Origin of the sequence: Hymenobacter defluvii, assembly GCF_017589435.1 — a bacterium.
Classification (GTDB): domain Bacteria; phylum Bacteroidota; class Bacteroidia; order Cytophagales; family Hymenobacteraceae; genus Hymenobacter; species Hymenobacter profundi.
This window is the reverse complement of the sequence record NZ_JAGETX010000002.1, coordinates 459,950-560,000: the sequence shown is the minus strand read 5'-3', so window position 1 is coordinate 560,000 and position 100,051 is coordinate 459,950. Positions and strand designations below refer to the sequence as shown.

Here is a 100,051-nt window from a genome sequence, read left to right as displayed (position 1 = left end):
CCGGCCGAGAGGGAAAGAACCCAGACCATCCGCTAAGGTCCCTAAATTCGGACTAAGTTGAACAAAGGAGGTCCACTTGCTTTGACAGCCAGGAGGTTGGCTTGGAAGCAGCCATTCCTTTAAAGAGTGCGTAACAGCTCACTGGTCGAGCGAGAGGGCATCGATAATACGCGGGCATCAAGTCCGGTACCGAAGCGATGGATTTACGCTCAGCGTAAGTGGTAGGGGAGCATTCTAGCCGCGGTGAAGGTGACCTGTCAGGGTTGCTGGAGCAGCTAGAAAAGCAAATGTAGGCATGAGTAACGATAAGGCGGGTGCGAAACCCGCCCCCCGATAGACTAAGGTTTCCTGCTCAACGCTAATCGGAGCAGGGTTAGTCGGGACCTAAGGCTAGGCCGAGAGGCTACGTCGATGGACAGCTGGTTGATATTCCAGCACTTATTTTATGGAGTGATGTAGTGACGCAGGAGTGAAAGTAGCGCGGGCGGACGGAAGTGCCCGTTGAAGGGTGTAGATATAGGGTTGGTAGGTAAATCCGCCGACTTTGTCGAAACCTGATAGTACCTAGCGGCTTCGGCCAATGGGATAGTCTACCTAACCAGACTGCCAAGAAAACCTACTAAGCGTTTACTGTAAGATAACCCGTACCGCAAACCGACACAGGTAGTCAAGGAGAGCATCCTGAGGGGCTCGAGTGAATCACGGCCAAGGAACTCGGCAAAATGGTCCTGTAACTTCGGGAGAAGGGACGCTTCCTTGCAGCAATGCAAGAAGCCGCAGTGAAAAGGCCCAGGCGACTGTTTAACAAAAACACATGGCTTTGCGAACGCGTAAGCGGAAGTATAAGGCCTGACACCTGCCCGGTGCCGGAAGGTTAAGAGGGGGACTTAGTCGCAAGGCGAAGGTCTGAATCGAAGCCCCGGTAAACGGCGGCCGTAACTATAACGGTCCTAAGGTAGCGAAATTCCTTGTCGGGTAAGTTCCGACCTGCACGAATGGTGTAACGATCTGGGCGCTGTCTCAGCCGTGAGCTCGGTGAAATTGTAGTCTCGGTGAAGATGCCGAGTACCCGCCACGGGACGGAAAGACCCCGTGCACCTTTACTATAGCTTGCCATTGACGCTGGCTAACACATGTGTAGGATAGGTGGGAGACTGTGAGCCGGTATCGCTAGGTATCGGGGAGTCAACGTTGAAATACCACCCTTGTGTTCGTCGGTGCCTAATCTGGAAACGGAAACAGTGGCTGGTGGGTAGTTTGACTGGGGTGGTCGCCTCCAAAAGAGTATCGGAGGCTTTCAAAGGTCCGCTCAGGCCGCTTGGTAACCGGCTGTAGAGCGCAATAGTAGAAGCGGGCTTGACTGTGAGGCCTACAAGCCGAGCAGGGTCGAAAGACGGATATAGTGATCCGGTGGTTCCGCATGGAAGGGCCATCGCTCAAAGGATAAAAGGTACGCCGGGGATAACAGGCTGATCTCCCCCAAGAGCTCATATCGACGGGGAGGTTTGGCACCTCGATGTCGGCTCGTCACGTCCTGGGGCTGGAGAAGGTCCCAAGGGTTCGGCTGTTCGCCGATTAAAGTGGCACGCGAGCTGGGTTCAGAACGTCGTGAGACAGTTCGGTCCCTATCTGTGGTGGGCGTTGGAGATTTGACAGGACCTGTCTTTAGTACGAGAGGACCGGGATGGACCAGCCGCTCGTGCACCGGTTGTGGCGCCAGCTGCAGCGCCGGGTAGCGACGCTGGGATGAGATAAGCGCTGAAAGCATCTAAGTGCGAAACTCACCTGAAGATGAGATCTCCCAATAGAAGAGTCGTGGTAGACGACCACGTGGATAGGCGCCAGGTCTAAGGCTAGAAATAGTCGAGCTGAGGCGTACTAATGACTCGAGCGCTTCTGCAAACCAAGCTTCACTTCACTTCTTCTTACCCGTTACCTGCGTCAACGATTTTAGTTGTTGTGCTCACGAACACGAGCCAACCACACCAGTAATGGTGGCTGTAGCCCGGGTGTTCACCTCTTCCCATTCCGAACAGAGTCGTTAAGCCCCGGAGCGCCCATGGTACTGCCTTCACCGGCGGGAGAGTAGGTCGCCGCCAACTTATCAGCAGCGAGGCCCCGGCCCTGCGTCCCCACCACTAGCGGGGATGCGGCCGGGGCCTCCCTCGTTTATGCTCCTATAAGCCGGCGGAAAGATACAGGCTGTCGTCTATCTTGATTACTCCTTGATGACCATACATAGGGAGTGGGAATAACCACAAGCAGGAAGTTTCACGTATGTGGAGCACACTATTATTTCCTTTGTATGTCTGTTCCCCGTACTCTTCTGGCGTTGGCAGTTCTTTCATCGCTGACGTTTGGTTGCGCTCGACGCAATAAGGCAAAGACCACTACTGTAGTTGAATCGTCTCCTACTACATCTGCATCTAAGTCTGCAGCGCCTATTGGAGTGTCTGCTGCTAGGGCGCGTGATCTAACAGATGTGATGACGGAGGAATTGCAGTTGCGGCCTGATCAGCAAGTACGCGTTCGAGCTATCCTTTCGTCTACAGTAGAGCAAGTGAAGGACGCGCAACAGAAGAACGCCAATAACCGCACAGCCTTACTCACGGAACTGAAGCGCATCAATACTTCGTCTGAAAGCCAATTGAAGGCTGCTTTAACACCAGAACAGTTTAAGCAGTACCAATTGAAGAAACGTTCGATGCAAGAGCAGATGCGTGCGCGGCAGACACAAGGAAAATAACGGCCAATTACATGATGGCACGCGGCGCTTTTTCTACCCGTGTTGGAATGAGTAGCTTAGAGTCCTTGCTGCGCCATTGGTCCTTGTATGTTTTTTCGTCGTCACTCCACGTTGCCTGCTTCGCTTTCCGATAAGGAATTGCTGCATCGTTACAGAGTTAGCGGTGATGTAGCTGATCTAGGAACACTTTACGACCGGTATCTAGCAGAAGTATTCGCTATTTGCAGGCGTTACCTCCGGCCCGATGAGGAAGCAGAAGACGCCGTAATGCAATTGTTCGAACAGTTGGTCGTAAAGCTGCGTCAGCATGAGGTAAGCAATTTCCCTGCGTGGCTGTATGCTACGGTTCGCAATCATTGTCTAATGATTTTGCGAGCACAACAACGAGCTGGCCCAGCGGCGGGTGGCCCACTGGTCGTGCATTTTCCGGATGCAGCAGGTATGGAATCAGCCGCGCATTGGCATCTACCAGAGGAAGATACCGATGCTTACCTAACTGAAGAACGCTTGCAAGCACTGGAACAGGCGTTAATAGATTTGCCCTCGGAGCAGCGCCGTTGTTTGGAGTTATTCTTTCTGGAAAAGAAATGCTATCGTGATATTGCCGCTGAGACTGGCTTTGATCTGAAACAGGTGAAAAGCTATCTGCAAAATGGCAAGCGCAACCTGAAACGTTATTTGGAGTCTACGGCTCCGCCTACTGCTACCCCCGATGTCCGCCGCTGACTTGCCTCGCATATCTTACGCCAATCCAACGGAAGGGCATTTGCCGCTGCCGTTGTTGCAGCAGTATGCAGCCGGCACGTTGTCAACTACGGAACAGCATAGGGTAGAAGCGCACACGCTGATATGCAGCCGTTGTGCTGATATTTTGGATGGTTTGATGCTGTCTGATGCCGATACCACTGACCACGCTATAGCTGGGCTGCGGGAGCGCCTGCAAGCGCGAGTTGGGCAGCCGGAAGCTGCTACACGAACCGTATGGCCCTGGCGGCCGATGGCAGCCGCGGCAGCACTAGTATTAATGCTGAGTTCAGCACTTTGGATTGGTACGCAACAACGGCAACTAGAAGTAACTTCTGCGCCAGCTATTGCCAAAATACGACCCATTGTACCAAAACTAACCCTACCTGCCGCAGCAGCAACAGAGCAGGCTGTTGCTAGCGTGTCTGCGGTAGCTTCAAAACAGGTAAAACAAGTAAGAGCACTGAGACCTGCCGCGCAGATGACGGCGAATCGCCGTAAGGTTGCCCTCACTAACAGCAGGGTAACAGACGGTGATGAGACGCTGGCCGTGCTAAGTGCCGCCAGTTCATCGGAACCAGCAGTGGCAGCCGATGTTCCTACCCTGGCTCGTTCGGCTGCGGTGCTATCGAATACAGCTGATCAACTGCTACCCCAATCTGATTCGGCAGTAGAAGCAACGCGCTTAATACGTGGCCGCATCACCGATACACAAGGACAGCCCCTACCCGGTGCTACCGTGCAAGCTTCCGGTGCTGCCGCTAGCACAGCCACAGCTGCCGACGGTACGTTTTCCCTGCGCGTGCCCAAACCTGTCGCGCAGGTGCAAGTATCATCCCTCGGCTTTCTAGCGCGTCAGCAGCCATTAAATCAGGATACGGTTGTACAACTTACGTTGGCCCTGACGCCCGATTCTCAGCAGCTAAATGAGGTAGTGATGGTGCGTCGCGAAAAGGCGCCTGCCCCAGTAGCTGTAGATGCTCTACCTGCGGGTGGGTATCCAGCGTTCAAGCAGTATCTGAAGGACTCGTTGGACTACCCTATGAAAGCTTTGGAAGACCGGAAGGAAGGTACCGTGCAGCTAAGCTTCACAGTAGCTACCGATGGAACAGTGCAAGACGTTAAAGTGCTACGCCGGGTATCAGAGGAAATTGACACCGAAGCCATGCGGCTACTGCGCGAGGGGCCAAAGTGGTTTCCGGCCATTCGCAATGGCCGTCGGGTAGCGCATCCAGTACGTATCAGTATTCCTTTCCGATTAGAAGAGCATTGATAGACACAAAGAAGCCACCTGGAATAATTTTCCAGGTGGCTTTTTTTAAGAATGAAAGCAACGTGCTACCTAGCCGCTATAGCCGCCGCCGTTTTCGGGAGTAGTGGCGCTGCCGGGCGTATGGGTTTCGGGTAGGTCCCGCTTTTCCACTTCTACTTCTACGTCGCTATAGTCGCTCAGCACGCCTTCGGGTGCTTTAATGTACGAGTCGTCTTCGTGGGTGGTATTACCTACTACTCCGTTGGCAGCAGCAGTAGATTTTTCGTTTTCTTGGTCGTTGTTGATGGGATGCTGACTCATGGATGCTGTGCTTGATTTGGGTGTGATGTTGATAGATATGCGGCAACATGGTCCTTGCAAGCCCATGTTGCGGCAAGGGTAGCGTTGTTTCTGATGAGGTCGGGTTACTGACCATCTTTCCTAGTTGTTCTAAGAAGATAGGGGTTCTCACCCACGCGCATCAAAGTGAAATCACGCTGAATGATTGTACGCAGCTTTGTGGCAAATGGTCGGGATGTAACCGTGGCGGGTGGTTGCCGTTGCGTACTTTTACCCCGTAATCAATTCTCCACCTAGCTATTCAGCTTTTATGCAGTTTCGTACCGAGAAGGATACCATGGGCACTGTGCAGGTTCCCGTTGATGCCTATTGGGGCGCTCAGACGCAGCGTTCTATCGAGAATTTCCAGATTGCCCAGGACATCAACCGGATGCCCAAGGAAATCATTCGGGCTTTTGCCTACCTCAAAAAAGCCGCGGCTTTCACCAACCGCGATGCCGGTGTGCTACCCGCCGACAAGGCCGAACTAATTGCCAAAGCGTGCGACGAAATCCTGGCCGGTGAACTGGCCGACCAGTTTCCGCTGGTGGTGTGGCAAACGGGCTCGGGCACGCAGTCTAACATGAACATGAACGAGGTAGTAGCCTACCGTGGCCACGTGCTGCAAGGCGGCAGCCTCACCGACGAGAAAAAAGTGCTGGCCCCGAACGACGACGTAAACAAGTCGCAGTCGAGCAACGACACGTTCCCGACGGCCATGCACATTGCCGCCTACCAGATTCTGGTTGAAACCACCATTCCCGGCATTGAGAAGCTGCGCGACACGCTGAAAGCGAAGTCGGAGAAGTTTATGCACGTGGTGAAAATCGGCCGTACGCACTTCATGGACGCCACGCCGCTCACGCTGGGCCAGGAGTTTTCGGGCTATGTGTCGCAGCTCGACCATGGCCTGCGGGCTATTAAGAACACGCTGGCCCACCTCTCGGAGCTGGCGCTAGGCGGCACGGCCGTAGGCACAGGCATCAACACGCCCGCTGGCTACTCCGAGAATGTGGCCAAGCACATTGCCGATCTCACAGGCCTACCCTTCGTGACGGCCGAAAATAAGTTTGAGGCTCTGGCTGCTCACGACGCCATCGTAGAAGCTCACGGCGCCCTGAAAACCGTGGCGGTGGCGCTGATGAAGATTGCCAACGACGTGCGTATGCTCAGCAGCGGCCCGCGCGCTGGCATTGGCGAGTTGCACATCCCCGACAACGAGCCTGGCTCCAGCATCATGCCGGGCAAGGTGAACCCTACCCAGTGCGAAGCCATGACGATGGTAGCGGCCCAGGTAATGGGCAACGACGTAGCCATCACCGTAGGCGGTTCCATGGGTCACTTCGAGCTGAATGTGTTCAAGCCGGTGATGATCTACAATTTCCTGCATTCGGCCCGCCTAATTGGTGATGTGTGCGTGTCTTTTAACGATAAGTGCGCCGTGGGCATCGAGCCCATTGAGGCCAACATCAAGAAGCACGTCGATTCGTCGCTGATGCTGGTAACGGCCCTGAATCCGTATATTGGCTACTACAAAGCCGCTGAAATTGCCCAAACGGCTCACAAAAACGGTTCTACGCTCAAGGAAACTGCCTTGCAGTTGGGCTACCTCACGGCCGAGCAGTTCGACGAGTGGCTGAAGCCGGAGGATATGGTAGGCGACCTGCCGAAGTAACACAAGCGCCTCTTTAACGTGCACCGACGAAGCCGCTCTGCCTACCCTGGCGGGGCGGCTTTTCTTTTTTCGGCATCTTTACAAAACCATCCCCGCCCTACCCGCCTATGGACTACACCCGCGACATCATCCTCGAAAACAACCGCGTACGGCTGCGCCCGTTGGAAACGTCCGATTTCGAGTACCTCAAGCGCATTGCGTTTGATGAAGAAATTTGGCGCTATATGACCACGCTGGCCCCGCGCAACAACGTGGAATTGGCCGCCTACGTGGCCCAGAGTATCCGGGCACGGGCCGACAAGCAGCGCTACCCCTTCGTGATTATCGACCGCGAAACGGGTCGCATTGCGGGTTGCACCAGCTACGGCAACATGGCGCTGGCCGATCGTCGCCTAGAAATTGGCTGGACGTGGCTGGGTACGGAATTTCAGCGCACGGGCATCAATCGAGCCGCCAAGCACCTGCTGCTGCACTACGCTTTTGGCGAGCTGGATTGCGAGCGGGTAGAGTTGAAAACCGACGCTCGCAACCAGAAGTCGCGTGAGGCAATGGTGCGCATGGGCGCTACCGAGGAGGGCACCTTACGCAGCCACATGGCCCTACCTAACGGCCAGCGCCGCGACACAGTGTACTACAGCGTTTTGCGGCCGGAGTGGGACGAGCTGCGCCAAACCGTCTTTCACGAGTTCGACAGCCGTGGCTGAGCCGTCTGCATCGGATCGGGCGCGGCGACAGTCTATGTTGCGCAAGCGTATTGCCAGCTTTGGGCACGCGTTCCGAGGGGTAGGGTCGGCATTGCGCTCCGAGGTGCACCTGCGCTTTCATGCCCTAGCCACGGTGGTGGTGGTAGGGCTGGGGTTTTACTTCGACATCACGCGTACAGAATGGGCCTTGGTAGCTGCCGCCGTAGGTAGTGTATGGAGCGCCGAGCTGGTGAATACGGCAGTGGAAGCCGTGGTAGATCTGGTGTCGCCAGACTACCACCCGCTGGCGGGTAAAGCCAAGGACGTGGCCGCTGCCGCGGTGCTGCTGGCTGCCTTGGGTGCGCTGGTGGTCGGACTGCTCATTTTCGTGCCGCGGCTGCTAGCGTAAGCAAGAGGTAAGAAGCAAGGAACAGTAAAAGCGCAATAAAGAACCATTGCGACCCAACGGCGTAAGTTCAGCGGTAGCAAGGTTCTCACCCATTGCTCTTTCTTCACTGCTCATCGCCCATTGCACCATGCGTGTTTCCTATTCCCTGCTTCTGGCAGCTACTCTACTCACAGGCGCGGCGTGCAGCCGGGTTGATGTAAATACGCCTACTGCTGACCCTAATAACGGTTTGGCGCACCCGTTCTCTACCCCGGCGCCTACCAGCGCCAACACGGTAGTGCCAGTGCCCAGCGACGATATGCCGCTGGACACCACCCGCCGGCCCGACTGGATCAATACTCGTATCCAAAAAATTCAGTCGACGCGGCAGTTGAACCCGCCCGCCCAGATGTACCGCTACGAATACCGCGGCCAGACGGTGTACTACGAAACCATCAGCGGGGCCGACCAGTTTAGCACCCTCTACGACACAACCGGCAAAGTCCTGTGCCACCCCGACGGTGGCCTCACTGGCAAAGGCGACGGTAACTGCCCCGACTTCGAGAAACGCCGCACCGGCGGCGTACTCGTCTGGACCGACCAGCGGTAAGATGGTGAAATAGAGAGTTAAAAAGAAGGCTGTCATCCTGAGCGCAGCGAAGGACCGCTCACGTGAGAACGAGTCGTTGGTACGATGGTCGTTCAACTGGCATAAGGTCCTTCGCTGTGCTCAGGATGACAGCCGTACCTTTTAACTCTCCATTTTACCGACTCACTATTTCACAATCTTGTAATTTCACCCCATGATTAATACCAACGAAAAGCTTGCTGTGTACAACGTGTGGGCCAACGACACGCTGCTACGCCACCTCGATAAAACTGTTGCCGAAACCGGTCAGCCTATTCCCGCCAACGTGCTGCGTCTGTTCAGCCACGTGCTCAATGCGCAGTATATCTGGATTGGTCGCCTCACCAACACGCCCAGCCCCGTGAAAGTGTGGCAGGAGCACCCCCTGGAAGAGCTGCACCGCATGCACGAGCAAACCTCGGAGCGCTGGCTGGGTATGGTGCGCGTCGCCGATGATGCTGAGCTAAGCCGGACCATCACATACACCAACTCGGCCGGCGACGGCTTCACGAGCGTAGTATCGGACATCTTCACGCACATGCCCGTGCACGCCAACTATCACCGCGGGCAGGTAGCCATCAAAATGCGCGATGCGGGCCTGGAGCCCATCAACACCGACTTCATCACCTACTGCCGCCAGCTCGATGCTGGGCAGGTAGTAAGTCTGTAACTGACTGATTAGCTATTTTTTTGCCCCTTCTGCTTATCCCAGAAGGGGCTTTTGCTGTTTAAGGGGTAGGAACTCTGTTTTTCATCTCTCTTCTGTCCCAATGTCTGATTTCTCACCGCCCACGCCTACCCCCATTCTCAATCCCGAGCGCCTGGAGGCTTCCTACTCTTACACCGCCTACCGGCAGCTTGTAGACGACCTGCTGGCCCAGGGCAAAACCACTGGTCCGCAGCAAACCGAGGAATTGGTGCAGTACACCAAGTTGAACGAGCAGCGCATGTCGCGCCTCGACAAAACAACGCATGTACTACCCGCCCTGGCCGACGCGGCTGTGCACGTGCCCTACCCCCTGGTGTGGCTGATTCTGACCGAAGGCTGGTGCGGCGACGCGGCCCAGATTGTGCCCGTGTTAGAGCACGTGGCGGAGGCCTCGGCCGGTAACATCCGTACCCGCTACCTGCTGCGAGACGAAAATCTGGACCTGATGGACCGTTACCTCACCGGTACTAGCCGTGCTATTCCACGCCTCATTGTGCTCCGCGCCGACACGCTGGAGGAAGTAGCTCAGTGGGGCCCGCGCCCCGCACCCGCGCAAGATATTGTGAATCAGGCCAAAGCAGAGGGGGTAGACCACGACGAGTTTATCACCCGCGTGCACGCCTGGTACGCCCACGACAAAACCCAGACTTTGCAGCAGGAAATGTTGGAACTGCTCCAGGGGTTACAGTAATAACACAGAAGGCCGTTGCGCATCACGCAACGGCCTTCTGTGTTATTGAATATGTAGTGTGCTTTACTTCAGATCTACGCTACCCAGATCGGTAATCTGCGTGTTCGTAACCGTTACGCCGGTACGCACTACGTGTTTCAGGGGCGAGGGGGCAAAGAACTCGACGCGGTAGGTGCCGGCTGGTACGCCGCGTAGCAAGAAGCCACCTGAGGCGTCGGCAAAAGTGCTGAGCGTATCGTTGGGCACCGTGGAAGTGCGAATAGCCAATACCTGCGGCTGCGCTGTGGTAGGCGTTACGCTACCCTTTATGCCTCCCGCCACAGCCGTGGTGATGGCCCGGATAACGGGCTTCAGCAAGAACCGGTCTTTGTCGGCCTTGTTGCCGTTGCCGCGCTCCACTATGGACTTTGCTACGTCGAAATCGAGGAGGACGGTGTAGGTAACGTCTTGCGTCAGGTTTGCGTCAATTTTGAGCTTCAGCCCCGAGGTTTGCGCGCTCGGCGTTTTCAAATCATAGCGCGTACCGTCGCGGGTAACCAGATAGTTATTGGCGCCCAGCACCAGCCGAATCTGCGAAATACGGCCGGGTGGGAAGTCGGCGCTGGCTAGTAGAGCCGAGCGGCCATTCACGAAATCCAGTACGTTATACTGGCCGGTTTTGAGCAGCGGCAACGCTTGCCAGCCGTTTTCATCGTTGGTGTCATCAGCGTGGATTTGCACTTGTTGTACATCCAGCATTACAGCGCTAAAGTCGCCGGGCGCATCTGCCAGCAGCACTTCCATCTTGGCCATGTTGCTGCCAGAATCTTTGCTACAGCCTCCCAGTGCCAGAAAAGCCGCTAGGGCCAGCGGAAACAGACGATTTGTTTTCATTCGGTAGTCAGGTAAGAAAATAGAATAAAAAAGCGGCAAGCACTTCTTGTAAAGTGCCTGCCGCTCCGAAGTGAACCGCTTTACGACAAAAACTAAGCCATAATTTCGGGATAAAATCCTATTTCAGTGCCTTGGTTGTGTCTGCCGGAACTGGAGTAGCGGCCGGCTTTTTCTTGCCGAAAATCAAGTTGTTGAGACCTTGTGTGGCCTTTTCCTTCAGCTTGGTTTCGGCTTCGAGGCGCTTCTTCTCTATCTCCTGCTGCGCTTTGGCTTGTAACTCCTGCTGGCGCTTCGCTAGTTCAGCGCGGGCACTGTCTTGGTTGAGCAGGGCTTTGGCCGCAGCGGCTTGCTTGGCGTTGGTCAGCTTGCTGTCTACTAGACCGCCTACTAGGCTCTTGGCCACTTCGGTAGCCTGCGTTTTTACACTACCGGTCGTCAGCTTCACCTTGGGGTCTTTCACTGTGCCGCCAATGTTCAAGCCCAGCGTCACGCGGTCGGTGCCCTTGATGTTGGACACGCCCGTGAGCGAAGTAAGCTTGCTTTGCAAGGCGTTGCCTACCTGCCCGGTAGGCATGTTGATGGCCGTCACGTACTCCAGGTTGCCGTTCACGTTGTTAGAGCCGCCCACAGTCATCTTGATATCGCCCACATTCACATCGAAGGGCTTCACAATGAAGCTGCCGTTCAGGATTTCGGCGGCCACATCTTTGTTCTGCACCGCAAACTTCTTGAGCGCCTGCACCTGCGTGAGCGAGCTGATGGTGTTCAGCACCGGCGAGTTGTTCACAGCGGCGCTTACTACCTCAAACAAACCCTTGCCCGTGAGCGTGCTATAGACCGGCATCATGTCCTGGCCCATTTCGCCGCTAACGTTGAAGTTTGTAGAGAACACGCCCTCTAGGTTGCTGGCCAGCGGTATCAGCGTTTTGATGGAGTTGAAAGCGTTGAAGGCGTTCTGGAAGTTCAGGTTCTTGATATTCAGACCCATATCGAACTTCGGGTGTTGCAGGTTTTTGCTGCTGTAGCTGCCATTGGTAGCAAACGAGCCGCCCAGAGTGTTGAAATTTAAATTGTTGAGCTTCACGGCTTCGTCACGTACCACTACCTGCCCCTTCACGTCGTTTAGCTTCAGGTTGTCGTACACCACTTGGTTCACGTTGCTGTTCAGTGTCAGGTCGAAGTACTTCGGGATTTGCAGCACGCCGTCGGCCTGGGTAGCAGTGGTAGGCGCTTTGGTAGCCGCTACAGCGCCAGTAGTCGGCTTCTCGCTCACCTCATCCACCATCCACTCGTTCACGTTGAAGCGGTTGCTGTTCACCGTCAGCGTGCCCTTCAGCGACTGGCCCGGCGTGAACAGGTAGCCCAAGTAGTTGCTAATGGTGCCCGACGCCGCAATGTCCGACGAACCCACAAAGCCAGCCATGTCCTTCAGCACAATCTGGTCGTTGTTGAAGGTAGCGGTGGCTTTGGTGATGCGCATTCCCTGGGGCAGATCGGTGCTCTTATAGGTCACGTTGCTGGCATTCACGGTGCCCGAGGCCTTCACGTTCTGGTAGCGCTCCGCTTCTACATCGGCCATGCTACCCTTGGCGGCCACGTTTCCGGTGAGGCGGCCCGTCACGGTCATGCCTTCCAGCGGGAAAATCTTGGTGATTTTGGTGAGGTCGATTGTGCCGTGAATGTCGGTGTCGAACACCGGCTTATCAATGTTCTGAGCAGCCAAACGACCTTCCAGTGGCTCACCATCCAGCAGCATCTTAAACTGCGGAATGTTAATGCGCGTGTCGTTCACTTGGCCCGTGGTGTTGGTCACGGTGCCGTTCAGCGTCAGGTTCTGGATGGGTGCCGGAAACTGCTTCGACTTCACGTAGCCGTTGGTCAGGTTCATTTTGGCATTCACCACTGGCATCTGCGTTTCGGAATACGTGCCTTTGCCTACCGCATCCACAAATAGCTGTCCGCGCAGGGTGAGGTCTTCTACTGGGTAGACCTTCGTCATCTCAGCCAGGTCCACGTTGGCCTTCACGCGGCCGTCTACCTTCATCGGCTCCAGGCCATCAATGGCCACGTTGCCGTCAATCGGGTTTTTGCCCAGGTCGAGGTGGAACTGCTTTACGTTGACTTTCACGTTGTTGGTGAAGCCTGAAGGGTTGTCCACCACCATGTCCACGTTGATGTTGCGGGCGGCCTCGGGTAGCTGCGGGTACTTAAACATGCCGCCTTTCACTTGCAGGTTCACGCCGTAGCCGGGCATCCGCAGTTCGTTTTGCACGCCTTTCAGGTAGCCATCAAAAGCAATTTTACCCGTGGTATTGATATCCTTGAACTGCTCCGAGTACATGCCCGGTACCACACTCAGTACGTTCTTGAAGTCCGTTTCCAGGGCCTTGAAGGTCATGTCATAGGTAATGTCGGTGGCGTTGGGTAGGCCCACGCTACCGGCAAACTGCGCCGGAAAGTCGTTCAGCCTCACCTTGTTGTCTTTGAAGATGAACAGCATCTTATCCAAGTCCATTGCCATCGTCACATCAGCGTCGAGGGTAGCTTTGCTGATGTAGTTCGCCCCGGCGTACGTCATCCGAAAGCCGTCGGCGGTGGTCTGCGAGGTCATGTCGAAGATGTTCTGCTCGAAGTCGCCGGAGCCGGTGTGGTTCACGTGACGCGCTTCCATCGCAAACGGAATCGACTGGTCATCATAACGCAAGTGGCCGTTGTTGATCTGCCAGCCCTTGATGGCCACGCTCACGGCCGAGGTATCCACGTCGGTCTTGGCCGCCGCGGCTGAGTCAGACAGGAAAATGTCCCAGTTGGCGCGGCCGCTTTTCAGCACCCGCAGCGAAATATCCGGCTCGTCCAACTCCACCGATTTCACCTTGATCTGGTCGCCGCTCACCACACTCATCAGGTCCATCCCTACCCGCAGGGCGGGCAGGTAGGCCAGCGTGTCGCGGGCAAAGGAGTCCTGCCCGATGATGCGCAGGTTTTCCACGCTCAAGGCAAGGTTCGGGAAGTCGCGAAACAAGCTCACGCTGATCTGGCTGGGGTCGTACTCCACCTTGGCCGCCACGTGTGCGGCCAACTGCTTATCAAACGCCGCTCTGATTTTGTCCTTGAACAAAAACGGCGCGGCGGCCAGCGCGGCTACCAGCACCACCACGAAAATCAGCAGGCCAATCAGAAATTTACGCATAGGAAGAAAATATCAGGAAGAAAGGGTAGTAACTATTTGGCAGCGAATCCAGTGCCAGACCAGCCACGCATGCAAAAGTAGCACAGAACCAGTGGCTGGTTTCTATCGTCTACAACGCTTCAGCAGAGTGAAACAGATAAAGCGCCAGGAATTTGGCATTTTCGGGGCGCGTTTCCAGCGCAGCGTACCAAATGAGGTAGGGCCGGCGTTTAGGGCATCAGCAGTATGGCAACAACATCTACACGGCGGGGAGAGCAAGGGGCGCGGCGACTAGCCGCCGCGGTGGTAGCCGTAGTAGCCAGTATGACCACCACGCAGGCGCAGGACTTATACTTCGCGCAGCCCTACGCCTCGCGTTTGCACACCAACCCGGCCTTCACGGGCCTGCTCGACGATTATAGTGTTACGCTCAACTACCGCAACCAGTTCCCTACCCTGGCTGGCACATTCCAGACCAGCCAGCTCGGCGCCGACTACCGTTTTGCCGACCAGCGCAGTGCCGTGGGCCTGCTCCTGAACGTAGACCGCACGGGGGCGTTGGGTCTCACCAAGTTTCAGGTAGGCGGCCTCTACGCCTACCACATGCGCCTCAACGAGCAGGTGGCGCTAAGCGCCGGCGCCAGCGTCAGCTACGGCCGCCAGACTGTGAGCTACGGCAACCTGCTGCTCGGCGACCAGATCAGTGACGACGGCACTATTTTGGGCGGTGCGTCGGCTGACCCATTGCTGTTGCAGTACAACCCGGTGAACTATTTTACCCTTGGCACGGGTATGGTACTGTACACCGAGCGCGCCTGGGTAGGCGTGGCGGCGCATCATCTCAACCAACCCGACTTGGGCTTCGTGGAGCAAAGTGTTTTACCTATTCGCTTGAATTTTAACGCGGGCTACAAATATTTTTTTGCAAAAAGCGTTATCAAAGGCGAAGCACGCGAAATCAGCCTGACGCCAACGGTTAGTTACACCCGGCAAGGCAGTTTGCAGCGCGCAGAGGCTGGTTTTTACTTCACTACCACGCCGGTTACGGTAGGCGCCGTGTACCGGGGCGTGCCGTTGCCGGGCTCAAATCATCCGCAGCAGCTGCTTACCGGAATTGTTGGCCTGAGTTTTGGTGCATTTCGGCTCGGTTATAGCTACGACGCTAGTCTGAGCGCGTTAAGTGCCGATTTGGGTGGGGCGCATGAGGTGTCCTTGGCCCTGCGGAACTTTGACCGGCTGGAAGCGGCCTGGCGGCGTCTGAAACGGCGCAACTACCCCGCAGCGCCTTGTCCGGCGTACTAGTTTTTTGTAACATTGCACCGAATTGCCTTCCGTAAAATCTTCTATCACAGGTAGTTTCTACTCAATCATGAATTTCTCCAAGTACCTGCGTTTCGCCATTGTGGGAGCCTGTGCGCTGGCTTCGTGCAAAAGTGGCCCACGCACCGCCACCAAGCCGGGTAAGTACAGCTCCACCACAGGTATTGAATATAATACTGAAGAGGGGATGAAAGTGGCAGACTACGCCGGCATTCCCGAAGGCCCTGGTCTGATCTTCATTGAGGGCGGCCGCACGGTGCTGGGCTCGGCAGAAGAAGACATTGCCATGACCCATGACAACATGGAGCGCACGGTGACCATCGCCTCGTTCTACATGGACGAAGCCGAGGTAGCTAACATTCACTGGTTGGAATACCTGCACTTCGTGCGCAAAGACTCGTCGGAGGAATTCTATCAGTCGGCCCTACCCGATACCACCGTATGGGCGCGTGAGCTGTCGTTCAACGACCCCTACGTAGATTACTACCTGCGCTACCCCGGCTTCCGCTACTTCCCGGTAGTGGGCGTAAGCTGGCTGCAAGCCAATGACTACTGCACGTGGCGTACGTCTAAGGTAAACGAAAACCTGGCTGGCCTGAGTGGCGATGGAGAGAGCAGTGGCGGCAAGCGCGGTCTGTTTGGTCGTAAGAAGAACGCTCCGGCTGCTGATGCTGCTGAGGGTGGCGAAAGCAAGAAGCCTTCCATTGAGGATGGTAACACGCTGCCGAACTACCGCCTACCTACTGAGGCTGAGTGGGAATATGCTGCACAGGCCCTTATTGGCACGCAGGAAACCGGCAACGAAAACCAAGAAAACAAGCGCATCTATCCTTGGGATGGCCGCCAGGTGCGGAACTCCTATGGCAAGACTCAGGGCCAGTTCCTGGCGAACTTCAAGCGCGGCCGCGGCGACTACGCCGGTATTGCCGGTGCTCTGAACGACGGCGCTATGATTACGGAATACATCTACAACTACCCACCCAACGACTACGGCCTCTACAACATGGCCGGCAACGTGAACGAATGGGTACAGGATATCTACCGTCCGCTGTCATTTGAAGATGTGGAAGACCTGAACCCCTTCCGTCGCAACGGCTTCCTCGACCCCGCCGAGAAATACGACAAGAAAGGCTACCAGTCGCTCATCGACGACCATGTAAGGGTGTACAAAGGCGGCTCTTGGCGCGACGTAGCCTACTGGCTCTCGCCCGGTACGCGTCGCTTCATGGCGGAAGACTCGGCTACCGCTACTATCGGTTTCCGCTGCGCCATGATCAACGCCGGTTCGAACAAGTAATATTACGACTACAGAATCTGCGAATTTTAACGGATTTCGCAGATCCTGTAAGAGGATTAAAAAGCAAGAGGCCCAACCATCTGGTTGGGCCTCTTGCTTTTTTTGTGCTTCATATCTAGAAGCTAACAGCCAACTTATTTCGACAAGGTATTGCCAAGCTGGATGAGCAGCTTGGCTAGCTTCTTCAGCGGGTTGGTGTAGTTGTTACTAGCTTCTTCGGCTACTTTGATGGTTTCGGCGCCTAGCACGGCCAGGGTTTCGGCAATGTCGTGGTTTTGACGCTCGGGGGCCGTGAGCTGCTCGCGCAGAGCTGCCAACTCCTGAATGATTTTGGCTAGGCCGGGATGGTCGGAGGCGCGGAGCACTTCTTCCCAGCGGTCTACCTCGGCCAGACCGTGCTTCTTGTCTTTACCTTTGGTAACGTTGGCATCCAGTAGGTGCAAGGTGTCATCAAGGAGCACCTCCTTTTGTTGTTCCGTCACGTCGAGCGGTACAGTGGGGGTAGGGGGCGTTTGGGGAGTGGAGGCAGTGGAATCCATAAAACAGGAAATGAAATCAGTGGAAAGTCGAGAGCGACTATATGCTGCTATACTGCCTTTGAAAAAGAAAAGTTAATGCTGCACGTGAAGTGGGTTACTTTTCTGCCTCACCGTGATTAAGAGTAAGTTCTATAACTCACCTTATTTCCTCTGCAATCATGAAAATGTCTTTCAAAACCCTACTACTAGCTGCCAGCTTCGCTACCTTCTCTGTGGCTTCGTGCACCCAAGCCGAGCAAAACCAGGCAGAAGCCAACACCGAAGCCGCCGCCGACAACGTGGAAGCTAACGCCGAAGCGGCTGCCGATAACACCGAAGCCGCTGCTGACAATGCTGGCGATGCCATCGAAAACGCAGCCGAAAACACTGGCCAAGACATCGAAAACGCCGCTGAGAAAGCCGGCGACAAAATGGATGCTGCCGCCAACAAGGCTGACGCCAAAATCGACGCCGCGGCCGCTGATGCCAGAGCCGAAATGAACGCCGCCAAGCGCGACTAAATCTGATCCAGCGGGAGTATCTCGCCTGTAAAAGCAGCTTTGCCAATCATCGGCAAAGCTGCTTTTTGCTTGTGTGCGTAGGCTCTTGCTACAAATTGACCGCCGCTACGAGGCTCCTATCCTGCTCTCAATGAACTGTTTGTCCTACCGGTGGGGCACTGGCTACTTCTAGCAATACTTCGTAGTAGGGACGGCCCATCATGCGGGCGTGCAGCCAGCTGTAGAAGCTAAGGGCCTGTAGGTCTTCGCGCACCAGGGGTAGGAAGGTAGGCATCTGGCGTACTTGCTCAGCAAAAGCGGGCTGCGTTGCCGCTGCCGGATCATCGATAATATCGCGGACGCGGGCTAGGTAGCTGAGCACGTAAGCGTAGGGGCCAGCTTCGGCTTCAGGCGACCGTTCGCGCACAGTACGCTCAATGGCGCGGAGCCGGTTGAGAGCCAACTCGGTGTGGCCTAACTCTAATAGCGTCAGCATCTCGCCCAAGTTTTTGTTCAGCATCCACTCCAGGCCCATCTGCTGTTCGCACCAATGGTCGGAGCGGCCAATGCTGATAAGTACCTGATTGGTTTTCTGAAACTTGCCTTCGGCGAAGTAGTGAAATGCCAGACCTAGGCGGGCTGTGAGCTCGTTGGCCAGGGGTAGGGGCTGACGAGTATCGTGCAGGGCTGCTTCCAGCAGTTGAATGCTTTCGTGGTTGCGGCGCAGGAAGGCGTAGGTGGCGGCCAGCAGCAACGTGTAGCGGGCGCGCATCTCCAGGTAGTGCGTGCGCGGGCTTTCGGCTAGCAATGCCTGCATGTGAGTGAGGTAGCACGTGGTTTCCTCAAAGCGGCGCGAGCGGTACAGCGCGTGCGCAATCATGTAGAGCAGACGCAGTTGGTACTGCCGCTGGGCCGGGGCAAAGCCGTGCCGCTTTTCCATGAGATGGTAGCAGCGTAGAATAAACGGCGCAAACGACACAAAATCGCGGCGCACCAGCATGGCACTGCGCGCAATGGACACCAGACGGCAGAGCAGGGCCGGCCGTCGGGCAAAGGCCTCCTGTAAGTCGTACTCGCGCAGGGTGTCAGCCAGCACCGCATCAAACGACTCGCCGGCCCTACCCTTGGCGCGCAGCTGGCGCAGGCGCTGGCGCATCAGACTATCCACAATGTTGGCGCGCTCTTCCTCATCGGCAGCCTTCTTGTTGAGGTTGCGACGCCGAATCAGGTCGGTCAGGTCGTCGGCGCAGGCGTGGTGGGCTTGGGCAATCTGCAGATTGTATACGGTATTCAGCGCCTCAAACTGGTCGTTTTGCAGGCCCAGCTTTTCGGCTTTGCGCAGGGTGTTCCAAGCCAGGCGCGGCACGCCGGTTTCAAACAGATACTGCGCGAGGATAAGCAACCCGCGCACCGATGAGGCCGCCGTAGCATCTTGCTGGCGCTGGCGTAGCAGTAGGAAGTCGGTGAGGCTGCGTAATAGGCGCTTGCGCAGGGCGTAATAGGCCACGGCGTTGGGCTCCGTGGGGTAGAGGCGGGCCAGCAGTTCGGGGGTAGGGTAGACCCGCGGGTGCAGCAGCAGTTCGCACAAGCGCGTGTCGAGGCGGCCTTTTTGCTTGCGACCCTGGCGCTGCAAAAAGTGCAGAAATTCCTTGCGGTCGTCGGGCGCGAAAGTGAGAAGCGTGGTGCGAAGGTCGTCCATGGCTAGCGGGCACCTAAGGCAGCTGGCAGGCCAGTGTGGGGGTAGTCAATCATTGGATAAGGATAGGATAATGGGTGCTTGCTAGTTGAAAGTAGATACAAAGAGCTTTCTAAATATACGGTTTTTGCAGGGGTATAAATCAGTAGCCAACGCATCCTGCTAAGCTCGACAACTACGGCTTATTGGTCTGCGTATATTATGGGTAGGTACACCGCCTATTTCTTCTCTTCCACCCATTTCAACTTTTTCACTCATGGATATCAACGATAATAAAATCAACGACCAAACTGAACTGCGTGCTCGCGGCAACTGGAACGAAATCAAAGGTCAGACCAAGCAAAAGTGGGGCAGCCTCACGGATGATGACATGGATTACGCTGAAGGCAAGCAAGATGAGTGGTTTGGCCGTCTGCAAGAGAAAACCGGCGAAACGATGGACGACATCAAGAAATGGTTCAACCGTACTTTCTAGTTTTCAGCGAAAATCAGAACGCTTTCTGGGTTTTCTGGCTTTATAAAAGTCCCGTGCTATTCAATATAGCACGGGACTTTCCGTTTTCTAAACGCTTCGCTATGCTTTTGCAAAGCGTTTGCTCTACCGCCCTTTCCGGCAGGCAAGGCACAGGTACCGGGCCAACGTGCGACTACAATGGGTAGTCGGGGCCACGCTGAGTACCGGTTGTGCTGGCCTGACTGCCGCCTACCAATCAGCTTTCTTTCGTATGACTACGGCTCCCGAAGAGTTGTATAGTCTGGGTAACCTGGATTTGCTACAACTGCCTAAAACTGCCTTTTTTTGCTCGCGCAACTACCCACCTACCATCCGGCGGGGCACGTACCTGTGGGCGCTGGAACAGCGTACCCGGCACCGGTGCATTGTGTCGGGCTTTCATTCCGAAGTGGAGCAAACGGTGTTTCGCTACTTGTTGCGTAGCTCTCCCCAACCGGTAGTGTATGTGGTGGGGCGCGGCATTCAGCCGTCGCTGGCCCTAGAATACGAGCGCGAGATTGAAGCCGGGCGCCTAGTATTTGTGTCGCCCTTTGCGGCAGATGTGCTTAGCACAACGCAGGAAACGGCCGATATCCGCAACATGCTGGTGGTGGATTTGGCGGATCAGGCCTTCATTCCCTACATGAGCGCAGCCGGTAACCTCGACCGCCTGTTACGCACAGAACGCTCCAGCACGAAGCCGTTGGTTACGTTGAACGTGCCGGAAAATGCTGCGTTACAGCATCAGCGTCATCAAATTTATCAGCCTCTCTCCCTGCTAGGAGGCAAGCGGGCGGCGCAGGGCTAATCTTTAGCCAAGCACTAAGCGTATATGTAAGGACCAAGGCTGCTGCTGTATGGTTGCCTGTTTCCCCTCCACGTATGTCTGCTGCTGATACTTTACAAGCTTCTCTCCCTACTACGCCTTCTTCGGGCATTCGAATGCTGGCCCGCTTTGGATTTGCGGCCAAAGGCGTTGTGTATGGCCTAATGGGCCTGCTGGCGTTGCTGGCGGCCACTGGCCAGCAGGAAGGTCAAACCACCGATAAGCAAAAGGCAGTGCATACCCTACAGGAGTTGCCCGGCGGTTCTATCTTGCTGGGGCTCATTGCCTTTGGTCTGCTAGGCTATATTGTGTGGCGATTGGTGCAAGCCTTCCGCGACACGGAGGATAAGGGCGATGGAGCAAAAGGAATTGCCCGGCGCGTGGGCTATGCCGCCAGCGGACTTGTATACGCAAGCTTGGCCTGGTACGCGGCGCAGTTAGCCATGAGCAACTCCGCCGGTGGAAGCGGCAACACCAAGCAAACCTTGACCGGAAAGATATTAAGCTGGCCCGGCGGGGAATGGTTGATTATGCTGGTAGGGTTGATCACAATCGGGGTAGGTCTCTACCAAATCTACCGGGCGTATTCTGGTTCTTTCCATAAAAACGTGCAGAGTAGCGATATTCCGGCAGGGCAGCAGACTAAGGTCTACCGCCTGGGGCAGGTAGGCTACACCGCCCGCGGTATTGTGTTGGGTATCACGGGCTACTTTTTTGTGCAGGCTGGTTTGCAGTCGCGCGCTACGGCCGTTGGCGATACAGAGCAAGCCTTCGACCTTCTAGCCAGTATGGGGCCCGTCGTTCTGGGCATTGTAGCGCTGGGGCTGATAGCCTATGGACTCTACATGCTGGTGCAAGCCAAATATCCCGTTCTCAAAAAGGTCTAAAGATCAAGGTAGTATAATCATCTACGAAAAGGCCCGCCGTGAGTAACCGAGTTACTTACAGTGGGCCTTTTGCTTTGCTCTTTATTTACTTGCCCTGCATTGGACTGAATATGTAACTACTAATCAGCCACATAATCGTTGAGATACTGGTAGCGAGTTGTTAGCTCACCGTTGCGGGCAATGGTGGCGCGCTCCAATACGCCCTGCGGGTCGCCGCCCAGCAGGTGGGGTAGCACGTTGTCGAGGAGTTGGCGGCCAAAATCGCGGCTGGCGTTGCGGGGCAGTTCGCAGGGCAGGTTGTCGACGGCCATTACGGTGAGGTGGGTAGGGGCGGAGTAGGGCGGCCGCAATTCGCCGGTGGCAGGGTTGTAGTCGAAGGTAGGCTCTGGGATGGTAGTGCTGCGCTTGGTGGTTGGAATGGAACCGTTCACGTCGCACGTCACGTCGGCAATAACGCGGGGACGGAAATCGGACCGGCAGGTGTCTTCTTCCGAAAACAAGCGTGGTGCGGCCGGGTGCCAGTAGGCGCAGGCAATCAAGACGTCTGTCACAGGCAGAAACTTGCCAAAAGTGCTGCCATATTCCTGCGGGTTGCGGTGAAAATCAGGCGTGTCCCACACCCGGCCGTCGCGGCGAGCGTTGTAGTCGGAGGAGCGCAGCTGGGTGAACACCGGCTCGTTGAAATCGAGGTAGAGGTAGTCGTACACGCTCACCTGCCGGATGCCCATGCGCCGCAACACTTCCAGCGCTCCTTGTGCTACCCTTCCCGAGCCCGTCACGGCCAGTTTGATGGGCGGCAAGCGCTTCACCTTGAAAAACTCTTCCTCCATATCTTCCATGTCTTGGCACTGATAGGCGGGCTTCAACTGGTAGAGGCCATACTTGCGCCCGTAGGTGAGCAGGCCGTTGTAGGCGCCCACAATGCCGGCCCAGCGCCCGAAAGCAATAACCCGCTCCCCGTGTTCATTGGTCAATAACTCGTAGTCAATCAGTGTGATGCGCTTTTGTAAGACCTGCCGCAGTAACTCGCGGTTGGCGGGCTGCTTTTTCACGGTGTGCGAGAAAAACAGGTAGGTTTTGCCGGGGATAAGTTGATCAATAGGCACTTCCTTCACGCCCAGCAGCACGTCGCAGTCGGCTACTTCGGGCTGCACCGTAACACCCAGGGCGCGGTACTCGTCGTCGGAGAAAGCACGGATGTCACTGCTCTGCACTACCAGGTCGAGGTTGGGGAAGGCGTGCAGGGCCTCGTCGCACTTGTTGGGCGTGAGCGGCACGCGGCGGTCGGGCGGGGTTTTGCCTTCGCGAATGACACCGAGTTTGACTTTTTGCATGGGTGGAAGCTGAACGGGTGGGTAGGAGGCAAGTAGGCAAATTAAAATGTCATTCCGAGCGTAATGAGGAATCTGGGCAAGAAGTTATTTGCAGGCAAGCAGTCTATTCTTCCGTTTTTCTCCGATCAGTAAACAGCCTCTTATTCAGCTTCCTCGCGCTGCTCGGAATGACACGAATAGGTACCCGGTAGTCCTCGTATTTTTGGAGTACTATGAATCGATTTGACCGCATCACGGCTATTCTTATCCAGTTGCAAGCCAAGCGTGTGGTAAGCGGCCCAGCTCTGGCCGAGCGGTTTGGCGTGAGCCTGCGCACCATTTACCGCGACTTGCGCACGCTGGAGCTGGCTGGCGTACCCCTCTACGGCGAACCAGGGGTAGGCTACTCGCTGGCCGAGGGCTACCGACTACCGCCTGTGCTATTTACGCGTGAGGAAGCCACCGCCCTACTCACCGCCGAGAAACTGGCTGCCCGCCTCACCGACGCGCCCACAGTTCGGCTCAGCGGCGCGGCCATGGACAAGCTGCGCGCCGTGCTGCGCCGCACCGACCGTGACTACCTCGAAACCCTAACGCCTCACATTCAGGTGCTGGGACCGGTAGGGCAGCCCGGCTACCTCAATATCTATCAGCAACTGGTAACGGCCGTGGCCGCGCAACAAGTGGTGCACCTACGCTACCAGGGCGCCGAAACCGACCAACCTACCGCGCGGGCTGTAGAGCCCATTGGGCTGTACCTCAGTCGGCAGTGGCATGTAGTGGCCTACTGCCGGTTGCGCCAAGCATTCCGCAACTTCCGCCTCGACCGCATTCAACAGTTGGAAATCAGTACCGAAATCTTCGCAGCCCGCCCCGAAACGTTGCAGCAGTATTGGGCCGCCGAAGCCGCCCGCCGGGGTAGGAAAAAAGTGGTGCTTCGGTTTCAACCCGCGGCCGCCCCACCGGCCTTGGTGCAGCACTTGCACGACACCAAGCGCCAGTACGGCTGGATACAGGAGGAGCCTTTACCCAATGGCGGTTTGGAAATGACCTTGCTCATTGGCTCGCTGCCCTACCTCGCTACGTGGTTGCTGCCGTACGCGGGTGCCATTACGGTGCTGGAGCCACCTGCCTTGCGGGAGCACCTGCGCGAGCTGGCCCAGCACGCCTATAACTTTTTTTGCACCACCGAATAAGATGCTGACATAGGGCTGTCAGTAGGTGGGCGGACCTTTGTGGAGTCAAGTGACGAAAAGCCGTTTTACCCACACTCAACCCACAAAGCAGATGCAAAAGCAAACAATTGACCCCTGGAAATGGGGCGAGCAAACCAATTCGGTACAAGCCGTCGAAATCAAACAGCCCGAGGGCACTCTTTACTGTTCCGGGCAGGTAGCCATCGACGCAGCAGGCCAGCCCAGCACCGCCGATATGAGAGGCCAGCTTATCCAGATCTTCGAGAACCTGGAGCACCTGATTGACACGGCCGGGTACGAATGCCAGGGCATTGTTCGACTGAATGTGTTTACGACCTCGATGATGGAGTTTTTCACTACCTGCGGCGATGTGTATCAGGAGTGGATTGCCAAGCACGGCATCAAGCAGGCAACTACTATGTTCGAGGTGAAGGGCTTATACGCCAATCTAGGCGTGGAGCTGGAAGCCACCGTGGTGAAATAAACGAGGTAGGCGGAGCACCACAAAATGCTCTGCCTACCTTTCACCCAGACTCTCAACCCAACAAAGACGCCATGGCCGAAAAAGAACTACCCGTTTTTCGCCCGACAAGCCGGCAGCACTGGCGCGAGTGGCTGGAAGCGCACCACCTTGAACAACAAGGTGTTTGGTTGGTGTATAGCAAAAAGAAATCAGCTATACCTTCCCTAACGTGGTCCGAAGCAGTGGATGAAGCGCTCTGTTTTGGGTGGATAGACAGTAAGGCTGAGTCCATCGACGAAACAACGTACCGGCAGTTCTTCTGTCCCCGCAAACCCAAAAGTGGCTGGTCGAGAATCAACAAAGAGAAAATTCAGCGCCTGCTAGCGGCAGACCAAATAGCCCCGGCCGGCCTAGCCAGCATCGAAACAGCCAAACAGAACGGCTCCTGGACGCTCTTAGATGAAGTGGAAGCGTTACAGATTCCGGCAGATTTAGAACAAGCGTTTCGGGCAAAGCCCACGGCGGAAGCGTACTTCGCCGGCCTGAGCCGCACCGACAAACGGAACCTGTTGCAATGGCTGGTGCTGGCCCGCCGCCCGGAAACCCGCCAGAAACGCCTCACCGAAATAGTGGAATTGGCTGAGCAAGAGCTGAAACCAAAGCAGTTTCGGGGCCAGAAGTAATCCTAACGCAAACGCCCCGCGCAGTCGGTTAAGACTACGCGGGGCGTTGCTTTTCCTACCCTGCTAGTGCTTATCGTCCGGCTGTGCGCGGGTCGGGCTTGGGCTGCATCTGGTAGTCGTGGGGCGGAGTGGCACCGGCTAGGTTCTGCACGAAATAGTCCCAGCGTCGGCGCGTCATGTAGGGCGAGTCTTGGCCGTAGCCGTGGGTAGCGTTCGGGAAGATGACCAGGTCGTAGCTCTTGTTGGCTTTGGTGAGGGCATCTACCACCAGCAGCGTGTTGTAGGGCGGCACGTTGTTGTCCATCATGCCGTGAGCCAGCATCAACTTGCCTTTCAGGTTTTTAGCCGATACGGCGTTGGCCTGGTTGTCATAGTTGGAAGCGCCGTTGTCCTGAGCCGTGAGCAGGCCAATGTACCGCTCGCCCCAGTCGTCCTCGTAGTTGCGGTTTTCGTGGTTGCCCGACTCAGAGATGCCTACTTTGAAGAAATCGGGGTAGCGGAACATGGCCGCGGCCGTGGCATAGCCGCCCCCCGAGTGCCCCCAGATGCCCACCCGGTCCAGGTCGAAGTAGGGGTATTTCTGAGCCAGCTGCTTGATGCCGGCTACCTGGTCGGAGAGGGTGTTTTCGGCCATGTTGCCGTAGCAGGCATCGTGGTAGCTCTTGGAACGCAGCGGGTTGCAGCTGCCTTCTAGCACCACTACCACAAAGCCCAGCTCGGCCAGCGCCTGGTTGTCGCCGCGCGCCGCCAAAAACGACCAACTACCCACGCTGCCGCCCTGCGGACCAGGATAGATGTAGTCGATAACCGGGTACTTCCGGCTGGGGTCCAGCTTGGTGGGCGTGAACAGGAGGCCGTGTAGGTCCAGCTGCCCATCGTGGCTTTTCACCAAGATGGGGGTAGGGGCTTTCCAACCGGTGGCCACGAGGCGCGAAATGTCGGTCTTCTCCAACGTCAGGAGCAGCTTGCCGTCCAAGTTGCGCAGCACGCTCACGGGCGGCACGTCGGGCTGGGAGTAGGTATCAACGAAGTAGCGGCCCGAGGGCGAAAACTCGATGCGGTGGTTGCCTTTTTCGGGTGTGAGTAGCGTGAGGCCCTTGCCATCTAGGCCAATGCGGTAGAGGTGGGTGAAGTAGGGGTTACCCGGCTCCCGCCCATCGGCCAAGAAGTAGAGCTGGCGCTTCTGCTCGTCTATCTTTACTAGCTGCGTTACCACCCAGTTACCCTTGGTAATCTGGTGTTTGACTTTGCCGGTGGTGGCGTCGTAGAGGTAGAGGTGGCCCCAGTCGTCACGCTCCGAGTACCAGATAATTTCCTTCGATTTCGGCAGGTAGGCCCAGTTAATGGCGCCCTGGCCCGACTCGTACTGCGTTGCTACTTTCTCCTCGAACACCTCCCGCACAGCACCCGTCTCAGCATCGGCAATCCGAAACTTCTCCTCCTTATGGTCGCGCGAGGTCGACACAAAGGCCAGCTGCTTGGCATCGGCGCTCCAGTCCACATCATCGAAAGTGCCGCTGCTGGAAATGTCGTCGGAGAGGGTGCCGCGGTGCGGGTCGGGCGGAAGTTGCAGGCGCACCACCTTGGCCGGGTTCACGTCCACAATCACCCGCTCAATGGTGATAATGTCCTTGTCGCCGGGTAGGGGATATTTCCAGCTTTTGAGGGTAGGGTGGCCTACGTTGGTGGTCACCAGATACATGTCGCCTACCTTGCGCTGGTCCTGCTGGAAGGTGGCAATCTTGCGCGAGTCGGGCGACCAGCGCAGCACGGGCCGGTCGCTGCTGCTCCAGCCGGCGTTGTCGGTGGCGTAGCCGTAGTCCTTCACGCCATCGGTGGTCAGCTGGGTTTTCTGGTCGGTTTTGGTGTTGCGCACCCACAGGTTATAGTCCTGAATGTAGGCCGCCAGCCGCCCATCCGGCGACACCACCTCGTTGCGGTCATTGGGGTTTTTTTGGGCCTTTGCCGGGGTAGGCGCCACGGGCGGAGAAGCACTAACAGTGCGCGTCTTGCGGGCCGGGTCTACCAGCACGTACTCGCTACCCTGCGCCGTGAGCGTGCGGTACCAAAACCGGTCGTTGTCGAGCCAGTTGGGCTCACCCATGGCGTGGTCTACCAGCGGCTGAGTGTTGTAGCTCATAAATTGCTCGGCGCGGGCGTAGTCCTGGGCCGTAACGGTGGGCTGCTGCTGTGCCTGTGTTGTTATCGATACCAAGCAGGCGGCCAGGGCGAGGGGTAAGAAACGGGCGCGCCTGAAAGTGAGCAGGTGAGGAATGGGGTTGAGGTTGGGCATAGATGTGGCTGATTCTAGGATAAATAACGTGTTTTTATACATCAAAGTCAGTAGATATAAAAAATAGAACGGTCGCCTCTTTTAGGGCGACCGTTCTATTTTTTACTGTCAATATCAGATATTCAGAGCGATGGGCAGTTGCCGTATCGGCTGAGTAGTCTTGCGTTGAGTAAGCTTGTAATGATATAGTTTAATTGATACAACCACTAACGATTACCCTCAGCGCTCGGCTATGAGTGTCTGCCTATGTAGTTTAATAACAAAATCCTATAGCGAAAACCAATGGTGGCTCACCTAAGTAGTCCACCTCTATAGGTTAAGCAGAAAAAGACAGCGCCTGCGTAACCTCAAGAATTGCGCACTTTTTCAAAGAGATTTCCAGCATTTGGCAAATTGCCTTCACATCAGCAAGTGCTTGCTCAGGGCTTTTGGTTAGATGAGCGACAACATTGATTGGCAGCGACACAACCAGATCTTCCTCAGTGGTTCCTACAACGTGTGTGTAGCCATACTCTGGTCCCATCAGGGTGTTGCGGACTTTACCTTGCATGGTGTCCGTATCGAATGTTAGTAATGTGTGCTTCATGTGAATGCGAATGATGACGTTTGAAATTGTATTTTAATTATTTTGGAAGTGGCTCATCTAATAAGCGAGCAACTAATTCCTAATCGTGTTTTTTGCGCTTCATATCTGTAGAAGACACCTGTCAAACAACCTTAGACAGTAAGCGTGGCACAAATTTCCAATATATAGTTGGCTCATGCTATGATCAGCGTCACAACTGGTCTTGATTTTGATTAAACGTGTGATGATTAAAATCAATTTGGATTTTAATCATTTTCATTGATTGCAAAAATGGTTGGCATGGCAGAAAATTTCTCATTCCGTTTAAGATGAAACGAATTCTTTTACTGCACCGGAATGAGGAGCAGCGCAGCTCCATCACTTCGCTATTGAGCTTGGCCGGATACGAGGTGGTCTCTTTCAGCGAGGGCTATCAGGGAGTGGAGTCTGCCAAGCAACGCCAGCCTGATTTGGTTCTGTGTGCTACTGAGCTGCCCGATGTAGATGGCTATGGCGTTCTGCACTTGTTTCGCTGCACCGCTTCCCTGGCCGCTACTCCGTTCATTCTCATAGGTTCTACGGCAACTTGGGCCGATATGCGGCGGGCTATGGATGCCGGTGCGGACGATTATCTGTCTGTACCCTTAGTTGCGGGTGAACTGCTCCAAGCAATAGCTGGGCGTCTCCACCGCTTCCACCTACTGCCTGCCGAGCCTATAACCACCGGGCACGATGAGGAGGCCGTAACAGGATCCTTATCTTCTTTGATTACGGATCGTACGCCGCACATCGTAGCTCGCCGGCACAGTGTGTATAGGGAGGGAGAAGATCCCAAACAGTTGTACTTTATTCAATCGGGTCGTATCAAAGCAATTAAGACGACTTCGTTTGGCAAAGAGTTGATTACCAGCTTTTACCAAACAGGGGAATTTTTTGGCTATAAGGATTTACTGGAACAAACGTGCTACCATGAATCGGCAGTGGCGATAGAGGATTGCGTGCTGTTGCACATCTCGGCTGCTGACTTTTTACAATTGGTGCGCTTGCCCGAGGTAAGCCAGCAGTTTGTTCGCTTGTTAGCTGGGCGTAAGCGAGCACGCGAGCAGCAATTGCTGGATATGGCCTACCAGTCGCTCCGCCGCCGCGTAGCAAATGCTCTTCTTGTGCTACACAATCAAGAAGAAGCCACCGAGGCGACCTCCTTTATTCGCGTAGCGCGCGAAGATCTGGCCTCCCTAGTAGGCATAGCACCTGAGTCGTTGAGCCGGACTTTGAGCGAGTTTCGGCACGATGGCCTACTGGAAGTTTCATCGCAGGGAATCCGCCTGTTGCAGCCAGATTATATGCGGCAAGCCGAATGGTAATTCTCGGTTGGTAAGTGTCGCTGACATTCGTATGCCTGCTAAATAGGCATTTGTTGAACATATTCTATGTTTTTCGCGGTTCTAACCGAAGGAAGATGCGTCCTCATTCTGGCCGCCTTAACTAGACCTTCTCGCTCTTACTTTGTTGGCTTAACAACACTCTATATTCCCAAGCTGCCCCTTTTCACACTACCTTTGTAAAGGCCGATTCGAAGGCCTTTTCTTCCGTCACTCCTACTCCTCATACATGACCCTGAAACCTCAGCCTGCTGACGTGTTTGTAGACCGCCACAACGGCCCCGATGAAGCCGCCGTGACCGAGATGCTACGCGCCATTGGCGTCGAGTCACTCGACCAGCTCATCGACGAAACCGTGCCGGCCGCTATCCGTTTGCAGAAGCCGCTCGACTTGCCCGCTGCCCTCACGGAGCGGGCTTTTTTGGCGAAATTCGCGCAGATTGCCGGCCAGAATAAGCTCTATAAGAACTACATCGGCCTGGGCTATTATCCTACCCAGCTGCCGCCTGTTATCCAGCGCAATATCCTCGAAAATCCCGGCTGGTACACCGCCTACACGCCCTACCAGGCCGAAATTGCCCAAGGTCGTCTCGAAGCCCTCATCAACTACCAGACGATGGTGATGGAACTGACCGGCCTCGAAATTGCCAACGCTTCCCTGCTCGACGAGGGCACGGCCGCGGCAGAGGTGCTGCACATGTTTCACTCGCAGACCAAGAAGAAAAACGCGCATAAGTTCTTTGTGTCGGAGCAGGTGCTGCCCCAGACGATTGATGTGGTGCGTACCCGCGCTACCCCGCTCGGCATTGAGCTGGTAGTAGGCGACCATCGCACCGCTGACCTCACCGACGAGGCCCTATTCGGCGCCCTGCTGCAATACCCCGCTGCCGACGGCGCCGTGTATGACTACACCGACTTCATTGCAAAGGCCCACGAAAGCGGCCTGCTGGTAGCCGTAGCTGCTGACCTACTGGCCCTTACCCTGCTCACCCCTCCCGGCGAGATGGGCGCCGACGCTTGCGTGGGCAACTCCCAGCGTTTCGGTGTGCCCATGGGCTACGGCGGACCGCACGCCGGCTTCTTTGCCACCAAAGACCAGTTCAAGCGCGTCATTCCGGGCCGCATTATTGGGCAGAGCATTGATGCGGCTGGCAACAAGGCCTACCGCATGGCCCTGCAAACCCGTGAGCAGCACATCCGCCGCGAAAAGGCTACCTCCAACATCTGCACAGCGCAAGTGCTGCTGTCGGTGCTGGCGGGTATGTATGCCGTGTACCACGGCCCGCAGCGCGTGCGGCAATTTGCGGTTAATGTGCATAGCCTCACGCAATTGCTGGCGCAGGAGTTGAAGGCTTTAGGTCTGGAGCAGCAGAACGAATTCTATTTCGATACGCTGACCTTCAAGCTGGAAAGCGAGGAACTGCAAACGGCCATTCGTCAGGAAGCCGAGGCCGCAAGCATCAACTTCCGCTATTTCCCCCAGGACGGCACGGCCCGCGTGGGCATTGCCCTGAACCAAAATACAGAAGCCGAAGACGTAGCCGACATCGTGCGGGTGTTTGCGAAAGTGCTGGGCAAGTCGTTCGACAAAACGCTGACCCTACCCACTGAAACGGAGCTGAATTGGTCTGAGGCACTAGTGCGTCAGAGCGCCTACCTCACGCACCCGGTCTTCAACACGCACCACTCCGAAACCGAGATGCTGCGCTACATGAAGCAGCTCGAAAACAAGGACCTGAGCTTGGCGCACTCCATGATTCCGCTCGGCTCGTGCACCATGAAGCTAAACGCCACCGCCGAGATGATTCCGGTGACGTGGCCTGAAATCGGTGGCTTGCACCCTTTCGCCCCGCGCGAGCAGGCGAAAGGCTACACGCAGATTTTCAACGATTTGGAGCAGTGGCTCTGTGAAGTTACCGGCTTTGCGGCCGTGAGTTTGCAGCCCAACTCAGGTGCCCAGGGTGAGTACGCCGGCCTACTAGCCATCCGCGACTACCACGAGGCGCAGGGCAACAGCCACCGCAACGTGGCGCTCATTCCAGCTTCGGCCCACGGCACCAACCCCGCCTCAGCTGTAATGGCCGGCATGCAGGTAGTGGTGGTGAAGAGCACAGAAGACGGCAACATCGATGTGCAGGACTTGAAAGACAAGGCCGCCAAGTACGCCGATACCCTGTCGTGCCTGATGGTGACCTACCCCAGCACGCACGGCGTGTACGAGGAAACCATCATCGATATCTGCCAGACCATTCACCAGCACGGCGGCCGTGTGTACATGGACGGCGCCAACATGAACGCCCAGGTGGGCCTCACCTCGCCCGCCACCATTGGCGCCGATGTGTGCCACCTGAACCTGCACAAAACGTTCTGCATTCCGCACGGCGGCGGCGGACCCGGTGTAGGTCCCATCGGCGTAGTAGCCGACCTGGCGCCCTACCTGCCCGGCCACGTGGTGGTAGATGCTGAAGGTCGCACGGCCGGCGCGGTATCGTCGGCGCCGTGGGGTTCGGCCAGCATCCTACCCATCAGCTACGCCTACATTTCGATGATGGGTGGCGAAGGGTTGACGCAGGCTACGCGCATTGCTATTCTAAACGCTAACTATCTGAAGGCGAAGCTGGAATCGCACTACCCGGTGCTGTACGCTGGTGCCAACGGCCGCTGCGCCCACGAGATGATTCTGGACTGCCGCCAGTTCAAGAAGGCCGGCATCGAGGTAGAGGACATTGCCAAGCGCCTGATGGACTATGGTTTCCACGCGCCTACTGTGTCGTTCCCGGTAGCGGGCACGCTGATGGTAGAGCCTACCGAGTCGGAAAGCAAAGAGGAGCTGGACCGTTTCGTAGAAGCAATGGTGAAGATCCGGGAGGAAATCCGTGAGGTAGAACAAGGCCGCGCCGATGCCAAGGACAACGTGTTGAAGCATGCTCCGCACACCGCCGCCACCGTATTGGTGCACGACTGGACGCGCCCCTACTCCCGCGAGCAGGCGGTGTACCCCACTGACTACGCCCGCGCCTACAAGTTCTGGCCCGCCGTATCGCGCGTTGACTCAGCCTACGGCGACCGGAACCTGATCTGCTCCTGCACCTCTACCGAGGACTACGCCGATGAGCCTGAGCAGTTGGTACAGGCCGACAAAGGCCCGTCGTATTAAGCTGATAGCTAACGAAGTCGACTTCGCATTGCTACACAAAAAGGTGCGTGTAGTTGAGCTTTAGGATTATTGAAAGCAAAACCGGCCGACGCTTCTGAAGTGTCGGCCGGTTTTGTTATAAAACGGAGGGTAGGAATTACCATTGCTTCGGGAAGCATGTGCGGTACATATAGCCGGTTACTACCTTGTCGCCGTTGCTCACGCGGGCTTTCACGAAATAAGCATCTACAGAGTCAATTACCTGCACCTGCATACCCGATTTGATTTCTGCCAGTTGAGGCGAATCCTTCTTCATGCCATCATATAGGATGCATTCAACGGCAGCCGTGCGCTCAACTGGGGCTTTGGAAGCGTGGCTGTTGCCACGGCCATCTTCGCGGGCAGCGTTGCAGCCACCGAGTAGGGTAAGGGCCAATAAGCCTGAAAAGGATACGCGTACTGTTTTTTTCATGGTAAAGGAAGTATGGTGTAATGCGGAAAAATTTATATTTTATCAACTTCCTCGCCCAGCTTCCTGAGTATAGCAATTTCGATACCAGAGGTGCTAACTAACGGGGAACGTTGGCTTTACGTGTGGTGTTTACTCTATACCATCGGCCACCTCGCCACGTTATAGCGAGGGCCTGGTTTCTCCCACGTTTTTAACTTTCGTATGAATCGTATATCCCGTTTCCTGAATCGCTCTGCCACGTTGGCGCTGGTGGGCGTTGCTTTGCTGCTAGGCGCTAGCAGCTGCGCCACCTCTTCCCGGGTAGGCGTCTCCTCCGATTTTGACCACGCCGTGAACTTCCGGGCTTACAAAACCTGGGCGTGGTATCCACAGCAGCCGGTAGATGCAGAGGGCGGCCCAGCCAAGGGCTACGAGTCGTTCTTGGATCAGCGCCTGCGTACGGCCATCGACCGGGAGCTGACCAACAAAGGCCTGACGCGGGTTGAGAATAACCCCGACATCTACGTGGCCTACAATGCCAAGGTAGAGGAAAAGCAGTCCGCATCGCCCTACTATAATGGCTTGGGTTACCCCTACTATGGTTATGGCATGTATGGTGGCCTATATGGCAGGGGCTACGCGCCTATGAGCCAGTATGCGGCCGGCACAGTCATCATCGACTTAGTAGATGCCAAGCGCAAAGAGCTGGCGTGGCGCGGTTCGGGCCAGGCTCAGATAGATAACAACCACTCTATCTCGGAGCAGGAAGTGTACCGAATCGTGAACGGCATCATGGGCGTGTACCCGCCTTCCGATCAGGCGCAAGCCCGTCGCTAAGCTTCTTCTCGATTAAATAGAAAACCCCGCTAACATCGTGTTAGCGGGGTTTCTTTATGCATATACATCATGCCTCGCATGATGTATATGCAGGCTGCCCTAGATCGGCACGTTTACGTGGCGCTCGGCGTGGTAGGAGCTGCGCACCAATGGGCCGCTTTCCACGTATTTCAGACCACGACGCAGACCTTCTTCGCGGTAGTGAGCAAAGAGGTCGGGGTGAATGAATTCGGCTACCTCTAGGTGGCGCTTGGTGGGTTGTAGGTACTGACCCAGGGTTAGAATGTCGAGGCCGTTGGCTACAAGGTCATCCATGGCTTGGTACATCTCTTCCTTCTTCTCGCCTAAGCCCAGCATGATGCCCGACTTGGTGCGGTGCCCAGCGGCTTTCGTCCGGCGGATTTGCTCCAGCGAACGGTCGTACTTGGCTTGTGGGCGCACGAGGCGGTAGAGGCTGCCCACGGTTTCTACGTTGTGCGAAATCACTTCCTGTCCGCCCGAAATCATGACGTCCAGCGCTTCCCAGTTGGCTTTCACGTCGGGAATAAGCGTTTCGATGGTAGTGGTAGGAGAAAGCTGCTTGATGCGCACCACCGTCTCGTGCCAGATACTGGCGCCGCGGTCCTTCAACTCGTCGCGGTTTACGGAAGTAATTACGGCGTGCTTTACACCCATCGTCAGGATGGCTTCGGCTACGCGGCGGGGCTCGTCGGTATCGTACTCGTTGGGGCGGCCAGTGGCCACGGCACAGAACGAGCACGAACGTGTACAGATGTTGCCCAGAATCATGAAGGTAGCAGTGCCCGCACCCCAGCACTCGCCCATGTTGGGGCAATTGCCGCTTTCGCAGATGGTGTGCAGCTTGTTTTCGTCTACCAGCTTGCGCACCCGGGCGTACTCGGGGCCTACGGGCAGCTTCACGCGCAGCCAATCGGGCTTGCGGGGCCGGGCCGGTGCAACGGCTTCCGGCTGTATTACGGGTAGTAGCAGCAGATCATCCATAGATAACAAAGATACGCAGCGCATGGCTTACACAAAGATGGCAGCCAATAGCGACGCTAGGTTTCCTTCACAACCATTAGCTGCGGAGAAAAGTTGAGGGCCTGAAAAGACAACAGGGTAGGGTTGAGGGCCTGAAAAGACAACAGGGTAGGCTAGCTGCGGTGCCCGAGGTAGATGGTGAGGTACACCGAGGGGTAGAACTGCTTGTTGAGCTTGGAGCTGGGCACGTTGTTGTCGCGCAGAATCTCTACGCGCTTGGTGTACATCTCCAACAGAAAGCCAGTTTCCACGCCGGCTACCGCGTCGCGGTAGCGGCCGTACTCAAAGCTGAGCGCCCCGCGTAGGTGCGCGCCTACCGTGGGCTTAATTTCGCTGGCACCCCGGAACAGCGGGGCCCGGTCGATGGGCGTTTGGGCGTTATTGGGGTCGTATTGCGCCTCGCGTATGTCCTGGGAAGCGCCGGGTATCGGATTGCCGTTGCCATCGCGCAGGGTGTAATCGTAATACACATAGTAAGGCATGAGCAGCCCGATAGACGGGCCGGCACTAGCCAGCGCATTTACCTGTACGCCCGACTCAGCCGCTTTCCGGAAGATAACGCGCTGCAAACCCACAGAAGGCCGCAGCACATAGAAATAATTGGTCTTGCCCGGCACATAGGAACCGCCGGTGTAAGGATTGATGAATTTATCTTCTTTCTGTCCTTTCACTTCCACTGCCTCTAGGCTCCAGAAGCGCAGCCAGTCCTGCGACAGCACTTTAGAGGAGCGAAAATGCACTCCGCCAATTAGGCCCCCTTGGGTGTTGAAGTTGACGCCGTATACCATTTCCTTACGGTAGGAAGGATCATCGCCGCTGCTGGCGGCACTTTGTGCGCTGGCAGCACCGGCCGCGGTCAATAGCAGCGCCAGAGTTGAAAAACCGGAAGCCAGTAAAGTTCGCACGGCAGGCAAAGAAGCTAAGGGCGAGGAGATTCGAACAGAAAACGACCGCTCCGAGGCAGCCTGATCGAAAGTACGTAAATTTGTTGTCATTGTCCTGCCAAATTTCTGATTCTATGAGCACTGCCAGCGCCCGCTATACCGGCCAACTACGTACCGAGGCTACGCACAACGCTTCCGGTAACACGATTATTACCGATGCGCCCGTAGACAACCACGGCCGGGGCGAGGCCTTTTCGCCCACTGATCTGGTGGCGGCTTCGCTAGGCGCCTGCATGATGACCATTATGGGCATCGTAGCCGAGCGCCACCAACTGGACCTCACCAGCGTTACGTACGACGTGACCAAGCACATGGCCGCCGAGCCGCGCCGCATCCGGCAAATTGACGTGCAGTTTCACCTGCCCGCCAGCCTACCCGAAAAGGAGCGCGCCCTACTAGAGCGTGCCGCCCACACCTGCCCCGTAGCGCTTAGCCTGAACCCGGAAATCAAGCAGGAAGTTTCGTTCCTGTATGAGTAGGGAAGTGGTGAAATAGTGAGTTTGTAAAGTTGTGAATAAAGAGTGCATGTCATCCTGAGCGGAGCGAAGGACCTTCTCACACCTGAACGACTGACATAATAACATCTCGTTCTATCGTGAAAAGGTCCTTCGCTCCGCTCAGGATGACAGATTCTTTTTCACAGCTTCACAACCTCACCACTTCACCTTTTCCTATTTCACTAATTGCTGCACGTCGCTGAGGCGGATGCCCATGTGTGAAGCGTCGTAGCTGCACTCGCCGTTTTGGATGAGCAGCAGTTGCGGCGACTGGTGCTCTACGCCAAACTTCTGAGCTATTTCGTTGGAAATGGGCCGGTAGCGGAGCAGGTCGAGGTAGTAGATGGGGGTGCCATCGAGGCCGGCCGAATCCCACTGGCGCTCAATCTTGCCTTTGGCGGCAGCGCTGATGGAGCAGGTAGTGCTGTGTTTGAAAACCAAAACCGGATGCTCGTGCGATTCCTGCACGATGTCGGCAAGCTGTTCGGGTTGGGTGAGGGGTTGCCAGGGAGTCATACTTCAGAGCGTTTTAGAGTTGTTTTTTGCGGGTAAGACGTAAGCCGGGGGCCGTTGGTTCGCTGACGCGGGCTGTGCCGGTGCGGTCAAACCGGTAGTTGTTGCGGCTGTCGCGGGGTAGAGGCGTGCCTGTTTTGCCCCGTTTCAGCGCTTTCGGCGTAACGGCCAAGTGCGACTCTTTGTACTTAGCCGGGTACTTGGACGCGTCGCGCAGGGCGCGGCGGTTTTCGGACCGGTGCTGGGCCGGGGTGGTGTACTCCGTTTGGGCCGAGGCCGAAGCAGCCAGTAGCAAGGCAGGTAGAAGTAGCAAGCGTTTCATACCAAAGCATACGGAAAGTGGGAGAGGGTAGCCATGCAAAACGGCTTGATTATCTGCGAGTCAACAGGAATGAGGGCGCTAAAATATGATGCCCAGAAACCGGTATTGCCCTACTTTACGCTTCCGGCTGCGGTCACGTGTTTTCTTTTTCAGTAGTCCCTGTTTGTCGTAGCTGTTGTGCTGGGGCGGCGCGTTTTCTGCCTGAGCAGTGCTCTGGCTGCTGCCATTCGCACTCTGCTCGGCATCAGGAGCAGAGGCCTTCGCCTTTTTCATCTTGGGCTGCGGCGGACCTGTGGGGTCGGAAATATGGTAGCGGTGACAGCCTGTTTGGGCTAAAAGCAGCCAGCCGCTCAACAGCACGAGCAGTACCAACCGTAAACACTTTGTGGGCCGAGTAGAGAAAAACATAGGCAACGGGTTGATGCAATGAGAATAGAACCTTGCCCAGAAATCAAGCCAATAACGCTACTATGGTAGAATTAAAGCAGGAGGAAGTAACGCAAAAATAGGTTTTGTATGGAGCCTTTAGACGCTCTAAAATGGACATTCTGAGCGCAGCGAGGTATCTGAATAAAAGATTCCTCGCTGCGCTCAGAATGATGCCTTTACAAGCTGTGTAAGTTAAATGGGTGAGCAGTTGAAAGGTTATAGAGACGCATAGTTGCGCCTCATAACCGTCCGAATCGTTCAACGATGAGACGCAAGTATGCGTCTCTACACCGTTCGAGCGGCGCGAAAAGCTTAGTAGTTGCAGAGCTTCTCCACCGCATCGCGTAGGCGCTGAAGGGGTAGGAAGTCCTTTTCCAGGGTAGGGGCAAAGGGCACGGCCGTATCCAAGGAGGCCACGCGGTGCACGGGCGCATCGAGGTGTTCAAAACAGTTTTCGCCAATCCAGGCGGCCAACTCCGCACCCAAGCCGCCCGTGAGTGTGTCTTCGTGCAGCACTAGCACGCGGCCGTTTTTCTCGGCGGTGCGACGCACGGCCTCCTGGTCCCAGGGTAGGAGCGTGCGCAGGTCCAGGATATCGCAGCTTACATTCAATTCTTCCGCCATTTGTAAAGCCCAGTGCACACCCATGCCGTAGGTGACGATGCTCAGTTCGTTTCCCTCGCGCACCAGGGCCGCTTGCCCAATGGGCGTAGTGTAATAGGCATCGGGTACGAGGCCACTCACGGAGCGGTAAAGCAGCTTGTGCTCAAAGTACATCACTGGGTTGGGATCTTCCAGAGCGGCGCAGAGCAAGCCCTTAGCGTCGTGCGGGTTGCTGGGAAATACCACCTTCAGGCCGGGGGTGTGCGTAAACCACGCCTCGTTGCTCTGGGAGTGGAATGGTCCGGCCGCGGTGCCAGCGCCGGTGGGTAGGCGCACCACCACATCGGCGTTTTGACCCCAGCGGTAGTGGCTCTTGGCTAAGTTGTTCACAATCTGGTTGAAGCCGCAGGTCACGAAGTCGGCAAACTGCATTTCTACCATGCTCTTCTTGCCGCGCACGCTCAACCCCAAGCCAGCTCCCAAGATGGCCGACTCGCACAGGGGCGTGTTGCGCACCCGCCCCTTCCCAAACTCCTCTACCAAGCCTTCTGTTGCTTTGAACACGCCGCCATATTCGGCAATGTCTTGGCCCATGAGCACCAGCTCGGGGTAGCGCTCCAAGCCCTGGCGCAACCCGTCGCGGATGGCATCTACGTAGCGTTTCACGGTGGCAGGAGCGTCGGGGGTAGGTGTTTGCTCAGAGCCCTCGAAAGGAGCGTACATATCGGCCAGCTCGCGGATGGGGTCGGGGGTAGGGGCGGGGAGGGCATCGGCTTCCCGCAGGCCCTGTTCAATCTCCGCCTTTATCTTCTCCTGGAACTGATGGCGGGCCGTTTCGCTCAGCAGGCCTTCGCTGATGAGCCATTGCTCGTACGTAGCCACGGGGTCTTTGGCGGCCCACTCCGTGAACAGCTCCTGAGGAACATACTTGGTGCCGCTGGCTTCTTCGTGCCCGCGCATCCGGAAGGTGAGGGCCTCTACCAGTACCGGCCGTGGGTTTTGCCGCAGGTCTTCGGCCAGGCGCTGAATGGTGCTGTGCACTTCCAGCACGTTGTTGCCGTCGATTTGCACGGCTTCTATGCCGTAAGCGGGGCCTTTATCAATAAAACTCTTGCAGCGGAATTGCTCGTTGCTGGGGGTAGAAAGGCCGTAGCCGTTGTTTTCGATGAGAAAGATAACCGGTAACTGCCATACGGCGGCCACGTTCAGGGCCTCGTGAAAGTCGCCCTCTGAGGCGCCACCGTCGCCGCTGTAGACCAGTGTCACACGCTTTTGCTCGTCCAGCACGTCCGCCAGTGCAATGCCATCGGCCACAGCCAGCTGCGGGCCCAAGTGGCTGATCATGCCCACAATGTGGTGCTCGCGGGAGCCAAAGTGAAACGACCGGTCGCGGCCCTTGGTGAAGCCGCCTTCTTTGCCCTCCCACTGCGCAAACAGCCGCCCCAGCGGTACCCGCCGTGCCGTGAATACGCCCAGGTTGCGGTGCAAGGGTAGGATATATTCATCAGAGTTGAGCGCCAGCGTACTACCGACTGCAATGGCCTCCTGCCCAATGCCCGAAAACCACTTGCTGATTTTGCCCTGCCGCAGCAGAATCAGCATTTTCTCCTCAATGAGGCGGGGCTTGAGCAGCTCTTGGTAAATGGTTAGCAGTTGCTCGGTGGGGTAGGCGGCGCGGTCGAAGGGCATAGCAATAGGGGCTCAAAAGGGTAACGCTGGCAAAAGTAGGCGTTTGCACCGGAAGGGGAATCGTGGGATGATTTTTGGGGTAGGCGGCCGACTCATTTTATAGCCTATTCTACTTCTACTGTTTGCCTATGCGCCCACTTTTACTTGTTGCTTTCCTCTGTACTACCGTGCCTACTCTGGCCCAACAACCCGATACGCTGGCACCGCGACGGGTGGCGGTAGCTGTATCAGCTATGGCCGCTCCCCTTACTTTGCCAGGTATTGATTCATCTAGAGCTTCTTTTATTGACCGAGTACAGGGTATAGTTATCGAGAGAAAAAGATTTTCCCCCTTCTTACCTGTCCAAGAACAGCTGCGCCAGGTAGCCGGCGTGCAGGCTACGCCTTACTCCGGGGCGCCGGGGGCGCAGATAGCGGTGCGTATTCGGGGCGCAGGCAGTTTTGCCGATAATGCCCAGCCGCTGTATGTGGTAGATGGCATGCCGGTATTTCAACGCGCATTTCGGTTGGGTATGATAGGAGCCGCTTATTTGGATGCGTTGCCAGAAATAAGGGAGCTAGACACTAACCCACTGCTGCACATCCCGACGGAAGACATCGAGCAGGTAGAAGTATTGAAAGGGGCCTTCGAAACCGCGCAGTACGGTTCGCAGGGAATTAATGGCGTTATTCGTATCACTACGCGCCGGGGCCGTGCCGAAGCGCCGCACGTGCAGTATACTGGCTACGGTGGGGTGCAGCAAGCCCGCTACCGCTACGAGCTGCTGAATGCCCGACAGTACGCCACACTAGCCAACGAAGCCGCCCGCAACGATGGGGAAGCACCGCGCTTCTCATCAGCCGAACTAGCGGCTCTAGGCCGGGGCACTGATTGGCAAGAGGAGCTACTGCGTACGGCCGCCGTGCAGGAGCACCACCTCAGCCTCGCGGGCGGTACGGCCGCCACGCACTACTACACCGGCGTCGACTACCTAGGCCAGCAGGGCATAGTGCTGAACTCCAACCTGCGCCGCTATGCCGTGCGGGCCAACGTGGACCAGCAAATAGGGCAGCGCCTGCACGTAGCGGTGCGGGGTAGCCTAAGTGAAACGCAGCGGCGTGTGCCGTATTATTATGCTTTGCAAAGCGCGCTTTACGAGCGGCCTACCCGCACGGCGCAGGACACCACTAATCAACGGTATTTGATGAATCCGCTGCGGGAAGCCCGCGAACGGTACCAGACGCCCCACCAGCAACGGCTGCTAGCGCAATTAGACGTGCAATACCGCTTGGCTACTGGGCTCACGTTGGAAGTACTAGGCGGATTAGAACGGGCCACGCAGCGTAGCCAGTCGTATCAATCGGCTTTCTACTCTGCTGCCGGTAAGAATGGTGATATCACCAGCACCTACAAGCAATGGATAGCTAATCCAGCCCTACGTTACAACCGCAGCTTTGCAGGTGATAGGCATACCGTAATTGCCAGTGTGGAGGCCATTCGGCAGCAGCAAAGCACTACGGACGATCTGCGAGGGTATATGCCAGGTACTCCCGTGGTAAATCTTCAATATAGTACATCGGAAATAGGTAGCCTCTTTTACCGATTCACTGGTGGCTACACGTTTGCAGAGCGCTATCAAGTGCAAGGGAGTGTACGACACGACGTTCTATCTACTTTTTCTGCTGACGACCGCAAATTCTGGCTGCCGGGTGCGCAGGTTATGTGGCATGCAGACAAAGAAGCCTTTTTACGGGACAACACAACCATAAGCAAACTAAACGCGTGGGTAGGCTGGGGCTATACATCGGGAGCGGGCCATGTAGGGCGTAATGGGTATGCGTGGTCTATACCTAGTTTCCCCGCAGGTGGTACTAATGAACCACTTCTGCTGCGGGAGCGGAGTCGGCAGCTCGATGCTGGCCTCTCGCTGGGTCTGTGGCAGCACCAGCTGAACGTAACGCTGCAAGGCTACACTCGGCGCACTATTGATGATAAGCTGTCGTCGTTTCATGAGCTGCCGGGCGCACTGCACAATAAGGGGCTAGAGCTATCCGTGGACGGCCGGTGGCGACTAGGCGCGGTGCAGGGTAGCACAGCATTAGCCGGCGCTATCAACCGCAACCGCTACCAGGCAACGCCCTCAGCCACCCCTTCGCGATACGAGCAAGCCGTATACAACCGGCCGCTCAGCACCTTTTATGGGCTGCATTATCTTGGAGTAGACGATTCTGGTCGGCCACGCTTTACGGAGGACAATGCCAGTACCCCACAGGATGAGGGCTGGCAGCCGCATGGCAGCGGCCTACCCCGGCAATTACTCACCCTCACGCAACAAATTCAATACAAACGGTTTGCGCTAAATATGCAGGCTGATGCGATGTGGGGCTACCGAGTGCAGAATGCGCAGCTAAGCAGACTAGATGTGCCACTTGGTGTCTACAATGCAACTACCCGCGTGCTGGACCGCTGGACGCCCACTAATACCACAACCGATGTGCCGCCAGCCAGCCAGCAATTGAGCGTCTTATCTTTCAGTGACTACAGCCAGCAATCCGGCAACCACGTCCGCCTGACGGCCGTCACGCTCAGCTACCCGGTATGGGAGCGGCAGGCCCACAGCGTCAGCGTGTGGGTAGGCGGGCAAAACCTACTGGTACTTACGCGCTACCGCGGTTACGACCCCAACGTTAGCTCCTTCGGCTCCGACGGCACGCAAGCCGGCTTTGATATAGGCGCCTATCCCACGGCGCGCACGTTTCTGCTGGGCGTACGCGCCACGTTGTAAACAAGGCCATCCAATTCTAAAGCAAAAGCGGTCCGTCTCATTAGTAGAGGCGGACCGTTTTTACTTGGTGGTAGCCAGCTAGCTTTACCAAGGCATTTCGTCGCCATCGCCATCCGCGTCGTTGCTGAAGAACTTGCCGGTAGGGCCGTCGGCGCCTATGGTGGCGTACTTTGCAATGATTTTGGCGGCGTCTTCTACTGTGCCGGGGCCGCTGTGCTGGTTGAAGTCGGTAGCGGTATAGCCGGGGTCTACGGCGTTGACTTTGAACGGCGTATCGCGCAACTCATACGCTAGCACCACCGTGTAGGCGTTTAAGGCCGTCTTCGAGGGTCCATAGGCGCCTAATTTCACCGCGTAATATTTCCACGACGGGTCGCTGTGCATGGTTAGGGAGCCTAGGCCCGAGGTGACGTTGACAATGCGCGGTGCCTCGGACTGGCGTAGTAGGTCCAGGAAGGTTTGCGTGACGTTGATGACGCCGAAGAAGTTGGTATCAAATACGTCCCGGATGATCTGCGTATCGGCAGTGGCGGCGGCTTGCGGCATGGCACCGTTGATGCCCGCGTTGTTGATCAGCACGTCCAGCGAATCAAGTTTCTGCCCAAGCTCTGCGCGGGCTGCCTGGATGGAGGTCAGATCCGCTACATCAATCTGAATGGGCTCCACGTTGGTCAGGCCCTCGGCTTTCAGCTGCGCTACTGCTTCATTGCCATTTTCCAAGCTGCGGCTTCCCAGGTAAATAAAATAGCCTTGCGCGGCCAGTTGACGGGCGGTTTCCAGCCCAATGCTGCGATTGGCGCCGGTGATAAGTACAGTTTTCATGTTGCGTCGTCGTGTTGAATGAAGTACGATGCAAACCTACCATCGTGCTGCGGGCAAGCCGTAACCCATATTCCGGTTTCACTGGTACATTTCGCGGGTAGCTAGGCGGTAGTGTAAAGGCGTTTGCTGGGTGAGGCGTTTGAAGAAACGATTGAAGTAGGAAGCATCCTCAAAGCCCAGTTGAAACGCAATTTCCTTGCTGGTGTATTCGGTATGAAACAGGAGGCGCTTGGCCTCCACCACCAGCCGCTCGTGGATGTGCGCAATAGCTGACTTGCCACTCTGCGCTTTCACAACCTCGCTGAGGTGGCCGGCCGAGAGGTGCAGCATGTCGGCGTAGGTAGCCACGTCGTGGTGGCGGGAGTAGGAGGCGTCAATTTTGGTCCGAAACTTACTCAGCAGCGCAGCTTCGTCGGCCTTTTCCGAAGTGCAATATTGCTCCGTGTACAGCCGGCTGAGGTACACCAACAGCACATGCAGATAGGCCAGCAACACGGTCCGGTGCCAGGGCTGAGCCGCGCTGTACTCGACGTAGGCCTTCTCCAAAATGTCTTGCACAAATGCCACATCCGATGGCGCCAGGTGCAGTTCGTGTCCGTTTTGTGGGTTCTGAATAATGGGCAGCTGGCGCAGCACGCCACTACTGTCCAAGGCCAAAAACTCTTCCGTAAAGTTGAGATTGAACCCTGAAACCGGCTGTAGCACTTCCTTCAGGTGTACTTGGTGCGGCACGGTAAAGTAGAGCGTGTCGGGCTTGAGGGTGTAGGCGGTGGTATCAACCCAATGCCGCCCGCTTCCTTCCCAAAGCAACACCATAAAATAGTAGTCCTTCCGGTGCGGAATCAGCAAATCGTTCTTGCCATGCACCGCAATGCGCTCCATTTTACGAAGCTGAAAGGAGGAACCGCCCGTGGCGTCGGGTACCTCCAGCGGGTAGCTCGGAATGGAAGGGTAGGAGATAATAGGAGCGTACATAGCAAAAGTAGGCTGGTGGCGTTGGGAGCGATTATGCAATAAACAGAACCCAGCAGCAAAAGGATAGTGCCATTGGTTTTCTTGCCGTCGGCAGCAATACTACTCAAGGCTTGGCCCCCGAAGGGTAGAGCACCTAACTTCCGCCTCCGGCTACCGAACCTACCGCCGATTTCGTAAGTTGTAACTTCCAAAAAAGAACTGCTTCTTCTTGATATGATCAATTTCACCGAATTTAAGCTTGATAACGGCCTGCGCTGCATTGTGCACGAAGACCACACCACGCCCCTGGCTGTGCTGAACGTGCTCTACAACGTGGGCTCGCGCGATGAGGACCCCGACCACACCGGCTTTGCGCACTTGTTTGAGCACTTGATGTTTTCGGGGTCGGTGAACATCCCGAGCTACGACGAACCCTTGCAGCTGGTAGGCGGCGAGAACAACGCCTTCACATCCCCCGACATCACCAACTACTACCTCACAGTGCCCGCAACCAACATCGAAACCGGCTTCTGGCTGGAGTCGGACCGGATGCTGAACCTGGCGTTTTCGGAGAATGGCTTAGAGGTGCAGCGCAAGGTAGTAGTGGAGGAGTTCAAGCAGAACTACCTCAACCAGCCCTACGGCGACCTGTGGCTGAACCTGCGCCCCCTGGCCTACCAGCAGCACCCCTACCGCTGGGCTACCATTGGCAAGGAAATCAGCCACATCGAAGAAGCCAACATGCAGCAGGTGCGCGACTTCTTTGCCAAGCACTACGCCCCCCAAAACGCCGTGCTGGTAGTAGCCGGCGCCGTTACAGAAGCCGAAGTGAAACGCCTGGCTGAGAAGTGGTTCGGCCCGATTTCGGGCGGCACGCGCTACGAGCGCCAGCTACCTCAGGAGCCCCGCCAGACCGAAGCCCGCTTCCTGGAACTGACGTCCGACGTGCCGCTGTCGGCGCTCTACAAAGTGTACCACATGCCCAGCCGCGCCGACGACGCCTACTACCCCGTCGATCTACTGGGCGACGTGCTGGGCCGCGGCAAATCCTCGCGCTTGTATCAGCGTCTGGTGAAGGAGCAGCAGCTATTCAACTCCATTTCGGCGTCCGTATCGGGGTCGTTGGAGCCGGGGCTGCTGGTGGTAAGCGGCAAGCTGAACGCCGGCGTAACTCTAGAAGACGCCGACGCAGCGGTAGAGGCCATTATTGCCGAGTTGCGTACCGAGCCAGTGCCCGCCGAAGAGTTGGAAAAAGTAAAGAATCAGGCCGAAGCCAGCATTGTATTCGGAGAAATCGAGCTGCTGAACCGTGCCATGAACCTGGCCTACAGCAAGCTCATCGGCGACGCTAACCTGGTGAATCAGGAAAGCGAAAAAGTGCAGGCCGTAACACCCGAAGCCGTGCTGGAAGCGGCGCAAGAAGTGCTCCGGCCTACCAATTGCAGCACCCTCTACTACCGCGCTCAACCCAAAATGGCCGCCGCTACCCTAGCCGCTGTGGAAGAGATGGAATAAAGCGTAAGTGGTTAAACAAGAACGTCATGCTGAGCTTGCCGAAGCATCTCGCGTGCTGATGAATGTTACTATCTTTTATCAGCACGCGAGATGCTTCGGCAAGCTCAGCATGACGTTCTTGTTTATGAAAAGCGCGCTACTTATTGGCAGCGATTGCATACGCCAGCTAGCAGGTAGTCGCGGCTTACGGCGCGGAAGCTGGCTGGCAGCGTCACGGCCGGAATGGCTACTTGGTTGAGGCAGTAAATGTGGGCGCATTCAGTGCATTTGAAATGCACATGGTTATCGAAGTGCGCCTCTTCGGTGCATTCAATAGAGCAGGATGCATAGCGAATGATATCGGAGGCATCGATAACGCGGTGTATCAGGCCTTTCTCCTCGAAAGAGCGCAATGTGCGGTACAGCGTAATACGGTCGGTTTCCTGGCCCAACTGCTGTTCTATCTCGTGGCCCGACAAGGCGTAGGGCGACGTGCCCAGCACCTGTAGCACGCGTAAGCGGGTAGGCGTCTGACGCAGGCCATGACGGCTGAGCGTTTCGGCAATATGGTTGTGAGGCTTTTCCATAACAACTTAGGTAGGGCAGGATACCCGCAAAGGTAACAAGGAAGCAGCGGAGAGAATTTTACAGTGCACGCAGAGCTGCTCTATTTCGTGTTTTTAATTATTATTTGCAACTATGTTGCTTTTATTATGATCTTTGTTACTGTAAAATCAGTATACAAACCCGATAAAGCGAATCAAAGTTGCAGAAAAGTACTTTTGCACTGATAATCATGCAATGTGTGGAATACCTGATCAAGCAACCTGCACTGTGCCTAACGAACGGATTGCGTTAGCAGAGCCAACATGCACCCGAAACAGAAGAAGATTATAGTATCTGAGGTCTACTCCAAGCTGTCAAGAAAGCAGAAAACGCTAGCAATACCGCCCCCACGGCGTCGTTAGCTCGCCTCTAGAATTTTAGCTGAAGCATCCGAATGCTTCTCAATAAGTATAGCAGCCGTTTTGCCACGGCTGCACCAATTCTCCTGGTTTGGTTTTGGAGAACTAGGGAAGGCACCAGCCGTTGGCTGGTGCTTTCTTTTTGGATGAAAACAACTCTCCTAATTAACCACAATGGAGGTAAGTGAAGCGAGTGGCGAAGCGCAACGTGTTGCGTTTCTGCCTCATGCGAAGCGCTTGCTTCGGGCTAAGGAACCCCTACCTAATCGCGCTTAGGCGGGCGGCGGGTTTTGAGTTTCTTCGATTTCACCGGATCGGGGTTGGGGGAGAGGGAGTTGCCTTTTTCCTCCACGGCCGGGCTGATGGGGTTGTTGCTGTAGTCGGTGGTGACTTGCTGCTTGGGGGCGCCCGTCATGTTTGGGGCCACATAGATGCCCTCCACGGTGGTGTCGCGGGCGGCGGCGCGGCTTTTAGCGGGGCGCACGGTTTGGGCCGCAGCCGTGTGGGCACTCACGCTGACCAATAATAAGACGGCTAGTACATATATATTCTTACGCATGGGAAAGGGTCGTTTGCAAGTGTGTTTTTTATATACGCTACTCCAACCTATAAGATTACGAGCTGCCGCTGGTTACTTCCGCTTGCGGGTAGGAGTAGGTGGCGGCGTTGTTTTTTCAGTTGAAAGGCTAGTAGCACCCGCTGCTGCAACGTTGGCAGGCTTCTTCTTCAGCGGCCGGCCCATGTAGTCGGTCGTGGGCGGACTAGGCATGTTGAGGCGCAACCCGGGCGCCAGCTTCAGGTTTTCTTCGTCGCGCCGATTCGAGCGGTCGTAGCGCGAGTAGGCGCCGGAGCGGGCCTTGGCTTTGGTGTTACTCGTCCGGTGGTAGCCGTTGGCCGTAGGCTGCTTGGTTTTGACTTTGGTCTTGGCTTGCTGCGCTACTGCTGGCAGACTGCTAATAGCCCACGCAAGGCAGATACAGAGGAGAGCGTTTTTCATAACGGAGAGCGGGTGAAATAATCAAAAAAGTCCTAAAATCTACACATACGACGTGGGCTACCTTTTTGGTCGGAAAATACGAACGGGCCAGCCTTTTTTGTCCAGGCTGGCCCGTATTTGACGCTTGTTTTTGCGTGCTTCTTACTGCTGCTACCGATAGATAGTCGCCACCGGCGCCCCTTGCGGCAGTAGCTCTGGCTCGGCCGAGAGCGAGGTAGGGGCCTTGCGTACCGCTGGTTTCAGCGGACGGCCCCAGTAGTCGGTGGTGGGGCGCTGGTGTAGGCTAAGGGCCATGCCCGGCGCGCTAGACCAGCCGGTTTCGTACACGGGAGCATCTACTACCTCTGCACGAGCCGCTTTGCGGGGCCGGGCCTTTAATGGGCGACCGTTGTAGTCGGTGCTGGGGCGGGCGCTAACCGTGGGGTTGGCCGCCGGTGCTACCTTCCAGCCGGTAGGGTAGGAGTCGGAAGTAGCAGCGGGCGCCGAGTCGAACCACGGATTTGAGTCGGTGGTCGTTGTTTGGGCTTGGGCGGTGGCACTACCTACTAATAAAAGAGAGGCAGCAGCAAATATGAAGCGTTTCATAGGAGTGGAAAGATGAAGTGAGAAACGGAACCCAATACACCCCCTACGGCTAGCAACTCCAAGACGTCTCCCGAATCTATCCAAACCAAAGTGGGTATTCTCCTACTTGCAGCAACCGTACCAAAAAAGGTGAAATGGTGAGGTTGTGAAGTGGTGAATCAGAAAACGCGTGTCATCCTGAGTGCAGCGAAGGACCTTATGCCTGTTGAATGAGCCGTTGTTCCGGAGTGTCGTGCACGCGTGAGAAGGTCCTTCGCTGCGCTCAGGATGACACGCGTTTTCTGATTCACCACTTCACAACCTCACCATTTCACCATCTCACCATTTCCCCTGTACCTTTGCGGTATGATGCAGGAGAATATCACGCGGCTGCGCGCCGACATGGATGCGTACGACATCACCAGCCCCGAGCAGCTGGAGCAGTTTCGCATTGCTTTCACCGGCCGCAAAGGCCAGCTGGCCGATCTGTTTGATCAGCTCAAAACCGTGCCCCAGGAGCAGCGCCGTGCGGTGGGCCAGGAGTTGAACCAGCTCAAGCAATTCGCTCAGCAGAAGTTCGATGAGCGGCGCGAGCAGCTGGAGGCGGCCCAAAACAACGCCCCCGCCGACCCTACCTTCGACTACACCCTACCCCCCGTGCCCCAGGCCCTGGGCACGCGCCACCCCCTGAGCTTGGTGCGCGAGGAAATGGTGCGCATCTTCTCCCGCATCGGTTTCAATGTGGCCGAGGGACCCGAAATTGAGGACGATTGGCACAACTTCACGGCCCTTAACTTCCCCGAAAACCACCCGGCGCGGGACATGCAGGACACGTTTTTTATCGCCCCTACCGCTCCGCCTGCGCATTTAGAAAATGGTGAGATGGCGAATGATGAAAGCTCGTCTGCCACTTCACCGTCTCACCTCCTGCGCACGCACACCAGCACGGTGCAGGTGCGCGTGATGGAAAGCCAGCAGCCGCCCATCCGTAGCATCATGCCCGGCCGCGTGTACCGCAACGAGGCCATTTCGGCACGGGCGCACATGATGTTTCATCAGGTAGAGGGCATTTTCATTGACGAAGGCGTAAGCTTTGCCGACCTCAAGCAGACCGTGTATTACTTCGTGCAGGAGATGTTCGGGGAGGATATTCAGATCCGCTTCCGGCCTTCGTTCTTCCCCTTCACCGAGCCCTCCGCCGAAATCGACATCACCTGCCTGATATGCAAGGGCAAGGGCTGCAACATCTGCAAGGGTAGCGGCTGGGTGGAAATCGGCGGCTGCGGCATGGTAGACCCCGCTGTGCTCCAGCAGTCCGGTATCGACCCCGAGCGCTACTCCGGCTACGCCTGGGGCATGGGCATCGAGCGCATTACGATGCTCAAATATCAGATCAAAGACCTGCGCCTGTTCACGGAAAACGACATGCGGTTCCTGCGGCAATTTGAGGGTGCGTAGGCATCGGCACAGAGTCGGTTGAAATAATAAAAAGAACGTCTTGGGGACTTAACCGGGGCGTTCTTTCGTTTTGGGCGTTATCATCTCCTATTTGCTACCCTTGTATGCTGTCTACCACTACCAGCCGGGCGTTGCTGGCCCTCGTTCTTTTTCTGAGCCAAGTGCTGCTGGGCTGCGGCTCCAATAGTAGCAACGACCCCAGCCCGCAGATTCCCTACGCCATCGTGAACGAGTTGCTGAACCTGAGAAACCAGGAAAATGCCAACCTGCTCTTCGACAACGGGGCTGTGACGCACGCCGGCGGACTGCGCGGGTTGATTGTGGTGCGACAGCCCGGCGGCACGTACACCGCCTTTGAGCGCACTTGCCCCTACCAACCCCAAAACGCCTGCGCCCGCGTCAGCATTGATCCTTCGTCGCGTCTGTTTCTGGTCGATTCGTGCTGCGGCTCCCGTTTCGACCTGCAAGGACAGGTGCTGGCCGGCCCGGCCACGCGGCCGCTACGGCGCTATACTACCAACGTGTCAGGTAATTTACTGAGCATCAATAACTAGAAAATTTATCTAAGTTTTTTTGCCTCAGGATTTGCAAAAAGCGGGAATCTGCCCTAATATTGCACCCGCAACGACAGATAAACGTCGCCATAACCGCTTCCTTAGCTCAGCCGGTTAGAGCATCTGACTGTTAATCAGAGGGTCCCTGGTTCGAGCCCAGGAGGGAGCGCCAAGCAAAAGCCCGGTAGTAGACTTTAAACCAGTCTGTTACCGGGCTTTTGATTTGTTCAGGGTTTGCCTGTTGCGGGTAGAATGCAAGCCCGTAGGCGGTTGGATATATAACTGGCTTTTAGCCTAAACCGCCGCCGCTTTCCCGGTGTTAACCAGGCAACGCCGGCCCATATCAGAAAGTCAACCCCCTTTATTCTATGTCCATCACCTCCCAAGCAGACTTAGTTGGCCTACAGCGCATCAGCGAAGCCGTTGGCATTACCCTCAAGCAAATGCGCGCCTACGCCCAGCCGGGCATGACGACCAAAGAGCTGGACGAGTACGGTGGCCGTTTGCTGACGTCATTAGGCGCGAAGTCGGCCCCACGGCTTGCGTATGGGTTTCCGGGCTGGACGTGCATCAGCGTGAACAACGAGGTAGCGCACGGCATTCCGTCGGTTCGCAAAGTGCTACAGGAAGGCGATTTGGTAAACGTCGACGTATCGGCGGAGCTAGGGGGCTACTGGGCCGACAATGGCGGCTCCTTCGTGCTAGGTACCGATATTCACCAGCACCAGCCCTTGGTAGATACTTCCCGGCAGATTTTGCGCACGGCCCTCAGCCGCATCCGCGGCGGCGTACGCATTGCCGATATCGGCGGGCTGATAGAAGGTGAAGCGCGCAAAGCAGGCTTTCGGGTTATCAAAAACCTAGTGGGACACGGTGTTGGGCGCAGCCTGCACGAGGAGCCCAAGGAAATACCCTGCTACTACGACCGGTACAACCTGAAGCGCTTCAAGAAGAATTCGGTGGTGGCCGTGGAAACGTTTATTTCTACCCGTGCCTCCATAGCGCACCAAACCAGTGATGGGTGGACGCTGGTAACCAAAGACGGCAGCTTCGTGGCTCAGCACGAACACACCATTGTGATTACGGATGACAAGCCGATTATTCTGACCGAGGCAAACAGCATTTGGGAATAGGTAAGGTTGGTAATCAAGTGAAAAAACAAAAGCGCCGGCTACTAGCCGGCACTTTTGCATTAGAGATGTATGTTGTGAACAGAATATTGATCAACAGAGTGTTAGCGCAGTGTAACGGGGAAGGTTACGTTGGCATCGTCGGAGCCAGGGGCCGCGGTACCGTTTTTAGTGCCAGGCTGGTGACGTAGCTGAATAGTCAGATTACCGCTATTTGTCGTTCCGGTTTGCACATTGGTCGTCAATCCCACTTCCAGATTGTTTTTGTCTTTATCAGTGCGCGTAATGTTCATGAGACCAGTTGCTGGATTTGGCGTGTATATCACCAAGTGCTCGTAGTTCTCTTCCCGCACTTCCTCAGTGATGTCGTCAGCAGGAGTTTTCGTCTCATCAAGGAAAGAGATAGTACCTGTGTAGGAAGTATTTGGCGCCAGCGCGAGGCCAGTGATGGTAGGGGCTGCACCGCCGGCACCATCTAGGTCTTTCCACTCAGCTGTTACGGCTTGACCCGTGCCACTGGTGGGCGTGAGTTTGTAGCGAATGGTGGTAATGAACTCGTTGTCATCTTCAGGTTCTGGGTCGCTGTCGTCGCTGCACGAGGCAAAGAACATGGGGGTAGCCAGCAGAAGCGCGGCAGCAAAGGGACGGAAAAGTGAAGTCTTCATGTGAAAAAATGGAAATGGAAAAAGTGAATGAAATACTTAGTTAGGACTGAAATTCAAGGGGAGGTGCACGCGCAGCGTCACGTTGCGGCCCATGTCGTCGGCGAAGTAGCGGAAACGGTTCAAGTAGTCGCGGTACCGCTCGTTGAGCAGGTTGGAGCCGGCTAGGCTCACCTCCACAGGCGTGCTGCCCAGGCGCAGGGTAGCGCCTACCTCGGCGCCCAGCAAGCCGTAGCCGTCGGGGGCAGGTTGCGGGTCGTACTCGGCGTCGGGTACGCGCGTTTGCCGGCGCACGGCCGTACCTCGCACCAGGGCAAAGAACTGGCTGGCCCGGGCGGCCTTCTGGCCGGTCCAGTCGCGCCGCAACGACAGTTCAAACCGGTCGGCCGGCACGTAGATGAGGTAGTCGTTGAGGGTGCGGTTGCGGGCCCGAATCACGGCCGCCTTGCCGTTGAGCAGCCAGTTGGAGGCCAGTTTGTAGTCGAGGGTAGCGTCTACACCGCGAAAGACGGCATCGGTTTGCTGAAAGCGCCACGGTAGGAAAGAGCCCTGAATGGTCGTAATCGGCTCGCCTATCACCTGATAGATGTAGCCGTCGATGATGTTCTGATACACCGTCAGCTCCCCGTTCAGGCGCGGATTGTCATGCAGGGTAGCCGTTACACCCAGGTTATACGACGTTTCGGGTTGAAGAGGCGGCGTACCGGCCGGCCGTGAAATGTCGTACCCCTCCTCATAAATGCCGCCGTGCACGCCCTGCGAATACCGTTCGTTGGCAGCTGGGGCACGCTGCACCAAAGCCACGTCGGCGCGCAGCGTGAGATGCACGTTGGCATCATACACGGCCCCTACGGAGGCCGAAGGCGTCCAGAACTGGAAGCGGTTGCGCTCTACGCCATAGTAGGAACTGGAGTCAGTGGCGAAGCCACGGGTGAGGCGGCGGGTGCGCAGGTCGCGGTGGTCGAGGCGCAGGCCGGCTTCCAGCAGCAGGCGCTCGTGCTGCCAGCGCTCAATCACGAAGGCGCCCGCCGTACGGTTGGTGTAGAACGGGATAAACTGCCGCGTGCCGCCCGCATAGCGGTTGAACTGGTAAGTACCGCTCAGGCCCACGCTACCCCGAAAGTTGCCCAGGGTAGGGTGCTCCCACACCACATCGGCGGTGGTGGTGTAGTTCTGGTAGCTGAGCTGAGGCAGGTTGCGGCGGCCTGCATCACTCGAAGATCGAATGACATCGTATTCGTCGCGGTAGTCGCGCTGGTTGGCCACCGTGGCCGTCAGCCGCCCGCCGTTGCCGGTTTTCACGAAGCCGGTTAGCTTGGCCAGATCGTGCTGAAGCTGCTGGTAAGGCCGGTTGATCTGGTAGGTGAAATCGGGGTCTATGGCGGGGCGGCCGCGGGCAATGGCGGCTTCCAGATCGGCGCGGTTGCCCACAATGGCGCTGCTTAGAATACCCAGGCGGGAGTTGAACTGACTGTAAAACGCTTCGAGGCCATACGTGTCCTTCCGCCAGCCCACGGCCGCCGAGAAGTTGTGCTCTCGGAAACCAGTGTTGTCGAGGCGATAGTCGGGCGTGCGGGTGTTGCCGGCTTGCTTCAGGGTGCCTTGTAGGCGCCAGCTCAAGGAGGGTAGGCGGCGCAGGTTACCATCAACCGCCGCCGAAACGGCGCCCATTCCGTTGTTCGACATGCCCACCAGGTTCACATCAGCCCCAATGCCGGCCGAATCGCGCAAGGCTTTGGGCTGGACCAGCACCACACCCCCCACAGCATCGGTGCCGTAGCGGACGCTGGCGGCGCCCTTCACTACCGTCAGGTCAGAGGCAATGAACGGGTCGATTTCTGGGCCGTGTTCCTGCCCCCACTGCTGCCCTTCTTGCCGTACGCCGTTGTTCATAATCGCCACGCGGTTGGAGTGCAGCCCATGAATCATAGGCTTGAAAATGCTGGGACCAGTCTGAATGGCAGCCACGCCGGGGAGCTTCTCGAGGGCTTCGCCCAGAGCCTGGCCACGCGTCTGTTGCAGGGCCTGGCCCGTTAGCGAGCCGCTGGCTTGGGGTAGGGGCGCCTGCACCCGCTCGCCGCGCACGGTGGCGCCGCGCAGCGTCACGGCATCGGGGTGGAGCTGGAAGTTGCGCACGGCCGCACTGTTCATCCGCACCTCAGCCCGTTCGGTAGCGTAGCCAATGAAGCGCACCTCCAGCTGGTAAGTGCCGGGGCACACGTGAAAATGAAAATTACCGTCGGCGTCGGTCTGGGTGGCCTGCTGGCCGGGCTGCACAATCACGGTAGCCCCCGCCAGCCCCTGCCGCGACTCGTGGTCGGTGATGCGGCCCGCCAGCGGCAGGTTGCACCCGTTCTGAGCTGTGCTAGTATGCACAAAGCCCAGGCACAATCCTGCCATCAGCAAGACCGCTACAAAGCGAAACAACATGAAAGAGAGGGATTATTCGATCAGTCAGCCGTGTATGTCGAAAGACAAGAAGCTGATGATTAGCTACATACTAAGCGACGTAGCTATGCTGCGCAGAAGCGTTGCGCAAGGAAATAGTTTCTCGAATTGGTCAGTAGACCAGCAAGCGGCTGCCTACCCGAGCAGAGCTACTACGGTAGCTTAAGCCCTATAGTGCAGGCAGAAAAGGCGAGCAAAAACAGGCGTAGTGGGCGAAGTGTACTACGCCCATTAAGCTGCCGGAGGGCCGCGCAGATGACGAATAGTCGGTAGGGCCTGGCTCCACACAGACTGGCGCGGCATCATCCAATGAGGTGCGTGCGTAACGCCGCTGGCAAAAACTACGCTTGTTGCCGAGAGCTGAAACGGAACGTTGTAAAACTGGTCGACACTGCAATGCTGGTGCTGCGCCGAAATCGATGAGGCCTTTTTATGCGTTGCCTCGTGCACCGTGTGCTCATGCGCATGCAACGCCAACAGCCACGTATCCGGTACCATCACCCGCACGAAGCAGATGAGGAGGAAATAGGCGATGAAAGAGCGTAGAGCAAGCATGCAGGCAGCGAAACGCGCAGAAGAAAGCGCTGTTTGTTCGGAGGGTGTCGTAAACAACGCCTCTTTTGCACAAATGTTGCAAAATATTTTTAGATGCGTCCAGGATCGGTAGACAATGCAGTGAATAGGCCGTCTATTGAGATAGCACGACCTACGAGAAGGTAGAGTTACAACCCATCTCCATCTAAAATTTACACTCGGTATAGTGCTGTAAATGATAAAGCTACAAGAAGAAGCATTGATTTGGCTTCCTCATCAGGTTGTTCATTGCACATAGCATTCGTGTAATGTATACATGATGCAACATAGGTACACGGAAGCTTCTCCTTGCAACAGCTACATTGCCCAACGTATGAGTCGAGCAACTCAACACTGCAAACAGGGTCAATCATCATCCTGCAAGGCAAGTATCAGATAATGAGCTGTTAATATATTAGGGAACAAACCCGATGCCTAAGTGTGTCTGGCTGATGTGTCTACACTTTTCCGTCTATCCGCCTTCTTCCGGCAAGGCTACCGGTGGCTGTTGTGGCTGCTGATGTGGCCCCTGACAGCAGGCAGCCTACCCGACAAGCCACTGACATTGCGCGCCGAACCATTGGCCTTGCAGCCGCCTACCTTCCGGGTAGCGCAGGTGCGCGACGAGCGGCCCGAGCGCCGGGCCGTAGCATGGCTCCTGCCTGCACCAGGTACCAACCCGGCCGCGCCGCGCCCAACCGATTTGCAGGGCGGAGCTGAGGCGGCTTTGCAGCAGTTTGCCGCCCAAAGCATACCAACCCAGCCGGGCACGCGCCCGGTTCGGGTGCGTATCCGCACACTACGCATCACGGAAAAGGCCGTGCCAGGTGGGCGCGTGGAGGGTGAGGTACAAGTACAGTTAGCCTTCGACTGGCTCCGGCCCGATGCCGCGCCGTTGCTGCTCACGGAGTACCGCAGTGGTGCCCGCTACGGCCGCCTAGCTACAGATGCGGCGGTAGTAGAGCCGGCCCTTAGGCAGGTGCTAGCGGGTGGGCTACGCTACCTCAACAGGTGGTTGCTGCAAGCCGCCGAGCAGGACGCTCGCCTGGCTACCCGCGTGCAGCCTTCCTTCCGCTACGACCAACGCCAAACCGAGTCTGATACCTTGTTTTACGACCCGGCGCGGCCCCTGCGCTGGTCGGATTTTACAGGGCCACCGCGGGCGGGCATCTATGCGGCGGCCGTGTTTCCAGGGTTTTCCTACCAGGGCAAACCCCGCCTGCGCAACGGCGTGCTAGAGCTGGATATTACGCTGCAAATCTTTGTGGTGCGTAGCTCCTCCTGGGTAGGCCCTGGCAAAAACGCCTACTACCTGGCTCACGAGCAGCGCCACTTCGACTTGGTGAAGCTGGTGGCCGAGCGCTTCCGCCGCTCCGCCACCGCCGACAGCCTCACCGTGGAGGACTACAACAGCATCCTACAGCGCCAGTACCTGCGCTCCTTCATGGAAATGAATCGCATTCAGGAACGGTACGACGCCGAAACCCACCACGGCACCAACGCCGCCGCCCAGCAGCGCTGGGACCAGCAGATAGAGGCCGACTTGCGGCGGTTTGGGGTGGAGTAGGGAAGGGTGAGGTTGTGGAATTGTGAGTTAGAAATTGTCTGTCATCCTGAGCTTGCGAAGGACCTTATCACGCCAGAACGACAGGCGTTGTTAGCCTACCCCCTCTGTCATCCTGAGCAGAGCGAAGGACCTTCTCACGCGTGAACGACGGTCATAACAACGACTCGTTCACGCGTGAGAAGGTCCTTCGCTCTGCTCAGGATGACAGATGGATTATTTCCAACTCACCACCAACGGCGAGCTGATACGCTGGGCAAACTCCGCTAAGTAAGTATCCCAAGCATCGGCAGAAGCAAACTGCCCGCTTTTCTGCCACCCAAAACCGGCATAGAACACCACCACATCCTGCTGCGGTTTTGTGACCATATAGAGCTGGCTCTGGTCTTTCTGCTCGCTGCGGTGCTCTTGGTAGTTGGTGAGGTAGCGGGGGGCTACCACCACGCCGGTGCCTAGGTAGGAGTCGTCTACCTTTTCCCAGTAGCGGCACCAGCCGGCTTTGGGGTCAGCCTTTACTTCGCCTTTTTGCTCGTGCAGCGTGAGGCCGACGGTGCAGTTGGGCAGCGGTTGGCCGGCCGAAATATGCTCCTCGTAGCGCGTCAGGTTGCTGCCTCGGTCCAGCGAAATGCGCTTGGTTTCCGTGACCGACAGGCTGCCGGCCGGGTAGGGCGCATACGTCAGCTCGAACACCGTGCGAATAGGCCCGGTGGCTAGTACCTTATACTTGGTGAAGTTCTTGGATACGAACAACTTCCCATCCAGTAGCACGCCGGTGCCACCCACGCCGCGGCTGCTGCCCACGTGGTAGGGGTCGTAGCCCTCGCCGATGTCGGTGTGGTAGGCAAACGGTTTTTCGTGCACGTGGCGGCCATACCACTTGTCGATGATGGGGTAGGAAACGCGCTTCAGCCAGCAGTCCATGCCGCTGCTGAGCGTGCCGTTGGGGTCCTTCTTCTCGGCCAGCTCCTGGGCATTGGGGCCGTAGGTGCGGAAGGCTACCCGGTCGTTTTCCCAGGCAAAGTCGTCGGTGCGCTCCGGCACGAAGCGCGCGAAGGTGACATCGGGTGTGGTCGGAACAGGCCCCGCCGCAGCCGGCTCCACCATAAACGTCTTGCTCGCCCTGGCCCCGATGTCCGTCTGAAACAGCAGCTCGTCGGGTTTGCCGTCGGCGTCGTTGTCTACCAACTGGCTGATCAGCAAGGATTTGCTGGCTGCGTCGCGCACGCGCAAGTCGGCTGGGTCCAACTGGCGGGCGGCGGCCGGCAGCTTGCTTAGCGGTAGGCTGATGGTTTCGGCGCGGCGGGCCAGGTTCAGGGCGTTGCGCACCGTGATGGTAGCAGCCGGGCGGGGCGCCGAGGCCGCGCCCGCAAACAGCAGCGCGGCCAGGGGTAGGGCAAGCGGTAACGGTTTCATCGACAAGTCAAAAGGGTAGGAAACAGGCTAGCGCAATTTGTCGATGGGCGCGGGGTCCATGTCGGTATACTCCTGGTTTTCACCACCCATACCCCAGATGAACGTGTAGCCGGCCGTGCCGCAACCTGAGTGAATCGACCACGGCGGCGACAAAATGGCCTGGCCCTCGGCTACCCACAAGTGGCGGGTTTCCTGGGGGTGGCCCATCAGATGCAATACCCGCTGGCCTTCCGGCAAATCGAAGTAGAGGTAGGCCTCCATGCGCCGGTCGTGGGTGTGGGCGGGCATGGTGTTCCACACCGAGCCGGGGTGCAGCTGCGTGAGGCCCATCACCAGCTGGCAGCTAGGCAGGCCTTCGTTGTAGATGTACTTGTAGATGGTGCGCTGGTTGGCAGCTTCCATGGTGCCCAGTGTGACGGGGGTAGCCTCGGCCTGCGTGAGGCGCGCAGTAGGGTAGGTGGCATGAGCCGGGGTCGAGAGCAGGTAGTACCGGGCCGGCTTCGACGGGTCGGCGCTGGCAAAGACTACCTCTTTGGCATCCTTGCCCACATACAGGCAGTCCTGGCGGCCCAGCTCGTGGGTGGTGCCATCCACGGTCACGGTGCCGGGCTGACCGATGTTGAGAATGCCCAACTCGCGGCGTTGCAGGAAGAAATCGGCCTTCAGGTTATCGGGGCAGGGTAGGGGAATGGCATCGCCGGTGGGCACCACGCCGCCTACCACCATGCGGTCGTAGTGCGTGTATATCAGTTGAATATCACCGGCTACGAACAAGTTTTCCAGCAGGAAGTTCTCGCGTAGCTCGGCCGTATTCATCATCGCCGTTTCGCGCGGCCCGATAGCATATCGTTGAATCATGGTAGGTGTTTGATGTGTTTTAGTGTGTTGATTTTTGATGTGATGATGTGCTGATTATAGATGTGATGATGTAGAAGCTCGTGTCATCCTGAGCATGTGGCGCATCAAGCCAGTGCCGAAGGACCTTCTCACGACAGAACGGCTTGCGCAACAACGACTCGTTCTCACGTGAGAAGGTCCTTCGCAAGCTCAGGATGACAGTGCCTCCACAATCAGCACATCAACAATCAACCCATCAGCACATTACCTTCCCATCCACCCGCCGTCGACGGTGAGGATGGTGCCGTGTACGTAGTCGGCGGCGGACGACGCCAGGAAGACCGTGGGGCCTTTGAAGTCGTCGGGGGTGCCCCAGCGGCTAGCCGGAATGCGGCTCAGGATGCTGGCCGAGCGGTCGGGGTCGTTGCGCAGGGCCTCAGTGTTGTCGGTGGCGATGTAGCCGGGCGCAATGGCATTCACGTTTACGCCCCGGCCGGCCCATTCGTTGGCCAGCGCCTTCACTACGGAGCCGATAGCGCCCTTGCTGGCTGCGTAGCCGGGCACGTTGATGCCACCCTGAAAGGTAAGGAGCGAGGCCGTAAAGATGATTTTACCGGAGCCGCGTTGCAGCATCTGCCCGCCAATGGCGCGGGCCAGCCGGAAAGGCGCATCCAGGTTGATGGCCAGCACCTCGTCCCACAGCTCATCGGCGTGCTCGGCGGCGGGGGCGCGCTTGATGGTGCCGGCGTTATTGATCAGAATATCAATCTGCGGAAAATCCTGCTGCACCTGGGCAATAAAGGCATCCACGGCCGGGCGCTGGCTGAAATCGGCCTGGTAGGCGTGAAACTGCCGACCCAGCGCCTGCACCTGGCGCTCGGTGTCGGAGCCGCTCAGCGCCAGCGACGATGACACGCCGATGATATCGGCGCCGGCCTCGGCCAGACCAATCGCCATGGCCTGCCCAATGCCGCGGTTGCAGCCCGTCACGAGGGCCAGCTTGCCCGTCAAATCGAAAGAAGAAGTCATAGTAGAGGGTAGGGGTGAGGCGACAAGATAGAGCACGTGACCGGTTCCACTGTCCTGGGCTGTCGGGGTAGGGTAGGAGATGCGGGGCTTTACAGGGCATGGTCGGTCTTGACATCCTGCCCCGACCAGATTTTCTTAGCGGTCCAGTCCTGGGTCGGGGCTGCCCAAAAAGTGTCGGTGCTGGGTAGGCCCAGGGGCAGGAAAGCCGCAGTACATAGGTAGAGGCTACCCGTGGAGATGTAGACTTCGCCAATGCCCGGCTGGTGCCCACACAACCCAATTTGCAGCCAACCCTTGCTATCAAAGGTGCCCTTCGGCTCCATGGTGCGCCGAATGACGGCCGTGAGGGCGCTCCGCACCTGCCCGGCCGGCAGCTCCTCAGGTAAAAACTGCTGCAACGACACCTGCGCCAGGTGCTGAAACGCCCCACAGCGGTAAGCCAGGGAGCGGCCAAAGGCGGCAAACGAGCCATCGGGGCAAATCAGGCGCTCCTGCACCTGGGCGTAGCGCCGGGCGCGGCTGCGCAGGGTTTCCAGCAGCTCCTTGCGCTCCTTGCCGGCTGCTACCAGGGTGCCCACTACGTCCAGCAGCATGGGCTGAATCACGTAGCTGTTGTAATAGTCCCAGTGGTAGTCGGGGCCGTCGCCGTAAGTGCCGTCGCCCTTGTACCAGGTCAGGTGCTCCTTGATGGCGTAGTCCATGCGCATCAGGTCGCCGGCGCCGGTGAATTTCAGCAAGGCCGCTTCAATGATAGCGCTGAACAGCAGCCAGTTGCTGTAATAGGGTTTGATGACGCGGCTGCTTTGCAGGGCCGTCACCAGCTGCGTTTTGGTGGTGTCGGGTAGCTGGGTCCAGAGCTGGGTAGGGGCGCGCAGCATGGCGTGAGCCAGAAAGGCGGCGTCTACCACCGGCTGCCCGCCCTCCGTAAAGTTCAGGAAGTCCGGCGACTGGGGGTTCACGCCCTGGGCAATGGCCTGGCGGGCCAACTCCCGGTAGCGCTGCTGCCGGGCCAGCTCGTTAGCGGGCACCGCTTGTAGCTCCAGCCAGGGCGCCAGCCCCGTAAGCGTGCGGCCCAGGGCTTCGAGGTAGGTGACACTGCGGCGGCCTGCCTCCTGGCCGGGGGCAGATTCTACGGGCATCTGGGCCTTCAGTTGCCCTTGGGCGGCGTTGGTCAGCACGGGGTCTACTACCTTCAGCAAGGTACTGAGCCAGTACTCGCGGTCGGTGGTTTTGGCGGGGGCGGGTAGGGGCAGGGCGCCGCTCGCCAGGCTAGCACACGGTAGGGCCAGTGCCGATAAAGCCGCGGCTGACTGCGCAACGAAGGTGCGTCTTTCCATACAATAAAGAAGAGTGAAACGAAGCAGCTGGACTACTTCAGCTTGATAACTTCCGAACCGGCCAGCAGAAACGCACCGGTGCCGTACACTTCCCAGCTCTCGGCCGAGAAGTCGCGGCGCGGGTCGGCGCCGATGGGTTGCACCCAGCCCACACGCCCCTCGGCCGATACGCACCGGTTCAGGGCAGCCCAGGCTTGCTGTACGTGGGGCAGGTAGGTGGCCTTGTCCAGCAACCCCTGGTTGATGCCCCAGGCCAGCGCATAGCAGTCGAAGCCCGAGCCCGAAGCCTCGCCGCCGGGGTAGGCGCCGGGGTCAAGGAGGCTGGCGCGCCACAGGCCGTCGGGCTGTTGTAGCGCAATGAGGCGGGCGCTCATTTCCTTGAACAGGTTTTGGTAGAAGGACCACGTGGGGTGGTTCTGGGGCAGCTCTTGCAGAACTTGCACCAGGCCGCCCATCACCCAGCCATTGCCGCGGCTCCAGAAAATAGGCTGGCCGTTGCTTTCCTTCTTGCCCTCGCCGGCCTCATTCCAGAGGTAGGAAGCATCGCGGGTGAACAGGTGTTGCTGCTGGTTGTAGAGGCGGCGGTACGTCTGCTTATATAAGGTGTCGTTGAAGGCGAGATACCGGGGCTGGTTGTCGATGAGGGCGGCTTTCACCAGCACCGGTGGCCCCATAAATAGGGCATCGCACCACCACCACGTAATGCCGTGCCGCTGCACCTCGGGGCCGGGCGTGGTGTAGAGCTTGTCCAGGGCCGTCAGGGTAGGCGCTATCATCTGCCGGTCTTTCTTGAGGCGGTACAGATTCAGGTAGGTCTGGCAGATGGCAATGTCGTCGGCGTGGTCGTAGCGCTTGTCGGGTTGCCACTGCGTGCGGTTGCCCATGGCCAGTAGCGAGTCCAGCACCCACTTGGTTTTGGTGGTTTGGTAAGCCGCAAACACACCGGAGTAGAAGGCCGCGTTGGTCCAGTCGGTGAGGGCGTGCTTGGGATGTGCCAACTGCCACTTGGTCGTCTTCAGCAATTGCTGCTTGATGAACTTCGGCTTGAACAGCGCTTTATCGACGGTAGCAGTCGACTGGGCGTAGCTGACTTGATGCAGGCCCAACGTGAGAAGCAGGCCGCCAGTGAGCAAACGGCGCAGAGTGAAAGAACGAGACATAGGAGTAGGGTAGGGAATGTATCCACAATAGTAGGCATCTGCCCGCACACGGTAGGGGGGCGGATCCTCAGATTAGGGGGGAGATATTCGCCTAGCAGTTCAAATAGAGGCCGTCATGCTGAGCTTGCCGAAGCATCTCGCATGCTGACGTCTGGATTACCGTTGTAACGTCAGCACGCGAGATGCTTCGGCAAGCTCAGCATGACGGCCTCCCCATTCGATAGGCCTACTCCACAGAAGCTGCCTCCTTGCCCTGCCGATGCTGGCGGGCGTACTCGGAGGGCGTCACGCTGTAGATCTTCTGAAACATTTTGCGGAAGTACTTGGCATCCTCAATGCCCACCTGAAACGCCACCTCCGACACGCGCATGGTGGTGCCGGCCAGTAGCTGGGCGGCGCGCTTCATGCGCACGTCGCGGATGAACTCGACCACCGTTTGGCCCGTGATGCTCTTGATGCGCCGATAGAACACCGACTGGCTCATGCCTACCTTTCGCACCAGCACCTGTACGTTGAACTCGGCGTCTTCGAGGTGTTCTTCCACCACGCGCATGGCGTTTTCTAGGAACTCGCGGTCGGCGTCGGGAACGGTTATTTCGGTGGGCTCTAGTAAGATGTGGCGCTGGTAGTACTCGTGCAGCTTGCGCCTGTTGCGTAGCAAAGCCTCTGCCTTGGCCAGCAGCAGGGTAGGGTTGAAGGGCTTGCTCATGTAGTCGTCGGCGCCCAGGCCCAGGCCTTCTAGCTGGTGCGTTTCGGCGGTGCGGGCCGTGAGCAGGAGCAGCGGAATATGCGCGGTTTTGGGGTGCTGCTTCACGCGCTGGCACAGTTCCAGCCCATCGGAGTGCGGCATCATCACGTCCGAAATAATCAGGTCGGGGAGGTGTTGCAGGGCTTCGTCCCAGCCCTCCAGGCCGTCGGTAGCCATCAGCACGTCATACTCGGCCGCAAAAAGCTGTTGCAGATACTGGCGCACTTCGTCGTTGTCTTCCACCACCAGCAGGCGCGGCGGCCCAGCCGGCGTGGTGGGTAGGGTAGCCTGCTCTTTTTCGACTTCAAGCACATCAAACAACCCTTCCGACTCGATGTGGGTAGGAAGTGTATCTTCCTCTAACTGAATATTCTCTGGCTGAATATCTTCGGGCTTGAGGTGCTGCGTGCCCAACGGCAGGCGCAGCTCGAAGGTGGTGCCTACCCCCTGGGTGCTGCTCACGACAAGCTGCCCGCCGTGGCGCTCGGCAAACTGCCGGGCCAGCGACAGGCCAATGCCCGTGCCCGTCATGCGCAGGGTATCGGTGTGCGAGGCTTGGTAGTAAGGGTCGAAAATACGTCCCAGCTCGCTGGCCTTAATGCCCACACCTGTATCTGTTACATTGATTTTCAGGTAATTACCCGTAAGTTGCCCTTGGTGGTAGAGCGCTTCGCCTTGGGCATTTCCAATAACCATAGCCGCCAGCTCTACCCGGCCTTTGTTGCGGGTATATTTGAAGGCATTGGCCAGCAGGTTAGTCAGGATAATCTCCAGCTTGCTGCGGTCGAAATACAGCGGCACCGGTTGGGCAGGCACGTCCAGGAGGTAGGCCACGTTGCGCTCCTGGGCTTTCAGTTGGAAAACAGAGTAGGTGTCGGAGAGAAAGCGCACGGCATCAGCGCGCTGGGCGCGCAAGGGCACGTGGCCGGTTTCCACCTTGCGGAAATCCAGGAGCTGATTCACCAACTCCAGCAGCTTGCGCGTCTGGCGGTGCATGAGTTGCACCTTGCCGCGCAGGTCGGCTACGGGGCCGGCGGCGCGCATAATTTCCTCCATCGGCCCCAGAATCAGGGTGAGCGGGGTGCGCAACTCGTGGGAGATGTTAGTGAAGAAGCCCAACTTCAAATCGGTCAGCTCCTTCTCCTTTTCGGCCTGAAACTGCTCCAGCACCAGGCGATTTTTGAGCTGTTGCTGGGCCATTTCCACACGCCGGAACCAGGCCACTGCTCCCACTGCCGCCGCTGCGTAGAGCAGGTAGGCCCACCACGTGCGCCACCAGGGCGCCAGCACCTCAAACTGCATGGTGGCATAGCGCTTCGACCACACGCCCTCGCCATTGCTGGCCTTCACCTCCAACGTATAATTGCCCGCGGGCAGGTTGGCAAAGCTGGCCGTGCGCTGCCCCTGCGCCGGGTACACCCAGTCTTCGTTGTAGCCCACCAGGCGGTAGGCGTAGCGACTTTTCTGGGGGTTGGCATAGTTCAGGGCCACAAACTCCACCAAAAAGTCATTTTCGGCGTTGCGGATAGTTACCGTCTGCGGCACCGATAGCGCCTGCCGGAGCAGCACGCGACCATTCAGAGTGTCGCCCACGGCCACGGGGCGGTTGGTCACGCGTAGGCCGGTCAGCTGCACCACCGGCGCGTAGGGGTTGGCCTGAATATCAGATGGTTGGAAGTAATTGATGCCGTTGATGCCCCCAAAGTATAGAGTACCATCCTGGGCGCGGGCCGCCGAGCCAATCTTGAAGGAGTTACTTTGCAAGCCGTCGGCCACGTCATAGCGCAGGTACTGGCGGGTGGCGGGCGTGAAGCGGTAGAGGCCCGTGCCGCCAATCCAGAGGTGGCCGGCCTCATCGGCCAGGATGCTCTCCACATCCTCCTCCGGCAGCTGCCTGAAGTAGGACCGGATGGTTTCGTGCCCGGCGGCATCGGTGCGCAGCTGGTGCAAGCCGCCCCCAATGGTACCAATCCAGAGCGCATTTTGCTCGTCGAGCAGCAAGGGCCACACGTAGTTCACGCGCAGGCTGTTGGGCTTACCCGGCGCGTATTGGTAGTGGTGCAGCAGGCGCACCGCGGTAGGCGTAGCACGCAGTTTCAGCAGGCCCGCGTCGCGGGTGCTGGCCCACAGCACGTCGCGCTTGGCATCATAAAGTAGAAAAGATAACTGATTGGTAGGCAGCGCACTGTTGGAAGTATTGTAGGTGGCCAAGTACTGCCCCTCGGGGCTGAAACAGTATAAGCCCGCCGAAAACGTACCTACCCATACCGTGCCACGCTGGTCCTGGGTGATGCGCTCGATGGCCGTGTTGCTGAGCAGCGAGCCGTCGGGCAGTTTATCGTAGGTGGTCAGCTTTTCCTGGCCGTTGGCGCGGCTGAGTGTGACCAGGCCGTGGCCGCGCGTGCCAAACCAGAACGTGCCGTTGGTGGCCTGGAAAACCGCCGAGACATCGATGCCGCGGGCGCCCCCGCTCTGTTGATTGAGGTAGTTATGGTAGGTGTGCTGGGCCAGGTCGTAGCTGGCTACCCCGTTGCGGGTGCCAAACCAGAGCGTGTTGCGCGCTTCCTCCTTGAAAATAGCGTTGACGTAGTTGTTGGACAAGGCCAGCCGCCCCGTGAGCTGCTGCCGGATGCTGCCAAAAGGCTTCTGGCGCAAGTCTACCTTGTTGAGGCCGCCGGCCGAAGCGCACAGCCACATCACTTGGTGCTGGTCCTCGAAAATCTGATGAATTCGCTCAGAGTTGATACTGAACGGCTCCCCGTCCTGGGGCATAAACAGGGTAGGGGCTGCGGCGCGCAGCGGGGGCGCCACGGCAGTGCGGTTGCCGGCCTCCCACACATACAGCCCGTAGATGGTGCCCACCCACAGCCGCTCAAACGAATCGGTGTAAACCGACTGCACCAACGGCAGCTCCTGGGGTAGGGGGTGGGCTGCCAGCTCGCGCACGGTGCGGCGGTTAGCGGCACTCACCCAGTACACGTGGTGGTCGGTGCCTACCCATAGGTCACCGTGGTGGTCGAGGTGCAGGACGCGTACGGGTTTGGTAGACAGCTCCGTAGCGTGCAGATCTAGCAGGGGTTGGGTGGTGCGAATAACCGACAGGCCGTGGCTGCTGCTACCCACCCACAGCTTGCCTTCGACATCGAGTGCTAGGCTGGTGATGTGTGTGAGAGCGGCCCGGCCGGGTAGAGTAGGCGGCAGTTGTTGCAGACGCTGCACCCGGCCTTGGCGGTCGAAGCTCAGTGCAAACAGCCCGTTGCGGCCAGTGCCTACCCACAGCCGCCCCAGCGTATCCGATACCAGGGCCGTGACGTCGGACTGGGCCAGCAGCCGCGCCTGCGCCTGGTATGCCGCCGGAATGTGCTGCTCATCGAGTCGAAAAAAGTCGTCCTGATCGGCATTATATAAACTCAGGCCGGCCCGCTCGGTGCCTACCCATAGCCGGCCCCCGGCCCCCACATGCAGCACCGAAATGCGGTTGCTGGAAATGCCGTTGTGCGGGTTCACGGGCAGCGAGTACTGCTTCAGGGTGTAGCCGTCGTAGCGGTTGAGGCCGCGGTTGGTGCCTACCCAGATAAAGCCGGCTCGGTCCTGGGTCACGGCCATGCCGTCGCTGTGCGAAAGGCCCTCGTTGACGGTCAGGTGCTCGAAGCGAAAGGCACTGGGCGCGCTCTGCGCCAGTGCTTGGTGGCCTCCAGCCAGCGTCAGCAAAACACCCCAGATATACCGGATACATACCTCCTTCAGCACCGCAAAAAATGGGGTAGAAGGGAATACTAGAATGTCTCGGAGGTGAGTTTGCAAACGATTGCGGTTAACCATTCAGAAAGAAAAAGAAAAGCGGTAAGAGAGTTAAATAAGGATGCAACTGACTGTTGGTGAACAGGTTATTGTGATTGGTTGTATATATCAATCGATTGTGTGAAGAATGGATGACCAATTTAACCCCTTTTTTCGATTGAATTGTCCCCTACTCTCCTCTAGGGCTCCTTCTACATTTGGCTAGTTCCCAACACCGCGGTGGTAGTTGCTGAAAGCAGCGCTTACCTACTACTAAGAAGACGCCCGCAAACGGATAGGTTGGTCTGCACTGAACAACAACCTCCCTCTGCCCCGCCCCGACAACAACGCCTACCTACAGAAGACTTTTTGGAAAAATTCTACATCTCCCACCTTGCACTGGCCTTTGCCGGACGCAAAATTCCTTCACTTCTATGAGAGTAAAACCGTTACTCTTATGCGGGACGCTTGTACCCTTGCAAGTAGCCCTCGTTGCGCCTGCTGCGCACAGCCACCCCGGAGCATACGAGCGCTCCACAACGGCAGCGGCAGCTCCCGTTGACCAGACCATTACCGGACGCGTAACCGACGACCAGGGCCAGCCCCTACCCGGCGCGACGGTAGTAGTGAAAGGTACCACTATCGGGACTGGCACCGATGGCGACGGCCGCTTTTCGCTGGTGGTACCCACTGCAAACCAGGGTAGTACATTGCTGATTTCGTCTATTGGCTTCACCTCGCAGGAGTTTCCGCTGGGCAGCCGCACCACGTTTGATGTGCGAATGGTGACGGATACCAAGGCCTTGGAGGAAGTGGTGGTGGTAGGCTACGGCACCCAGAAGCGCTCCGACGTGACGGGCTCGGTGGTATCGGTGCCGCAGGACCGGTTGGAGAAGCTGCCGGTCTCGAACGTGGCGCAGGCGCTGCAAGGGGCGGTGGCAGGTGTGCAGATTACGGGTGGATCGAGTGTGCCGGGCAACCAGCCGAGCATCCGGATTCGGGGGGTGCGCTCTATCACGGCCAACGCCGACCCCTATCTGATTGTGGACGGGGTGCCGTTTCCGGGTAACCTCAACGACATCAATCCCAATGACATTGCCAGCATTGAGATTCTAAAAGATGCTTCTTCCACGGCCATTTACGGTACGCGGGGCTCCAACGGGGTTATTCTTATCTCTACCAAGCGCGGTAAAACCGGCAAGCCGCAGATTCGCTACAACGGCTATATCGGTCCCGAGTACCTGAACAACCGGCTGCGCCCGCTCGACGGCCCTGCTTACTCCGCTAAATACCAGGAGTTTGCCCGGCAGCGGGGGCTAAACGTAACCCCAGTGCCTAACCTCGGCGAACAGGCCAACTACGAAGCCGGCCGCACGGTAGACTGGTTCGACGAGATTTCACAGCAGGGCATGATTCAGGATCATAACCTGTCGGTGTCGGGTGGTACGGACGACGTGAAGTACTTCGTGTCGGGCGACTATTTCAAGCAGAAGGGGGTAGTAAAAGGATTTCAGTTCCAGCGCATCAGCCTGCGCACCAACATCGACGCCAATCTGACGCCCTGGCTGCGTGTGGGTACGTCGGCGTTCTTTTCCAGCAACAACGACGATGGCGGCCGCGCCGACCTCAGCCTGGCCCAGGTAGCGAGCCCATACGGTACCATCTACAACCCCGATGGTTCTTACACGGTTTTCCCGCAGCCCCCAGAACAGCTGATTAAGAACCCATTGGTAGGCCTCACCACTACCCGCGAGAGCCGCGTCAACCAGCTCACAGGCACGGGCTACGCCGAGGTAGCACCCAACTTCCTGGATGGCCTGAAGTACCGTCTGAACGCTACCTACTCGTACCGGCCCTACCGCTACGCCTACTACGAAGGGCGGGCTTTTGGCAACCTGCGCGGTGGCGCCCAGCTTGTCAACGATGAGCGGATGAACTACACCATCGAGAACCTGCTGATTTACAACAAAGACATTGGCAAGCACCACTTTGATGTAACCGCGCTGTACAGCTCCCAGCAGAATACGTACTTCACCACCACCGAAAACGCGAGCGGTTTCATCAACGATGAAATTGGGTTCAACAGCATTGGCTCGGGTTCCAACACGCCCACTATCAGCTCGTACAGCGAGCGGCGGGCGTTGGTGTCGCAGATGGGACGCATCAACTACAACTACGACAGCCGCTACCTGTTTACGGCCACGGCCCGCCGCGACGGTTCATCCGTATTCGGAGTCAATGCCGATAAATACGCCATCTTCCCCTCGGTGGCGGTGGGCTGGAATATTGCCAACGAAGCCTTCCTGCGCAATAACAACAAAATCAGCAACCTGAAACTGCGCTTTTCTTATGGTATAACTGGCAATGAAGCAATTCCAGCGTACGGCACCATCACAGGCTTGGCGCTAGGGCAATATGCATACGGTGGGGTAGCTTCTACTTCCCTGCGGGCAGGCACTATCGGTAATATTGGTCTTGGCAACGCGAACTTGAAGTGGGAGCAAACCTCCAGCGTAAACTACGCGGTGGACTTTGGCTTCTTCAACAACCGTCTGTCGGGCACGGTGGAGTACTACGATGCCAAAACCAAAGACTTGCTGCTGGCCCGGCAGATTCCGATTATAACGGGCTACAACTCCATTCTGGACAACATTGGCCGGGTGCAGAACCGCGGCATTGAGCTGACGCTGACCTCCGTTAACATCGACAAAAACGGCTTCAACTGGAGCACCAACTTCAACATTTCCGGCAACCGCAACAAGATCCTGGATCTGTACGGCAATGGCACCGACGATATTGGCAACCGCCGCTTCATTGGCAAGCCGCTGAGCGCTATCTACGACTATGAGAAGGTAGGGGTATGGCAGGTAGGCGAAGACCCCTCGGCGCTGGACCCCGGTGCCAAGCCCGGCGACCTGAAATTTGCCGACCTCAACGGCGACGGCCGCATCACTAGCCTCGACCGGCAGTACCTGGGTACTGCGCTGCCCGACTACTCGGCGGGTCTTACCAACACCTTTGCTTACAAAGGCTTTAGCCTGCGCATTTTCTTCCAAACGGTGCAAGGCGTACTCAAAAACAACCCCACGCTCAACTTCCTGGACCTGGGCGGGCGCCTGAACACCCCGCGTGAAGTAGGCTATTGGACGCCCGAGAACATGAGCCAGGACCGCCCTGGGCTGAACTATTTCAACCCACGCGGCTACGGCTACCCCAGCAATGCCAGCTTCACCCGCCTCAAGGATATAACACTGAACTACACCTTCGCTCCGGCCCTGGTAGAGCGGCTCAAACTGGGGGGAGTATCGGCCTATATCAGCGGGCGCAACCTCTATACCTGGACCGACTGGGTAGGCTACGACCCCGAGCAGAACTACACGCTTGGCAACGGTACGGGCAACACCGACGGCAATGGGCCGCCCAACTTCCCCAATGTGGCTACCTACGTGTTCGGCCTCAACCTGACGCTGCGCTAATCTTCCCTACCCGTCTTTTACAGCTTCTGATATGAAACGTATTATAGTTGCTTGCTTTGGCTTGCTGGGCGCTACGCAGCTGCTCAGTTCCTGCGCCGAAGACTACTTGGATGAAGATCCAAAATCCTTATACACCCCCCAAACAGTACTGGTAGACTCGCTGGGCTTTGAGGCGGCTATGGCCGGTTTGCAGTCCGTTGTACGCGAGCAGTACACCCGCTCCGACGAGCAAGGCTTGCTGAGCGTGATGCAGGTGGGCACCGATGTGGCCATTCCGGGACAGGTGCAGGGGGTGGAAGTGCCCTACTACAACTACACGCAGCTGACCTCGCAGGACCAGGGAGCCAACGTATTCTGGAACCAGGCCTATCGGATGATCAACAACGCCAACCAGATTATTGCCGGAGCCGCTACGGCGCCCGCTACGCTCCGCCAGGGCTACAAAGACCGCATCAGCGCCGAAGCACGCTTCTACCGTGCTTACGCCTACAACTTCTTGGCAACACTCTGGGGCGATGTGCCGCTAATAACGGAACCCGTCACAACGGCCCGCACCGACTTTGCGCGCGCGCCTATTGCTGAAGTCAATGAGTTGATCATCAACGATCTGAAAACAGCTATTCCAAGTCTATTGCCAGCCAGCCGCGTGATTTCGGGGCGTATTGCGAAGGGGGCAGCGCAGCACCTGCTGGGGGAGGTATATTTGCGCACCAATCAGAACGCGCTGGCCGAGCAGGTGCTCAAAGAGGTAATCGACGGTGGTCAGTACAAGCTCATCACGGCCCGCTACGGGGTGAAATCCAATCAGCCCGGCGACTACTTCTCCGATATGTTTATTATCGGTAACCAGCGCCGCAACCAAGGCAACACCGAGCTCATTTGGGGTATTGAGCAGCAGCTACTAGTACCCGGTGCCACAACCAGCGCCCAGCAGCGCCGTGTGTGGGTGCCGGCCTACTACAATGTAAAGGGTATGGCCCTGGCCGACTCGCTGGGTGGCCGTGGCTTGGGACGTTTGCGCTTGAGCAACTGGGTCGACTACCGCCTCTACCCCAAGGATGAAAGCGCCGATATGCGCAATTCGAAGTATAATCTCAAGCGTCGCTTCTACTACAACGACCCCTCGCAGACTGCCACGTATGGGAAGCGTGTAACGGGCCTAACGGGCTCGGATACCATTTTCTACATCACGCCCTACACCACCAAGTGGAATCAGTTTGACCCCACCGACACCTTTGGGTTTGGCACCATTAAGGACATAACCATGATGCGCCTGGGCGAAACCTACCTGCTGCTGGCAGAAGCCCAGTTCCGGCAGGGTAAGCTAGCCGATGCCGCAGCCAGCATTAATGTGTTGCGCACCCGTGCCAAAGCCGCCCAGGTAACGGCTTCGGATATCACGCTCAACTTTATTCTGGACGAGCGCGCCCGCGAGTTGATAGGAGAAGAGCAGCGCCGTATTACGCTGGTCCGTACGGGCACCCTGGTAGAGCGCACGCTCCGCCTGAATGGGGCCTCCGTTACGGGGTTGACAGCCAATAACTTATTGTTGCCCATCCCACAGTCGGAGATTGACCGGAACATCAACGGTACTCTCCGTCAGAACACAGGCTACTAACCCTACCCTTCATCGGTAGACGGCCGACTGCCGGTGCAGTCGGCCGTCGAGTATTATGCGTATGCAGAAATTCTTTTTTCTTGTGGTAGGGTTGGGGCTGAGCACGGGTACTACCCTGGCACAAGCCCCCGCTACGTCCGGCAGCGTCCCGAAGGCGAAAACCGCCGCCTTCCGCCCCGGCGAGCTGTGGTACGACACCGACGGCAACCGCATCAATGCCCACGGCGGCGGCGTGTTGCAGGTAGGTAACACCTACTATTGGTACGGCGAGAAGCGCGCCCAGCACCAGGAAGAAGGCGTGAACGTGTACAGCTCCAAAGACCTCTATAATTGGAAATATGAAGGCGTGGCCCTACCCCCCAGCCAGGATGCGCAGAGCGACATTGCGGCCGGCTGCCTGATGGAGCGCCCCAAAGTCATCTACAATAAGAAGACTGGCAAGTACGTGATGTGGTTTCACCTGGAGCTGAAAGGCCAGGGCTACAAAGCCGCCCGCGCCGGCGTGGCCGTGGCCGACAAGCCCACCGGCCCATTCAAATACGTGAGCAGCTTCCGGCCCAACGGCAATATGTCGCGCGATATGGGCTTGTTTGTGGACGACGATGGCGCGGCCTACCACGTTTACTCGGCTCGCGAGAACTACGACCTGCGTCTGGCCCGCCTCTCGCCCGACTACCTCACCGCTACCCCCCAGGACTCGCTACTCTTTAGCAAGCACCAGGAGGCGCCGGCCCTGTTCAAAACCGACGGCAAGTACTACCTCATCACCTCGGGCTGCACCGGCTGGGACCCCAACCAGGCCTCCCTGCACGTAGCCGACCGGCCCTTTGGCCCCTGGAAACCCCTGGGCGACCCCATGACCGGCCCCAACGCCAAGCTCACCTTCGGCGGGCAGTCGACCTACGTGCTGCCGGTGGCGGGCCGGAAGGATGCCTTCCTCTTCATGGCCGACCGTTGGAACCCCAAAGACCTGAAAGACAGCCGCTACCTGTGGCTGCCGGTACAGTTCAAAGATGGTCAGCCTACCATTGGGTGGCTGGACCAGTGGAACCTCAATTTCTTCAACAACTCCTCTACTAAACCCCTCTAGGCCGTGCTGAACCAAATGATTGTGCGGGCGCTGCTGCTGGGCGGCCTTAGCCTCTCCACGCTTGCTACCACCACGCAGGCGCAAACCAAGCCTGCAAAGAAAACTGCCCCTACCACCGCTGCCGCTAAGCACACCTTTGCGCTGGGCGACGAGCACTTTTTGCTCGACGGCAAGCCCTTTCAGATGATTTCGGGGGAGATGCACTACCCCCGCGTGCCGCGTGAGGCCTGGCGCCAGCGCATGCGCATGGCCAAGGCCATGGGCCTGAATACCATCGGCACTTACGTGTTCTGGAATGCGCACGAGCCGGAGCCCGGCAAGTACGATTTCAGCGGCAATCACGATGTGGCCGCTTTCGTGAAGATGGCCCAGGAAGAGGGCCTGTGGGTGGTGCTGCGGCCCAGCCCCTATGTGTGCGCCGAGTGGGAATTTGGCGGCTATCCCTACTGGCTGCAAAACGTGGCTGGCTTGAAGGTGCGCAGCCAGGAGTCGCAGTACGTAGCTGCCTACAAGCGCTACCTCAACGCCGTAGCCAAGCAGCTGGCGCCCTACCAAGTAAATCACGGCGGCCCGGTACTGATGGTGCAGGTGGAAAACGAATACGGCTCCTACGGCAGCGACAAGGAGTACCTGGCCCAAAACCAGAAGCTGTTCCGCGAAGCGGGCTTCGATGGCCTGCTCTACACCTGCGACCCAGCCGCCGACGTGGCGAAAGGCCACCTACCCGGCCTGCTGCCCGCCGTGAACGGCCTCGACAAGCCCGACCAAGTGAAGAAGATTGTGCGCGACAACCACGCCGGCAAAGGCCCCTACTTCATTGCCGAGTGGTACCCCGCGTGGTTCGACTGGTGGGGGGCACCGCACCACACGGTGCCCGCCGAGAAGTACGCTGGTCGCCTCGACTCGGTGTTGGCAGCGGGTGTGAGCATCAACATGTATATGTTTCACGGGGGCACTACCCGCGGCTTCATGAACGGCGCCAACTACAAGGGCGAGGGCACGCGCTACGAACCCCAGATCAGCAGCTATGACTACGATGCGCCTCTGGACGAGGCCGGCAATGCTACCCCCAAGTTCATGGCCTTTCGGCAGGTGATAGAGAAGCACTTGCCCGCGGGCACCAAACTGCCCGCCGTGCCTGCGGCCAAGCCAACTACCCGCATTCCGGCTGTTAGTCTGAGCCAGGCTACCCCACTGCTGAGCGTGCTGCCCAAGGCCGTGACCAACGCCAAACCCCAGACCTTCGAGGACCTGCACCAGCCCTACGGCTTTGTGCTCTACCGCACGCAGGTGCCGGGCGGCCGCACGGGCGTGCTCAGCCTGACTGAGCTGCGCGACTACGCCGTGGTGCTGGTGAACGGCCAGCGCGTGGCCGTGCTGGACCGCCGCAAGGGTGAGCACCAGGAAGCCACCATCACCCTACCCGCTGGCACTGTTACGCTGGATATTCTGGTGGAAAACCTGGGCCGCATCAACTTCGGCGCCTACCTCTTGGAGAACCGCAAGGGCATCACGGAGAAGGTGACGTTTGCGGACCAGGAGCTGACCGGCTGGCAGCATTTCCCGCTGCCGTTTGATGATATTTCGAAGGTAACGGCCACCAAAGCCAGCCGCGCCTCTGCCGGCAACGGGCCGGTGCTGCGGCGCGGCTCCTTCACCCTCACTACCCCCGCCGATACCTACCTCGACATGAGCCAGTGGGGCAAAGGCAGCGTGTGGCTGAATGGCCACCACCTGGGCCGCTACTGGGAAACCGGCCCTCAGCAAACCCTCTACGCGCCGGCCGAGTGGCTAAAAAAAGGCCGCAACGAGGTGGTAGTGCTGGAGCTGCTGAAGCCTGAGCAAGACCAGCTCACCGGCCTCGACAAACCCATTCTGAACGTGTTGAAGCCGGAAGGCGAAGCCCGCAAGACCAACTAATCCGTGCCCATTTCCACCCAACGCTCCTTCTTGCTTACACCTTCTCCTGCTACACTCCTTCGCTCTGCCCTAGTGGGCTTGCTGGGGGTAGGCGGGTGGCTAGTGCCTACCCCTGGGTTAGCCCAGACCACCCAGCCCGCCTACTTCGATACGCACGTGGCGCCGGCGCCTACCAAGCTGCCGCCCTTTGAGGTGAAGCAGCCCGACAAGCGCCTCAGCCCCTCCACCGGCATGACGCGCCGACACTGGCAGGATGCGGCCCGCTACCTGCTCGGCGGCGCATTCAGCTATGTGCAGAAGCTCGACGACCCCATGCAGTTTCCGAAGGAGCCAGGCAAGAGCTACCCCCGCAACGAGGGCCAGGTGCCCACCGAGAAGCTGGAGGGCCTGTGCCGCACGCTGTTCATGGCCGCGCCGCTGCTGAAAGAGGAGCCGGGCCTGACGCTGAACAACGTGAAGGTAGGCGACTACTACCGCCACCAGTTGGCGCTGCTTGTCGATCCGCAAAGCACCAGCTACATCCGGCCCCGCGCTCAAAATGGTGGTCCCAGCCAGATTCTGGTGGAGTTTGGCGGGCTGGGCGTGGCCCTGTTTGCCGCCCCCGAGGTGCTGTGGGACCCGCTGCCCCAGGCCACCAAAGACGCCCTGGCCGCCACCATGCTCAGCTATGGCGACGGCCCCACGGTACCCCAAAACTGGCGCTACTTCAACATCTTCATCCTCAGTTTTTTCGAGAGTCGCGGCTACCAGGTCAACAAGAAGCTGCTGGAAGAATATCTGCAAAAGCAACTGACCCACTATGATGGCCAGGGCTGGTACAACGACGCGCCCACCTACGACTACTACAGCATGTGGGCGTTTCAGATGTACGGCCGGCTGTGGAGCGAGTACTACGGCCGCCAGCACTACCCCGAAATTGCGGCGAAGCTCAACGAGAACTTCGCCCCGTTGCGCGACACCTACCCCTACCAGTTTGGGCGCGATGGGCACCTGATTATGTGGGGCCGTAGCATTACGTACCGCTTTGCGGCCGTGGTGCCGTTTCCATTGATGGGCCTGCACCCCGCCGCCGACACCAACTTCGGCTGGATGCGGCGCATTGCCTCGGGGGCTATGCTGCAATTCTTACAACACCCCGATTTTCTGGAAGATAACGTGCCCACGCTGGGCTTCTACGGCTCCTTCGAGCCGGCCGTGCAGCCCTATAGCTGCCGGGGTAGCGTGTACTGGATGGCCAAGGCTTTTCTGGGCCTGCTGGTGCCCGCCGACTCGCCGTTCTGGACCGCCACCGAAAACAAAGGCGCCTGGGCTACCCCGGCCCTAGCCAAAGGCACGGTGTTCAACAAGTTTGAGCCCGGCCCCAACATCCTCCTGACCGACTACCCCAACACGGGCGCGGCCGAGTTGCGTGCCCCCTGCCACCAGGATAGTTCCGACCCCTACCGCGGCGACGAAAACTACAACCGCCTGAGCTACAACAGCGCCTTTCCGTGGCAGGCCGATGGCCCCAACGGCGAAGTAGCCATGAACTACGTGTTCAAAAACCAGCAAGGCAAGTGGGAGCCCCTGCGCCTCTACACCTTCAAAAAGTTTGAAGACGGCGTGTACTACCGCGACGCCGTGCTGGAAACCGATAAAAACGTGCAGCTGCACCTGGCCGAAATGCCCCTCCCCAACGGCATCTTGCGGGTAGACGTAGGCCAGAGCCCCGCGGCCACCGACCTGCGCCTGGGGCACTACGCCCTACCCAAACTCGCGGGCACCATCCGGCGCAGCACGCGCAAGGTATGGAGCTACACGGTCCAAATCATCGACAACGGCACCTACCAACTGGCGCTGGTGCCGCTCAGCGGGTGGTCGGAAACGCAGGTGGTGGACGCCACGGGGCTGCATCCGGCCGCCGCCCAAAGCACCGTGCTCAATGCCGTGGGCACCACCTTGCCCAACCACCATCCCGTTGTATTCAGCACCTTGCTGCTCTGGAAAAAATCGGGCGAGAAATGGACGAACAAAGAGATGCTACCCGTGAAAAATATTCATTACGACGCTCAATCCGGCATCATCACTTTGACCATGGCAAACGATCAAAAGAAAACCATACATTATTGATAATCAACCGATACTATTCCGCATAACGCGTGGCGTTCCTACTAGTGGGGGCTTGGGTACGGCTGTATATTTAGGGAAGCAGCCGTGCCCAGCTCTAGCCCTCATTATAGATAACTTACTCAGCGGCCGTGGGAATCCGTGGGGTAGGTGGGGCGTCGCGCGTTTGGAATAATACCTTGGGTAGCGGTGTAGAGACGCATACTTGCGTCTCATCGTTGAACGACATCGGCAATGCGGCGCGGACGACAAGACGCAAGTATGCGTCTCTACACACCGCTTTACACGAACTACTATTCTGACATACATTCAACCTATCTTTCCGTTGACTACATCCACTCTACACCCTCTGTTTTCGGCGGCGCTCTGCCTGCTGCTAGTGCCCGCTGCCCACGCCCAGCAATACCAGAAAACCGCCACCGGCCTGCAACTTTCCACCGACTCGCTCACGGTGCGGGTGCAATTCTACAGCCCCGACATTGTGCGGGTGGTGAAGTTTCCGAAGGGCAAGGAAAACGAGCGCAAGAGTCTGGTAGTGATACAAACGCCCGCGCCGGGCAAACTGAAATACAGCAGCAAAAACGGCCTCATCAGCCTGAGCAGCGCCAGTACCGAGGTGCGCATCGACCCCAACACCGGGCAGGTGCGCTTTCTCACGGCCAAGGGGCAGCCGCTGATCAGCGAGAAAGCCTACGGCTCGCGCTTCACGGGCAAGCAGGATCTGGGTGCCGCTACTTACCGCGTGCGGCAGCTGTTTCAGTTGGCGCCCAACGAGGCGGTGTACGGGTTGGGCCAGCACCAGGACGGGCACCTCAATTACCGAGGCCAGAAGGTGCTGCTGAAACAGCGCAACCTCGACATTGCTGTGCCGGTGCTGCACTCAGGCAAGGGCTACGGCGTGTTCTGGGACAACTACTCCACCACCCAGTTTGCTGACAATGAGCAGGGTACATTATTCGATTCGGAGGTGGGCGACTGCGCCGATTACTACCTGCTGAACGGCAACGGCACGGCCGATGGCGTGGTGGCACAATACCGCCACCTCACCGGACAAGCCCCTATGTTTCCGCGCTGGACGCTGGGCTTCTGGCAAAGCAAGGAGCGCTACCGGAGCCAGGAGGAGACGGTGGACGTGGTGAAGAAGTACCGCGCCCTGGGCGTGCCCCTCGATGGCATTGTGCAGGACTGGCAGTATTGGAGCGAAGACAACGACTACTGGAACTCCACGGAGTTCGGCAACCCGCGCTTCCCCAATCCGCAGGGCATGGTAGATGAGGTGCACAAGCTCAATGCCCACCAGATTATTTCGGTGTGGCCCTCGTTCGGCAAAAAGACCAAGGCCTACCAGGAGTTTGCCGCCAAGGACATGCTCTTCGACTTCATCACCTGGCCGCGCACGCCCCACGTGAAAGTCTACGACGCCTTCGACCCCGCCGCCCGCGACATCTACTGGAGCTACCTGAACAAGAACATCTTCCGGCTGGATATGGATGGCTGGTGGCTCGATGCCACCGAACCCGATCAGCTCACCCCCTTCGATACCGACGACGACAACGAAACCGCCCTGGGCAGCTTCCGGCGAGTGCGCAACGCCTACCCCCTCATGAGCACCACGGGCGTGTACAAGCATCAGCGCGAGACCAGCGAGGCCAAGCGCGTGTTCATTCTCACGCGCTCGGCCTTTGCCGGGCAGCAGCGCAACGCCACCATGGTGTGGTCGGGTGATGTGAACTCGCGCTGGGATGTGCTGGCCAAGCAGCCGGCCGCCGCGCTCAGCCTGAGCCTGGCCGGCTTCCCGTACTGGAACAGCGACATCGGCGGCTTTTTCCCCTCCGGCGACTACCCCAAGGGCGTGAAGGACCCGGCGTTTCAGGAGCTGTTTACGCGCTGGCAGCAGTTTGCGGCCTTCACGCCCATGATGCGCGCCCACGGCGAGTACACGCCCCGCGAGATTTATCAGTTCGGCGAGAAAGGCAGCTGGGCGTTTGATGCGCAAAAAAAGTTCATCGACCTGCGCTACCGCTTGCAGCCCTACCTCTACGCTAATGCCTGGGGCGTAACCAGCCGCGCCAGCACGCTGATGCGAGCCTTGCTAATGGATTTCCCCACCGACCCGAAGGTGACGGACATGAGCTCGGAGTACATGTTTGGCCCGGCCCTGCTGGTGAGGCCCGTAGTGGAGGCGCAGTACGTAAACCGGCCCGACAAGAACCAGCCCGTGCCACCCGATTTCTCGCAAACGAAAACCACCGAGGTATACCTGCCGGCCGGCACGAGCTGGGTGGATTTCTGGACGGGCAAGCGCCACAACGGCGGGCAAACCGTGCAGCGTGCCACCCCCATCGACCTGATGCCGCTCTACGTGCGCGCCGGCGCCGTGCTGCCCCTGGGGCCGCTGCAACAGTACACCGGCGAGAAGCCCGACGCGCCCCTGGAAATCCGCGTGTATCCGGGTGCCAATGGCGAATTCATGCTCTACGAAGACGAAAACGACAACTACAATTACGAAAAAGGAGCCTACGCTACCATCCAAATGCGCTGGAACGACAAGGCCCGGCAGCTGACAGTAGAAAACCGCGCTGGTTCGTTTCCGGGCATGGCGCAGGAGCGCACCTTCCGGGTGATGCTGGTAGATGAGCAGCATGGTACTGGAATAGGCGAGGGTACCGAGCCCGCCAAGGAAGTGCGCTATGCGGGCAAGAAGCTAACTGTGAAGCTATAACTTACCGAACCTCTTGCAGGGCGTTGCCTCCCTATGCCGTTTGGAGGGTAGGCGGTCGGGGCGGAACTGTTGCCAGCCCGGCCCCTGCGTGCTGTGTTATTTATCTTCTCGCTTGATATTCTCCTGATGAAATACTCTCTCTGTCTGTTGGTTTTGTGGGGGCTGCTGGCGCTGCCAGCCGCTGCTACCACCCCCGCCGTACGCAGTCAGGAAGGGCACCCCTATGGCAATCCGGCTACCGCTAAGACTCTCAAGAGCCAGCGCGCCCCCGCCGACCTGAAGCTGTGGTACAGCAAGCCGGCCACGGAGTGGGTAGAAGCCTTGCCCGTAGGCAATGGCCGGGTAGGGGCCATGGTGTTTGGTGGTGTGGAGAAAGAGTTGATTCAGCTGAATGAAAGCACTTTATATAGCGGCGGTCCTGTGCCGGCCAGCGTTAACCCGCAGGCGGCTTCCTACCTGCCGCAGGTGCGCGAGGCCTTGCTGCGCGAGCAAGATTATGGCAAGGCCGACGAACTGGTGCGGCACATGCAGGGCCTGTTCACCGAATCGTACCTGCCGCTGGGCGACCTGGTGTTGCAGCAGGACCTGGGCGGCGCCGCCCCCACCGCTTACCGCCGGGAGCTGGATTTACCATCGGCCACGGCCACTACGCGCTTCACCGTGGGCGGGGTAGAGTACACCCGCGAGGTGCTGGTCTCGGCGCCGAATAAGGTGCTGCTGGTGCGCCTGCGGGCCAGCCGGGCCCACGTTCTCACGCTGGATATAGCCGCCAACAGCCCGCTGCACCACAGCTGGGCCGTGGAGCAAGGCCAGGAATTGGTGGTGAGCGGCAAAGCCCCTGCGCACGTCGACCCGAACTACTACAACCCCAAAGACCGGGAGCACATTGTGTACGCCGATACCAGCGGCTGCCGGGGCATGCGGTTTCAGTACCGCGTGCGGGCCGTAGCGCCGGGCGGGCGCGTATCGGCTGGTCCGGCGGGGCTGCACATTGAGCAGGCCAACGAAGTAGTGCTCTACGTGGTGGCGGCCACCAGCTTCAATGGCTTCGACAAATGCCCCGACCAGGAAGGCCGTGACGAGAAAGCCTTGGCGGTGGAAAACATGCAACGGGCAGCGAGCAAGTCGTTTGGGGCATTGCAGCGGGCCCATGTGGCCGACGTGCAGCGCTACTTCGGCCGCGTGGCGCTGGTCGTGGCCGACACCACCGGGCACCCCGCCCCGGCCCTACCCACCGACGAGCGGTTGCAAGCCTACGCCCGCGGCGCCTACGATCCGGCTCTGGAAACGCTGTATTTCCAGTACGGGCGCTACCTGCTGCTGGCGTCGTCGCGGCCGGGTGGGCCGCCGGCCAACCTGCAAGGCATCTGGAACCGGGAACTGCGCCCGCCCTGGAGTTCCAACTACACCATTAACATCAACACCCAAATGAATTACTGGCCCGCTGAGGTGACCAACCTGAGCGAGCTGCACGAACCGTTGCTGCGCTGGCTGCACGATCTGGCAAAGGCCGGCACCCACACGGCCCGCGAGTTTTACGGCGCCCGAGGCTGGGTAGCACACCACAACTCCGACATCTGGGCCACCACCAGCCCCGTGGGCGACGTAGGCCACGGCGACCCGGTGTGGGCCAACTGGGCCATGGGCGGCAACTGGCTGAGCCAGCACTTGTGGGAGCATTACGCCTTCACCCAAGACAAGCGCTACCTAGCCGAGCAGGCCTACCCTCTGATGAAGCAAGCCGCTCTATTCAGCGTCGATTGGCTGGTAGAAGGCCCCGACGGCTACCTCGTGACGGCCCCCTCCACCTCCCCCGAAAACCTGTTCAAAGACCAGAACGGCAAGCCGCAGAGCGTGTCGGTGGCCACTACCATGGACATGGCCATTATCTGGGATTTGTTCACCAACGTTATCGAGGCCTCGCAGGTGCTGGGCGTAGATGCAGAGCTGCGCAACCAGCTGCTAGCCAGTCGGGCGCGACTGTACCCGCCGCGCGTGGGCCAGCAGGGCCAGCTGCTGGAGTGGTACCGCGACTTCGTTGAAACTGATCCGCAACACCGCCACGTGTCGCACCTGTTTGGGCTGCACCCTGGCCGGCAGTTGTCGGAAGCCCAAACGCCCGAGCTGTTTCGGGCGGCCCGCAAGACGCTGGAAATCCGTGGCGACGAGGGCACGGGCTGGAGCAAGGCCTGGAAAATAAACTGGTGGGCCCGCCTCCGCGACGGCGACCATGCCTACACGCTCATCCGGCAGCTGTTGCGCTACATGCCCGCCAAGGGTAGGGGCGCCGGAGGCACCTACCCCAACCTGTTCGATGCCCACCCGCCCTTTCAGATTGACGGCAACTTTGCGGGCACGGCGGGCATGGCCGAGCTGTTGCTGCAAAGCCACCTGGGCGAAATCGAGTTGCTGCCCGCCCTACCCGCGGCCTGGAATACGGGCCAGGTGCGGGGGCTGCGCGCCCGCGGCGGCTTCGAGGTGGGTATGGCCTGGCAACACGGCCAACTGCACACCGCTACCCTTGCGGCGCTGGCCGGGGGGCGGTGTGCGGTGCGGGCCGCCCGGCCCTTTCGCATCAAGGGCGTACGGGCCGCCCCTACCCACGATGCCCGTGGCTATGTGCTGGTATTCGAGGCCAAGAAAGGGCGTGCCTATCAGCTAGCGGCCAATTAGATCTTGCCGCTGCGGCCCCACAGTAGCGGCGGAACGGTCAAAGAAGGGGGGCAAATTAGCCTTTGCGCGGCCCGCACTGGCTACCCTCCCAAAATTTGACTCTTTTGCGTTGCGCCCACTTCGATACTTTTCTTTCCCTATGATGACGTTCTCTCTTTCTACATTTCGCCGCTGGTGTGCCACCCACGCCGGCACCGGTCAATACCGCTCCTTCGGACGCATGGCCGGGGTGTTGCTGGTGCTTATGCTGGTAGGCCCCGCGAAGCTCGCCGCCAAGCCACCGAAAACCACTGCCTACCTGTTCGCCTACTTCACCGGCAACGACAAAAAGCAGGAAGCCATTCGCTTCGCGCTCAGTCAGGACGGCTACCACTACACCGCGCTCAACGGCAACAGGCCCATCGTCAGCTCGGCGGCCATCAGCGAGACCGGGGGCGTGCGCGACCCGCACATTTTGCGCGGCCACGACGGCAAGACCTTCTACATGGTGGCTACCGATATGGTGTCGGCCAAGGGCTGGAGCAGCAACCGGGGCATGGTGCTGCTGAAGTCCAACGACCTGATCAACTGGAAATCCAGCGTCGTCAACATTCAGAAGAAATATCCCAACCAAGAAAACCTGAAGCGGGTGTGGGCCCCGCAAACCATCTACGACGCCAAGGCCAAGAAGTATATGGTGTACTTCTCCTTGCAGTATGGCTCGGAGCCCGACAAAATCTACTACGCCTACGCCAACAAGGACTTTACGGACCTGGAAGGCGAGCCCAAACAGCTGTTTTTCTCACCCACCAACGGCTCTTGTATTGATGGCGACATTGTGGCGAAAGATGGCAATTACTACCTCTTCTTCAAGACCGAAGGCCAGGGCAACGGCATCAAAGTGGCCGTGTCGGATAAGCTGACCGAGGGCTATAAGCAGCGTGACCCCTACGTGCAGCAAACCAAGGATGCCGTGGAAGGCTCGGGCACCTTCAAGCTCAACAACAGCACCGACTACATCTTGATGTACGACGTGTACGGCAAGGGTCGCTACCAATTTACGCGCACTGCTGATTTTGAGAACTTTAAGGTGATTGACGACGAGGTGAAGATGAACTTCCACCCTCGCCACGGCACCGTGCTACCCATCACCACCGAGGAAGCTACCCGCCTGGCCGCCCGCTGGCTGACGCCGGCCGACCTGTTTGGTACGGCCCAGAACAAGGCCATCCGGCAGCAGAACACCGTAGTAGACAGCGCGGCCGGCAAGGTGGCGTATCTGGCGATGCCGGGCGCCAGCCTGCAACAGTTTGATCCGCAGCTGACCACGTTTGGGCTGACGGTGAAGCCCAGCGGCCCGCAGAACTTCGCCAAGGGTCCCGTGACCTACACCGTAGGGCAGGGCGGCCAGCAGCGCACCTACGCGGTGTCCGTCACCGAAACGCACAACCCTGCCCTGAACGGCTACTACGCCGACCCCGCCATCCTGCATTCCGAGAAAACCGGCAAATTTTACCTCTACCCTACCTCCGACGGCTTTACGGGCTGGTCGGGCACCTACTTCAAGACCTTTTCCTCGCCCGATCTGGTGAACTGGAAGGATGAAGGCGTGATTCTAGACTTGCCCAAGGACGTGAGCTGGGAGAAGAAAAACGCCTGGGCACCCTGCATTATCGAGCAGAAAACCGCTACCGGCTACCGCTACGCCTACTACTTCTGCGCGGGCGCCAAAATAGGGGTAGCGTTGTCGGATAGCCCGACCGGCCCGTTCAAGGACACCGGCAAGCCGCTACTCAACCAACTTCCTGAGGGCGTGAAGGGCGGCCAGCAGATAGACCCCGCCGTGTTCCGCGACCCGCAGAGCGGCAAGCTCTACCTGTATTGGGGCAACGGCTACATGGCCGGCGCCGAGCTGAACGACGACCTGGTGAGTCTGAAGCCCGGCACCACGCAGGTGATGACGCCCGACCGCACCTTCCGCGAGGGCGCTCACGTGTTCTTCCGCAACGGCACCTACTACTTTATGTGGAGCGAGGACGACACCCGCTCGCCCAACTACCAGGTGCGCTACGGCACCTCCACCACGCCGCTGGGCAAGATTACGGTGCCCGCCAACAACCTAGTAATCACTAAAGACCCGGTGCAGGGTATCTACGGCACCGGCCACAACAGCACCATTCAGGTGCCCGGCCGCGACGAGTGGTACCTGGTCTACCACCGCTTCACCTACCCCAAAGGCATCAAAATGGGCGACGCTGCGGGTTACAACCGCGAGGTGTGCATCGATAAGATGGAGTTCAACGCCGACGGCAGCATCAAGCCCGTGACGCCTACCCACGCTGGCATTCAGCCGGTGCAGCGTTGACCCCACCCCCGGCCTCTCCCCTCCGGGAGAGGGGTGCCACGCAACACAACGATTTTGTTGCTGATGGCTGGCACCCCTCTCCCGGAGGGGAGGGGCCGGGGGTGGGGTTAAGGCCCACAGTATCAGCAGCAACTATACAAAGAGAAACGACAATGAAAGTTACTATACGCCTGATACTATGTAGCTTGATGTTGCTGGCCACCGCCGCGCAGGCGCAGCAGGCCAAAAAACCAGTCATCCGGCAGAACGTGCCGCTGGATTCTATCCGGCTGAGCGACCCGTTTATCCTCGCTGACTCGAAGACCAAGCAGTACTACATGACCGGCACCGGCGGCCTGCTCTGGAAAAGCCCGGATATGAAGCGCTGGTCGGGACCCTATTCCGTAGCCCAGCCTGATCCTGCTTCCTGGATGGGGCCGAAACCGATGATCTGGGCCGCTGAAATCCACCCGTACCAGGGCCAGTACTACTACTTTGCCACCTTCACCAACCAAGCCGTCAAGATTGATACAGTGCAGGGTACGCCGATTGAACGCCGGGCCTGCCACGTGCTGGTCAGCAACCAGCCGGGTGGCCCTTACGTGCCCGTTCCCGGCGGCGACGCCACCTACCTGCCCGCCAACAAGCCTACCCTCGACGCTACGCTGTGGGTAGATAAGGACAAAAAGCCCTACATGGTATACTGCCACGAGTGGCTGCAAAACCAGAATGGCACCATCGAGAAAATTCAGCTGAAGCCTGATCTGAGCGGTACGGTAGGAGAGGGGAAGGTACTGTTTCGGGCCAGCGACTCGCCCTGGAGCCGCGAGAATCCGCGTTCCGGCCCCGCTCGCCCCAACAAGGTAACCGACGGACCCTACCTGTTCCGGACCGGCACCGGCCGCCTGGGCATGATCTGGACCAGCTGGATCTACGACGTGTACACCCAGGGCGTGGCCTACTCCACCAGCGGCACCCTCGGTGGCCCGTGGGTGCAGGAAAAAGACCCCATCACCCCGCCCAACTACGGCCACGGCATGCTATTTCGCACGCTGGATGGCAAGCTGCTGATGACCGCGCACAGCCACCAGGACATCAACGGCCGCTACCACCGTGTGCCCCACCTGTTTGCGGTGGATGTATCGGGCAACAAACTGGTGCTAGGCAAGCCCTACCAGCCGTAAAGGTCGTCCGCCGGTCCGACGCCGCAGGCGTCCGACCGGCGGGCGGCAACTATTTTCTGCAAACTCCCTCTTTCACCCCATGACCCGCCTTCCGACCTACCTGCTCGGCGCCACCCTGCTGCTGGGGCTGCCCACCGCCTGCACTACTTCCCAAACGGCCGCCACCTCATACACGCAGCCGAAAAAGGCCGAAGTGCTGGCTCTCATCACGAAGGTGAATGACCATTGGCAGGCCACGCATCCGCCACAGGAACGGGCGTTTTGGGACGTGGCCGCCTACCATACCGGCAACATGGCGGCGTATGCTGTCACCAACAACGAGAAATACCGGCAGTATTCGGAAACCTGGGCCGAGCACAACCACTGGAAAGGCGCTACCTCCGACGACCGTGCCACCTGGAAGTACAAGTACGGCGAAACACCTGACCACGTGCTGTTTGGCGACTGGCAGATCTGCTTTCAAACCTACGCCGACCTGTATAAGCTAAAGCCCGACCCGATACGCATTGCCCGCGCCCGCGAGGTGATGGAGTACGAGATGAGTACCCCCCAAAACGACTACTGGTGGTGGGCCGATGGCCTCTACATGGTGATGCCTGTGATGACCAAGCTCTATACCATCACCAACAACCCGCAGTACCTTAGTAAGTTGCATGAGTACTTCGGCTACGCCAACAGCATCATGTACGACCAAGAAACCGGCCTCTACTACCGCGACGCCAAGTACGTGTACCCCCAGCATAAATCGGCGAACGGCAAAAAGGACTTCTGGGCGCGCGGCGACGGGTGGGTATTTGCCGGCCTGGCCCGCGTGCTGCAAGACCTACCCGCCACCGACCCCCACCGCGACGAGTACCTGAGCAAGTACCGCGGTCTGGCCGCCGCCCTCAAGCAAGCCCAGCAGCCCGAAGGCTACTGGACGCGCAGCCTCCTGGACCCTGCGCACGCCCCCGGCCCCGAAACCAGCGGCACGGCCTTCAACACCTTCGCCTACCTGTGGGGCATCAACCACGGCGTGCTAGATAAGAAAGAGTACCTGCGCACGGCCATGCGGGGCTGGCAGTACCTCACCACCACTGCCCTGCAACCCGACGGCACCATCGGCTACGTGCAGCCCATTGGCGAGAAGGCTATTCCCGGCCAGGTGGTTGATAAGAGTTCTACGTCCAACTTTGGGGTAGGGGCTTTCCTGCTGGCTGCCAGCGAGATGTACCGTTGCGTAGATAAACGGTAACTTGAGGGGAGCGATACAATAAGACGCCGCCGCTATAGCCTTACTCATTCTGAAAGGTGTCACAAGCTCCCCTAAATTCCCACCTGATGTCCTCTCACTACCGGCGTGCCCTCACGTGCTTCCTACCCTTTCTTGGTCCACTAGGCCTGACTACCATCGCCAAGCCCATCCGCGTGGATAGCCCCGACGGCGCTGTACAAGTGACCGTGAGCGTGACGCCGCCGGCGCACAGGGGCTTCGTAATGCAACCGTAGTCCTACCATAACCCAACCACCCCTTGCCGATGACCACTCCCGTACGCTGCGTTTGTGCGGCCATTCTGGCTGTTCTTACCCCCTTGCTCACGCTGGGCCAGGCTGCGCCGGCCGGCAAGCCCATCAGCCCCGATTTGTTCGGTATCTTCTTCGAGGACATCAACTACGCGGCCGATGGCGGACTGTACGCCGAGCTGGTGCAGAACCGCTCCTTCGAGTACGCCCCGAGCGACCATGACGGCTGGAACTCACTCACGGCCTGGGAGTATCTGCACGAAGGCTACGCTATGGGCAGCGTGTCGGTGGAAAGCGCGGCGCCTCTGCACGCCAACAACCCCCACTACGCGACCCTGCGCGTGGAAAACCCGTTTCAGAAAGGACTGGGGCTAAAGAACACCGGCTTCGACGGTATACCAGTGGGGGCCGGGGAGAAGTACGATTTTTCGATGTGGGCGCGGGTGAAATTGGGGGCGGCGGTGCCGCTGCTGGTGCAGCTGCGGGGCGCCAAAGACCAGGTGCTGGCCGAAACCACGTTGTCAGCGCAGAAGGTGGACTGGCAGCAGTACAGCGCTACCCTCGCGCCCAGCACTACCGAGAACAAGGCCACGCTGGTGGTGCTGGTCACCGGCAAAGGCGTTATCGACCTCGACATGGTGTCGCTGTTTCCGCAGAAAACCTTTCATAACCATCCTAACGGGCTGCGGCCTGACCTGGCGCAGGCCATTGCCGATATCAAACCAAAGTTTGTGCGCTTTCCGGGCGGCTGCCTGGCCCACGGCGACGGACTGGATAACCTGTATGACTGGAAGAAAACGATTGGCCCGGTGGAGCAGCGCGTGGCCCAGCGCAACATTTGGAACTACCACCAAACGGCGGGCCTGGGCTACTTCGAGTATTTTCAGTTTTGCGAAGACATTGGGGCCAAGCCGCTGCCCGTGGTGGCGGCCGGCGTGAGCTGCCAGAACTCGGGCGGCTCGTGGCGCATTGGGAGCGTCGGGCAGCAGGCCATTCCGCTCAGCGAGATGGACGCCTACGTGCAGGACGTGCTCGACCTCGTGGAGTGGGCCAACGGCCCCGTTACCTCGCCCTGGGGCGCCAAACGGGCCGCCGCCGGCCACCCCGCCCCCTTCAACCTGGAGTATGTGGGCATCGGCAACGAAGACAAGATTACCCCCGATTTCCGTAGCCGCTTCACGCTGCTCTACAACGCGGTGCACGCCAAGTACCCCAACCTGAAAATTGTGGGCACGGTAGGGCCTGGACCGAAGGGCGAAGATTACGACTTGGGCTGGGCGCTGGCCAATCAACTCGACGTGCCGCTCGTAGACGAGCATTACTACGAAAAGCCGAAGTGGTTTTGGGCCAACAACCAGCGCTACGACCGCTACGACCGGGCCAAATCGAAGGTGTATCTGGGGGAATACGCTTCGTGGGGCAATACAGTGTACAACGCCCTGGCCGAAGCCGCCTACATGACCAGCCTGGAGCGCAACGGCGACGTGGTACAGCTGGCGTCTTACGCGCCGCTCCTGGCCAAGGAAGGCCACACGCAGTGGAACCCCGACATGATTTACTTCACCAATACCACCATCGTGCCCACGGTGAACTACTACGTGCAGCAACTCTTCGGCCACAACCAGGGCAATACATACCATCAGGGGGTAGTCACGCTTCCTTCCAGTGCGGCCGCCGATACGACGCTGGCTGCCTCCTGCGTGCGCGATGCCCAAACCGGCGACGTGATTCTGAAGCTGATCAACGCCAGCCCCCAGGCCCAAACGTTTCCAATTAACCTGGCTTCTTTCAAAGGGCTGGCGTCTGCCGCCACGCTGACCGTGCTATCGGGCGACAAGGACGCGAAGAACACCTTGGCCAGTCCGCAAACGGTACTGCCTAAGAAGTCAGGCTACAAAGCGCGCAAAGCGTTTGCTTACACAGCGCAGCCCTATTCGCTGGTCGTTATCCGGGTGCAGGGTAGGGGTAAATGAGAGGCAGAGGTAGAATAGGCGAGTTGATAATCAGATGATTAAATGCGGTTGTGGTCAGTGTCTTCGCCACATGGTAAAAGCTACCGGCCACTGCACCCGACGAATATCACCCCGCCATTGTCCTGAAATACCCCCGGTTGCTCCGCGGGGAGTGGCGTACTATTGCCTATGCATTTCTGAGGCCTATTGCGCGGTGCCAACCACGCCGCTATCTGCCTCGCTTACCTCATCCATTCGATGCGCAACTTTCACTTTCTAACGGCCGCCCTGCTCCTAACCAGCGGCGCGGCCACGGCCCAAAATACCCCCAACGAGTGGGAAAACCCGCGGGTGTTTGAGCAGAACAAGGAGAAGCCCCACGCCAGCTTCATGGTGTACGACAAGGTCGCCGACGTGGCCGCCAACGACTACGCCCGCTCGCCCTACTACCAGTCGCTGAACGGGCAGTGGAAGTTCAACTACGTGCCTCGCCCCGCCGAGCGCCCTACCACGTTCCAGCAGCCCGGCTTCGACGACAAAGGCTGGGCCAGCATTGCAGTGCCGTCTAACTGGGAAATAAAGGGCTTCGGCACGCCGATTTACACCAACATCACCTACCCGTTTCCCAAAAATCCGCCTTTCATTGGTGGGCCCAGCAACCCGGTGGGCAGCTACCGGCGCACCTTCACGGTGCCAGCCGCGTGGGCGGGTAGGGAAGTGCTGCTAAACTTCGGCTCCATCTCGGGCTACGCGGTAGTGTATGTGAACGGCCAGCGCGTGGGCATGAGCAAGGTGGCCAAGTCGCCGGCTGAGTTCGATATCACGAAGTACCTGAAAGAAGGCGAGAACACGCTGGCCGTGCAAGTCACGCGCTGGCATGATGGCTCCTACCTCGAAGACCAGGATTTCTGGCGCCTCTCTGGCCTCGACCGCGACGTGTACCTCTACAGCCTACCCCAGCACACCATCTGGGACTTCTTCACCCACGCCGACCTCGACCCTACCTATAAAAACGGCCAGTTCTCGGCCGATGTCACGCTGCGCAATTTCGGCGGGACAAGCGGCACTCCGGCTCGCCTCGTGGCCGAAATTCTGGACAGCAACGGCAAAACCGTGCTGCGCCAGCAGCAGCCGGTGGGCGCTGGCGCCGAAACGGTGAAGCTTAGCGGCACGGTGAAGAACGTGCGGCCGTGGTCGGCCGAAGTGCCTACCCTCTACCAGTGCCGCTTGACGCTGGAAGATGCCCAGGGTAAGGTCTTGGCTGTGACGGGCTGCCAGGTAGGCTTCCGCAAAGTCGAAATTAAGAACGCCCAGCTCCTGGTGAATGGCCGCCCGGTGGAAGTGCACGGCGTGAACCGCCACGAGCTAGAACCCACCACCGGCCGCGTGGTCACGGATGAGCTGATGCGCAAGGACTTGGCTTTGATGAAGCAGCACAACATCAACGCCGTGCGCACCTCGCACTACCCCAACGACGAGCGGTGGTACCGCCTCTGCGACGAACTGGGCTTCTATTTGGTAGACGAGGCCAACATTGAAACCCACGGCATGGGCGCCGAGTGGCAGGGCGGATTCGACAAGACCAAGCACCCAGCCTACCTGCCCGAGTGGGCGCCCGCCCACCTCGACCGCATCGAGCGGTTGGTGGAGCGTGATAAAAACCACCCCTCCGTCATCATCTGGAGCATGGGCAACGAGTGCGGCAACGGCCCCGTGTTCTACGATGCCTACAAGTGGATCAAGCAGCGCGACCCCTCACGCCCGGTGCAGTTTGAGCAGGCCGGCGAAAACGAGGACACCGACATTGTGTGCCCCATGTACCCCCGCATGAACCATATGAAGGCCTACGCCGAGGCCACCGACAAGAAGTGGCCCTTTATCATGTGCGAATACTCGCACGCCATGGGCAACAGCAACGGTAACTTTCAGGAATACTGGGACTTGATCCGCAGCTCGCCACACATGCAGGGCGGTTTTATCTGGGACTGGGTAGACCAGGGCCTGCAAACCCGCGCCGCCGACGGCCGCATTTTCTACGCCTACGGCGGCGACCTGGGCGGCTTGCTCCTGCAAAACGATGAGAACTTCTGCGCCAACGGCCTGATTGCCGCCGACCGCACCCCGCACCCCGGCTTGCTGGAAGTGAAGAAAGTGTACCAGGATATTCGCTTCTCGGCCGCCCAGCCCGCCAACGGTCGCGTGACGGTGCTGAATGGTTTCTCCTTTAAAGATCTGAACGACTACAACTTCCGCTGGGAGCTGCTGCGCAACGGCGCGGTGGCCAAAACGGGCACCTTTGCCGTGGGCAAGCTGGCCGCTGGTCGGCAGAAAGAGGTGAAGCTGGGCCTACTCTCGCTGAAAACCGAGCCCGGCACTGAGTATGTGCTGAACGTGTTTGCCACCACCAAAGCCGCCGCGCCGCTACTGCCGGCCGGCCACGAGGTAGCCCGCGAGCAATTTGTATTAACGTCGGCCACCACCTACTTCGCCGCTGCCCCAGCCACCACCGGCACCCTGCAAGTGCAGCGCGACGGCGATAAGCTGACCTTTACCTCGGGCGACGTGCGCGGCGAGTTCAACACCAAGCAGGGCCGCCTCACCGACTACCGTCGCGGCGACCAGCGCACGCTGGGCAGCTTCCCCGAGCCCTACTTCTGGCGTGCCCCCACCGACAATGACTTCGGCAACGGCATGCCCCAACAGCTCGGCGTGTGGCGCACGGCCCACGCCGCCCGCGAGGTGAAGAACGTGACCGTAGGTGAGCAGTCGGCCGCCGGCCTACCCATTAAGGTAGAGTATCTGCTGACGACCGTAGGCGTACCCTACACGGTTTCCTACCTCATCGGTCCCGATGGCGCCGTGCAGGTGACAGCCGCTATTGACATGACCGGCAAGGCGTTGCCCGAGCTGCCCCGCTTCGGGATGCGCCTGGAGCTGCCGGAGCGCTACCGCCAGTTGCGCTACTATGGCCGCGGGCCGTGGGAAAACTATCAGGACCGCAACACCGCTACCTTCCTGGGTACGTACCAGGACTCAGTGGCCGGGCAGTTTGTGCAGGGTTACATCCGGCCCCAGGAAAACGGCTACCACACCGATGTGCGCTGGTTCTCGCTCACCGATGCCGCCGGCCAGGGCCTGCGGGTAGAAGGGCAGCAGCCCCTGTGCTTCAGCGCCCTACCCTACCGCGCCGAGGACATGGACCCCGGCCTCACCAAAAAGCAGCAACACCCCACCGACTTGCCGCCCCACCAGCAAACCTACCTTCACCTCGACCTGAAACAGCGTGGTGTAGGCGGCGACGACAGCTGGGGCGCCCTACCCCACGAGCAGTACCGCTTGTTGGATAAGAAGTACAGCTATACCTACACGTTGCGCCTGCTCAATGGCAGCGAAGCCGGCAAAGGCGCTACTTCGCAGGCAACGCCGAAAGCCAGCGGTAGGTAGAATAGAGAAACCGTCATGCTGAGCGGAGCCGAAGCATCTCGCGTGCTAATGAAAGATAGTATCCCACATCAGCACACGAGATGCTTCGGCTCCGCTCAGCATGACGGCCTAAATGCTCTTGGTATAATTATCAGCAGGAATGCTTTCCTTAGAAAACAATCTATCGGATTCCTCTAAAGCACAACGCTATGCATTATCTACGGCTTACGTTTCTGCTGCTCACCTATCTGTTTACTAGCCAGCCAGGATGGGCACAACAGGCACCCGTTGCGCCTATTGTGCCGCGTACACCGGCTGCACAGTCAGCGGCCCCGACAATTCGGCAGGCTGCTCCGGCAGCAGATTCGGCTAAGCGGAAGTCAGAGGCAGTAGCGCATCAACCAGAGCATCCAATTGCGGAGCCACTGATTATTCTGAATAATAATCTGATAATCAATGGGTTGTTATTGGAGGTGAACCCCAATGAAATAGAAACCTTGGTGATTTATAAAGGGGCTGACGCTCCCTTGGAACTTCGCAGCCTGACGGCCAACGGTATTATTGACATCAGCTTAAAAAAGAAAAACTCTTTTAAAGCAAAGAGTTTGAGGCTGAGCGATATAGGAAAACGGCTGCTATTGTCAGGCCCGATTAGCTACTCAGTGAATGGAATGCCGGTAGCGGAAGCCGATTTGAGAATTGCCAGCGCTGCCATTGGCAACATCAAAATTACAGCTACATCGGATACTGCTACGATGGTTGACGTGCAAACAACATCTATGGGATTGAAGAGGGTGCCACCAGACCCACCCGGTACCATTCGAATCCGAGGCGTGGCGTCTCACTGATATTCCCTTTTCTTTTATGCTTTTTCGGTTTTCCGTTTGCTTGCTGCTGAGTAGCCTGCTGCTACCTTTTGCCACCCCCGCCCAAACCCCCGTAGGCTTGGGCTGGGCCAAAAACAACGTGAACGGCGCCGTGTTTCGCAAGAACTCCGTGGTGACTCACGGCCGGGAGCAGTACACCGCCTACTACGACTCCCTGGGCTACGTGGTGCTGGCCAAGCGCCGCCTACCCCGCGGGCCGTGGCAGGTGCGGCGCACGCAGTACCGGGGCAAGGTGCAGGACGCCCACAACGTTATCAGCATCATGGTAGACGGGCGCGGCTACCTGCACTGCTCCTTTGACCACCACGGCAACCCCTTGCACTACTGCCGCAGCAAAGCGCCCGGCTCGCTGGAAATGAGCGAGTTGCTGCCCATAACCGGCGACCGGGAGAAGAACGTGACCTACCCCGAGTTTCATCGTTTCCCCTCGGGCGACCTGCTGTTTCTGTACCGCGACGGCAGCTCCGGCAACGGCAACCTGGCCCTGAACTACTACTCCACCAAAACCCAGCAATGGCGCCGCCTGCACGATGTTTTAATTGACGGCGAAGGACGGCGCAACGCCTACTGGCAAGCCTGCATCGATGCCAAGGGTGCCATCCATTTGTCGTGGGTGTGGCGGGAGAGCCCCAACGTGGCCAGCAACCACGACATGGCCTACGCCCGCTCTTTGGATGGGGGCAAAACCTGGCAGCGCAGCACCGGCGAAACCTACCGCCTACCCATTACCCAGGCCACGGCCGAGTACGCAGCCCGCATTCCGCAGAACAGCGAGCTGATCAACCAAACCACTATCACTACCGATGCGGCCGGCACGCCCTATATCGCTACCTACTGGCGGCCCCAGGGTACGCAAGTACCGCAGTACCAGTTGATTTATAAGGCTGGTAACATCTGGAAATCGCAGCAGATCAGCCAGCGCACCACACCGTTCAGCCTGAGCGGGGTAGGGACCAAGAAGATTCCGATTTCGCGGCCGCAACTGCTGGTGGAAACCAAAAAGGGGAAAACCGCCGCCTACCTCGTGTTCCGCGATGCTGAGCGCCAGGACCGCGCCTCCGTCGCCGCTTGCCCCGACCTCACGCAAAACCAGTGGGCCATCACGGACCTGACCACCACCAGCGTGGGCAACTGGGAGCCCAGCTACGACACCGAGCTGTGGCAGCGCCGCCACGTGTTGCACCTATTCGTGCAGCGTACCGGCCAGGGCGACGGCGAAACCCTGGAAAACCTACCCCCGCAGCCCGTCTATATAAAGGAGTGGCAGCCGGAAGCGTCTTCCGCAAATCAGCCGGCTACGCATTGGTCGCTGGGGGCAACGGCGCCTACCCCGGCAGCTACGCAAGATGGCTGGCGGCTGGTGTGGGCCGATGAGTTTAACACCGCAGGCTGCCCTGACCCTAAGAACTGGCAGTTCGAAAATGGCTTCGTGCGCAACCACGAGTTGCAATGGTACCAGCCCGACAACGCCCGCGTGGAAAACGGGATGCTCATTATAGAGGCTCGAGAGGAGAACCGACCCAACCCTACCTACCAGCCGGGTAGCACCGATTGGAAAACCAGCCGCCCTACCATCGACTACACCTCGGCCAGCCTGAACACGCAGGGCCGGCACCAGTGGCAGTACGGCCGTTTCGAGATGCGCGGCCGCATTGACGCGCGCTCTGGTGTATGGCCCGCGTTCTGGACCCTAGGCGTGGCCGGCGAGTGGCCTTCCAACGGCGAAATCGACATTATGGAGTGCTACAAAGGGAAGATTCTCGCCAACGTAGCCTCCGGCACCGACAAGCGCTACACCGCCAAGTGGCACAGCGAAACCAAAGCCGTCGACTCCTTCCCTGACCCCGATTGGGCCAAGAAATTCCACGTGTGGCGCATGGACTGGGACGCCAACGCCATTCGCCTCTACGTAGACGACCTGCTGCTCAACGAAACCCCGCTCACGGCCACCGTAAACCAGGACGGCACCGGCCGCAACCCGATGATGCAGCCGCATTATATCTTATTGAACCTAGCCCTGGGCGGCGACAACGGCGGCCCCCTCGAAGGTACTACCCTACCCAGCCGCTACGAGGTAGATTACGTGCGCGTGTATCAGCGGTAGGGTAGGCTGCACGATGGCCGCGTAGCGGCCAAGGCGTACATAATCAGCCACAACCAGAATGGCCCTTGCGCTGCTAGCGCAAGGGCCATTCTGGTTGTGGCTGATTATGTACGCCTTGGCCTAGCGTACCACCAGCTTGCTGGTGGCGCCATCGGTGGTGCGTAGCGTATAGACGCCGCCCGCCAGACCGGTAGTTTCGAGGCGGTCGGTGGCGGAGAGGGTGCGTACGGGGCGGCCCGTGAGGTCTAACAGCGTGCCCGATACGGCACGGCTCAGACGCACAGTGCTACCCTGGGTAGGGTTGGGGTAGAGTTGCAGCGCCGCAGTTGCGGTCAACGGCCCGCGCGTAGGGGTAGGCGTGGCCGTTTGGATGCCGTAGGCCGTAATCGTGCTGCTGACTTCGTTGGCGAGTAGCAGCATCGGCTGGCCCGTGGGGCTGTCGGTGGCGGCCACGAACACAATGCCCTCGGGGCCCAAGTCGCCGGTGCCGGCCGTGAGGCTGCGGTTGTTGATGTACTGCTCCAGCACGGGCGCGGCGGGGTTGTTCAGGTTGAACACCGCTACCCCGCCCACGCGCTCCAGCGACACGAAACCGTACAGGGTATCCCCGATGCGGCCCGTCGTCACGCCTTCCGGTTCGGGGCCTTTGTCGTCGGAGCGGTTCTTACGGGTAGGAGCTTCGCCGTAGCTGTTGCTGGCGTTGAAAATGGCGCCGTAGGTGGCATCGGCGCTGGTTACGCGCTCCAGCAGGTTGCCGCTGTCGTGCACCAGCGCGCCGGTGCTGGCGTTGAAGATGCTGAACGAGCGGCCCCCGTAGGCGTAGATTTCGTCGAAGTCGCCGTCGCCGTCGGTGTCGCCCAGCTTGTTGGTCACGTTCAGGCGACCCAGCACCGCTTCGTTTTTGAGCAGCGCCGCGTTGGGGAAAGCCGTAGGGTCGAGCACGTAGGAGTTGGCACTGACACGCACTTGTTCGCTGAAAGCGGAATAGTCGCGGGCGTCGCCCTCGTTGGCCGTCAGCAGGTAGGGCGTGCCACCTACCTCAAACGTGGTAATGGCATCGGGCTGGCGCATGCCCCGGATGGGCCAGTTGGCTAGTAGTATATCCTGAGTACGATCGGAAGCATCCAGGCTGAAACCCGCTTGCCGGTGGTCTTGGTACCCCACAGGGCGCAAGGCAGTGAACTGGTTGGTGGTCAGGTCTAGCACCGCTATGGCGTTGTTTTCCTGGAGGCTGATGTAAGCCGTTTTCGAGTCGGCACTCACCGTAATATACTCGGGCTCTAGGTCTTGCGCCACGGTGGCGGGCGCCGCCGCCAGCCCACCGTAGATGCGGATGCCCTGTTGGCGCAGCTGGGCGGCCTGGTCGTTATAGCTGGTGAAGCCTACAGTCGTCACGTTGGTTTGCGCAAGGCCGGGCACGCCGCCCGAGATGTCGATAACCGACACGCTACCCTCGGGGTCCGCGGTGTAGTCGGCCTTGGGCTCACCCTCGTTGGCCGTCAGCACCAGGCGGCCGTCGGGCGAGAACGTTACCATATCGGGCATGGCGCCCACGGTCACCTGCTTCACAAAGGCGCCATTCTGATCGAAGAACACCACGCTGCCGTTGGCCTGCGGATTCGTGTTTTCAATAGCGCAGGCCACTACGCCGTTGCGCACGGCCACCGAGTTGAGGCCGCCATAAGCTTTGATATCGATAGAAGCTACCGCCACAATGGCCGCCGGGTTAGCCAGATTCAGGATGTCTAGCTTACCCCCGACGGAGTTGGCCACGTACAGGCGCTTGGTGGTAGGGTCGTAGGCCGCAATTTCGGCCGAGTTGATTTGCTTTGTGCCTTCAAATGGGGTAGCCGTTTGGTAGCTCTGCAACAGGCTGAGGGTCAGCCCTCGATTGAGGGTAGGCGCGGGCGTGTCGTTGTCGCGGATGTAGACCAGAATATCCGCCGAGGCCGCCGCCACGGTGGCGTTGGTCGGGTTTTGCAGACGCACCACAAAGTACTCCGCATCCTCGGCCGCAGCGTCATCCAGAATCGGAATGGTAAGCGTCTGGGTGCCGGTGGCGCCCGCCGGAAAGGTTACGGTTTGGGTGGCCGCATAGGTGAAATCCTGCCCGGCCGTGGCCGTCCCAAACGTCTGTACTGCCACCTCCACGGTGCTAGCCGCCGCGCCGGGGTTGGTAATCGTGAGCGGAATACTGACGGAACCCGCGTTTTCGGCCACCGTGATGGTGGCGCTGGGCCGACTGATGCTAGGCGTGGTTTGGGCCTCGGCCCGGCCAAGGCCCAAGCTCAGCAGGAAAGCGGTGGCCGGTAGAAAAGCGTAGAGGTGTAGGCGCATAGGGGTAGGTTGGTTGAGTAGCCAAAGCTACCGGCAACGCATTACCGCAACATGACGCAAATATTACGTGATAATGAATAATATAGCATTTATATAATTGATTGCTAGATAGTTGTTATAGGTATCGCCTTGCGATACTGGCGCGGGGCACAGCCCCACGCCAGTACCTGACTACTTCTTCTTCGCATAGCGCACTTCCACAGCCACAGGGTAGTGGTCGGAAGGAAGTTTGCCGCCGCCATAGGTGTCCGTCAGAATGCCGTAGCGAGTGGCCGTAAAGGCGGGGCTGAGGAAGATGTGGTCAATGCGGGCGTCGGTTTTGCGCGTGACGTCGAAGCCGTTGAAGGTGCCGTTGGGGGCATACACCAGCGGGGCCGTTTGGTAGGCGTCCTTCAGCGTGCCCGAGGTGCTCAGGATGGTGTAGCTCTCGTTGCGCTGGTCGATGTTGAAGTCGCCGGTGAGGATGGCGGGCGTGGTGCCGGCCATTTCCTTCACCTTTGCCAAGATCAGCTTGGCGCTTTCCTTCCGGGCTTCCTTGCCCACATGGTCGAAGTGGGTGTTGAAAAAGTAGAACGTGAAGCCGGTGCTTTTGTCGCGCAGGTGCGCCCAGGAGCAGATGCGGGGTAGGGCGGCATCCCAGCCCTTGCTGGGCGTGGCGCTGGTAGGCGACAACCAAAACGTGCCCTGTTGCAGCAGGTCGAACTTGTCTTTCTTATAAAAGATGGTCGAGAACTCGCCGGCCTGCTTGCCGTCGTCGCGGCCTACGCCCACGTGCGCGTAGCCAGGCAGCTGACCGGCCATGTCCTGCAATTGGTTATACAGCACTTCCTGGGTGCCAAACACGTCAAAGTCCTGAAAGCGAACGAGCTTGGTGAGGTAGGGCACACGCTTGCTCCAGGCATTGGCCGTGTCGTTCTTGTTGTCGTAGCGAATGTTGTAGGTCGCCAGCTTCAGCGTTTGGGCTGAAAGGGTAGTAGCGGTGCTGAGGAATAGAAGCGAGGCGAGGAGAGTTTGCTTGAGCATTGAGGAAGAAAGCGGTTGTAATGGTTTGCAGGCAAATTGTCTGTCATCCTGAGCGGAGCGAAGGACCTTATCACGATAGAACGGCAGGCGTCACAACGACTCGTGCTACCGTGATAAGGTCCTTCGCAAGCTCAGGATGACAAACGTTTCTAGGTTTGCCTATTCCCAGCCCGGATTCTGGCCGAGTTTGGGGTTGATCAGGCGGTCGGCTTCGGGGATGGGGTAGAGGTAGAATTTGTCGTCCCACTTGCGGGGCACGTTGGTCAGCCAGGTCAGCTCACCGGAGGTGCCGTTCTTGAGCTGCTGCGGATTAGCGCGACCGTTGAGGGTAGGCGACACGTTCACATAGGTAACGCCCGCGGCGGGGGTAGGGGCCGTGTTCTGGTAGAACGCCACATCGTTTTTGCCATCTTCGTTCAGGTCTAGCGGCTGGTTCAGGGAGGGCACATAGAAGCCGTTCCAGGTCATTTCCATCAGCGGCCCGCGGCGCCAGCGAATGATGTCGGCGAAGCGGAAGCCCTCCAGCACCAGCTCGATGCCCCGCTCTCGGCGGATTTCCAATAGCGCCGGGTCCGAGATGCCGGGGAAGTAGTTGGTTTGCAGATAGGCATCGGCTACGGTGGGCTTGGCCGTAAGGCCGCCCGTGATGCCGGCGCGCTGGCGCA

The 100,051-nt window shown here is 58.4% G+C and carries 76 protein-coding genes, 1 tRNA gene, 2 rRNA genes and 2 pseudogenes (2 of these 81 cut by a window edge); 48 read left to right on the top strand and 33 right to left on the bottom strand.

The window, feature by feature from the left end; genetic code table 11:
* The 6 genes and pseudogenes from J4D97_RS06470 to J4D97_RS23475 form a co-directional block, all read left to right on the top strand.
* Positions 1-1,902, top strand: a 23S ribosomal RNA gene (locus tag J4D97_RS06470); it begins 1,005 nt to the left of the window's first position.
* Positions 1,903-1,990: 88 nt separating this feature from the next.
* Positions 1,991-2,102 (top strand): 5S ribosomal RNA (gene rrf, locus J4D97_RS06465).
* A 203-nt stretch (positions 2,103-2,305) separates the two neighbouring features.
* Positions 2,306-2,746 carry a hypothetical protein gene (locus J4D97_RS06460; RefSeq protein ID WP_208306856.1) on the top strand — a complete coding sequence of 147 codons (441 nt, stop codon included), beginning with the start codon at positions 2,306-2,308 and terminating at the stop codon, positions 2,744-2,746.
* Positions 2,747-2,833: 87 nt separating this feature from the next.
* Positions 2,834-3,472 carry an RNA polymerase sigma factor gene (locus J4D97_RS06455; RefSeq protein ID WP_208306855.1) on the top strand — a complete coding sequence of 213 codons (639 nt, stop codon included), beginning with the start codon at positions 2,834-2,836 and terminating at the stop codon, positions 3,470-3,472.
* Positions 3,459-3,599: pseudogene (locus tag J4D97_RS23960) on the top strand (zf-HC2 domain-containing protein); the annotation flags it as partial. The gene J4D97_RS06455 and the pseudogene J4D97_RS23960, both read left to right, overlap by 14 nt.
* A 372-nt stretch (positions 3,600-3,971) precedes the next feature.
* A complete protein-coding gene (locus J4D97_RS23475; RefSeq protein WP_243900169.1) occupies positions 3,972-4,763 on the top strand; it encodes a TonB family protein in 792 nt (263 codons plus the stop codon).
* A gap of 69 nt (positions 4,764-4,832) precedes the next feature.
* Here the strand turns inward: J4D97_RS23475 and J4D97_RS06445 are convergent, their stop codons facing one another.
* Positions 4,833-5,063, bottom strand: coding sequence for a hypothetical protein (locus tag J4D97_RS06445; protein ID WP_185281812.1), 231 nt, complete (start codon positions 5,061-5,063; stop codon positions 4,833-4,835).
* A gap of 289 nt (positions 5,064-5,352) precedes the next feature.
* On the opposite strand from J4D97_RS06445, the gene fumC reads away from it, so the two are divergent.
* From fumC to J4D97_RS06415, 6 genes are all read left to right on the top strand, one after another.
* Positions 5,353-6,756: a class II fumarate hydratase gene (gene fumC, locus J4D97_RS06440; protein WP_208306853.1), complete on the top strand. Its 1,404-nt coding sequence runs from the start codon at positions 5,353-5,355 to the stop codon at positions 6,754-6,756.
* Positions 6,757-6,863: 107 nt separating this feature from the next.
* Positions 6,864-7,460, top strand: a complete 597-nt coding sequence (locus J4D97_RS06435; protein ID WP_208306852.1) for a GNAT family N-acetyltransferase — start codon at positions 6,864-6,866, stop codon at positions 7,458-7,460.
* Positions 7,453-7,848 (top strand): diacylglycerol kinase family protein, encoded by a 396-nt coding sequence (locus tag J4D97_RS06430; RefSeq protein ID WP_347879327.1) that lies wholly within the window; start codon positions 7,453-7,455, stop codon positions 7,846-7,848. The genes J4D97_RS06435 and J4D97_RS06430 overlap by 8 nt, the downstream gene beginning before the upstream one ends.
* Before the next feature lie 127 nt (positions 7,849-7,975).
* Entirely contained in the window at positions 7,976-8,437 is a 462-nt protein-coding gene (locus J4D97_RS06425) for a DUF6970 domain-containing protein (protein WP_185281808.1), read from the top strand.
* 193 nt (positions 8,438-8,630) lie between these two features.
* Entirely contained in the window at positions 8,631-9,125 is a 495-nt protein-coding gene (locus J4D97_RS06420) for a DinB family protein (RefSeq protein ID WP_208306851.1), read from the top strand.
* 100 nt (positions 9,126-9,225) lie between these two features.
* Positions 9,226-9,855, top strand: a complete 630-nt coding sequence (locus J4D97_RS06415; protein WP_208306850.1) for a thioredoxin family protein — start codon at positions 9,226-9,228, stop codon at positions 9,853-9,855.
* A gap of 63 nt (positions 9,856-9,918) precedes the next feature.
* Here J4D97_RS06415 and J4D97_RS06410 read toward each other — a convergent pair whose 3' ends face one another.
* Together J4D97_RS06410 and J4D97_RS06405 are read right to left on the bottom strand one after the other, a co-directional pair.
* Complete coding sequence (locus tag J4D97_RS06410; RefSeq protein WP_208306849.1) at positions 9,919-10,728, bottom strand: DUF4382 domain-containing protein; 810 nt, start codon at positions 10,726-10,728, stop codon at positions 9,919-9,921.
* Positions 10,729-10,846: 118 nt separating this feature from the next.
* On the bottom strand, positions 10,847-13,918 hold the full coding sequence (locus J4D97_RS06405) for an AsmA-like C-terminal region-containing protein (protein WP_208306848.1): 3,072 nt from the start codon (positions 13,916-13,918) through the stop codon (positions 10,847-10,849).
* Between the two features lie 225 nt (positions 13,919-14,143).
* On the opposite strand from J4D97_RS06405, the gene J4D97_RS06400 reads away from it, so the two are divergent.
* Together J4D97_RS06400 and J4D97_RS06395 are read left to right on the top strand one after the other, a co-directional pair.
* Complete coding sequence (locus tag J4D97_RS06400; RefSeq protein WP_208306847.1) at positions 14,144-15,199, top strand: PorP/SprF family type IX secretion system membrane protein; 1,056 nt, start codon at positions 14,144-14,146, stop codon at positions 15,197-15,199.
* 67 nt (positions 15,200-15,266) lie between these two features.
* Positions 15,267-16,514, top strand: coding sequence for an SUMF1/EgtB/PvdO family nonheme iron enzyme (locus tag J4D97_RS06395; RefSeq protein ID WP_185281803.1), 1,248 nt, complete (start codon positions 15,267-15,269; stop codon positions 16,512-16,514).
* A gap of 134 nt (positions 16,515-16,648) precedes the next feature.
* Here J4D97_RS06395 and J4D97_RS06390 read toward each other — a convergent pair whose 3' ends face one another.
* On the bottom strand, positions 16,649-17,053 hold the full coding sequence (locus tag J4D97_RS06390; RefSeq protein WP_208306846.1) for a hypothetical protein: 405 nt from the start codon (positions 17,051-17,053) through the stop codon (positions 16,649-16,651).
* 158 nt (positions 17,054-17,211) lie between these two features.
* Here J4D97_RS06390 and J4D97_RS06385 point away from each other — a divergent pair, with 158 nt between their 5' ends.
* Complete coding sequence (locus tag J4D97_RS06385) at positions 17,212-17,553, top strand: hypothetical protein (RefSeq protein WP_208306845.1); 342 nt, start codon at positions 17,212-17,214, stop codon at positions 17,551-17,553.
* Between the two features lie 127 nt (positions 17,554-17,680).
* Here J4D97_RS06385 and J4D97_RS06380 read toward each other — a convergent pair whose 3' ends face one another.
* The gene (locus J4D97_RS06380) at positions 17,681-19,231 is read right to left on the bottom strand and encodes a hypothetical protein (protein ID WP_208306844.1); all 1,551 of its coding nucleotides are present in this window, start codon (positions 19,229-19,231) and stop codon (positions 17,681-17,683) included.
* Between the two features lie 253 nt (positions 19,232-19,484).
* Between J4D97_RS06380 and J4D97_RS06375 the strand changes: the two genes are divergently transcribed.
* The 3 genes from J4D97_RS06375 to J4D97_RS06365 all read left to right on the top strand — a co-directional run bounded on the left by J4D97_RS06375 (position 19,485) and on the right by J4D97_RS06365 (position 21,434).
* Positions 19,485-19,703, top strand: a complete 219-nt coding sequence (locus J4D97_RS06375; RefSeq protein WP_208306843.1) for a CsbD family protein — start codon at positions 19,485-19,487, stop codon at positions 19,701-19,703.
* A gap of 250 nt (positions 19,704-19,953) precedes the next feature.
* Positions 19,954-20,529: a hypothetical protein gene (locus tag J4D97_RS06370; RefSeq protein WP_208306842.1), complete on the top strand. Its 576-nt coding sequence runs from the start codon at positions 19,954-19,956 to the stop codon at positions 20,527-20,529.
* Between the two features lie 74 nt (positions 20,530-20,603).
* Positions 20,604-21,434, top strand: a complete 831-nt coding sequence (locus J4D97_RS06365; protein WP_208306841.1) for a DUF1206 domain-containing protein — start codon at positions 20,604-20,606, stop codon at positions 21,432-21,434.
* A gap of 119 nt (positions 21,435-21,553) precedes the next feature.
* On the opposite strand, the gene J4D97_RS06360 is transcribed toward J4D97_RS06365, so the two are convergent.
* Positions 21,554-22,768: an NAD(P)-dependent oxidoreductase gene (locus tag J4D97_RS06360; RefSeq protein WP_208306840.1), complete on the bottom strand. Its 1,215-nt coding sequence runs from the start codon at positions 22,766-22,768 to the stop codon at positions 21,554-21,556.
* Positions 22,769-22,980: 212 nt separating this feature from the next.
* On the opposite strand from J4D97_RS06360, the gene J4D97_RS06355 reads away from it, so the two are divergent.
* From J4D97_RS06355 to J4D97_RS06345, 3 genes are all read left to right on the top strand, one after another.
* A complete protein-coding gene (locus J4D97_RS06355) occupies positions 22,981-23,943 on the top strand; it encodes a helix-turn-helix transcriptional regulator (protein WP_208306839.1) in 963 nt (320 codons plus the stop codon).
* A gap of 91 nt (positions 23,944-24,034) precedes the next feature.
* Positions 24,035-24,427 (top strand): RidA family protein, encoded by a 393-nt coding sequence (locus tag J4D97_RS06350; RefSeq protein WP_208306838.1) that lies wholly within the window; start codon positions 24,035-24,037, stop codon positions 24,425-24,427.
* Between the two features lie 71 nt (positions 24,428-24,498).
* The gene (locus J4D97_RS06345) at positions 24,499-25,089 is read left to right on the top strand and encodes a YdeI/OmpD-associated family protein (protein WP_208306837.1); all 591 of its coding nucleotides are present in this window, start codon (positions 24,499-24,501) and stop codon (positions 25,087-25,089) included.
* 70 nt (positions 25,090-25,159) lie between these two features.
* On the opposite strand, the gene J4D97_RS06340 is transcribed toward J4D97_RS06345, so the two are convergent.
* Together J4D97_RS06340 and J4D97_RS06335 are read right to left on the bottom strand one after the other, a co-directional pair.
* Positions 25,160-27,382 carry a S9 family peptidase gene (locus J4D97_RS06340; RefSeq protein WP_208306836.1) on the bottom strand — a complete coding sequence of 741 codons (2,223 nt, stop codon included), beginning with the start codon at positions 27,380-27,382 and terminating at the stop codon, positions 25,160-25,162.
* 316 nt (positions 27,383-27,698) lie between these two features.
* On the bottom strand, positions 27,699-27,968 hold the full coding sequence (locus J4D97_RS06335) for a hypothetical protein (protein ID WP_185281791.1): 270 nt from the start codon (positions 27,966-27,968) through the stop codon (positions 27,699-27,701).
* A gap of 308 nt (positions 27,969-28,276) precedes the next feature.
* On the opposite strand from J4D97_RS06335, the gene J4D97_RS06330 reads away from it, so the two are divergent.
* Positions 28,277-29,311 carry a cyclic nucleotide-binding domain-containing protein gene (locus J4D97_RS06330; RefSeq protein WP_208306835.1) on the top strand — a complete coding sequence of 345 codons (1,035 nt, stop codon included), beginning with the start codon at positions 28,277-28,279 and terminating at the stop codon, positions 29,309-29,311.
* 247 nt (positions 29,312-29,558) lie between these two features.
* The gene (gene gcvP, locus J4D97_RS06325; protein WP_208306834.1) at positions 29,559-32,486 is read left to right on the top strand and encodes an aminomethyl-transferring glycine dehydrogenase; all 2,928 of its coding nucleotides are present in this window, start codon (positions 29,559-29,561) and stop codon (positions 32,484-32,486) included.
* 136 nt (positions 32,487-32,622) lie between these two features.
* On the opposite strand, the gene J4D97_RS06320 is transcribed toward gcvP, so the two are convergent.
* The gene (locus J4D97_RS06320) at positions 32,623-32,937 is read right to left on the bottom strand and encodes an SH3 domain-containing protein (protein ID WP_185281788.1); all 315 of its coding nucleotides are present in this window, start codon (positions 32,935-32,937) and stop codon (positions 32,623-32,625) included.
* A 201-nt stretch (positions 32,938-33,138) separates the two neighbouring features.
* On the opposite strand from J4D97_RS06320, the gene J4D97_RS06315 reads away from it, so the two are divergent.
* Positions 33,139-33,753 carry a DUF4136 domain-containing protein gene (locus J4D97_RS06315; RefSeq protein WP_185281787.1) on the top strand — a complete coding sequence of 205 codons (615 nt, stop codon included), beginning with the start codon at positions 33,139-33,141 and terminating at the stop codon, positions 33,751-33,753.
* 99 nt (positions 33,754-33,852) lie between these two features.
* Here the strand turns inward: J4D97_RS06315 and lipA are convergent, their stop codons facing one another.
* Positions 33,853-34,746 (bottom strand): lipoyl synthase, encoded by an 894-nt coding sequence (gene lipA, locus J4D97_RS06310; RefSeq protein WP_185284374.1) that lies wholly within the window; start codon positions 34,744-34,746, stop codon positions 33,853-33,855.
* 161 nt (positions 34,747-34,907) lie between these two features.
* Positions 34,908-35,699 carry a hypothetical protein gene (locus tag J4D97_RS06305; protein WP_208306833.1) on the bottom strand — a complete coding sequence of 264 codons (792 nt, stop codon included), beginning with the start codon at positions 35,697-35,699 and terminating at the stop codon, positions 34,908-34,910.
* A 113-nt stretch (positions 35,700-35,812) separates the two neighbouring features.
* Between J4D97_RS06305 and J4D97_RS06300 the strand changes: the two genes are divergently transcribed.
* Positions 35,813-36,217, top strand: a complete 405-nt coding sequence (locus J4D97_RS06300) for an OsmC family protein (RefSeq protein WP_185281785.1) — start codon at positions 35,813-35,815, stop codon at positions 36,215-36,217.
* 192 nt (positions 36,218-36,409) lie between these two features.
* Here J4D97_RS06300 and ytxJ read toward each other — a convergent pair whose 3' ends face one another.
* The 4 genes from ytxJ to J4D97_RS06280 form a co-directional block, all read right to left on the bottom strand.
* The gene (ytxJ, locus tag J4D97_RS06295; protein ID WP_185281784.1) at positions 36,410-36,751 is read right to left on the bottom strand and encodes a bacillithiol system redox-active protein YtxJ; all 342 of its coding nucleotides are present in this window, start codon (positions 36,749-36,751) and stop codon (positions 36,410-36,412) included.
* A gap of 13 nt (positions 36,752-36,764) precedes the next feature.
* Positions 36,765-37,070: a hypothetical protein gene (locus J4D97_RS06290; protein ID WP_208306832.1), complete on the bottom strand. Its 306-nt coding sequence runs from the start codon at positions 37,068-37,070 to the stop codon at positions 36,765-36,767.
* A gap of 78 nt (positions 37,071-37,148) precedes the next feature.
* On the bottom strand, positions 37,149-37,478 hold the full coding sequence (locus tag J4D97_RS06285; RefSeq protein ID WP_208306831.1) for a hypothetical protein: 330 nt from the start codon (positions 37,476-37,478) through the stop codon (positions 37,149-37,151).
* Positions 37,479-37,811: 333 nt separating this feature from the next.
* On the bottom strand, positions 37,812-39,791 hold the full coding sequence (locus J4D97_RS06280; protein ID WP_208306830.1) for an alpha-ketoacid dehydrogenase subunit alpha/beta: 1,980 nt from the start codon (positions 39,789-39,791) through the stop codon (positions 37,812-37,814).
* Positions 39,792-39,919: 128 nt separating this feature from the next.
* On the opposite strand from J4D97_RS06280, the gene J4D97_RS06275 reads away from it, so the two are divergent.
* Complete coding sequence (locus J4D97_RS06275; RefSeq protein ID WP_208306829.1) at positions 39,920-42,556, top strand: SusC/RagA family TonB-linked outer membrane protein; 2,637 nt, start codon at positions 39,920-39,922, stop codon at positions 42,554-42,556.
* Between the two features lie 84 nt (positions 42,557-42,640).
* Here J4D97_RS06275 and J4D97_RS06270 read toward each other — a convergent pair whose 3' ends face one another.
* Together J4D97_RS06270 and J4D97_RS06265 are read right to left on the bottom strand one after the other, a co-directional pair.
* Positions 42,641-43,378: an SDR family oxidoreductase gene (locus J4D97_RS06270; protein WP_208306828.1), complete on the bottom strand. Its 738-nt coding sequence runs from the start codon at positions 43,376-43,378 to the stop codon at positions 42,641-42,643.
* Between the two features lie 78 nt (positions 43,379-43,456).
* Positions 43,457-44,353, bottom strand: a complete 897-nt coding sequence (locus tag J4D97_RS06265; protein WP_208306827.1) for an AraC family transcriptional regulator — start codon at positions 44,351-44,353, stop codon at positions 43,457-43,459.
* Positions 44,354-44,566: 213 nt separating this feature from the next.
* Between J4D97_RS06265 and J4D97_RS06260 the strand changes: the two genes are divergently transcribed.
* Positions 44,567-45,847 (top strand): M16 family metallopeptidase, encoded by a 1,281-nt coding sequence (locus J4D97_RS06260; RefSeq protein ID WP_208306826.1) that lies wholly within the window; start codon positions 44,567-44,569, stop codon positions 45,845-45,847.
* Between the two features lie 140 nt (positions 45,848-45,987).
* On the opposite strand, the gene J4D97_RS06255 is transcribed toward J4D97_RS06260, so the two are convergent.
* From J4D97_RS06255 to J4D97_RS06240, 4 genes are all read right to left on the bottom strand, one after another.
* A complete protein-coding gene (locus J4D97_RS06255) occupies positions 45,988-46,413 on the bottom strand; it encodes a Fur family transcriptional regulator (protein ID WP_185281777.1) in 426 nt (141 codons plus the stop codon).
* Positions 46,414-47,053: 640 nt separating this feature from the next.
* The gene (locus tag J4D97_RS06250) at positions 47,054-47,350 is read right to left on the bottom strand and encodes a hypothetical protein (RefSeq protein WP_208306825.1); all 297 of its coding nucleotides are present in this window, start codon (positions 47,348-47,350) and stop codon (positions 47,054-47,056) included.
* Positions 47,351-47,422: 72 nt separating this feature from the next.
* The gene (locus tag J4D97_RS06245; RefSeq protein WP_208306824.1) at positions 47,423-47,788 is read right to left on the bottom strand and encodes a hypothetical protein; all 366 of its coding nucleotides are present in this window, start codon (positions 47,786-47,788) and stop codon (positions 47,423-47,425) included.
* A 150-nt stretch (positions 47,789-47,938) separates the two neighbouring features.
* Positions 47,939-48,373, bottom strand: a complete 435-nt coding sequence (locus J4D97_RS06240) for a hypothetical protein (RefSeq protein ID WP_208306823.1) — start codon at positions 48,371-48,373, stop codon at positions 47,939-47,941.
* 348 nt (positions 48,374-48,721) lie between these two features.
* Between J4D97_RS06240 and pheS the strand changes: the two genes are divergently transcribed.
* The 4 genes from pheS to map all read left to right on the top strand — a co-directional run bounded on the left by pheS (position 48,722) and on the right by map (position 51,497).
* A complete protein-coding gene (gene pheS / locus J4D97_RS06235) occupies positions 48,722-49,810 on the top strand; it encodes a phenylalanine--tRNA ligase subunit alpha (RefSeq protein WP_208306949.1) in 1,089 nt (362 codons plus the stop codon).
* Between the two features lie 104 nt (positions 49,811-49,914).
* Positions 49,915-50,364, top strand: a complete 450-nt coding sequence (locus tag J4D97_RS06230) for a ubiquinol-cytochrome c reductase iron-sulfur subunit (protein ID WP_185281773.1) — start codon at positions 49,915-49,917, stop codon at positions 50,362-50,364.
* Between the two features lie 95 nt (positions 50,365-50,459).
* Positions 50,460-50,536 (top strand) — tRNA-Asn (locus tag J4D97_RS06225).
* A 196-nt stretch (positions 50,537-50,732) separates the two neighbouring features.
* On the top strand, positions 50,733-51,497 hold the full coding sequence (gene map / locus J4D97_RS06220) for a type I methionyl aminopeptidase (RefSeq protein ID WP_208306822.1): 765 nt from the start codon (positions 50,733-50,735) through the stop codon (positions 51,495-51,497).
* 101 nt (positions 51,498-51,598) lie between these two features.
* On the opposite strand, the gene J4D97_RS06215 is transcribed toward map, so the two are convergent.
* From J4D97_RS06215 to J4D97_RS06205, 3 genes are all read right to left on the bottom strand, one after another.
* Complete coding sequence (locus J4D97_RS06215; RefSeq protein ID WP_208306821.1) at positions 51,599-52,159, bottom strand: hypothetical protein; 561 nt, start codon at positions 52,157-52,159, stop codon at positions 51,599-51,601.
* A 36-nt stretch (positions 52,160-52,195) separates the two neighbouring features.
* Positions 52,196-54,586, bottom strand: a complete 2,391-nt coding sequence (locus J4D97_RS06210) for a TonB-dependent receptor (RefSeq protein WP_208306820.1) — start codon at positions 54,584-54,586, stop codon at positions 52,196-52,198.
* Positions 54,587-54,835: 249 nt separating this feature from the next.
* Positions 54,836-55,159, bottom strand: coding sequence for a hypothetical protein (locus tag J4D97_RS06205; protein WP_208306819.1), 324 nt, complete (start codon positions 55,157-55,159; stop codon positions 54,836-54,838).
* A gap of 472 nt (positions 55,160-55,631) precedes the next feature.
* Between J4D97_RS06205 and J4D97_RS06200 the strand changes: the two genes are divergently transcribed.
* A complete protein-coding gene (locus tag J4D97_RS06200) occupies positions 55,632-56,744 on the top strand; it encodes a hypothetical protein (protein ID WP_208306818.1) in 1,113 nt (370 codons plus the stop codon).
* Positions 56,745-56,957: 213 nt separating this feature from the next.
* Here J4D97_RS06200 and J4D97_RS06195 read toward each other — a convergent pair whose 3' ends face one another.
* The 6 genes from J4D97_RS06195 to J4D97_RS06170 form a co-directional block, all read right to left on the bottom strand.
* On the bottom strand, positions 56,958-58,154 hold the full coding sequence (locus J4D97_RS06195) for a DUF4861 domain-containing protein (protein ID WP_208306817.1): 1,197 nt from the start codon (positions 58,152-58,154) through the stop codon (positions 56,958-56,960).
* 27 nt (positions 58,155-58,181) lie between these two features.
* Positions 58,182-59,012: a 5-dehydro-4-deoxy-D-glucuronate isomerase gene (gene kduI / locus J4D97_RS06190; protein WP_208306816.1), complete on the bottom strand. Its 831-nt coding sequence runs from the start codon at positions 59,010-59,012 to the stop codon at positions 58,182-58,184.
* Positions 59,013-59,255: 243 nt separating this feature from the next.
* Complete coding sequence (kduD, locus tag J4D97_RS06185; RefSeq protein ID WP_208306815.1) at positions 59,256-60,020, bottom strand: 2-dehydro-3-deoxy-D-gluconate 5-dehydrogenase KduD; 765 nt, start codon at positions 60,018-60,020, stop codon at positions 59,256-59,258.
* An 89-nt stretch (positions 60,021-60,109) separates the two neighbouring features.
* Positions 60,110-61,357: a DUF2264 domain-containing protein gene (locus J4D97_RS06180; protein WP_208306814.1), complete on the bottom strand. Its 1,248-nt coding sequence runs from the start codon at positions 61,355-61,357 to the stop codon at positions 60,110-60,112.
* A gap of 32 nt (positions 61,358-61,389) precedes the next feature.
* Positions 61,390-62,517 (bottom strand): glycoside hydrolase family 88/105 protein, encoded by a 1,128-nt coding sequence (locus J4D97_RS06175; RefSeq protein ID WP_208306813.1) that lies wholly within the window; start codon positions 62,515-62,517, stop codon positions 61,390-61,392.
* Positions 62,518-62,743: 226 nt separating this feature from the next.
* Positions 62,744-67,069, bottom strand: a complete 4,326-nt coding sequence (locus tag J4D97_RS06170; RefSeq protein WP_208306812.1) for a hybrid sensor histidine kinase/response regulator transcription factor — start codon at positions 67,067-67,069, stop codon at positions 62,744-62,746.
* 452 nt (positions 67,070-67,521) lie between these two features.
* Here J4D97_RS06170 and J4D97_RS06165 point away from each other — a divergent pair, with 452 nt between their 5' ends.
* From J4D97_RS06165 to J4D97_RS23950, 16 genes and pseudogenes are all read left to right on the top strand, one after another.
* Complete coding sequence (locus J4D97_RS06165) at positions 67,522-70,521, top strand: SusC/RagA family TonB-linked outer membrane protein (RefSeq protein WP_243900168.1); 3,000 nt, start codon at positions 67,522-67,524, stop codon at positions 70,519-70,521.
* Positions 70,522-70,552: 31 nt separating this feature from the next.
* Positions 70,553-72,139 (top strand): RagB/SusD family nutrient uptake outer membrane protein, encoded by a 1,587-nt coding sequence (locus J4D97_RS06160; RefSeq protein WP_208306810.1) that lies wholly within the window; start codon positions 70,553-70,555, stop codon positions 72,137-72,139.
* 61 nt (positions 72,140-72,200) lie between these two features.
* On the top strand, positions 72,201-73,229 hold the full coding sequence (locus tag J4D97_RS06155) for a glycoside hydrolase family 43 protein (RefSeq protein ID WP_208306809.1): 1,029 nt from the start codon (positions 72,201-72,203) through the stop codon (positions 73,227-73,229).
* Positions 73,230-73,232: 3 nt separating this feature from the next.
* The gene (locus J4D97_RS06150; protein WP_208306808.1) at positions 73,233-75,149 is read left to right on the top strand and encodes a glycoside hydrolase family 35 protein; all 1,917 of its coding nucleotides are present in this window, start codon (positions 73,233-73,235) and stop codon (positions 75,147-75,149) included.
* 3 nt (positions 75,150-75,152) lie between these two features.
* The gene (locus J4D97_RS06145) at positions 75,153-77,258 is read left to right on the top strand and encodes a DUF2264 domain-containing protein (RefSeq protein WP_208306807.1); all 2,106 of its coding nucleotides are present in this window, start codon (positions 75,153-75,155) and stop codon (positions 77,256-77,258) included.
* Between the two features lie 322 nt (positions 77,259-77,580).
* Entirely contained in the window at positions 77,581-79,977 is a 2,397-nt protein-coding gene (locus J4D97_RS06140) for a TIM-barrel domain-containing protein (protein ID WP_208306806.1), read from the top strand.
* Positions 79,978-80,103: 126 nt separating this feature from the next.
* The gene (locus J4D97_RS06135; RefSeq protein ID WP_208306805.1) at positions 80,104-82,650 is read left to right on the top strand and encodes a glycoside hydrolase family 95 protein; all 2,547 of its coding nucleotides are present in this window, start codon (positions 80,104-80,106) and stop codon (positions 82,648-82,650) included.
* Between the two features lie 139 nt (positions 82,651-82,789).
* A complete protein-coding gene (locus tag J4D97_RS06130) occupies positions 82,790-84,994 on the top strand; it encodes a family 43 glycosylhydrolase (protein WP_243900167.1) in 2,205 nt (734 codons plus the stop codon).
* A gap of 152 nt (positions 84,995-85,146) precedes the next feature.
* Positions 85,147-86,157 carry a glycoside hydrolase family 43 protein gene (locus tag J4D97_RS06125; protein WP_208306804.1) on the top strand — a complete coding sequence of 337 codons (1,011 nt, stop codon included), beginning with the start codon at positions 85,147-85,149 and terminating at the stop codon, positions 86,155-86,157.
* 79 nt (positions 86,158-86,236) lie between these two features.
* Positions 86,237-87,391 carry a glycoside hydrolase family 88/105 protein gene (locus tag J4D97_RS06120; RefSeq protein WP_208306803.1) on the top strand — a complete coding sequence of 385 codons (1,155 nt, stop codon included), beginning with the start codon at positions 86,237-86,239 and terminating at the stop codon, positions 87,389-87,391.
* An 86-nt stretch (positions 87,392-87,477) separates the two neighbouring features.
* Positions 87,478-87,645: a hypothetical protein gene (locus J4D97_RS06115; RefSeq protein ID WP_208306802.1), complete on the top strand. Its 168-nt coding sequence runs from the start codon at positions 87,478-87,480 to the stop codon at positions 87,643-87,645.
* Between the two features lie 29 nt (positions 87,646-87,674).
* Entirely contained in the window at positions 87,675-89,633 is a 1,959-nt protein-coding gene (locus tag J4D97_RS06110) for an alpha-L-arabinofuranosidase C-terminal domain-containing protein (RefSeq protein WP_208306801.1), read from the top strand.
* A gap of 237 nt (positions 89,634-89,870) precedes the next feature.
* Complete coding sequence (locus tag J4D97_RS06105; RefSeq protein WP_208306800.1) at positions 89,871-93,056, top strand: glycoside hydrolase family 2 TIM barrel-domain containing protein; 3,186 nt, start codon at positions 89,871-89,873, stop codon at positions 93,054-93,056.
* A 188-nt stretch (positions 93,057-93,244) separates the two neighbouring features.
* Entirely contained in the window at positions 93,245-93,883 is a 639-nt protein-coding gene (locus J4D97_RS06100) for a hypothetical protein (RefSeq protein WP_208306799.1), read from the top strand.
* A 16-nt stretch (positions 93,884-93,899) separates the two neighbouring features.
* Positions 93,900-94,829 (top strand): annotated as a pseudogene (locus J4D97_RS23955) (BNR repeat-containing protein); the annotation flags it as partial.
* Positions 94,830-95,231: 402 nt separating this feature from the next.
* On the top strand, positions 95,232-96,026 hold the full coding sequence (locus tag J4D97_RS23950; RefSeq protein ID WP_243900191.1) for a glycoside hydrolase family 16 protein: 795 nt from the start codon (positions 95,232-95,234) through the stop codon (positions 96,024-96,026).
* Between the two features lie 120 nt (positions 96,027-96,146).
* On the opposite strand, the gene J4D97_RS06085 is transcribed toward J4D97_RS23950, so the two are convergent.
* From J4D97_RS06085 to J4D97_RS06075, 3 genes are all read right to left on the bottom strand, one after another.
* The gene (locus J4D97_RS06085) at positions 96,147-98,363 is read right to left on the bottom strand and encodes a choice-of-anchor I family protein (RefSeq protein WP_208306798.1); all 2,217 of its coding nucleotides are present in this window, start codon (positions 98,361-98,363) and stop codon (positions 96,147-96,149) included.
* A gap of 171 nt (positions 98,364-98,534) precedes the next feature.
* Positions 98,535-99,386, bottom strand: coding sequence for an endonuclease/exonuclease/phosphatase family protein (locus J4D97_RS06080; protein WP_208306797.1), 852 nt, complete (start codon positions 99,384-99,386; stop codon positions 98,535-98,537).
* 159 nt (positions 99,387-99,545) lie between these two features.
* Positions 99,546-100,051, bottom strand: partial view of a RagB/SusD family nutrient uptake outer membrane protein gene (locus J4D97_RS06075; protein WP_208306796.1) — the 3' portion only. The gene runs 1,270 nt beyond the window's last position; the window shows 506 of its 1,776 coding nt (coding positions 1,271-1,776); the start codon falls outside the window, past its right edge; the stop codon is at positions 99,546-99,548.

Bases quoted from the DNA above. Each gene is read 5' to 3' on its own strand.
- J4D97_RS06460 (WP_208306856.1), top strand. From the start codon at position 2,306: ATGTCTGTTCCCCGTACTCTTCTGGCGTTGGCAGTTCTTTCATCGCTG.
- J4D97_RS06455 (WP_208306855.1), top strand. From the start codon at position 2,834: ATGTTTTTTCGTCGTCACTCCACGTTGCCTGCTTCGCTTTCCGATAAG.
- J4D97_RS23475 (WP_243900169.1), top strand. From the start codon at position 3,972: ATGACGGCGAATCGCCGTAAGGTTGCCCTCACTAACAGCAGGGTAACA.
- J4D97_RS06445 (WP_185281812.1), bottom strand. From the start codon at position 5,063: ATGAGTCAGCATCCCATCAACAACGACCAAGAAAACGAAAAATCTACT.
- fumC (WP_208306853.1), top strand. From the start codon at position 5,353: ATGCAGTTTCGTACCGAGAAGGATACCATGGGCACTGTGCAGGTTCCC.
- J4D97_RS06435 (WP_208306852.1), top strand. From the start codon at position 6,864: ATGGACTACACCCGCGACATCATCCTCGAAAACAACCGCGTACGGCTG.
- J4D97_RS06425 (WP_185281808.1), top strand. From the start codon at position 7,976: ATGCGTGTTTCCTATTCCCTGCTTCTGGCAGCTACTCTACTCACAGGC.
- J4D97_RS06420 (WP_208306851.1), top strand. From the start codon at position 8,631: ATGATTAATACCAACGAAAAGCTTGCTGTGTACAACGTGTGGGCCAAC.
- J4D97_RS06415 (WP_208306850.1), top strand. From the start codon at position 9,226: ATGTCTGATTTCTCACCGCCCACGCCTACCCCCATTCTCAATCCCGAG.
- J4D97_RS06410 (WP_208306849.1), bottom strand. From the start codon at position 10,728: ATGAAAACAAATCGTCTGTTTCCGCTGGCCCTAGCGGCTTTTCTGGCA.
- J4D97_RS06405 (WP_208306848.1), bottom strand. From the start codon at position 13,918: ATGCGTAAATTTCTGATTGGCCTGCTGATTTTCGTGGTGGTGCTGGTA.
- J4D97_RS06400 (WP_208306847.1), top strand. From the start codon at position 14,144: ATGGCAACAACATCTACACGGCGGGGAGAGCAAGGGGCGCGGCGACTA.
- J4D97_RS06395 (WP_185281803.1), top strand. From the start codon at position 15,267: ATGAATTTCTCCAAGTACCTGCGTTTCGCCATTGTGGGAGCCTGTGCG.
- J4D97_RS06390 (WP_208306846.1), bottom strand. From the start codon at position 17,053: ATGGATTCCACTGCCTCCACTCCCCAAACGCCCCCTACCCCCACTGTA.
- J4D97_RS06385 (WP_208306845.1), top strand. From the start codon at position 17,212: ATGAAAATGTCTTTCAAAACCCTACTACTAGCTGCCAGCTTCGCTACC.
- J4D97_RS06380 (WP_208306844.1), bottom strand. From the start codon at position 19,231: ATGGACGACCTTCGCACCACGCTTCTCACTTTCGCGCCCGACGACCGC.
- J4D97_RS06375 (WP_208306843.1), top strand. From the start codon at position 19,485: ATGGATATCAACGATAATAAAATCAACGACCAAACTGAACTGCGTGCT.
- J4D97_RS06370 (WP_208306842.1), top strand. From the start codon at position 19,954: ATGACTACGGCTCCCGAAGAGTTGTATAGTCTGGGTAACCTGGATTTG.
- J4D97_RS06365 (WP_208306841.1), top strand. From the start codon at position 20,604: ATGTCTGCTGCTGATACTTTACAAGCTTCTCTCCCTACTACGCCTTCT.
- J4D97_RS06360 (WP_208306840.1), bottom strand. From the start codon at position 22,768: ATGCAAAAAGTCAAACTCGGTGTCATTCGCGAAGGCAAAACCCCGCCC.
- J4D97_RS06355 (WP_208306839.1), top strand. From the start codon at position 22,981: ATGAATCGATTTGACCGCATCACGGCTATTCTTATCCAGTTGCAAGCC.
- J4D97_RS06350 (WP_208306838.1), top strand. From the start codon at position 24,035: ATGCAAAAGCAAACAATTGACCCCTGGAAATGGGGCGAGCAAACCAAT.
- J4D97_RS06345 (WP_208306837.1), top strand. From the start codon at position 24,499: ATGGCCGAAAAAGAACTACCCGTTTTTCGCCCGACAAGCCGGCAGCAC.
- J4D97_RS06340 (WP_208306836.1), bottom strand. From the start codon at position 27,382: ATGCCCAACCTCAACCCCATTCCTCACCTGCTCACTTTCAGGCGCGCC.
- J4D97_RS06335 (WP_185281791.1), bottom strand. From the start codon at position 27,968: ATGAAGCACACATTACTAACATTCGATACGGACACCATGCAAGGTAAA.
- J4D97_RS06330 (WP_208306835.1), top strand. From the start codon at position 28,277: ATGAAACGAATTCTTTTACTGCACCGGAATGAGGAGCAGCGCAGCTCC.
- gcvP (WP_208306834.1), top strand. From the start codon at position 29,559: ATGACCCTGAAACCTCAGCCTGCTGACGTGTTTGTAGACCGCCACAAC.
- J4D97_RS06320 (WP_185281788.1), bottom strand. From the start codon at position 32,937: ATGAAAAAAACAGTACGCGTATCCTTTTCAGGCTTATTGGCCCTTACC.
- J4D97_RS06315 (WP_185281787.1), top strand. From the start codon at position 33,139: ATGAATCGTATATCCCGTTTCCTGAATCGCTCTGCCACGTTGGCGCTG.
- J4D97_RS06300 (WP_185281785.1), top strand. From the start codon at position 35,813: ATGAGCACTGCCAGCGCCCGCTATACCGGCCAACTACGTACCGAGGCT.
- ytxJ (WP_185281784.1), bottom strand. From the start codon at position 36,751: ATGACTCCCTGGCAACCCCTCACCCAACCCGAACAGCTTGCCGACATC.
- J4D97_RS06290 (WP_208306832.1), bottom strand. From the start codon at position 37,070: ATGAAACGCTTGCTACTTCTACCTGCCTTGCTACTGGCTGCTTCGGCC.
- J4D97_RS06285 (WP_208306831.1), bottom strand. From the start codon at position 37,478: ATGTTTTTCTCTACTCGGCCCACAAAGTGTTTACGGTTGGTACTGCTC.
- J4D97_RS06280 (WP_208306830.1), bottom strand. From the start codon at position 39,791: ATGCCCTTCGACCGCGCCGCCTACCCCACCGAGCAACTGCTAACCATT.
- J4D97_RS06275 (WP_208306829.1), top strand. From the start codon at position 39,920: ATGCGCCCACTTTTACTTGTTGCTTTCCTCTGTACTACCGTGCCTACT.
- J4D97_RS06270 (WP_208306828.1), bottom strand. From the start codon at position 43,378: ATGAAAACTGTACTTATCACCGGCGCCAATCGCAGCATTGGGCTGGAA.
- J4D97_RS06265 (WP_208306827.1), bottom strand. From the start codon at position 44,353: ATGTACGCTCCTATTATCTCCTACCCTTCCATTCCGAGCTACCCGCTG.
- J4D97_RS06260 (WP_208306826.1), top strand. From the start codon at position 44,567: ATGATCAATTTCACCGAATTTAAGCTTGATAACGGCCTGCGCTGCATT.
- J4D97_RS06255 (WP_185281777.1), bottom strand. From the start codon at position 46,413: ATGGAAAAGCCTCACAACCATATTGCCGAAACGCTCAGCCGTCATGGC.
- J4D97_RS06250 (WP_208306825.1), bottom strand. From the start codon at position 47,350: ATGCGTAAGAATATATATGTACTAGCCGTCTTATTATTGGTCAGCGTG.
- J4D97_RS06245 (WP_208306824.1), bottom strand. From the start codon at position 47,788: ATGAAAAACGCTCTCCTCTGTATCTGCCTTGCGTGGGCTATTAGCAGT.
- J4D97_RS06240 (WP_208306823.1), bottom strand. From the start codon at position 48,373: ATGAAACGCTTCATATTTGCTGCTGCCTCTCTTTTATTAGTAGGTAGT.
- pheS (WP_208306949.1), top strand. From the start codon at position 48,722: ATGCAGGAGAATATCACGCGGCTGCGCGCCGACATGGATGCGTACGAC.
- J4D97_RS06230 (WP_185281773.1), top strand. From the start codon at position 49,915: ATGCTGTCTACCACTACCAGCCGGGCGTTGCTGGCCCTCGTTCTTTTT.
- map (WP_208306822.1), top strand. From the start codon at position 50,733: ATGTCCATCACCTCCCAAGCAGACTTAGTTGGCCTACAGCGCATCAGC.
- J4D97_RS06215 (WP_208306821.1), bottom strand. From the start codon at position 52,159: ATGAAGACTTCACTTTTCCGTCCCTTTGCTGCCGCGCTTCTGCTGGCT.
- J4D97_RS06210 (WP_208306820.1), bottom strand. From the start codon at position 54,586: ATGTTGTTTCGCTTTGTAGCGGTCTTGCTGATGGCAGGATTGTGCCTG.
- J4D97_RS06205 (WP_208306819.1), bottom strand. From the start codon at position 55,159: ATGCTTGCTCTACGCTCTTTCATCGCCTATTTCCTCCTCATCTGCTTC.
- J4D97_RS06195 (WP_208306817.1), bottom strand. From the start codon at position 58,154: ATGAAACCGTTACCGCTTGCCCTACCCCTGGCCGCGCTGCTGTTTGCG.
- kduI (WP_208306816.1), bottom strand. From the start codon at position 59,012: ATGATTCAACGATATGCTATCGGGCCGCGCGAAACGGCGATGATGAAT.
- kduD (WP_208306815.1), bottom strand. From the start codon at position 60,020: ATGACTTCTTCTTTCGATTTGACGGGCAAGCTGGCCCTCGTGACGGGC.
- J4D97_RS06180 (WP_208306814.1), bottom strand. From the start codon at position 61,357: ATGGAAAGACGCACCTTCGTTGCGCAGTCAGCCGCGGCTTTATCGGCA.
- J4D97_RS06175 (WP_208306813.1), bottom strand. From the start codon at position 62,517: ATGTCTCGTTCTTTCACTCTGCGCCGTTTGCTCACTGGCGGCCTGCTT.
- J4D97_RS06160 (WP_208306810.1), top strand. From the start codon at position 70,553: ATGAAACGTATTATAGTTGCTTGCTTTGGCTTGCTGGGCGCTACGCAG.
- J4D97_RS06155 (WP_208306809.1), top strand. From the start codon at position 72,201: ATGCAGAAATTCTTTTTTCTTGTGGTAGGGTTGGGGCTGAGCACGGGT.
- J4D97_RS06135 (WP_208306805.1), top strand. From the start codon at position 80,104: ATGAAATACTCTCTCTGTCTGTTGGTTTTGTGGGGGCTGCTGGCGCTG.
- J4D97_RS06130 (WP_243900167.1), top strand. From the start codon at position 82,790: ATGATGACGTTCTCTCTTTCTACATTTCGCCGCTGGTGTGCCACCCAC.
- J4D97_RS06125 (WP_208306804.1), top strand. From the start codon at position 85,147: ATGAAAGTTACTATACGCCTGATACTATGTAGCTTGATGTTGCTGGCC.
- J4D97_RS06120 (WP_208306803.1), top strand. From the start codon at position 86,237: ATGACCCGCCTTCCGACCTACCTGCTCGGCGCCACCCTGCTGCTGGGG.
- J4D97_RS06115 (WP_208306802.1), top strand. From the start codon at position 87,478: ATGTCCTCTCACTACCGGCGTGCCCTCACGTGCTTCCTACCCTTTCTT.
- J4D97_RS06110 (WP_208306801.1), top strand. From the start codon at position 87,675: ATGACCACTCCCGTACGCTGCGTTTGTGCGGCCATTCTGGCTGTTCTT.
- J4D97_RS06105 (WP_208306800.1), top strand. From the start codon at position 89,871: ATGCGCAACTTTCACTTTCTAACGGCCGCCCTGCTCCTAACCAGCGGC.
- J4D97_RS06100 (WP_208306799.1), top strand. From the start codon at position 93,245: ATGCATTATCTACGGCTTACGTTTCTGCTGCTCACCTATCTGTTTACT.
- J4D97_RS06085 (WP_208306798.1), bottom strand. From the start codon at position 98,363: ATGCGCCTACACCTCTACGCTTTTCTACCGGCCACCGCTTTCCTGCTG.
- J4D97_RS06080 (WP_208306797.1), bottom strand. From the start codon at position 99,386: ATGCTCAAGCAAACTCTCCTCGCCTCGCTTCTATTCCTCAGCACCGCT.